The sequence below is a fragment of the Roseateles sp. DAIF2 genome, from assembly GCF_015624425.1.
In the GTDB taxonomy this organism is placed as follows: domain Bacteria; phylum Pseudomonadota; class Gammaproteobacteria; order Burkholderiales; family Burkholderiaceae_C; genus Kinneretia.
Genome location: NZ_CP049919.1, coordinates 5,697,510 through 5,808,757, shown reverse-complemented (window position 1 = coordinate 5,808,757; position 111,248 = coordinate 5,697,510). Strand labels below are relative to the sequence as shown.

General features: G+C 70.6%; 99 protein-coding genes and 1 riboswitch (2 of these 100 cut by a window edge). Of the genes, 51 read left to right on the top strand and 48 right to left on the bottom strand.

Features of this window, described 5'->3' with window-relative positions; genetic code table 11:
• A protein-coding gene (locus G8A07_RS26730; RefSeq protein ID WP_195794933.1) for a Fur family transcriptional regulator crosses the window boundary here: on the bottom strand, positions 1–98 show its start. It extends 304 nt beyond the left edge of the window; only the first 98 of its 402 coding nucleotides appear in the window; the start codon lies at positions 96–98; its stop codon lies off the left edge, out of view.
• A gap of 119 nt (positions 99–217) precedes the next feature.
• On the opposite strand from G8A07_RS26730, the gene G8A07_RS26725 reads away from it, so the two are divergent.
• From G8A07_RS26725 to G8A07_RS26710, 4 genes are read left to right on the top strand one after another with little or no spacing between them, the layout of a single operon-like run.
• Positions 218–2,560, top strand: a complete 2,343-nt coding sequence (locus G8A07_RS26725; protein WP_195794932.1) for a TonB-dependent receptor — start codon at positions 218–220, stop codon at positions 2,558–2,560.
• Entirely contained in the window at positions 2,550–3,269 is a 720-nt protein-coding gene (locus tag G8A07_RS26720) for an ABC transporter ATP-binding protein (protein WP_195794931.1), read from the top strand. The genes G8A07_RS26725 and G8A07_RS26720 overlap by 11 nt, the downstream gene beginning before the upstream one ends.
• Complete coding sequence (locus tag G8A07_RS26715; protein ID WP_195794930.1) at positions 3,266–4,690, top strand: DUF3526 domain-containing protein; 1,425 nt, start codon at positions 3,266–3,268, stop codon at positions 4,688–4,690. The genes G8A07_RS26720 and G8A07_RS26715 overlap by 4 nt, the downstream gene beginning before the upstream one ends.
• Positions 4,687–6,213, top strand: coding sequence for a DUF3526 domain-containing protein (locus G8A07_RS26710; protein ID WP_195794929.1), 1,527 nt, complete (start codon positions 4,687–4,689; stop codon positions 6,211–6,213). Before G8A07_RS26715 ends, G8A07_RS26710 begins: the two co-directional genes overlap by 4 nt.
• Here G8A07_RS26710 and gshA read toward each other — a convergent pair.
• A complete protein-coding gene (gshA, locus tag G8A07_RS26705; protein WP_195794928.1) occupies positions 6,183–7,712 on the bottom strand; it encodes a glutamate--cysteine ligase in 1,530 nt (509 codons plus the stop codon). The genes G8A07_RS26710 and gshA overlap by 31 nt on opposite strands.
• 60 nt (positions 7,713–7,772) lie before the next feature.
• Positions 7,773–8,642, bottom strand: coding sequence for an MBL fold metallo-hydrolase (locus tag G8A07_RS26700; RefSeq protein ID WP_249937156.1), 870 nt, complete (start codon positions 8,640–8,642; stop codon positions 7,773–7,775).
• A gap of 201 nt (positions 8,643–8,843) precedes the next feature.
• Here G8A07_RS26700 and G8A07_RS26695 point away from each other — a divergent pair, with 201 nt between their 5' ends.
• Entirely contained in the window at positions 8,844–11,111 is a 2,268-nt protein-coding gene (locus G8A07_RS26695; RefSeq protein ID WP_195794926.1) for an ATP-binding protein, read from the top strand.
• 426 nt (positions 11,112–11,537) lie between these two features.
• On the opposite strand, the gene G8A07_RS26690 is transcribed toward G8A07_RS26695, so the two are convergent.
• On the bottom strand, positions 11,538–12,182 hold the full coding sequence (locus tag G8A07_RS26690) for an FMN-dependent NADH-azoreductase (protein WP_195794925.1): 645 nt from the start codon (positions 12,180–12,182) through the stop codon (positions 11,538–11,540).
• A gap of 8 nt (positions 12,183–12,190) precedes the next feature.
• On the bottom strand, positions 12,191–12,508 hold the full coding sequence (locus tag G8A07_RS26685; protein ID WP_195794924.1) for a multidrug efflux SMR transporter: 318 nt from the start codon (positions 12,506–12,508) through the stop codon (positions 12,191–12,193).
• A gap of 78 nt (positions 12,509–12,586) precedes the next feature.
• Here G8A07_RS26685 and G8A07_RS26680 point away from each other — a divergent pair, with 78 nt between their 5' ends.
• Positions 12,587–12,952: a helix-turn-helix domain-containing protein gene (locus tag G8A07_RS26680; RefSeq protein ID WP_195794923.1), complete on the top strand. Its 366-nt coding sequence runs from the start codon at positions 12,587–12,589 to the stop codon at positions 12,950–12,952.
• A gap of 130 nt (positions 12,953–13,082) precedes the next feature.
• On the opposite strand, the gene G8A07_RS26675 is transcribed toward G8A07_RS26680, so the two are convergent.
• The 5 genes from G8A07_RS26675 to G8A07_RS26655 all read right to left on the bottom strand — a co-directional run bounded on the left by G8A07_RS26675 (position 13,083) and on the right by G8A07_RS26655 (position 20,893).
• On the bottom strand, positions 13,083–14,726 hold the full coding sequence (locus G8A07_RS26675) for a SulP family inorganic anion transporter (RefSeq protein WP_195794922.1): 1,644 nt from the start codon (positions 14,724–14,726) through the stop codon (positions 13,083–13,085).
• Positions 14,726–15,739 carry a tripartite tricarboxylate transporter substrate binding protein gene (locus G8A07_RS26670; RefSeq protein WP_195794921.1) on the bottom strand — a complete coding sequence of 338 codons (1,014 nt, stop codon included), beginning with the start codon at positions 15,737–15,739 and terminating at the stop codon, positions 14,726–14,728. Before G8A07_RS26670 ends, G8A07_RS26675 begins: the two co-directional genes overlap by 1 nt.
• A gap of 47 nt (positions 15,740–15,786) precedes the next feature.
• Positions 15,787–17,787, bottom strand: a complete 2,001-nt coding sequence (locus G8A07_RS26665; RefSeq protein ID WP_195794920.1) for a GGDEF domain-containing protein — start codon at positions 17,785–17,787, stop codon at positions 15,787–15,789.
• Positions 17,784–19,850, bottom strand: a complete 2,067-nt coding sequence (locus G8A07_RS26660) for a GGDEF domain-containing protein (protein ID WP_195794919.1) — start codon at positions 19,848–19,850, stop codon at positions 17,784–17,786. Before G8A07_RS26660 ends, G8A07_RS26665 begins: the two co-directional genes overlap by 4 nt.
• A 263-nt stretch (positions 19,851–20,113) precedes the next feature.
• Positions 20,114–20,893: an IclR family transcriptional regulator gene (locus G8A07_RS26655; protein WP_195794918.1), complete on the bottom strand. Its 780-nt coding sequence runs from the start codon at positions 20,891–20,893 to the stop codon at positions 20,114–20,116.
• A 104-nt stretch (positions 20,894–20,997) separates the two neighbouring features.
• Between G8A07_RS26655 and G8A07_RS26650 the strand changes: the two genes are divergently transcribed.
• Together G8A07_RS26650 and fahA are read left to right on the top strand one after the other, a co-directional pair.
• On the top strand, positions 20,998–21,996 hold the full coding sequence (locus G8A07_RS26650; protein ID WP_195794917.1) for a tripartite tricarboxylate transporter substrate binding protein: 999 nt from the start codon (positions 20,998–21,000) through the stop codon (positions 21,994–21,996).
• Positions 21,997–22,014: 18 nt separating this feature from the next.
• Entirely contained in the window at positions 22,015–23,301 is a 1,287-nt protein-coding gene (fahA, locus tag G8A07_RS26645) for a fumarylacetoacetase (RefSeq protein WP_195794916.1), read from the top strand.
• Here fahA and G8A07_RS26640 read toward each other — a convergent pair.
• The 3 genes from G8A07_RS26640 to G8A07_RS26635 all read right to left on the bottom strand — a co-directional run bounded on the left by G8A07_RS26640 (position 23,298) and on the right by G8A07_RS26635 (position 25,022).
• A complete protein-coding gene (locus G8A07_RS26640) occupies positions 23,298–24,191 on the bottom strand; it encodes an alpha/beta hydrolase (RefSeq protein WP_195794915.1) in 894 nt (297 codons plus the stop codon). The genes fahA and G8A07_RS26640 overlap by 4 nt on opposite strands.
• Positions 24,188–24,313, bottom strand: a complete 126-nt coding sequence (locus G8A07_RS28135; protein ID WP_256441086.1) for a hypothetical protein — start codon at positions 24,311–24,313, stop codon at positions 24,188–24,190. Before G8A07_RS28135 ends, G8A07_RS26640 begins: the two co-directional genes overlap by 4 nt.
• Positions 24,314–24,413: 100 nt before the next feature.
• Complete coding sequence (locus G8A07_RS26635) at positions 24,414–25,022, bottom strand: TetR/AcrR family transcriptional regulator (RefSeq protein WP_195794914.1); 609 nt, start codon at positions 25,020–25,022, stop codon at positions 24,414–24,416.
• 118 nt (positions 25,023–25,140) lie between these two features.
• Between G8A07_RS26635 and G8A07_RS26630 the strand changes: the two genes are divergently transcribed.
• From G8A07_RS26630 to G8A07_RS26615, 4 genes are read left to right on the top strand one after another with little or no spacing between them, the layout of a single operon-like run.
• The gene (locus tag G8A07_RS26630; protein WP_195794913.1) at positions 25,141–25,881 is read left to right on the top strand and encodes a TetR/AcrR family transcriptional regulator; all 741 of its coding nucleotides are present in this window, start codon (positions 25,141–25,143) and stop codon (positions 25,879–25,881) included.
• A complete protein-coding gene (locus G8A07_RS26625; protein ID WP_195794912.1) occupies positions 25,878–26,429 on the top strand; it encodes a DUF2867 domain-containing protein in 552 nt (183 codons plus the stop codon). The genes G8A07_RS26630 and G8A07_RS26625 overlap by 4 nt, the downstream gene beginning before the upstream one ends.
• Positions 26,426–27,778: an AarF/ABC1/UbiB kinase family protein gene (locus G8A07_RS26620; RefSeq protein WP_195794911.1), complete on the top strand. Its 1,353-nt coding sequence runs from the start codon at positions 26,426–26,428 to the stop codon at positions 27,776–27,778. The genes G8A07_RS26625 and G8A07_RS26620 overlap by 4 nt, the downstream gene beginning before the upstream one ends.
• Positions 27,775–28,164: a DUF6463 family protein gene (locus tag G8A07_RS26615; protein ID WP_249937155.1), complete on the top strand. Its 390-nt coding sequence runs from the start codon at positions 27,775–27,777 to the stop codon at positions 28,162–28,164. The genes G8A07_RS26620 and G8A07_RS26615 overlap by 4 nt, the downstream gene beginning before the upstream one ends.
• On the opposite strand, the gene G8A07_RS26610 is transcribed toward G8A07_RS26615, so the two are convergent.
• The 7 genes from G8A07_RS26610 to G8A07_RS26580 all read right to left on the bottom strand — a co-directional run bounded on the left by G8A07_RS26610 (position 28,146) and on the right by G8A07_RS26580 (position 34,083).
• Positions 28,146–28,364 (bottom strand): toxin-antitoxin system HicB family antitoxin, encoded by a 219-nt coding sequence (locus G8A07_RS26610; protein WP_195794910.1) that lies wholly within the window; start codon positions 28,362–28,364, stop codon positions 28,146–28,148. The genes G8A07_RS26615 and G8A07_RS26610 overlap by 19 nt on opposite strands.
• A gap of 2 nt (positions 28,365–28,366) precedes the next feature.
• A complete protein-coding gene (locus G8A07_RS26605; RefSeq protein ID WP_195794909.1) occupies positions 28,367–28,873 on the bottom strand; it encodes a hypothetical protein in 507 nt (168 codons plus the stop codon).
• Positions 28,874–28,879: 6 nt separating this feature from the next.
• Complete coding sequence (locus tag G8A07_RS26600) at positions 28,880–29,314, bottom strand: hypothetical protein (RefSeq protein WP_195794908.1); 435 nt, start codon at positions 29,312–29,314, stop codon at positions 28,880–28,882.
• Positions 29,315–29,346: 32 nt separating this feature from the next.
• Positions 29,347–30,246, bottom strand: a complete 900-nt coding sequence (locus tag G8A07_RS26595; protein ID WP_195794907.1) for an SPFH domain-containing protein — start codon at positions 30,244–30,246, stop codon at positions 29,347–29,349.
• A gap of 156 nt (positions 30,247–30,402) precedes the next feature.
• On the bottom strand, positions 30,403–32,091 hold the full coding sequence (locus G8A07_RS26590; RefSeq protein ID WP_249937154.1) for an ABC transporter ATP-binding protein: 1,689 nt from the start codon (positions 32,089–32,091) through the stop codon (positions 30,403–30,405).
• Positions 32,092–32,095: 4 nt separating this feature from the next.
• The gene (locus tag G8A07_RS26585; protein ID WP_195794905.1) at positions 32,096–33,148 is read right to left on the bottom strand and encodes an ABC transporter permease; all 1,053 of its coding nucleotides are present in this window, start codon (positions 33,146–33,148) and stop codon (positions 32,096–32,098) included.
• Complete coding sequence (locus G8A07_RS26580) at positions 33,145–34,083, bottom strand: ABC transporter permease (protein ID WP_195794904.1); 939 nt, start codon at positions 34,081–34,083, stop codon at positions 33,145–33,147. Before G8A07_RS26580 ends, G8A07_RS26585 begins: the two co-directional genes overlap by 4 nt.
• A 379-nt stretch (positions 34,084–34,462) precedes the next feature.
• Between G8A07_RS26580 and G8A07_RS26575 the strand changes: the two genes are divergently transcribed.
• The 7 genes from G8A07_RS26575 to G8A07_RS26545 are packed head-to-tail and all read left to right on the top strand — an operon-like array spanning position 34,463 to position 47,191.
• On the top strand, positions 34,463–36,295 hold the full coding sequence (locus G8A07_RS26575; RefSeq protein WP_195794903.1) for an ABC transporter substrate-binding protein: 1,833 nt from the start codon (positions 34,463–34,465) through the stop codon (positions 36,293–36,295).
• Between the two features lie 14 nt (positions 36,296–36,309).
• Positions 36,310–38,121 (top strand): ABC transporter substrate-binding protein, encoded by a 1,812-nt coding sequence (locus G8A07_RS26570; protein WP_195794902.1) that lies wholly within the window; start codon positions 36,310–36,312, stop codon positions 38,119–38,121.
• Positions 38,118–39,923 (top strand): ABC transporter substrate-binding protein, encoded by a 1,806-nt coding sequence (locus G8A07_RS26565; RefSeq protein WP_195794901.1) that lies wholly within the window; start codon positions 38,118–38,120, stop codon positions 39,921–39,923. The genes G8A07_RS26570 and G8A07_RS26565 overlap by 4 nt, the downstream gene beginning before the upstream one ends.
• A 20-nt stretch (positions 39,924–39,943) precedes the next feature.
• Positions 39,944–41,782, top strand: a complete 1,839-nt coding sequence (locus G8A07_RS26560; RefSeq protein WP_249937153.1) for an ABC transporter substrate-binding protein — start codon at positions 39,944–39,946, stop codon at positions 41,780–41,782.
• Positions 41,779–43,596 carry an ABC transporter substrate-binding protein gene (locus G8A07_RS26555; RefSeq protein ID WP_249937152.1) on the top strand — a complete coding sequence of 606 codons (1,818 nt, stop codon included), beginning with the start codon at positions 41,779–41,781 and terminating at the stop codon, positions 43,594–43,596. The genes G8A07_RS26560 and G8A07_RS26555 overlap by 4 nt, the downstream gene beginning before the upstream one ends.
• Complete coding sequence (locus G8A07_RS26550) at positions 43,593–45,413, top strand: ABC transporter substrate-binding protein (RefSeq protein ID WP_195794900.1); 1,821 nt, start codon at positions 43,593–43,595, stop codon at positions 45,411–45,413. Before G8A07_RS26555 ends, G8A07_RS26550 begins: the two co-directional genes overlap by 4 nt.
• Positions 45,410–47,191 (top strand): ABC transporter substrate-binding protein, encoded by a 1,782-nt coding sequence (locus G8A07_RS26545; protein WP_195794899.1) that lies wholly within the window; start codon positions 45,410–45,412, stop codon positions 47,189–47,191. The genes G8A07_RS26550 and G8A07_RS26545 overlap by 4 nt, the downstream gene beginning before the upstream one ends.
• 19 nt (positions 47,192–47,210) lie before the next feature.
• On the opposite strand, the gene G8A07_RS26540 is transcribed toward G8A07_RS26545, so the two are convergent.
• The 5 genes from G8A07_RS26540 to G8A07_RS26520 all read right to left on the bottom strand — a co-directional run bounded on the left by G8A07_RS26540 (position 47,211) and on the right by G8A07_RS26520 (position 50,220).
• Positions 47,211–47,660 (bottom strand): DUF1801 domain-containing protein, encoded by a 450-nt coding sequence (locus tag G8A07_RS26540; RefSeq protein ID WP_213086205.1) that lies wholly within the window; start codon positions 47,658–47,660, stop codon positions 47,211–47,213.
• Positions 47,644–48,249 carry a DJ-1/PfpI family protein gene (locus tag G8A07_RS26535; RefSeq protein WP_195794898.1) on the bottom strand — a complete coding sequence of 202 codons (606 nt, stop codon included), beginning with the start codon at positions 48,247–48,249 and terminating at the stop codon, positions 47,644–47,646. Before G8A07_RS26535 ends, G8A07_RS26540 begins: the two co-directional genes overlap by 17 nt.
• Before the next feature lie 50 nt (positions 48,250–48,299).
• Positions 48,300–49,355 carry a transporter gene (locus tag G8A07_RS26530; protein WP_195794897.1) on the bottom strand — a complete coding sequence of 352 codons (1,056 nt, stop codon included), beginning with the start codon at positions 49,353–49,355 and terminating at the stop codon, positions 48,300–48,302.
• Between the two features lie 46 nt (positions 49,356–49,401).
• Positions 49,402–49,692 (bottom strand): hypothetical protein, encoded by a 291-nt coding sequence (locus G8A07_RS26525; protein WP_195794896.1) that lies wholly within the window; start codon positions 49,690–49,692, stop codon positions 49,402–49,404.
• 72 nt (positions 49,693–49,764) lie between these two features.
• Positions 49,765–50,220 carry a hypothetical protein gene (locus tag G8A07_RS26520; RefSeq protein WP_195794895.1) on the bottom strand — a complete coding sequence of 152 codons (456 nt, stop codon included), beginning with the start codon at positions 50,218–50,220 and terminating at the stop codon, positions 49,765–49,767.
• 279 nt (positions 50,221–50,499) lie between these two features.
• Here G8A07_RS26520 and G8A07_RS26515 point away from each other — a divergent pair, with 279 nt between their 5' ends.
• Positions 50,500–52,773 carry a diguanylate cyclase domain-containing protein gene (locus G8A07_RS26515; protein WP_195794894.1) on the top strand — a complete coding sequence of 758 codons (2,274 nt, stop codon included), beginning with the start codon at positions 50,500–50,502 and terminating at the stop codon, positions 52,771–52,773.
• 18 nt (positions 52,774–52,791) lie between these two features.
• Here the strand turns inward: G8A07_RS26515 and G8A07_RS26510 are convergent, their stop codons facing one another.
• Positions 52,792–53,211, bottom strand: coding sequence for a hypothetical protein (locus G8A07_RS26510; RefSeq protein ID WP_195794893.1), 420 nt, complete (start codon positions 53,209–53,211; stop codon positions 52,792–52,794).
• Positions 53,212–53,365: 154 nt separating this feature from the next.
• Between G8A07_RS26510 and G8A07_RS26505 the strand changes: the two genes are divergently transcribed.
• The gene (locus G8A07_RS26505) at positions 53,366–53,599 is read left to right on the top strand and encodes a hypothetical protein (RefSeq protein ID WP_195794892.1); all 234 of its coding nucleotides are present in this window, start codon (positions 53,366–53,368) and stop codon (positions 53,597–53,599) included.
• 196 nt (positions 53,600–53,795) lie between these two features.
• Here G8A07_RS26505 and G8A07_RS26500 read toward each other — a convergent pair whose 3' ends face one another.
• Together G8A07_RS26500 and G8A07_RS26495 are read right to left on the bottom strand one after the other, a co-directional pair.
• The gene (locus G8A07_RS26500; RefSeq protein WP_371816399.1) at positions 53,796–54,170 is read right to left on the bottom strand and encodes a thioredoxin family protein; all 375 of its coding nucleotides are present in this window, start codon (positions 54,168–54,170) and stop codon (positions 53,796–53,798) included.
• Between the two features lie 174 nt (positions 54,171–54,344).
• On the bottom strand, positions 54,345–54,857 hold the full coding sequence (locus G8A07_RS26495; RefSeq protein ID WP_195794890.1) for a flavin reductase family protein: 513 nt from the start codon (positions 54,855–54,857) through the stop codon (positions 54,345–54,347).
• 46 nt (positions 54,858–54,903) lie between these two features.
• Between G8A07_RS26495 and G8A07_RS26490 the strand changes: the two genes are divergently transcribed.
• On the top strand, positions 54,904–55,866 hold the full coding sequence (locus G8A07_RS26490) for a M48 family metallopeptidase (protein ID WP_195794889.1): 963 nt from the start codon (positions 54,904–54,906) through the stop codon (positions 55,864–55,866).
• A gap of 13 nt (positions 55,867–55,879) precedes the next feature.
• Here G8A07_RS26490 and G8A07_RS26485 read toward each other — a convergent pair whose 3' ends face one another.
• From G8A07_RS26485 to G8A07_RS26475, 3 genes are all read right to left on the bottom strand, one after another.
• Complete coding sequence (locus tag G8A07_RS26485; protein WP_195794888.1) at positions 55,880–56,515, bottom strand: Crp/Fnr family transcriptional regulator; 636 nt, start codon at positions 56,513–56,515, stop codon at positions 55,880–55,882.
• Positions 56,516–56,596: 81 nt separating this feature from the next.
• Positions 56,597–57,241: a LuxR C-terminal-related transcriptional regulator gene (locus tag G8A07_RS26480; protein WP_195794887.1), complete on the bottom strand. Its 645-nt coding sequence runs from the start codon at positions 57,239–57,241 to the stop codon at positions 56,597–56,599.
• 137 nt (positions 57,242–57,378) lie between these two features.
• On the bottom strand, positions 57,379–58,020 hold the full coding sequence (locus G8A07_RS26475) for an MBL fold metallo-hydrolase (RefSeq protein WP_195794886.1): 642 nt from the start codon (positions 58,018–58,020) through the stop codon (positions 57,379–57,381).
• Positions 58,021–58,042: 22 nt separating this feature from the next.
• Positions 58,043–58,123, top strand: a riboswitch (ZMP/ZTP riboswitch).
• A gap of 41 nt (positions 58,124–58,164) precedes the next feature.
• Between G8A07_RS26475 and folB the strand changes: the two genes are divergently transcribed.
• The gene (gene folB / locus G8A07_RS26470; protein WP_195794885.1) at positions 58,165–58,536 is read left to right on the top strand and encodes a dihydroneopterin aldolase; all 372 of its coding nucleotides are present in this window, start codon (positions 58,165–58,167) and stop codon (positions 58,534–58,536) included.
• An 18-nt stretch (positions 58,537–58,554) separates the two neighbouring features.
• Here folB and G8A07_RS26465 read toward each other — a convergent pair whose 3' ends face one another.
• Positions 58,555–59,508, bottom strand: coding sequence for a TIGR03571 family LLM class oxidoreductase (locus G8A07_RS26465; protein ID WP_195794884.1), 954 nt, complete (start codon positions 59,506–59,508; stop codon positions 58,555–58,557).
• 80 nt (positions 59,509–59,588) lie between these two features.
• Here G8A07_RS26465 and G8A07_RS26460 point away from each other — a divergent pair, with 80 nt between their 5' ends.
• The 8 genes from G8A07_RS26460 (at position 59,589) to arsN2 (ending at position 67,493) form a co-directional block, all read left to right on the top strand.
• Positions 59,589–60,413, top strand: coding sequence for an AraC family transcriptional regulator (locus G8A07_RS26460; RefSeq protein ID WP_195794883.1), 825 nt, complete (start codon positions 59,589–59,591; stop codon positions 60,411–60,413).
• A 71-nt stretch (positions 60,414–60,484) separates the two neighbouring features.
• Complete coding sequence (locus tag G8A07_RS26455; protein WP_371816398.1) at positions 60,485–61,423, top strand: DMT family transporter; 939 nt, start codon at positions 60,485–60,487, stop codon at positions 61,421–61,423.
• 112 nt (positions 61,424–61,535) lie between these two features.
• On the top strand, positions 61,536–63,122 hold the full coding sequence (locus tag G8A07_RS26450) for an MFS transporter (protein ID WP_213086204.1): 1,587 nt from the start codon (positions 61,536–61,538) through the stop codon (positions 63,120–63,122).
• A 70-nt stretch (positions 63,123–63,192) separates the two neighbouring features.
• Complete coding sequence (locus G8A07_RS26445) at positions 63,193–63,516, top strand: helix-turn-helix transcriptional regulator (protein WP_195794882.1); 324 nt, start codon at positions 63,193–63,195, stop codon at positions 63,514–63,516.
• 19 nt (positions 63,517–63,535) lie between these two features.
• Positions 63,536–64,036: an arsenate reductase ArsC gene (locus G8A07_RS26440; RefSeq protein ID WP_195794881.1), complete on the top strand. Its 501-nt coding sequence runs from the start codon at positions 63,536–63,538 to the stop codon at positions 64,034–64,036.
• A gap of 19 nt (positions 64,037–64,055) precedes the next feature.
• Positions 64,056–65,126: an ACR3 family arsenite efflux transporter gene (gene arsB / locus G8A07_RS26435; protein WP_195794880.1), complete on the top strand. Its 1,071-nt coding sequence runs from the start codon at positions 64,056–64,058 to the stop codon at positions 65,124–65,126.
• Positions 65,127–65,232: 106 nt separating this feature from the next.
• Positions 65,233–65,733 (top strand): MarR family winged helix-turn-helix transcriptional regulator, encoded by a 501-nt coding sequence (locus G8A07_RS26430; protein ID WP_249937151.1) that lies wholly within the window; start codon positions 65,233–65,235, stop codon positions 65,731–65,733.
• The gene (arsN2, locus tag G8A07_RS26425; protein ID WP_195794879.1) at positions 65,730–67,493 is read left to right on the top strand and encodes an arsenic resistance N-acetyltransferase ArsN2; all 1,764 of its coding nucleotides are present in this window, start codon (positions 65,730–65,732) and stop codon (positions 67,491–67,493) included. Before G8A07_RS26430 ends, arsN2 begins: the two co-directional genes overlap by 4 nt.
• 7 nt (positions 67,494–67,500) lie before the next feature.
• Here arsN2 and G8A07_RS26420 read toward each other — a convergent pair whose 3' ends face one another.
• The 7 genes from G8A07_RS26420 to G8A07_RS26390 all read right to left on the bottom strand — a co-directional run bounded on the left by G8A07_RS26420 (position 67,501) and on the right by G8A07_RS26390 (position 76,775).
• Positions 67,501–67,884, bottom strand: a complete 384-nt coding sequence (locus tag G8A07_RS26420; protein WP_195794878.1) for a hypothetical protein — start codon at positions 67,882–67,884, stop codon at positions 67,501–67,503.
• 40 nt (positions 67,885–67,924) lie between these two features.
• A complete protein-coding gene (locus G8A07_RS26415; RefSeq protein ID WP_195794877.1) occupies positions 67,925–71,047 on the bottom strand; it encodes an efflux RND transporter permease subunit in 3,123 nt (1,040 codons plus the stop codon).
• 17 nt (positions 71,048–71,064) lie between these two features.
• The gene (locus G8A07_RS26410; RefSeq protein WP_195794876.1) at positions 71,065–72,186 is read right to left on the bottom strand and encodes an efflux RND transporter periplasmic adaptor subunit; all 1,122 of its coding nucleotides are present in this window, start codon (positions 72,184–72,186) and stop codon (positions 71,065–71,067) included.
• Positions 72,183–72,704, bottom strand: coding sequence for a hypothetical protein (locus G8A07_RS26405; protein WP_195794875.1), 522 nt, complete (start codon positions 72,702–72,704; stop codon positions 72,183–72,185). The genes G8A07_RS26410 and G8A07_RS26405 overlap by 4 nt, the downstream gene beginning before the upstream one ends.
• 27 nt (positions 72,705–72,731) lie before the next feature.
• A complete protein-coding gene (locus G8A07_RS26400) occupies positions 72,732–73,988 on the bottom strand; it encodes a TolC family protein (protein WP_195794874.1) in 1,257 nt (418 codons plus the stop codon).
• A gap of 91 nt (positions 73,989–74,079) precedes the next feature.
• Complete coding sequence (locus G8A07_RS26395) at positions 74,080–74,457, bottom strand: DUF2946 family protein (RefSeq protein WP_195794873.1); 378 nt, start codon at positions 74,455–74,457, stop codon at positions 74,080–74,082.
• A 50-nt stretch (positions 74,458–74,507) separates the two neighbouring features.
• Positions 74,508–76,775, bottom strand: a complete 2,268-nt coding sequence (locus G8A07_RS26390; protein ID WP_195794872.1) for a cation-translocating P-type ATPase — start codon at positions 76,773–76,775, stop codon at positions 74,508–74,510.
• A gap of 54 nt (positions 76,776–76,829) precedes the next feature.
• On the opposite strand from G8A07_RS26390, the gene G8A07_RS26385 reads away from it, so the two are divergent.
• Complete coding sequence (locus G8A07_RS26385) at positions 76,830–77,282, top strand: Cd(II)/Pb(II)-responsive transcriptional regulator (protein ID WP_371816397.1); 453 nt, start codon at positions 76,830–76,832, stop codon at positions 77,280–77,282.
• A gap of 267 nt (positions 77,283–77,549) precedes the next feature.
• Positions 77,550–81,155 (top strand): AAA family ATPase, encoded by a 3,606-nt coding sequence (locus G8A07_RS26380; RefSeq protein WP_195794871.1) that lies wholly within the window; start codon positions 77,550–77,552, stop codon positions 81,153–81,155.
• 29 nt (positions 81,156–81,184) lie between these two features.
• On the opposite strand, the gene G8A07_RS26375 is transcribed toward G8A07_RS26380, so the two are convergent.
• The 3 genes from G8A07_RS26375 to G8A07_RS26365 all read right to left on the bottom strand — a co-directional run bounded on the left by G8A07_RS26375 (position 81,185) and on the right by G8A07_RS26365 (position 86,489).
• Positions 81,185–83,131, bottom strand: coding sequence for a glycine-rich domain-containing protein (locus G8A07_RS26375; protein WP_195794870.1), 1,947 nt, complete (start codon positions 83,129–83,131; stop codon positions 81,185–81,187).
• A gap of 306 nt (positions 83,132–83,437) precedes the next feature.
• The gene (locus G8A07_RS26370; RefSeq protein WP_195794869.1) at positions 83,438–85,765 is read right to left on the bottom strand and encodes a diguanylate cyclase domain-containing protein; all 2,328 of its coding nucleotides are present in this window, start codon (positions 85,763–85,765) and stop codon (positions 83,438–83,440) included.
• A 49-nt stretch (positions 85,766–85,814) separates the two neighbouring features.
• Positions 85,815–86,489 (bottom strand): metalloregulator ArsR/SmtB family transcription factor, encoded by a 675-nt coding sequence (locus G8A07_RS26365; protein WP_195794868.1) that lies wholly within the window; start codon positions 86,487–86,489, stop codon positions 85,815–85,817.
• Between the two features lie 73 nt (positions 86,490–86,562).
• On the opposite strand from G8A07_RS26365, the gene G8A07_RS26360 reads away from it, so the two are divergent.
• Together G8A07_RS26360 and G8A07_RS26355 are read left to right on the top strand one after the other, a co-directional pair.
• Positions 86,563–87,996, top strand: coding sequence for an MFS transporter (locus G8A07_RS26360; protein WP_195794867.1), 1,434 nt, complete (start codon positions 86,563–86,565; stop codon positions 87,994–87,996).
• On the top strand, positions 87,993–88,478 hold the full coding sequence (locus G8A07_RS26355) for a DUF2165 family protein (RefSeq protein ID WP_195794866.1): 486 nt from the start codon (positions 87,993–87,995) through the stop codon (positions 88,476–88,478). Before G8A07_RS26360 ends, G8A07_RS26355 begins: the two co-directional genes overlap by 4 nt.
• Positions 88,479–88,505: 27 nt before the next feature.
• Here G8A07_RS26355 and G8A07_RS26350 read toward each other — a convergent pair whose 3' ends face one another.
• Complete coding sequence (locus tag G8A07_RS26350; RefSeq protein WP_195794865.1) at positions 88,506–89,294, bottom strand: exodeoxyribonuclease III; 789 nt, start codon at positions 89,292–89,294, stop codon at positions 88,506–88,508.
• 235 nt (positions 89,295–89,529) lie between these two features.
• Here G8A07_RS26350 and G8A07_RS26345 point away from each other — a divergent pair, with 235 nt between their 5' ends.
• The 3 genes from G8A07_RS26345 (at position 89,530) to G8A07_RS26335 (ending at position 93,230) form a co-directional block, all read left to right on the top strand.
• Positions 89,530–91,767 carry a TonB-dependent receptor gene (locus G8A07_RS26345; RefSeq protein ID WP_195794864.1) on the top strand — a complete coding sequence of 746 codons (2,238 nt, stop codon included), beginning with the start codon at positions 89,530–89,532 and terminating at the stop codon, positions 91,765–91,767.
• Positions 91,768–91,893: 126 nt separating this feature from the next.
• Entirely contained in the window at positions 91,894–92,568 is a 675-nt protein-coding gene (pyrE, locus tag G8A07_RS26340) for an orotate phosphoribosyltransferase (RefSeq protein WP_195794863.1), read from the top strand.
• A complete protein-coding gene (locus G8A07_RS26335; protein ID WP_195794862.1) occupies positions 92,568–93,230 on the top strand; it encodes a hypothetical protein in 663 nt (220 codons plus the stop codon). Before pyrE ends, G8A07_RS26335 begins: the two co-directional genes overlap by 1 nt.
• Positions 93,231–93,290: 60 nt before the next feature.
• On the opposite strand, the gene gatB is transcribed toward G8A07_RS26335, so the two are convergent.
• Genes gatB through gatC form a run of 3 tightly spaced genes read right to left on the bottom strand, consistent with a single transcriptional unit; the run spans position 93,291 to position 96,556 of the window.
• Positions 93,291–94,748: an Asp-tRNA(Asn)/Glu-tRNA(Gln) amidotransferase subunit GatB gene (gene gatB, locus G8A07_RS26330; RefSeq protein WP_195794861.1), complete on the bottom strand. Its 1,458-nt coding sequence runs from the start codon at positions 94,746–94,748 to the stop codon at positions 93,291–93,293.
• A gap of 3 nt (positions 94,749–94,751) precedes the next feature.
• Positions 94,752–96,257, bottom strand: a complete 1,506-nt coding sequence (gene gatA, locus G8A07_RS26325; RefSeq protein WP_195794860.1) for an Asp-tRNA(Asn)/Glu-tRNA(Gln) amidotransferase subunit GatA — start codon at positions 96,255–96,257, stop codon at positions 94,752–94,754.
• A complete protein-coding gene (gene gatC, locus G8A07_RS26320; protein WP_195794859.1) occupies positions 96,257–96,556 on the bottom strand; it encodes an Asp-tRNA(Asn)/Glu-tRNA(Gln) amidotransferase subunit GatC in 300 nt (99 codons plus the stop codon). The genes gatA and gatC overlap by 1 nt, the downstream gene beginning before the upstream one ends.
• A 287-nt stretch (positions 96,557–96,843) precedes the next feature.
• Here gatC and G8A07_RS26315 point away from each other — a divergent pair, with 287 nt between their 5' ends.
• The 5 genes from G8A07_RS26315 (at position 96,844) to rodA (ending at position 102,564) form a co-directional block, all read left to right on the top strand.
• Positions 96,844–97,887: a rod shape-determining protein gene (locus tag G8A07_RS26315; protein WP_195794858.1), complete on the top strand. Its 1,044-nt coding sequence runs from the start codon at positions 96,844–96,846 to the stop codon at positions 97,885–97,887.
• A gap of 63 nt (positions 97,888–97,950) precedes the next feature.
• Positions 97,951–98,895: a rod shape-determining protein MreC gene (gene mreC / locus G8A07_RS26310; RefSeq protein ID WP_195794857.1), complete on the top strand. Its 945-nt coding sequence runs from the start codon at positions 97,951–97,953 to the stop codon at positions 98,893–98,895.
• Positions 98,892–99,410, top strand: a complete 519-nt coding sequence (gene mreD, locus G8A07_RS26305) for a rod shape-determining protein MreD (protein WP_195794856.1) — start codon at positions 98,892–98,894, stop codon at positions 99,408–99,410. Before mreC ends, mreD begins: the two co-directional genes overlap by 4 nt.
• Positions 99,407–101,413, top strand: coding sequence for a penicillin-binding protein 2 (gene mrdA, locus G8A07_RS26300; RefSeq protein ID WP_195794855.1), 2,007 nt, complete (start codon positions 99,407–99,409; stop codon positions 101,411–101,413). The genes mreD and mrdA overlap by 4 nt, the downstream gene beginning before the upstream one ends.
• Entirely contained in the window at positions 101,410–102,564 is a 1,155-nt protein-coding gene (rodA, locus tag G8A07_RS26295) for a rod shape-determining protein RodA (RefSeq protein WP_195794854.1), read from the top strand. The genes mrdA and rodA overlap by 4 nt, the downstream gene beginning before the upstream one ends.
• Positions 102,565–102,573: 9 nt before the next feature.
• Here the strand turns inward: rodA and G8A07_RS26290 are convergent, their stop codons facing one another.
• Together G8A07_RS26290 and G8A07_RS26285 are read right to left on the bottom strand one after the other, a co-directional pair.
• On the bottom strand, positions 102,574–104,085 hold the full coding sequence (locus tag G8A07_RS26290) for a sensor histidine kinase (protein WP_195794853.1): 1,512 nt from the start codon (positions 104,083–104,085) through the stop codon (positions 102,574–102,576).
• A gap of 103 nt (positions 104,086–104,188) precedes the next feature.
• Positions 104,189–104,860, bottom strand: coding sequence for a response regulator transcription factor (locus G8A07_RS26285; RefSeq protein WP_195794852.1), 672 nt, complete (start codon positions 104,858–104,860; stop codon positions 104,189–104,191).
• Positions 104,861–104,996: 136 nt separating this feature from the next.
• Here G8A07_RS26285 and recA point away from each other — a divergent pair, with 136 nt between their 5' ends.
• The 8 genes from recA to G8A07_RS26245 form a co-directional block, all read left to right on the top strand.
• Complete coding sequence (gene recA, locus G8A07_RS26280) at positions 104,997–106,034, top strand: recombinase RecA (RefSeq protein WP_195794851.1); 1,038 nt, start codon at positions 104,997–104,999, stop codon at positions 106,032–106,034.
• 5 nt (positions 106,035–106,039) lie between these two features.
• On the top strand, positions 106,040–106,534 hold the full coding sequence (locus G8A07_RS26275) for a nuclear transport factor 2 family protein (RefSeq protein WP_195794850.1): 495 nt from the start codon (positions 106,040–106,042) through the stop codon (positions 106,532–106,534).
• On the top strand, positions 106,531–107,049 hold the full coding sequence (locus tag G8A07_RS26270) for a regulatory protein RecX (protein ID WP_195794849.1): 519 nt from the start codon (positions 106,531–106,533) through the stop codon (positions 107,047–107,049). Before G8A07_RS26275 ends, G8A07_RS26270 begins: the two co-directional genes overlap by 4 nt.
• A gap of 167 nt (positions 107,050–107,216) precedes the next feature.
• Positions 107,217–107,810, top strand: a complete 594-nt coding sequence (locus G8A07_RS26265) for a DUF2889 domain-containing protein (protein ID WP_195794848.1) — start codon at positions 107,217–107,219, stop codon at positions 107,808–107,810.
• Positions 107,811–107,834: 24 nt separating this feature from the next.
• A complete protein-coding gene (sucC, locus tag G8A07_RS26260; RefSeq protein WP_195794847.1) occupies positions 107,835–108,995 on the top strand; it encodes an ADP-forming succinate--CoA ligase subunit beta in 1,161 nt (386 codons plus the stop codon).
• 20 nt (positions 108,996–109,015) lie between these two features.
• Positions 109,016–109,909, top strand: coding sequence for a succinate--CoA ligase subunit alpha (sucD, locus tag G8A07_RS26255; RefSeq protein ID WP_195794846.1), 894 nt, complete (start codon positions 109,016–109,018; stop codon positions 109,907–109,909).
• Positions 109,910–110,118: 209 nt separating this feature from the next.
• Positions 110,119–110,859, top strand: a complete 741-nt coding sequence (locus G8A07_RS26250) for a TerC family protein (protein WP_195794845.1) — start codon at positions 110,119–110,121, stop codon at positions 110,857–110,859.
• A 7-nt stretch (positions 110,860–110,866) separates the two neighbouring features.
• Positions 110,867–111,248: the beginning of a serine/threonine-protein kinase gene (locus G8A07_RS26245; RefSeq protein ID WP_195794844.1), read on the top strand. It continues 671 nt past the right edge of the window; only the first 382 of its 1,053 coding nucleotides appear in the window; its start codon is at positions 110,867–110,869; its stop codon lies off the right edge, out of view.

Sequence of the window (111,248 nt, the reverse complement as noted above, 5' to 3'; positions counted from 1 at the left end):
GCCTGGGCGGCGTCCAGCACCTCCTGCGGCGACAGCGGCCGGCCGGCGGCCTCGATGGTGCTGCGGATGGCCGCGCGCTGGCGGGTGGATCGTTCCATGGCTGGCGAAGGGGATTGGGGAGACGCGGGACTTGAGGCGGCCAAGTGTCGCATGCTAGTATTTGCGAATGCGTTCTCATTAGCAATAAATCAACAGGGCGCCGCCGCCCCTCCCACTCATGAAACCAAGATATCTGGCCCTGCCGCCGCAGGGCAAGAGGCCCCTGCTCGTCCTTTGCCTGGCCGCCGGTGCCGCCGCGGCCGATGAACCGACGGCCGGCGCCCGGCTGGACGCCGTGCAGGTCCACGGCAGCCGCAGCCCCGGCCAGCTCGATCCGGACCTGCCCAGCACCCTGGTCGGCAAGAGCGCCGAGGCGCTGCTGGAGCAGCAGAACGTCTTCAACCCGGAGGACGCGCTGCGCAACCTGCCCAACCTGACCCTGCGCAAGCGCTACAGCGGCGACCGCAACGCGCTGCTGGCCGGCCGCAGCTTCTCCAGCCTGCAGGCGCAGCGCGCGCTGGTGCAGATGGACGGCTATCTGCTGTCCAACTTCCTCTACCGCTTCGACGCGCCGCGCTGGAACATGATCGCGCCGGAGGAGATCGAGCGGGTCGACGTGGCCTACGGCCCCTTCTCGGCGCTGTATGCCGGCAACTCGATGGGCGTGACCGTGCTGATGCAGACCAGCCGGCCGCGCAGCGCCTTCGAGGGCGCACTGCGCCTGGCCGGCCAGTCGCAGAGCTTCGACCTCTACGACGATGCCGGCCGCTACGGCAACAGCCAGGCCTCGGCCCTGCTGGGCGGGCGGCTGGAGTCGGGCAGCTGGTGGCGCCTGCTGCTGAACCGCCAGCAGTCGACCAGCCAGCCGCAGCAGTACTACGTGGTGCTGGCCGATGCGCAGGGCCGCTTCCCGACGCCGTCCGGCCCCGGCATGGCGCTGCCGGTGCAGGGCATCCGCTACGACATCGCGCCGAACGGGCGCCGCCGCGCGGTGTTCGGCGCCAATGCCGGCGCGATCGACCGCACCCTGCAGCACACCGCCAAGCTCAGCGCGGGCCACGACTTCTCGCCCAGCCTGGGCGTCGACGGCTTCCTGGCCTGGTGGCGCAATGACAGCCACACCAGCAACCGCAGCTTCCTGCGCGACGCGGCGGGCCGCACGGTCTGGTCCGGCCGGGTGCGCGATGCCGGCGACGCCACGGCCCAGTTCGACATCCCGGCCCAGGCCTTCGCGCCCTACAGCCGCGACGAGGCCCATCTGCAGGGCGGCCTGAGCCTGCGCACCCGCCATGCGCGCGGCTGGAACCTGCTGCTGCAAAGCAGCGTCTACCGCGTGCGCGAGGACATCCAGCGCGACGCCGCCGCGCCCGACCCGCAGGCCGCGGCCGGCGGGCCCGGCCAGGCCGCCACGCGCGACGGCACGGGCTTCGACAACCTGGAGGCGCAGGCCCGCTACACGCCCAGCGCGGGCGACTGGGGCGGCGGCGCCCATGCGCTGACCCTGGGTCTGCAGGACCAGCGCTTTCGACTGCGCCAGCGCGGCCTGGCGCTGGCCGACTGGCGCGGCGGCGCGCCCGGGGCGCTGCTGTCCGAGGTCGGCGGGCGCAGCCGCCTGCTGGCGCTGTATGCGCAGGATGCCTGGCGCTTCGCGCCGGACTGGCGCCTGGTCTCGGGCCTGCGCTGGGAGGCCTGGCGCGCGCGCGACGGGCTGCAGTCCTTCGCCGGCATCGCGCCGGTGCAGTACGCCGAGCGCCGGCTGGAGGCCTGGTCGCCCAAGCTCTCGCTGAGCTGGGATGCGGCGCCGGACCTGAGCCTGCGCGTCTCGGCCGGGCGCGGCGTGCGCTTCCCGACCGTGTCCGAGCTGTTCGCCGGCACGCGCTCGGGCAGCAAGATCGAGCGCAGCGATCCGCAGCTGCGCCCCGAGCGCTCCGATGCGCTGGAGCTGTCGGCCGAGCGGCGCTTCGCGCAGGGCCAGCTGCGCGCCTCGCTGTTCCAGGACGATGTGCGCGACACGATCTGGAACCAGCTCAACCCGACCCTGTTCCCGATCGTCAGCACCACGCAGAACGTCGGCCGGGTGCGCACCCGCGGCCTGGAGCTGGCGGGCGAATGGCATGACTGGCCGCTGCGCGGCCTGAGCCTGGAGGGGCATGTGGCCTTCAACCGCGCGACCATCCTGGAGAACGCCGCGCTGCCGGCCTCGGTGGGCAAGCATTGGCTGCGCGTGCCGCGCGTGCGCTCGGCGCTGACCCTGAGCTACCAGCCGGAGCGGGCCTGGACCTGGTCCGCCACCTATCGCCACAGCGGGCGCCAGTACAACGAACTGGACAACAGCGACCTGCAGCCCGACCGCTACGGCGGCGTCTCCTCCTACGGCCAGCTGGATCTGCGCCTGCTGTGGCGCGGCCTGCCGGGCCTGGAGCTGGCGCTGGGCGTGGACAACGTCGGCAACCAGCTCGCCTTCCAGGCCCATCCCTACCCGGGCCGCAGCCTGTTCGCGGAGGTGCGCCATGTCTTCTGAGGTCGCGCTGCAGATCGAGGGCCTGGTCAAGCGCTATGGAGAGCAGCGCGCGGTCGACGGGCTGGACCTGCGCGTCGAGTCCGGCGAGATCTATGCGCTGCTGGGCCCGAACGGCGCCGGCAAGAGCACGACGATCGCCTGCACCCTGGGCTTCTTGCGGCCGGACGCCGGCAGCGTGCGCCTGGCCGGCGCGGCGCCGCCCGAGGCGGCGATCCGGCATGCGGCCTATATCTCGGAGAACGTCGCGCTGTATGAGCGCCTGAGCGGCATCGAGAACGTCGAGTTCTTCATGCGCCTGCAGGGGCAGCGGCCGCGCCGCGCCGAGATCGAGGGCTGGCTGGCGCGCGCCGGCCTGCCCGAGCAGGCCTGGGCGCGCCAGGCCGGCACCTATTCGAAGGGCATGCGCCAGAAGGTCGGCATCGTGATGGCGCTGGCCAAGGCCGCGCGGGTGCTGGTGCTGGACGAGCCGACCTCGGGCCTGGACCCGCAGGCCAGCATCGCCTTCGGCGCGCTGATCCGCGAGCTGGCGGCCGAGCGCGGCACCGCGGTGCTGATTGCCACCCATGACCTGTTCCGTGCCCAGGAGCTGGCGCAGCGCTGCGGCATGCTGGTCGGCGGGCGCCTGCTCGGCGAATGGCGGCTGGCCAGCCTGGCGGCCGGCGAGCTGGAGCGGCATTACCTGAGCACCCTGGCGGAGGCGGTGGCATGAGCGGCCTCGCGCGAGGATGGTGCGCCTTCGCCGGCGCCTGGTCGGCCGACTGGCGCGAGCGCCGGCGCGACTGGCGCGTGCTGCTGGTGCTGGCCCTGGCCCTGCTGCTGGCCGCGGCCGCAACCCTGATCGGCGCGCGCGAGCTGCGCGCCAGCCAGGCCGCGCGGACCGAGGCCCAGCAGGCCGAACGCCAGCGCTGGCTGGAGCAGGGGCAGAAGTACCCGCATTCGGCCGCCCATTACGGCATCTATGCCTTCAAGCCGCGCGCCACCCTGGCGGCGCTGGACCCCGGGGTCGAGCCCTATGTCGGCTCCAGCGTCTGGCTGGAGGCGCACAAGCAGAACGAGTTCGCCTACCGGCCCGTCAACGACGAGCCCGGTGCGGTGCGCCAGTTCGGCCTGAGCCCGGCCTTCGTGCTGCAGGTGCTGGTGCCGCTGGCGATCGTGTTCCTCGGCTTCGGCAGCTTCGCCGGGGAGCGCGAGCGCGGCCAGCTGCCGGGGCTGCGCCTGGCCGCGGCGCCGCTGGGCCTGGTGGCCGCGGCGCGCGCGGCGGTGCTGTGGCTGCTGGCCCTGCTGCTGGCGCTGCCGGCCTGCCTGGGCGTGGCGCTGCTGCAGGCCGGGGCCGGCGAGCCCTTCAGCGATGCCGGCGCGCGGCTGGCGCTGTTCGCGCTCGGCTACGGCCTGTACTTCGCGGCCTGGTGCCTGCTGGTGGTGGGTATCTCGGCGCTGGCGCCCAGTCTGATGCGCAGCCTGGCGGTGGCGCTGGCGCTGTGGGTGCTGCTGGCCCTGCTGCTGCCGCGCGCGGCGCTGCAGGCCTCGCAGGATGTCGCGCCGCTGCCCAGCGGCCAGGCCTTCCGCGCCGCGCTGGAGGCGGCGCTGGGCGAGCCGCATGACCCGGACGTCGAGGCGCGCCAGCAGCAGACCCTGCTGGCGCAGTACGGCGTGCGCACGCTGCGGGAGCTGCCGGTCAACTGGGCCGGCATCGGGCTGCAGCGCGGCGAGGAGGCGGGCGATCGCGTCTTCGACGCCCATTACGGCCGCCTGTTCGCCGCGCTGCGCGCGCAGGGCGAGGCGGCGGCGCGCTGGGGCTGGGCCTCGCCGACCGTCGCGGTGGCGGTGCTGTCGGCCGCGGCGGCCGGCAGCGACACCGCGCATCACCTGCAGTTCGTGCAGGGCGCGGAGGCGCACCGGCGCCTGATCCAGCGCCTGATGAACGAGGCGATCGCGGCGACGCCACCGAGCCGCGGCGAGCGGGTCGAGCATGGCGCGGAGCTGTGGTCGCGCGTGCCGCCGCTGCGCTTTGTGTTCGAACCGCTGGCCGGCGCCGCGCTGCTGGCGCCGCTGCTGGCGCTGCTGCTGGCCAGCGCGGTTTTCTGTGCGCTGGCGCTGCGGCGCCTGCGCCGCGGAGGGATGACGCGATGAACAAGCGATCCGGTAGCGGCCGCCAGGCCTGGTGGCTGGTGGTCTACGACCTGCGCGCGCTGTGGCGCGAGCGCAGCCTGCTGTGGCTGCTGGGGGCGACCCTGCTGGTATTCGGCTGGGCGCTGCTGCAGGGCGCACGCTTCGAGGCCGAGGGTCGGCAGGCCGCCGCCGCGGCCCAGGCCCAGCAGGAGCGCGCGCGCGGCGCCGCGCAGGCGCTGGCGCGCGACTATTTCGCCGCGCCCGAGGCGCCGCGCTTCGCGCAGATGAAGTGGTGGCGCAGCCCCTTCGACGTGCGCGGCTATGCCTTCTACGAGCATCTGGACTTCGCGCTGCGCCCGGCCCTGCCGGGGGCCGCGCTGGCGGTGGCGCAGGCCGATGTGCTGCCGCGCTATGTGCGGGTGCGGGCCGAGAGCCTGGACAGCGCGCGCGGTGCCTACGACCTCGAGCATCCGGCGCGGCTGGCGGTTGGGCGCTTCGACCTGATGTTCTGCGTGGTCTACCTCTGGCCGCTGGTGCTGCTGGCGCTGGGGGCCTCGGTGCTGACGCAGGACCGCGAGACCGGGCGGCTGGCGCCGCTGCGGCTGCAGGGCGTGGCGCCGGGCCTGCTGCTGCTGGCGCGCAGCCTGGCGCGCGCGCTGGTGGCCGGCCTGGTGCTGGCGCTGGGCATCGCGGCGCTGGCGCTGCTGAGCGGCGCGGTGCCGGCCGATGCGGCGGGCGCCTGGGCGCTGCTGCAATGGAGCGGGCTGCTGCTGGCCTACTCGCTGTTCTGGGCCGGCGTCTCGGCGCTGATCTGCGCCCATTGCCAGCGCCAGCTGACCGCGGCCTTTGCTGGCTTCGGCGCCTGGGTGCTGCTGGCCATCCTGCTGCCGGCGGGGCTGAGCCTGGCCAGCAGCCTGGCCGCGCCGGTGCCGGGGCGCGAGCTCTATGTGCGCGCGCTGCGCGATGCCGGCGATGCGGTGGCGGCGAACCGCCAGCAGGTGCTGGAGCGCTTCTACGACGCGCATCCGCAATGGCGGCCGCAGCAGACCGCGCTGGCGGCCCTGCCGCATGCCGTCACCCGCATCCCGCGCGCGCTCGAGCAGGAGCGGCTGCTGGCGCCGCTGGAGCAGCAGTACGAGGCGGCGCGCGCGCGCCGCCAGGCCCTGTTCGATCGCTTCCTGTGGCTGAGCCCGGTCTCGCTGGCCAGCGAGCAATGGGCCCGGCTGGCGGGGCATGACGCGCAGCGGCAGCGCCGCTTCATGGCCGAGGTGGCGGCGCATCAGGGGCGGCTGCGCGAGTTCTTCGGCGCGCAGCTGCAGCAGGCGGCGCTGCGCGACGAGCGCGGGCGCTGTGCCCGCACCTGCGTGGAGGGTTACGGCTTCACGGCCTTCGAGGCGGTGCCGCGCTTCACGCCCTCGGCCGCGCTGGCGGCGCCGGCCGGCGCGGCCGCGGCGCCGGGCGCGCTGCTGGCCTGGGCGCTGGCGTTGCTGGGGCTGGCGCTGTCGGGGCCGATCTACGCCAGCAGGCTCTCCGGCGCCAGGTAGCGCAGGCGGTAGCTCTCGAAGTCCAGCGTGTCGGCGGCCTCGATGCGCTGCTGCTCGGCCACCGAGGCGGCGGCCATCGCGGCATAGCGCTGGCGCGCCGCGGCGCCGAAGTTCAGCTCCAGCAGCTCGCGGCGGATCGCTTCGGAGCGCGCGCGGATGAAGTCCACATGGCTGGCGCCGAAGTCCTGCGCCATCGCGGCCAGCACGCGCGCCGAGGGCGTGCGCTGCGGCTCCTCCAGCGCCAGCCGCGCGGCGGCCAGGGCCTCGCGGTGCAGGCCGCCGCCCTGGGCCGCGTCGAGCGCGGCGGCCAGCGGTTCGCATTGGTCCAGGATCTCGCGACCCCAGTCGAGCAGGGGGATCTCGGCCTCGCCGCGGCTGAGCCGCAGGCCCGGCTCGCGGCCGCGCGCGGCGGTCAGATGCTGGTTGCGCGCCAGCGCGGCGATCTCGGCCGGGCTGTCCGGCGGGCTGTCGCTTTGCAGGCAATGCAGCAGGAACACGTCGAGGAAGCGCATGGTCTGGGCGCTGATGCCCAGCGGCTCGAAGGGGTCGAGGTCCATGCAGCGCACCTCGACATATTCGACGCCGCGCTCGCGCAGCGCATGCAGCGGGCGCTCGCCGGCGCGGATCACGCGCTTGGGGCGGATCGTGCCGTAGAACTCGTTCTCGATTTGCAGCAGGGTCGGGCTGAGCTGGTTGTAGTCGCCGCCGACGCCGCGGATGCCCAGCTGCTCGTAGGGGCCGTAGGGCCGGGTCAGCGCCTCCTGCAGCGAGGCGGCATAGCTCTCCAGGCTGTTGTAGCTGACCGAGAGCGAGGCCTGGGCATCGCTCTGGTAGCCCAGCCGACCCATGCGCAGCGAGGTGCCATGCGGCATGTGGAAGCTGTGCTGGCCCAGCGGCAGCAGCTCATGCGCGCGTCCTTCGACGAAGCTCGAACACAGGGCCGGCGAGGCGCCGAACAGATAGAGCAGCAGGAAGGAGTGGCGGCGGAAGTTGCGGATCAGGCCGAAATACTGCTCGGTGCTGACGCCCGGCATCGACCAGTTGTAGTGGATGCCCGAGATGGTCTGCATGCGCCGGCCGTAGCGCTGGCCCAGGCCCATGCGGTAGACGCTCTTGGAGCGGCCGACATTGCTGTTGCCGTAGCGGCCCAGCGGGATGGTCTCGTCGGTCGGCAGGCCGCAGGGCATCGAGCCGACCCACAGGCGTTCCTCGCCCTGCTCGTGCAGCGCCTGGTAGACGGCCTGGTGCACCTCGCGCAGCTCGGCCAGGCAGACCTCGGCATCGCCATGCACGCCGGTGATCAGCTCCAGCTGCGATTCGCTGAAATCGGTGGTGATATGGGGATGCGTCAGGGCCGAGCCCAGCGCGGCCGGATGCGGGGTCAGCGCGAGCTTGCCCTCCGGCAGCGCGCGCAGGCTTTCCTTCTCGACGCCGCGACGAATGCCCTGTAGTTGTGTGGCCGCGGGTGCCTGCGGCGCTTTATTGGATGCTTCGCTCATGTGCGGCGGTCCCCAGTATTTTTCGAGGGCGGAAGGTAACAGAAGCGTGTGACCCGCGCTTTAGTCCGGCTCCTGCTCCATCAGCAGATAGGTGTTATACGCGTTCATCCGGTTCGCCAGCTTGAACAGGGGCAGGTTCTCATAGCGCGACCAGTCGGTGGCGGCGTAGGCCTCGTCGAAGGGCGTCATCTCGCGCGCCGCGCGGCCCATGCTGGCGCGCAGGAAGGCCAGGTAGTCGCGCGTGAGCAGCAGGTCCTGGCGCGCCTCGGTCGAGGCCGGGCCATGGCCGGGCACGACGATCGCGGCCGGGCGCGCCAGCAGCCGGTCCAGCGAGGCCACCCAGCGCCGGCTGTCGGCCTGGCCGACGAAGGGCACGCGGCCGCGGAACACCAGGTCGCCGGCGAACAGCAGCTTGTCGGCCGGCAGCCAGATGCCGAGATCCTCCGGCGTGTGCGCCGGCCCGACCGGGATCAGCTGCAGCGCCAGCCCGCCCAGCGTGAGCGTGGTCTCGCCGTCGATCCAGCGATCCGCCGGCACCAGGCGGGTGCCGGGCTCGACCAGGCCCTCCTCGATGCTGGCCCGCAGGCGCAGCGCGGCGGTGTCGCTGTTCAGGTACTCGCGCGCCCGCTCGTGCGCCAGGATCTGTGCGCCGGCCGCCTTGAAGACCTGCAGGCCGTAGATATGGTCGGCGTGGTAATGGGTCAGGATCACATGGGTCAGCGGCTTGTCGGCCGGGCCGAGGGTCTTCAGCCGCGCCAGCAGCTCGCGCGCCAGCGCCGGCGAACCGAGCGCGTCGACCAGCACCCAGCCGGCGGGCGTCTCGATCAGGCCGGCGTTGGAGATGTTGTTGCGGTTCTCCGCGCTGCCAGCGGCCGACAGGCCCTGGAACAGCCAGACATGGGGCGAGAGGCGCTGCGGCTCCGGCAGCATGGGCTCTGCGGCCGCGGCGGGGGCGGCAAGCAGGGACGTCAGCAACAAGGCGGCAAGCCGCGACAGGAGGGAGGGTCTCATGTCGCCAGCTTAACGGACGGCCCTCACAAGTGACCGTTTGTATCTCCCGGTCCGGCCTGTCAAGATTCGCTTCCTGCATGGCTACACTGGCTCTGGACCTGACGACGGTGTAAGACCTTTATGGAAGAGTTTTGGCGTCTGGCACAGCAGGCGGCGCTGCGCATCTGGAGGCAGGTCGACGGGCTGCGCTGCGAACCCAACGCGGCGGCCCTGCAATGGGCGCGCGCGCAAGGCCTGGACGAGGCCGGGCTGGCCCAGCGCTGGCAAGACCTGGCCCCGCGCGTGCTGGCCGCGCCCGATGCCGCCCGGCGCGGCTGGCGCCTGGGGCCGGACGGCCCGAGCTTCGAGGGTCAGGCGATCCGCGCGGACGACGGCGGCGCGCTGCTGTGGTGGCTGACGCCGGCCGGCGCGGCCGAGGCGGCGCTGGACCTGGGGCGCATCGTCGCCGAGCGCGAACGCATGGCCTCGGCCGCCGAGGCGGCCGGCCTGGGCCTGTGGAGCCGCATCGACGGCGTGGCCGACTGGAACCTGCCGATGTACCGCCTGCATGGCCGCGACCCGGTCGCCGGGCCGCCGAGCCTGGCGCAATGGTGGGCCCAGGTGCATCCGCTGGACCGCGAGCGCCTGCGCGAGGAATCCGCGGCGGCCGAGCGCGAATGGCGGCCGGTGCACCATGCCGAGTTCCGCATCCTGGCGCCCGACGGCGATCCGCGCTGGATCTACAGCTGGACGCGCCGCGAGCTGAAGGACGGGCGGCGCGTCGCCTTCGGCCTGCACCTGGACGTGACCGAGCGGCGCGGCGCCGAGTACGCGCTGCAGCGCGAGCGCGAGCGCGCGCTGTTCGCGCTGGACGCCGGCGGCGTCGGCGTCTGGCGCCGCACCGACGGCCGCAGCACCTACTGGAGCGAGGCGATGTACCGCCTGCGCGGGCTGGATCCGTCCGACCCGCGCTCGCCCGAGGAACTGGCGATCAGCTGCCTGCATCCCGAGGATCGCGGCCAGTGGCAGCAGATCGCGCAGCGCTACGGCGAGGGCCAGCGCGTCAGCGAGGCCTATGAATGGGAGTTCCGCGTCGTCTGGCCGGACGGCTCGGTGCATTGGCTGGTCAGCCGCGGCCGCACGGTCAGCGACGAGCAGGGCCGGCCGCTCTACATGACCGGCGTCAATGTCGACGTGACCGAGCGCCACAAGGCCCAGGCGCTGATGCTGGAAGGGCAGCGCCTGGAGCAGCTCAAGCGCACCCAGTCGGAATTCCTGGCGCGGGTCAGCCATGAGCTGCGCACGCCGATGAATGCGGTGCTGGGCTTCGCCCAGCTGATGGCCTACGACAACGCCGAGCCGCTGACCGCGCGCCAGAGCGAGCGCCTGGCCCGCATCGACACGGCCGGGCGCCATCTGCTGGCGCTGATCGACGATGTGCTGGACCTGGCCCGCATCGACGCCGACCGCCAGCCGCTGGCCGACGAGCCGGTGCCGCTGGACGCGCTGGCGCGCGAGGCGCTGGGCTGGGTGGCCGACCAGGCGCTGGCCGCGGGCGTCAGCCTGCGCCTGGCGCGGCCGCGCCTGCCGGGCCGCGTGCGCGCCGACAAGCGCCGGCTCGGCCAGGTGCTGGTCAACCTGCTGACCAATGCGATCAAGTACAACCGCCGCGGTGGCTGGGTCGAGGTGGAGACGCGCGGCCTGAACGACGGCTGGGCCGAGGAGGCCTCGACCGAATGGGCGCTGGTGGTGCGCGACAGCGGCCGCGGCATGACGCCCGAGGCCAAGCAGCGCATCTTCGAGCCCTTCAACCGCCTGGGCGCGGAGCTGGAGGGCATAGCCGGCACCGGCATCGGCCTGACCATCGTGCGCCAGCTGACCGAGCGCATGGGCGGCCATATCGAGGTGGACAGCGAGCCGGGCGTCGGCAGCGAGTTCCGCGTCTGGCTGCGTGCCGACGAGGAGGACACGCGCCCGGCGCCGCTGGACGAGCTGCCGGTGCTGACCCGCCCCCAGCCGGCGCCGGCGGGCCAGCGCCTGAAGCTGCTGTGCATCGAGGACAACGCCGCCAACCTGCTGCTGGTGCGCGAGCTGCTGGCGCTGCGCCCGCAGTTCGAGTTCAGCAGCGCCGACTGCGGCCGCGCCGGCCTGGCGCTGGCGCTGCAGCTGCGGCCCGACGTGATCCTGCTCGACATGCAGCTGCCCGACCTGCATGGCAGCCAGGTGCTGCGCGCGCTGCGGCGCGCGCCGGAGCTGAGCGCCTGCCGGGTGATCGCGCTGTCGGCCAATGCGATGAACAGCGACATCCAGACCGCGCTGGCCCAGGGTTTCGACGACTACTGGACCAAGCCGCTGGAGATGGCGCGCTTCCTGCGCGGGCTGGATGCGCTGCTGGAGGAGCGGGCCTAGAAAAAGGCTCTTTGTTCATTGACCTGTGATATTCCCGGCGTGGTCTTGATGGCCCCTGCAAAGAGCCGGATGGCGCCGGGACGCGGGTGCGCGCAATTGCTCCGTGTCCCCCGGGCCGCCTTGCGCGGCCCTCCTCCTTAACCTGCGCAATTGCGCACACCCGCATCCCGGCTCCTCCACCGCAAGTTGTTCGCGGAGAAAGTCAGATGCAACGCCAAGCAGGAGGGTGGGCGGGCCTGATGCGGAGGTTAAGGAGGAGGCCGCGCAGCGGCCGGGGGATTGAGCCCGGACACCAGAAGTCCGGTGGACTTCTGGTGCCTGGCGAAAGCCAGGGCTGCGAGGCCCTGGCAGGTAGCAGCAGGTCTGCCCGCCCTCCTGCGCCCAGACCTTTGCTATCGCGGCATCGTCAATCAGCGCGCAAAGAGCCTAGAAAAAGTCCAGGGCCAGGCGCTCCGCCTCGGCCTTGGCCTGTTCCAGCGCCGCGGCCGTGGTCTCGGGCGGCGCCAGGCTGGGTGCGGCGCTGATCTCGGCGATCTCGGTGATGCCCAGGAACTTCAGCCAGCGCCGCATCTGGCCTTTCTGGAAATCGTTCTCGGCATCGCCGGGGGCGATCGGATAGGCGCCGGCGCTGGTGTAGACCAGCAGCGCCTTCTTGTCGCGCAGAAAGCCTTCGTAGCCGCGCTGGGGCGTCCAGATCCAGTTCTCGCCGGCCAGGGTGACCACGTCGATGTAATGCTTGAGCCGGTAGGGCAGGCCGAAGTTCCACATCGGCACGCTGAGCACATAGCGGTCGGCCGCATTGAAGCGCTGCGACAGCCGGCGCGCCTCCTCCCAGCGCCGCTGCTGCTCGGGCGTGGCATTGCGCGCGCGCAGCACCGCGAACTTGGCGGCGATCATCTCGGCGTCGAAGGCCGGCAGCGGTTCCTGCCAGACATTGAGATGTTCATGGGCGGACCCAGGGCGATGCCTGTGGTGCTCGGCCAGGAAATGCCGCGCCACCGAGGCGCTGCGTGAATCCGGCGAGGGCGAGGCCTGGATGTGCAGGATCTTGTGGGCTTGTTGCGTCATCATCGTTCTCCTCAGGCTTCGCCCAGGCGCAGGCCCATGCTGCCGGCCACCACCAGCGCGATGCAGACCAGCTTGAAGGCCGAGGCCGCCTCGCCCAGCCAGAGCATGCCGACCAGCACCACGCCGACCGAGCCGATGCCGGTCCAGATCGCGTAGGCGGCTCCCAGCGGCAGATGCTTGAGCGCCTGGGTCAGCCAGAAGATGCTGGCGGCGGCGGCGAGCACGGCCAGCACCGAGGGCAGGGGCCGGCTCCAGCCCTCGCTGAGCTTCAGGGCATAGGCCATCGCGACCTCGATCACGCCGGCCAGCAGCAGATACAACCATCCCATCGGAAATCCTTGTCGTTGACGAGGTTCGAAGGATGGCGACACACTCGCCGGCCAACAAGTACGCACCTTCTGGTAACCATGGAAATAGAAACCGCCGCAGCGGATGGCGCCGCCGACGTGTACAGCGAGAGCTGCCCCTCGCGCCGGGCGCTGGAGCTGGTCGCCAACAAATGGGCGCTGCTGATCGTGCCGGCGCTGCGGCGCGGCCCGATGCGCAACAACGAGCTGCTGCGCAAGGTGGGCGGCATCTCGCAGAAGATGCTGACCCAGACCCTGCGCGAACTGGAGGACAACGGCCTGGTGCTGCGCACCGACCACCAGAGCGTGCCGCCGCATGTCGACTACCGCCTGAGCGAACTCGGCGCCTCGCTGAGCAAGACCCTGCTGGCGGTGGACCGCTGGGCCGAGGCGCATCACGCGGAGCTCACCGCCATACAGCGCTGAGCAGGCTGTTGAAAGCGTCGCGAGGACGGCCAGCTGCTAGGCGCCCGGGCAGCAGGAACCGGAACGTACTTCCTGTACGTGAGGATTCCGAGCACCGCGCAACGACGCAGATGGCCGCCGCAGTAGCTTTTCAACTGCCTGCTTCCATGCCTTGGTGGTGGCTGAGGAACACCTGGCCGCGGAACCAGCCTTGCCAAGCTCCGGCGCGCAGCCGGTCCAGCACCGGTCCCTTGACCTCGCTGAGGTCGAGGCGGATCTGCTGGCGCGCCAGGTTGTCGTGCAGCTCGCGCAGCGCCTCCAGGCCGCTGAAGTCGATCGCGTTGACCGGCGACATCTGCAGCACCACGCGGCGCGTGTCCGGATGCGCGTTCACATGCAGCTGCACCACGTCGCTGAGGCTGCGCGCATTGGTGAACAGCAGGCTCTCGTCGATGCGCAGGCCCAGCACGCCCGGCAGGCATTCGACCGCGTGGCGGTCGATGTTGCGGTAATGCTCGGTGCCGGGCACGCGGCCGATCAGCGCGACATGGGGCCGCGCGGTGCGCTGCAGCAGCAGCGCGATCGAGCCCAGCACGCCCAGGCCCAGCGCGGCGGTGACGCTCCAGCACAGCACCAGCAGGCTGACCGTCAGCATCAGCAGGGCCTCGGGCCGCGCATAGCGCCAGGCGTCGCGGTAGGGGCCGAGCTTCAGGCCCGACAGCACCGCGACCATGATGGTCGCGGCCAGCACGGCCTTGGGCAGCAGGCCCAGCGGCCCGGCCAGCAGCAGCATCGCCGCGCCCATCGCCAGCGCGATGAACACGCCGGTCATGCGGGTGCGGCTGCCGGCGTCCGACATCAGCACGCTGCGCGAGAAGCTGGCCGCCACCGGCATGCCGCCGGACAGCGCCGCGGCGAGGTTGGCGCCGGCCAGGCCGCGCAGCTCGGCGCGCGCGTCGATGCGCACATTGGCGCGCCGCCCCAGCGACTCGGCCACCACCAGGCTGGAGACGAAGCCGACCAGGGCCACCAGCAACGCGCCCGGCAGCATCGCCAGCCACAGGCCCGCATCCAGGCGCGGCAGCGCCAGGCCCAGGTGCAGCGGCGGCAGCGCGCCGACCAGCGGCACGCCGCGCGACACCGCGTCGCTGCCGGCGGCCAGCGCGATCGCGCCGAGCAGGATCAGCAGCGGCGCCAGCCGCGCCGCCATGCCCTTGAGCCAGCGCCGCGCCGCCAGCAGCAGCAGCAGCGCCGCCAGGCCATAGGCGGCCGCGCCGCCCTGCCAGGCGAAGCCGCTGGCCCAGGCGCTTTCCAGCAGGGCCGGCAGCTCGAAGCCCTTGGCCGGGCTGCCCAGCAGCACCGGCAGCTGGCTGGCCGCGATCGACAGGGTGGCGCCGGTCTCGAAGCCATGCAGCACCGGCACGCTCAAGAGCGCCGCCAGCGCGTCCAGGCGCAGCGCCGCGGCCAGCGCCAGGATCAGGCCGACCTCGGCCGCCAGCACCAGGGCCGCCTCGCTGGGGCTGACGCCGGGCGGCGCCTGGCCCAGGGTCTGCGCGATCATCAGCGCCAGCACCGCCACCGGGCCCAGGCCCAGGTGCGGGCTGGAGCCCAGGGCCGCGTAGAACACGAGCGGCAGCAGGCTGGCGTAGAGGCCCACCTGCGGCGGCAGGCCGGCCAGCATCGCGTAGGCGATGCTCTGCGGGATCAGCAGCACGCTGACGACCAGGGCCGCCAGCAGGTCTTCACGGAAATAACGCCGGCCGTAGGCTTTCCAATCCGGCCACTTCAGCAACATCAATCGACCTTGGCTCCCGACGTCTTGACCACCTGGGCCCATTTCTTGGTTTCGCTGGCGATCAGCGCCGCGAAGTCCTTGCTCGGCATGCCGCTGGCCACCGCGCCCTGGCCGGCCAGGCGCTCCTTCAGCGCGGGCGTGGCCAGGGCCTTGGCGGTCTCGCGCTGCAGCAGCGCGACCTGCTCGGCCGGCATGCTGGCGGGCGCCAGCAGGCCGAACCAGGAGCTGGCCTCGTAGCCCTTCAGCGCCGGGCCGCCGGCCTCCTCGATGGTCGGGATGTCGGGCAGGGCCTCGCTGCGCTTCGCGCTGGTGACCGCGATCGCCTTCAGCTTGCCGGCCTTGATATGCGGCATCGACGAGGGCAGGTTGTCGAACATCAGATCGACATTGCCGCCCATCAGGTCCAGCAGGGCCGGGCCCGAGCCGCGGTAGGGGAAATGCAGCATGAAGCTGCCGGTCATGCTCTTGAACAGCTCGCCGGCCAGATGGATCGAGGTGCCGTTGCCGCTGGAGGCCATGTTCAGCTTGCCGGGGTTGGCCTTGGCGACCCGGATCAGGTCCGGCACCGTGTTGATGCCCAGCTGCTGCGCCTTGGCCGGGTTCAGCACCAGCACATTGGGCACCGCCGCGACCAGGGTGATCGGCGCGAAGTCCTTGATCGGGTCGTAGGGCAGCTTGGGATAGAGCGACTGGTTGATGCCATGCGTGCCGACCGTGCCCATCAGGATCGTGTGGCCGTCGCTCGCGCGCGCCACCTCGGCGCTGCCGGTGTTGCCGCCGGCGCCGGGCTTGTTGTCGACGATGACCGGCTGGCCCAGCGCCTTCTGCAGCTCGGGCGCCAGCGCGCGCGCCAGGATGTCGGTGGTGCCGCCGGCCGCGAAGGGCACGACGATGCGCAGCGGCTTGGCTGGCCAGGCGGCGGCCTGCGCCCGCGCCAGGCCGGGCAGGGCCAGCGCGGCGGCGGCGACGGTGAGGGCCAGCAGCCGATGGCGACGGGTCAGGTCTTGCGGCATCGTGAGTCTCCTGGATATCGTTTTGATGCCGCCGAGTATGCCCCCGATCAGGGGCCCGGAATGTGCAGCAGGCTGACCCGCTCGGAGCCGCAGGCGGCATCGAAGTCGGCCTCGATCTGCAGCAGCGCCTCGGCGTCGCGCGCGTCCACGGTGGCGATGCCGACCGCGCGGTTGCGGCCCTGGGCCTTGGCGGTGTAGAGCACCATGTCGGCCCAGTTGACCGCCTGCTCCCAATGCTGGCGCAGCTGGCCCGGCGGCAGCGGGAAATGCGCAAAACCGATCGACACGGTGATGCGCAATGCGCCCACCTCGGTGCCGACGGGCTCGGTGCCGACGCCGAACAGGATGCGCTCGGCCAGCAGGCGCAGCGCGTCCTGCGCCACATTGGGCGCGAACACCAGGAACTCCTCGCCGCCCCAGCGCACCACCAGGTCCTCGTGGCGCACCGCCTCGCTGATGCGGCGCGCGACCTCGCGGATCACGACGTCGCCGGCGGCATGGCCATGCTGGTCGTTGACATGCTTGAAATGGTCGATGTCCACCATCAGCAGGCCGCCGCTGAACAGCTCGCCGGCGCGCTGCTGCATCACCGCCAGGAAATGGCGCCGGTTCGCCAGATCGGTCAGCGGGTCGCGTTCGCTCTGCGCGCGCAGCAGCAGCTGGTTGGCCTTCAGGCGCTTGTTGGCGGCATGCACGCGCTTGAGCATCACCGCCACCAGCAGCAGCGACAGGGCGAGCAGCGCGCCGACCGCGATGCCGACGCGCTGCGCCAGCTGGTGGTTGGCGAGCTGCTGGTCCTTCAGGGTCTTGTCGCGCGTCAGCAGCTCCAGGTCGCGCTGCTTGCGCTCGCTGTCGTACTTGAGATTGAGCTGCTGCAGCTGGGCCTCGCGGTTGCGCGCCTGGATCTCGGCCGACAGCGCGCGCTCGGCATGGAAGACCATGATCGCCTCGCGCGGCTGGCCGCTGGCGGCCCAGGCCTGGCCGATCTCGCGCAGCTCGTCGGCGGTGCGCACCGGATCGGGCTGGGCCGCGGCCAGCTGCTGGGCGCGCGCCAGCTCGCGCCGCGCCGGCTCGAACTGCTTGAGCAGGATCAGCGAGACCGTCATGTTGTGGCGCAGGGTGCGCTCCAGCCGCAGGTCCTTGAAGGCCAGCACCACCGGCAGCGCCTGGCGCCCCAGCTGCAGCGCGACGGCCGGGCGGCCGTTGTGCATGTGCAGGTCGGTCAGGCTGGCCTTGATCTGCGCCACCGTGCGCGGCGCCTCGGCGCGGGTCGCGAAGTCCAGCGCCTCCTCGTAGGCGGCCAACTGGGTGCGCTTGTCGCCGCGCCGCACCGCGATGCGCGCCTCGATCACCTTGGCGCGCGCCATCGCCAGCGGCTCGCCCTGGGCCAGCTCCAGGGTGGCGGCGAGCCAGCGGCGCGCCTCGTCCGGCTGGTCCTGCTCCTGGTGCATCAGGGCCAGCGAGCCCATGCTGATCGCGCTCATATAGCCGTCCTGGCCGGCCTGCGCCAGGCCCAGGGCCTGCTGCAGGGTGGCGAGGGCCTGCACCGGCGTGCCCTGCGACATCTGCTCGCGCTCCAGGATGCGCAGCGCGGCCCAGGCGGCGCGGAAGTCGCAGGCGCCGCGCGCGATCGCGGCCGCCTCGGCGCCGGCCGGGCAATGCTTCAGCAGGCGGGTGAGGCTGTCGCGCGCGCCCTCGGCGGCCTCGCGGTTGCGGCCCAGGCGCTCGGCGATCTGGGCGCGCAGCAGCAGGGCGCGGTCATGGCCGTCGGCATCGCCCTCCAGCGCGGCGGCGATGCGCTCGGCCTCGGCCACGCGGCCGCCCTGCACCAGGATCTGGGCCTCGGCGATCTGCAGCTGCACCCGCTGCGGGCCACCGCCGCCATGCTGGGCCGCGCGCAGCGCCTGCAGGGCCTGCAGCGAGGCGTCGGGGCGGTCATAGGCCTGGGTCGTCAGTCGGTCCAGCTGGGCGTCCAGCGCCGGGTCGAGCACGGCCTGGGCCGTCGTGCCGACGAGGGCCAGCAGCAGCGCGAACAGTGGCCTTTTCATGCGCCGGCCTCCGCGCTCGGGCCCTGCAGCGCCACCAGACCCAGCTGGCCCTCCTGCCAGGCCGCCTCCATGCGGCGCGACAGGCGCTCCAGCTCGGCCTCGTCGCGTGCGTCGATATGCAGCACGCCATAGGCCTTGTTGCGGCCATGGGCCTTGGCCAGGTACATCACGGTGTCGACCAGGTCGATCGCGCGCTCCCAGCTCAGGCCCAGGCCATGCGGCGCGACCGGGAAGCTGGCGAAGCCGATCGAGGCGGTGACCGAGATGCGCTGCGCGCCATGCGCCACCGGCTGGCCGCCCAGCAGGTCCAGCAGGCGCTGGGCCAGCGCGCGCGCGTCGCCGGCGGCGCGCGAGGGCACGACGATCAGGAACTCCTCGCCGCCCCAGCGCACCACCAGGTCGTCCTCGCGCAGCGCCTCGGCCAGGCGCCGCGCCACCTCGATCAGCACGCTGTCGCCGGCGGCATGGCCCCATTGGTCGTTGATGCGCTTGAAATGGTCGATGTCGATCAGGTAGACGGTGCCGGACAGCTTGCCGGCATCGGCCAGGCGCTTGATCGCGGACTGGAAATGGCGTCGGTTCGCCAGCCCGGTCAGCGGGTCGCGCTCGCTCTGGATCTTCAGATGCTCGTTGCTGTGGGCCAGGGCCGCATTGGTGCGGCGGATGCGCTGGTAGGCCAGGCCCAGCAGCGCGGCCGACAGCAGCACGCAGCCGGCCAGCGCGGCCCAGAGCCGGAACTGCAGGGCCTGGGCGCGGATCTGCTCGGCCTTCAGGCTGTTGTCGCGGTTCAGCAGCTCGATCTCCTTGGCGCGGCGCTCGGCGTCGTAGCGCTCCTGCTCCTCCAGCACGGTCTTGCGGGTCTCGTCGCGCAGCACCTGGTCGATCAGGCGGCGGTATTCATGATGGGCCTCGATCGCGCCGGCCCAGTCGCCGGCCTGCTCCAGGTATTCGCCCAGCTCCTTCCAGCCGTCGGCCGCATAGGGCAGCGCGCCCTGCTGCTCGTCCAGGGTGATGGCCTGGCGCACGTCGCGCGTGCCCTCCGCCAGGCGCTTCAGGCCGATCTTGGCCAGGCCCAGGTTGTGCAGCGCGACGATCTCGGCGTTCAGGTTCAGCGCGCGGCGCGCCAGCGGCAGGGCCTGGCTGGACAGCTCCAGCGCGCGCGGGAAGTCGCCGTGGCGCAGGTAATGGTCGCTGTAGTTGGCCAGGGCCAGCGCCTGCAGGCCCTCGGCCTGGGCCTCGCGCGCATGGCGCAGCGCATCCTCCCAGGCCAGCCGGGTGATGGTCGGGTCGGCGTCCTCGGCATGCACGATGCCGCGCACCGTGCTGACCAGGTTCAGCAGCACCGGCTCGGGGTCCTGCTGGGCCGTGCGCACCGCCTCGGCGCTGATCTGCTGGGCGCGCTCGACCTGCTGGGCGCGCAAGTAGATGCGCGCCAGCTCGTTGAGCGCCAGCGCGCGGCGCCAATGGCCGCCCAGCGCCTCGGCCTGGCGCACCGCCTCCAGCGCGGAGGCCAGGGCCTCCTCCAGCAGGCCCTTGTCGGACTGGATGCCGGCCATCACGCTGCGCGCGCGCAGCAGGATCTGCGGCGAGCGCTGCGCGGCGGCGTTGTCGCGCAGCGGCGCCAGCGCCTTCAGCGCCTCGCGCAGGTCGCCGCGCGCCTGGTGGTACAGGGCCTGCATGGTCGCGGCGGCCAGCTCGGCCGAGGGCCGGCCGGCCTCGACCGGCCAATGGCGCAGCTGGGTCTGCAGCTCCTCGATCAGCTGGCGGTCGCGGTTGTAGGCGGCCATGATGCCGCGCAGGGCGAGGATCTCGAGCCGCTCGGCGCTGCCCGGCGCGCTGCGGGCGAACAGGGGCTGCAGCACCGGCTCCTGCTCGCGCGGGCGGGCGCGGCCGCTGCGCTCGATGCGCTCCAGCTCCTGCCACATCGCGCCGTCGTGCAGGGCCTGGGCCGGCGCGGCGGTGGCCGGGGTCTCGGTCGGAGCATTGGCCGGCCGGCAGCCGGCCAGCAGCAGACCGGCCGCCAGCAGCAGGGCCGATGCCCAGGCGGGGGCGAGGGAAGCCATGCTCTTCACGGGAACTATCGGGGCATCCGGCGGGGCAAGGGAATGACGGGGCCGGGTCAGGCCCCAGGGCGGGATGCGATCGGGCGGCGCGCGTCGGCCCGGATGGGCGGGAACGGGTTCTTCATCGTGGCGCGGCGGCTCTCCCTCACGGCTGTCGCGGCGAGTGTAGGAGGGGCCGGCCTCTAGCCGACCTGGGGCCGCCCCTAGGCCGGGGCCGCGGGGCGCGCACATTTGCACGCTTACAACGACTTACAAGGCCCGACTCAGCGCAGCGCCGCCGCGTCGTCCCAGTGGAAATGCACGCGCGGCCGGATCTCGGCGATCTCGGCGCGCAGCAGCGCGGCCAGGCGCAGGGCCTCGCGCTGGGTCAGGCGCGCCACCGTGGTGGACAGGCTGATCGCCGCGAAGGCGCGCCCGCCGGCATCGGCCACCGCATGGCCGATCGCGGCGGTGTTGGTGTTCAGGCAGCCGCCGTTGCGCGCATAGCCGAGCTTGCGGGTCTGGGCCAGCAGGCCGCGCAGGGTCGGCACGTCCAGCCCGCCGTAGCGGCCCAGCGCCTCGCCGTTGGCGCGCAGCGCGGCCTCGATGCGCGCATCGTCCTGCGCCGCCATCAGGGCCAGGCCGGCGGCACCGACGCCCAGCGGGCGGCGCCCGCCAACGGTGACGCTCAGCGGCGGGTCCAGCCGCTGGCTCTGGGTATGGTCGTAGCAGACCGCCTCGACCCCGCTGAGCACGAACAGATAGGCCGCATAGCCGGTGGCCTCGCTGAGGCGGCGCAGATTGGCGGCGAACAGCGGCGTCACGTCGTGGCGCGCCCGCGCGGCCAGGCCATGCTCGAAGGGCAGGCGGCCCAGCACATAGCCGCGGCCGTCGGGCAGCGGCGTCACCAGGCGCGCGGCCGCCATGTCGCGCAGCAGGCGGTGCACGGTCGGATGCGGGATGCCGGACTGGCGCGCCAAGTCGGAGAGCGAGAGGCCGCGCGCGTCGTAGCGCGACAGCTGTTCGAGGATGCGCAGCGCGCGATCGAGCACCAGGGTTGCCATCCGGCCGCTTGTCCATCCAGTGGAAAAAGTCATTGTAGGAAGGCGGTGGATCGGAACAATGCGCCGGGCACGCCGATGTGCGCCCCTCACCCGCAGGAGACCTCATGACCCGTTCCCGTCCCGTCCTCGCCCCGCGCCGCGCGCTGCTGGGCGCCGCCACCGCCGCGCTGCTGGGCCTGGCCGCCGGCCCGCTGGCCGCCCAGGAGGCCTTCCCGAACAAGCCGATCCGCTTCGTCGTGCCCTATGCCGCCGGCGGCACCACCGACTTGGTGGCGCGCACCGTCGGCGCCCGCATGGCACAGACCCTGGGCCAGCAGATCATCATCGAGAACCGCGCCGGCGCGGGCGGCAATATCGGCATGGACGCGGTCGCCAAGGCCGCGCCGGACGGCTACACCGTCGGCATGGGCGCGATCTCGACCAATGCGCTGAACGCCCATCTCTACCGCAAGATGCCCTTCGACCCGCGCAAGGACTTCACGGCGGTGGGCCTGCTGGGCAATTCCACCATCGTGCTCGAGGTCGGCCCCGGCCTGGCGGTGAAGAACGTGGCCGAGCTGCTGGCCCATGTGCGCAAGAACCCCGGCCTGCCCTATGCGACCGCCGGCGCCGGCACCTCGATGCACCTGGCCGGCGTGCTGTTCGCCGATGTCAGCCATACCGAATGGGTGCATGTGCCCTACAAGGGCAGCGCGCCGCTGATCACCGACCTGATCGCCGGCCAGGTGCCGGTGGCCTTTGACAACCTGCCCGCCTCGCTGCCGCATATCCAGTCCGGCAAGCTGCGCGCGCTGGCGGTGGCCGGCGCGCATCGCTCGCCGGCGCTGCCGGACGTGCCGACCCTGGCCGAGGCCGGCCTCGCCGACTCGGTGGTCGAGCCCTGGTTCGGCGTCTACGGCCCGGCCGGCCTGCCCGCGCCGGTGCTGCAGCGCCTGCAGAAGGCCCTGCAGGAGGCGCTGGCCGAGCCGGCGGTGAAGGACAAGCTGCTGGCCGCCGGCTTCACGCCGCGCAGCTCGACGGCCGCCGAGCTGGAGGCGCTGAGCAAGCGCGAGTACGAGCGCCTGGGCAAGGTCGCGCGCAAGGCGCAGATGAGCCTGGACTGATCGGCCGAAAGCAGTTCCATGTCCACCCCGCTCCAGCTTCCCGACGAGACCCACGACCCCCGGCTGCGCAGCTGGGTGGAGAGCGCCAACCGGCCCGGTGTCGACCATCCGATCCAGAACCTGCCCTTCGGCCGCTTCCGCGCGGCCGGCGCTGGCGATGATCAGGCCTGGCGCCTGGGCGTGGCGATCGGCGACCAGATCCTGGACCTGGGCGCGACCGGCCTGGTCGAGCGGGCGGACATGAATGCGCTGATGGCCCTGCCGGCCGACGCGCGCCGGGCGCTGCGCCGGCGCCTGTCGGCCGGCCTGAGCGCGGGCAGCGCCGAGCAGGCCGCCTGGTCGCGCGCGCTGCTGCCGCAGGCGCAGGCCGAGATGGCCCTGCCCTGCCGCATCGGCGACTACACCGACTTCTACACCAGCGTGCACCACGCGACCAATGTCGGCCGGTTGTTCCGGCCCGATGCGCCGCTGCTGCCCAACTACAAATGGCTGCCGATCGGCTATCACGGCCGCGCCTCCTCGATCGGCCTGGGCGGCGGCCCGCTGCGCCGGCCGTCGGGCCAACTGAAGGCGCCGGACGCGGCCGCGCCGGTGCTGGGCCAGAGCCGGCGGCTCGACTACGAGGCGGAGCTGGGCTGGTTCGTCGGCCCCGGCAATGCGCTGGGCGAGCCGATCGGCATCGAGTCGGCCGAGGCGCATCTGTTCGGCGTGGCGCTGTTCAACGACTGGAGCGCGCGCGACCTGCAGGGCTGGGAGTACCAGCCGCTGGGGCCCTTTCTGTCGAAGAACTTTGCCAGCAGCCTGTCGCCCTGGGTCGTGACCCTGGAGGCGCTGACGCCGTTTCGGCGACCCTTCGAGCGGGCCCCGGAAGATCCGCAGCCGCTGCCCTATCTGGACTCGCCGCAGCAGCGCGCGCAGGGGGCGTTCGCGATCACGCTGGAGGTGCTGCTGCAGACCGAGCGCATGCGCGCCGAGGGCCGACCGGCGCAGCGCCTGTCGCTGACCGACAGCCAGCGCGCCGCCTACTGGACGCCGGCCCAGATGGTCGCGCACCACACGGTCAACGGCTGCAATCTGCAGCCGGGCGACCTGCTGGGCTCGGGCACCCTGTCGGGCCCGGGGCCGGACGAGGCCGGCTCGCTGCTGGAGCTGAGCGTCGGCGGCCAGCGGCCGCTGCAGCTGCCGGGCGGCGAGCGGCGCAGCTTCCTCGAGGACGGCGACCGGCTGACCCTGCGCGGCTGGTGCGAGCGCGAGGGCGCGGTGCGCATCGGCCTGGGCGAGGTCAGCGCGACGGTGGTCGGCTAGCGCAGGTGCAGGCTGACCGCCTCCAGCGTGGCCGGATCGGCCAGCAGGCGGCGGTGGCCCAGGCCCTGGCTGATCTGCAGCCGCGCGGCCGGCAGGGCGACCGCCAGCGCCTGCGCGGCCGCCAGCGGCGCGGCGCGGTCGTCGCGGTCGTGCAGCAGCAGGGTCGGCTGCCGCAGGCGCTCGGCCAGCCAGGCCGGCTCGTAGCTCTCCAGCGCGGCGCCGCTCAGGCCCTCCAGCCGCGCGCGCAGCCGCGCCAGCACCGGGGCGCCGAGGCCGAAGCTGGCGCCGTACCAGGCCAGCACCTGGCGCGGCGGCGCCGAGGCGGCCAGCAGCACCAGACGTTCGGCCGCCAGACCGCGCGCCAGCGCCTGGCTGGCGGCCAGCGCGCCCAGCGAATGCGCGACCAGGCCCTGCAGCGGCCCGAAGCGCTCGCCCGCCGCCAACAAGGTGGCGACGAAGGCCGGCAGATGGCTCTGCCAGCCGGCGCTGCGGCCATGGGCCGGCATGTCCAGTAGCAGCGGGTCGAAGCCGGCTGCCCAGAGCGCCTCGGCCAGCGGCAGCATCTGCCGCGCGTCGCCGGCCCAGCCATGCACCAGCAGCACCCGCGGCCGCGGGCCATGGGATTCCAGGGCGTCGCGATGCTGCCAGGCGCAGAGCCGCAGGTCCTCGGCCCGCCAGGCCAGAGGTTTCCAGTCGGCGGGCATCGGGCGGCGGCGCGCCGCCAGCTTGCTGGGCAGCGGCGTGATGAAGAAACGGAAGGCGAGCGCCGCGGCCAGCGCCGGGCTGAGGCGCTGCAGGCCGTCCAGGCCGCGGCGCAGCAGGCGCTGGCCGCCGCCCTGGCCGTAGAACAGCGCGGCGGGGTTGCCGCCGGGGGGCTGGCCGGCGCTCATCGCCACTCCAGCCCGAAGTCGCGGTTGCTCGACGGGATCGAGCGCCAGAGCCGGTGCCAGGCGGTCCAGAGCCGCCAGGCGGCCGCGGCGGCGAGGATCAGGAACAGCAGGTAGGAAAGCATGACAGCCTCCATGGGCTAGGAATGGCGCGCCGGATCATGTTCGCACGACCGTGCGAAGTGTTGGCGCAGAAAGACGGCGGGAACGGTGTCATGGCCGGTCTCAGCCGCGGTAGGTGTTGATCAGGCGCTGGTAGCAGGCCCAGCCGCGCTCCACGACCTGCGGGTCGCGCATGAAGCGGGCCTCGCGCATCAGCGCGGTGAACAGGCCGTCGAGCTCGAACACCAGCTGCTCGGCGTCCAGCTCGGGCTGCAGATGGCCCATCTCGACCGCCTGCAGCACGCTGCGCTTGAGCGCGCCGCGCCAGCGCTTGATGCCGGCCATCAGCGCCTCGCGCAGCGGGTCCTTCTCGTCGCGGTCGTCGAATTCGAAGCTGCCGGCGGCATACAGGCAGGCGCCGCGCGCGCCGGGCAGGGTGGTGCGCTGCAGCCAGGCGCGCATGATCGCGTCCAGCCGCGGCAGGCCGCGCGGCTCGCGCAGCGCGGGCATCAGGATGTCCTGCTGGAAGCGCTTGTCGAACTCGTCCAGTACCGCGCGTTGCAGCGCCTCGCGCGAACCGATGCGCGAGAACACGCCGCTCTTCGACAGGTTCAGGCGCTTGGCCACTTCGCCGATCGAGAGGCTCTCCAGCCCGTCCAGCGCGGCCATCTCCAGCGCGACGTCGACGATGGCGCTCTGGGTCAGCTCGCTGCGTTCGGTCTTGGCTTCCATGATGGCGGCAAATTTAGCACGATCGTGCGGAGAAATTCAAACGCTTTTTGCTTGATCTTCTTGTTTTGTGTACTTACTATTCATTTAAAGAGTTGATTTTCTTTTTATTGGATAGTCAATGAAGATATCGAAGTCGCAGCAGGACAAGAACCAGCGCCTGTTGCTGAATGCCGCGGTGGAGCTGATCAGCAGCCAGGGCTATGAGCGCACGACGATGAAGCAGATCGCGCGCGCCGCCGGCCTGGGCGACGCGACGATCTACAAGTACTTCCCCAGCAAGGAAAAGCTGGTGCTGGCCTATTACGAGCTGGCGATCGCCGAGGCGCTGGCCCAGACCCTGAAGACCAAGGGCCTGGCCGGCTACCAGCTGCAGGAGCGCCTGCAGCGCCTGGTGGACGCGGTGCTGGAGCGCCTGCTGCCGGACCGCGAGTTCGTCGCGATCACCCGCGGCCTGGCGCGCGAGAACCCGCTGCTGCTGCTGGGCGACGCGCTGCCGGGCAAGCCGGCGCTGCGGGCCCAGGTCGAGGCCTGGCTGGCCGAGGCCGAGGCGGCCGGCCAGATCGCGCCCTGTGGCTACAAGGGCCTGCTGGCCGGGCTGATGGCGGACTATATGTTCGGCATCGTCGTCTACTGGCTGCAGGACGAGAGCGCGGAGTTCTCCGACACCACCCAACTGACCGACCTGAGCCTGGGCCTGCTGGCGCTGATGCTGCAGAGCGGCCTGATCAACAAGCTTGGCGAGCTGGGCGGCTTCCTGCTGCGCAACCAGCTGGCGCGCCTGCTGCAGGGCGGCGGCGTGCTGGAGCTGCTGACCCTGGCGCGGCGCGGCCTGGGCGCGGCGCGGGAGGCCCGGACATGAATGCCAGCCTGCAAAAGATCGCGGTGCCGCCGCAGAGCGTGCTGGCGCCCAGCCTCGCGACGGCCGATTTTGCCGACAGCTATCTGCTGCCCGATCCGGACCCGGCACGCGGGCTGCTGCAGACGTACCTGGCCCTGAGCGCGCGCACGCCGGCCTGGATGGCGGCGCTGATGGCGCTGCGCAACCGCGTCGTGCGCCTGATGGGCCTGAAGGACCTGGGCGGCCTAGCGGCGCGCCAGGCGGCCAAGCCGGCCGAGGCCTACCGCATCGGCGACCGGGTCGGCATCTTCACCCTGGAGCAGCAGCGGCCCGACGAGCTGGTGATCGGCGACCGGGACAAGCATCTGCATGTGCGCCTGTCGCTGCTGCGCCTGGCGCAGCCCGGGGGCGGCAGCCGGCTGGCGCTGAGCACCGTGGTGCATGAGCACAACCGCCTGGGCCGGATCTATATGTGGGTGGTCGGGCCGGTGCACAGCCTGATCGTGCCGTTGATGCTGCGCCAGGTAATGCGCCAGATGCAACGCGAAGAGCAAGCACAGCGGCGATGAACGCGGCCAGCAAGCCTCCCCGCACCAGCCGGCTGGCGCGCGGCGCGATCGCCGGCGGCGCGCTGGCGCGGGCCGGCGTCGCGCGGCTGAGCCAGAAGGCGCAGGACCTGGCGCGCGACGAGGCGCAGCGCGCCGCGGCCCGCGCGGCGCATGAGGCCGAGCTGGGGCGCATCCTGTTCGGTGCGCTGAACCAGCTGAAGGGCGTGGCGCTGAAGGCCGCCCAGCTGCTGAGCTGCGAGGCGCAATTGCTGCCCGAGGCCCTGCGCGAGCAGCTGGCCCGGGCCTGCTACCAGGCCACGCCGATGAACCAGGCCCTGGTGGGCAAGCGCATGCGCCAGGCCCTGGGGCCGGATTGGGCGGAGCGCTTCGCCCACTTCGAACCGCAGGCCTTTGCCGCGGCCAGCCTGGGCCAGGTGCACCGCGCGCGCCTGGCCGATGGCTGCGAGCTGGCGCTGAAGCTGCAGTACCCGGGCATCGCCGCCACCGTCGCCAGCGATATGCGGTTGCTGCGCGGCCTGCTGCTCGGGCCCTTGAGCGGCCTGGCGCTGGGCGAGGGCGCGCTGCCCGACGCGGCGCTGCTGGGCCGCGTGCTGGACGAGATCGAGGCCGGCCTGGCGGCCGAGCTGGACTACGCGCAGGAAGCGCGTGCGATGGACGAGTTCCGCGCCGCGCTGGCGCCGCGCCTGCCGCGGCTGGCCGTGCCCGAGGTCTGCCATGAGCTCAGCACGCCGCAGCTGCTGGCGATGCAGGCGCTGCCGGGCCTGCACCTGGCCGAATGGCTGGCCGGTGGGCCCGGCCAGGCCGAACGCGACCGCTATGGCCAGCTGATCTTCGATGCCTTCATGGTGATGGTGTTCGAGCTGGGCCGGCTGCATGCGGATCCACATCCCGGCAACTACCTCTTCATGCCCGACGGCCGGCTGGGCCTGCTGGACTTCGGCTGCACGCGGGCGCTGCCGCGCGCCTTCGTCACGAACCTGGCGCGGGCCTGGTCGGCCGGCCTGGCGCCGGACGGTGACGCCGCGCTGCGCGAGGCCTATCTGGCGCTGGGCCTCATCGATGCCGGCCTGGACCTGGATCACTTCCGGCGCGAGCTGCGCCCGGCGCTGGCGCCGCTGCTGGACTGGCAGCTGGCGCCGTTTCGCGTGCCGATGTTCGACTTCGGCGCGCGCGCGCCGCTGCCGCATCTGGACGCCGCGCAGCAGCGCCAGGCGATGCGGCATCTGCATGGCATGCCGCCCGAGCTGCCGTATCTCGACCGCGCCTTCCTGGGCCTGAACCAGCTGCTGGCGCGGCTGGGCGCCCGGGTGCGCACCCGCAACCCCTGGATCGGAGGAGATGGACCATGACTGTGAGCTCACGCCCCTGGATGGGTCGCTGGCTGCTGGCCGTGGCCGCGCTGCACACGCTGTTCGGCCTGCTGGTGTTCGCCGGGCCGCTGCGGCAGCTGCTGCGGCTCGGGCTGTTCAACGCGGTGGGCGCGGACCCGCTGCTGGGCGCCGTCACCTGGTTCCTGCTGTTCGGTGCGCCGCTGGCGCTGCTGGGGCAAGCCCTGACCCTGCTCGAGCGCCGGGTGGATGCGCCAGCGCTGCGCCCGCTGGGCTGGGGGCTGCTGGCCCTGGGCCTGCTGGGCATCGTGCTGATGCCGGCCTCGGGCTTCTGGCTGCTGCTGCCGGTGGTCTGGGCGCTGCTGCGTCCGCGCCCGGCGCTGGCGTCTCAGCCTTCCTCGCCCTGATCGGGCGCGCGCGGCGGCCGGCCGCGCCGGGCCGACGGGCCCTGGTCGGGCCTGATGCCGCGCCGCGCCAGCGCCTCGCGCAGCAGGTACTCGATCTGGGCATTGGCCGAGCGCAGCTCATGCGCGGCCAGGCGCTCGATCTCGGCCCACAGGGCCGGATCGATGCGCAGGGCGAAGCTCTTCTTGTCGGGACTGGCCATGACTAGCGGCGGACCTGGCGCGGCCGCCGGCTCTTGGTCTCCACCGGGCGCGGCGGCGCCGGAAAGCGCCGGAACGCGGCCAGCGGCAGCAGGCACAGGGCCAGCACGAGCAGCCCATGCAGGCCCCACAGCCAGGCGCCGGGCTGCGGCCAACTGGGCTGGGCGGTGCTCAGGGCCTCGTAGTGCACGCTGGCAAGCAGCAGCAGCATCGGCAGGCCCAGCGCGAACAGGAAGCCGCGCATCCAGGCCAGGCTGGCGGCGCGTCGCGGCTCGGCCAGCCAGTAGTCCTTGTGGGGCATGTTGAAGTGCCGCGGCCAGCGCCGCGCGATCAGCAGGCCGCCATGGGTGCAGAGCCAGGGCACCAGCACGGCGAGGCCCAGCATCAGCGCCAGATAGCTCTCGCGCGCCACGGTCTTGCCCGGATCGCCGACCTGCGCGGGCAGCAGATCGAAGCTGCCGACGAGGAAGCCGAGCAGGCCCAGCCAGGCGAGATGGAACAGCCAGCTCATCGCGCGTCAGTCTCCGCCGGGTTGGGGCGAGCCCGCGTCGAAGCGCGCGGCCAGCTCGGCATGGTAGTAGGCCAGGGCGAGTGCGCCGCCCCACAGCATCAGCGAGAGCTCGGTGAGCACCAGGGCCAGGCTGGAAAGGGCCACCGGCCCCATCAGCAGCAGCAGGGGCAGGACGGCGATCGACAGGATCAGCGACCAGCGTCGGCCCGATGCGCGAAAACGGAACAGCCCGATCGTGGACCAGAGGCCGGTCGCCAGGAAGGCCAGGCCCGCCAGGCCCATGACCACCATCAGCCAGACTGGCTTGGCGGCATCATGCTGTGTGATCAGGTCCCGGAAGGCCGATGGCAGCAGTTGGGGGAAGAGCAGGTCGACGCAGGCGGAGGCGATGGCGAGCAGGATGGCCAGGCTCAACAGCTGGCGGAAGCGGCGCGGTGTCATGGTGTGGTTCCCTGTGGATGGCGCGGCCGGGCTCAGTTGTAGAGCGTGCCCGCGTTGACGATCGGCTGGGTGTCCTTGTCCGAACACAACACCACCAGCAGATTGGACACCATCGCGGCCTTGCGCTCGTCGTCGAGCTCGACGATCGAGCGTTCGGACAGGCCCTTCAGCGCCTCCTCGACCATGCTGACCGCGCCCTGCACGATCTTCTTGCGGGCGCTGATGATGGCCTCGGCCTGCTGGCGGCGCAGCATCACCTGGGCGATCTCGGGCGCATAGGCCAGGTGGGTGATCTTGGCGTCCTGCACCGCCACGCCGGCATCGGCGAAGCGCGCCTGTAGCTCGGTCTTCAGCGCGCTGATCACCTCCTCGGCGCCGGCGCGCAGGGTGGTCTCGCCGGGCGCCAGGTCCTCGCCCTCGTCATAGGCGAACTGGGCGGCCAGATGGCGGATCGCGGCCTCGGCCTGGATGCTGACATAGAGCTCGTAGTCGTCGACCTCGAACACTGCGCGTGCCGTGTCCTCGACCCGCCAGACCACCGCGGCGCTGATCTCGACCGGGTTGCCGCGCTTGTCGTTGACCTTCAGGGTCGGCGCATTGAAGTTGCGCGCGCGCAGCGAGATGCGCCGGCGCGTCGTCAGCGGGTTCGCCCAGCGCAGGCCGGTCTGGCGGTCGGTGCCGCGGTACTGGCCGAACAGGGTCAGGATGCGGCCCTCGCCGGGCTGCTGCATGTACAGGCCGGCCAGCATCGCGCCGCCGGCGCCCAGCAGGAGGCCGCTCAGGATCAGGGCCGTGGCCGGTCGTCCGTGGGTCAGCCAGGCCAGCAGCACGCCGGCCGCCAGCGCGCCCAGGCCCAGCAGGATGGCCAGATAGCCGTTGGCGGTGCTGGCCGGCGTTTCCTGGCGGCCCGCGCCGATGCCGTTGTTGCTCATGTGATGTCACTCCCTTAAAAGTGATATCACTTTAATTGCATGTTCGGCGGAATGCAATGGCCCGGCCTAAGCGCTTCATGAAGACAGGAGGGGTCCCGCCCGCGCCATGAAAAAGGGCGGCCCGAAAGCCGCCCTTCTCATTGAGGCCGAGAACTGTCAGGCAGCGGCCGCGGCGGCCGTCTCCTGATAGCCGCGCGGCACCGCGCCCAGCAGGCGGCGGGTGTATTCCTGCTGCGGGGCGGCCAGCAGGGCTTGCGTCTCGCTCTGCTCGACCACATCGCCGTTCTGCATCACCAGCACCTCGTCGGAGATGAACTTGACGACGGCCAGGTCATGGCTGATGAAGATGTAGGAGAGGCCGAACTCGTCCTGCAGATCCTTCAGCAGGTTCAGCACCTGGGCCTGCACCGACACGTCCAGTGCCGAGACGGCCTCGTCCAGCACCAGCACCTCGGGGTTCAGGGTCAGGCAGCGCGCGATCGCGATGCGCTGGCGCTGGCCGCCGGAGAACTCGTGCGGGTACTTGTTGAGCGCGCTGTCGTCCAGGCCGACCTTTTTCAGCAGCTCGCTGGCCCGGGCCTGGCGTTCGGCCAGGCTCTTGCCGATGCCATGGATCTCCATCGGCTCCAAGAGGGTCTGGCCGATCGTGAAGCGCGGGTTCAGCGAGGCGTACGGGTTCTGGAACACGACCTGGATGCGGCGGCGCATCTTCTGCCAGTCGTTGCCGCTCATCTTCAGCAGGTCCTTGCCCTCGAACAGCACCTGGCCGCCGCTGGGCTCGTGCAGGCGCAGCAGGGTCAGGCCCATCGTGGTCTTGCCGGAGCCGGACTCGCCGACGACGCCGAGGGTGTAGCCCTTGCGCAGCTTGAAGTTCACGCCCTTGACGGCCTTGAACTCCTTCTTGCCGAACAGGCCGCTCTTGAAGAAGAAGCTCTTCTTCAGGCCCTGCACCTCAAGGATCACCGGTGCGTTCGGGTCCTTGGCCTTGCCGGTGCCTTGAGCGGCGCGGCCGGCGATGTGATCGTCGATCACCATCAGGCGCGCCGGGTTCTCGGTCAGCGAGGGGCGGCAGGCCAAGAGGGCCTTGGTGTAGCTGTCCTGCGGGTTCTTGAAGATCTCCGCCACCGGCGCCTTCTCGCGGATCTGGCCATGGCGCATCACGACGACATGGTCCGAGATCTCGCCGACCACGCCCAGGTCGTGCGAGATGAACAGCATGCTCATCTTGTGCGACTCCTTCAGCTTGGCCATCAGCTCCATCACCTGGCGCTGGATCGTCACGTCGAGCGCCGTGGTGGGCTCGTCGGCGATCAGCAGCTTGGGAGAACAGGCCAGCGCCACGGCGATCATCACGCGCTGCTGCTGGCCACCGGACATCTCGTGCGGATAGGCCTTCAGGCGGCGCTTGGGCTCGGGGATGCCGACCTCGTTGAGCAGCTCCTCGGCGCGCACCAGGGCCTGCCTGCGCGACATGCCCATGTGCTTGATCAGCGGCTCCATGATCTGGTCGGCCACGGTGAACACGGGGTTCAGCGAGGTCATCGGATCCTGGAACACGCAGGCGATCTCACGCCCACGCACCGCCTGCAGCTCGGGCAGCGAGGTCTGCAGCAGGTCGCGACCCTGGAACAGGATCTTGCCCTCGCGCTCCGCATTGCTCGGCAGCAGGTTCAGGATGGACATCGCGGTGACGCTCTTGCCCGAACCCGACTCGCCGACCAGCGCCACGGTGCTGTTCTCAGGGATGTCGAAGCTGACGCCCTTGACGGCCAGCTGGCGCTGCATCTGGCCGTCGACCTTGCCCATGCGGAAGGCGACCTTCAGGTCTTGAATACTCAGCAGCATGTTCTTACTCCAGGCCACGCAGTTTCGGGTCCAGCGCATCGCGCAAGGCATCGGTGAACAGCGCGAAGGCGGTCACGAACACCGCCATGAAGGCGGTCACGGCGGCCAGCTGCCACCAGTAGCCCAGGATCAGCTCGCTCTGGCTCTCGGCCAGCATCGTGCCCCAGGAGACCTGGTCCACGCCGACGCCCAGGCCCAGGTAGGACAGGATCACCTCGCTCTTGATGAAGCTCACCACATGCAGCGACAGCTGCACCAGGGCCACATGCGAGACGTTGGGCAGGATGTGCTTGAACATGCGGCTGGCCTTGGAGGCGCCGATGGCCTCGGCCGAGCGCACGTACTCGCGCACCGAATGCTTCATGAACTCGGCCCGGATCAGGCGGTAGATGCCGGGCCAGCCCGCCAGGCCCAGGATCATCACGACCGACAGCACGCCGCGGCCGAAGATCACCGCGAAGGCGAAGATCAGCAGGATCGAGGGGATGGCGGTGAAGACGTTGTAGAGCCACTCGAGGAAGTCGCCGGCCTTGCCGCCGAAGAAGCCCGAGATCGCGCCCAGCACGGTGCCGATGATGGTGGCCACGACGGCCGCCAGCACGCCCACCATGATCGAGACCTCGGCGCCCTTGATGGCCTTGGCCAGCACGTCGCGGCCCAGGCGGTCGCCGCCGAAGGTGAGGGTCTCGGACTTGACCGTCTCCTCGGTCTTGAACTGCTTGGCGCGCTCGTCCCACTCCTGATAGCGCGGGGCCAGCGGGTCGATGTCGCTCAGGTCGACGTTCGGGCCCTTGGGTACGGCGATGGTGCCGATGGCCTCGGCCGGGGCCGGGCCCATGAAGGTCGGCGGCGCGTTGGGTACGCCGACTTCCTTCTGCCAGTTCTTCGCGACCAGGCCGACGCCGGAGGCCAGCACCAGCAGCAGGAACAGCGCGACGATGGTCATGCAGACCATGCCCACCTTGTCGGCGCGCATGCGGCGCCAGGACGCGGCCCAGACGCCTTCGGAACGCTGCGCCTTCGGGGCAGTCGCGGTTTGGGAAAGCACTGCGCTCATTTCAGCACCACGCGAGGATCGACCAGCTTGTACAGCAGGTCAGTCAGGAGATTGACCACCATGGTCAGGAAGGCGATGTAGATCGCGAAGGCCTGGATCACCGGATAGTCGCTGCGGTTCACCGCCAGCAGGATCTCGCGGCCCAGACCCGGAATCGAGAAGAACACTTCCAGCAGGAAGCTGCCGACGAACACGCCCGGCAGCGCCACGGCGACGTTGGTCAGGATCGGGATCATCGCGTTGCGCAGCACATGCTTGAGCAGGATGGTGCGCTCGGTCATGCCCTTGGCGCGCGCGGTGCGCACATAGTCATGGCCGATCTCGTCCAGGAAGAAGGTGCGGTACAGGCGCGTCTGCGGGGCCAGTGCCACCGCCACCGCCACCAGCACCGGCAGCGGCGCATAGGTGGTCAGGTTGGTCCAGACGCTGTCGGTCCAGCCCTGCACCGGGAACCAGCCCAGGCGGAAGGCGAACACGTACTGCGCGACGATCACATAGACCAGCAGCGAGATCGAGACCGCCACCGTGGTGATGATCATCACCGCGCGGTCGGTCAGGCTGCCGCGCACATAGGCCACGGCCAGCGCGAAGGGGATGGCCAGCAGCACTTCCAGCAGCAGGATCGGCAGCATCACCGTCAGGGTGGCCGGCAGACGGCTGGAGAACAGGCTCGCGACCGATTCATTGGTGGCCCAGCTCTTGCCCCAATCGAAGGTGACGATCTGCTTGATGAAGATCCACAGCTGTTCCCAGACGGGCTTGTTCAGGCCCAGCTGCTCACGGATGGCGTTGATCTGTTCGGGGCTGGCATTCAGGCCGCCGAGAATTTCGGCGGGGTCGCCACCGAAGTATTTGAAGAGAAAGAACACCAGCAGCACGACACCCAACAGCGTGGGAATCATTTGCCACAGGCGCCTTATCAGGTATGCCGCCATCGCTGTCGGTCTCCATGCAAGGTCTAAAACGAAACCCCGGGCACTTGTGGCGCACGGGGTCCCAGGCGAAAACAGGCGCGAGTCTAATGGAGGCCAGCCCCGGGACAACCCGCATTTGCCCTGGGTTTGCAGGGAAAACGCGCCCAAACATCCGATGGCATCGGGTCGGCCGGCGGTTTTATGGGCCAAAATGCGCGCCCAGCGCACCCCAAGCCGGCCGGCCTGGGGTTGCCGTGCATGGCTTTTGGCCGCTTGGCGCCGTAGACTGCGCGGCTTCTCCGAGCCCGCGCCCATCACGCGCCGGCTCCCTGGATATGAGGCAACGCCGCCGCCCACAAGGACGACGGTGCCCTGGCTTTCGATAAGGATTTCTGACGTGATGCGACGTGGTTTTGCACGGGCCGCCTGCCTGGCCGCCCTGCTCGGCACCCTTTCCCTGACCGCCGCCGCCCAGGCGAGCGAGTCTCCCAAGGTGCTGAGGTATTCCTTCCGCGTTGCGGAAACCGGCTTTGATCCCGCGCAAATCACCGATCGTTATTCGAAAGCCGTTTCGGCCGGCATCTTCGAGGCGCCGCTGGAGTTCGCCTATCTGGCGCGGCCCTTCCAGATGCGCCCATCCACCGCGGTGGCGATGCCCGAGGTGTCGGAGGACTTCAAGACCCTGACCTTCAAGATCCGCTCCGGCATCTACTTCAACGACGACCCGGCCTTCAAGGGGCAGAAGCGCGAGCTGACCGCGGCCGACTACATCTACTCGATCAAGCGCCACTACGACCCCAAGCTGAACAGCCGCAATCTCTACCTGCTGGAGAACGTCGGCATCCTGGGCCTGTCGGAACTGCGCAAGGAAGTGCTGGCCAGCAAGAAGCCCTTCGACTACGACCGCCCGGTCGAGGGCCTGCAGCTGCTGGACCGCTACACCTTCCGCATTCGCTTGAGTGTTGGCGATCCGCGCTTCATCAACCAGTTCGCCGATTCGGCCTTCCTCGGCGCGCTGGCGCGCGAGGTGGTCGAGTTCTACGGCGAGAAGAAGATCATGGAGCACCCGGTCGGCACCGGGCCCTACCGCCTGGCCGAATGGCGCCGCAGCTCGCGCATCGTGCTGGAGCGCAATCCGAACTACCGCGAGGAGTTCTACAACGAACAGCCGCCCGCCGATGCCGACCCGGTGCTGAAGGCCCAGGCCGCCAAGCTGAAGGGCCGGCGCCTGCCGCTGACCGACCGTGTCGAGATCGCGATCATCGAGGAGAACCAACCGCGCTGGCTGTCCTTCCTGCGCGGCGAGGCCGATGTGCTGGAGGAGGTGCCGTCGGAATATGTCAGCCTTGCGACGCCCAACGGCAAGCTGGCGCCCAATCTGGCCAAGCAGGGCATGCGTTCGGTGCGCTTCCCCTATCCCGAGGTCGCGTTCTCCTACTTCAATATGGAGGACCCGGTGGTCGGCGGCTACACGCCGGACAAGGTCGCGCTGCGTCGCGCGATCTCCCTGGCGGTGGACATCGACAAGGAGATCATGCTGCCGCGCCGCGGCCAGGCGATGGCCGCCCAGGGCCCGTTCAGTCCCGGCACCTACGGCTACCGCCCGGACTACAAGTCCGAGATGAGCGAGTTCAACCTGCCCAAGGCCAAGGCCCTGCTCGACATGTATGGCTATGTCGACAAGGACGGCGACGGCTGGCGCGACCTGCCGGATGGCAAACCGCTGCTGCTGGAGTATTCGACCCAGCCGGACAGCCAGAGCCGCCAGCTGATCGAGCAATGGCAGAAGAATATGGACGCGCTGGGCGTGCGCATCGAGTTCAAGACCGCCAAATGGCCCGAGAACCTGAAGAGCGCCAACGCCGGCAAGCTGATGATGTGGGGCGTCTCCTGGGTCGCCACCGCGCCGGACGGCGACACCTTCCTGGCGCTGGGCGACGGCCGCGCCAAGGGCCAGTCCAACAAGTCGCGCTTCGACCTGCCGGCCTACAACGCGCTGTACGAGAAGCAGAAGATGCTGCCCGATGGCCCCGAGCGCCAGGCGGTGATGGAGCAGGCGGCCAAGCTGATGATCGCCTACATGCCCTACAAGATCTCGGTGCACCGCCTGTTCACCGACCTGGCCCAGCCCTGGGTGATCGGCTTCGACCGCAACGTGTTCCTGCGCGACTTCTGGCAGTACGTGGACATCGACAACGAGGTGCTGGCGAAGCAGCAAGGCAAGACTCCCTGAGCTGGATGGGCCCGATGAAGAAGATCCTGACCCGGGCCCTGCTGGCCTGCGCAGCGCTGGCGGCGGCTCCACTGGCGCAAGGGAGCGGCGATGCACCCAAGGTGTTGCGCTATGCCTTCCTGATCGCCGAGACCGGCTTTGATCCGGCCCAGATCACCGATCTCTATTCACGCGCCGTCACGGCCCATGTCTTCGAGACGCTGTACCACTACGACCCGCTGGCCCAGCCCGCCAAGCTCCGGCCCCTGACCGCCGCGGCGATGCCCGAGGTCAGCGACGATTTCCGGACCTGGACCATCCGGATCCGGCCGGGCATCTTCTTCACCGACGATCCGGCCTTCGGCGGCAAGAAGCGCGAGCTGGTCGCCGAGGACTATGTCTACAGCTTCAAGCGCTTTGCCGATCCGGCGGTCAAAAGCCCGTTCTGGTCCACCTTCGACGATGCCGGCCTGCTGGGCCTGAAGGCGCTGCGCGAGCGGGCGCTGAAGCACAAGACGCCCTTCGACTATGCCGCGCCGGTCGAAGGCCTGCGCGCGCTGGACCGCTACACCCTGCAGCTGCGCACCGAGCAGGCCCGCCCGCGGCTGATCGAGGCGATGATGGCCGGCTCCGACCTCTATGGCGCGGTGGCGCGCGAGGTGGTCGAGGCCTATGGCGACCGCATCATGGCCCATCCGGTCGGCACCGGCCCCTTCCAGCTGAAGAGCTGGCGGCGCAGCTCGCAGATCGTGCTGGAGAAGAACCCCGGCTATCGCGAGCGCTTCTATGAGGCGGAACCGGCCGCGGACGATGCCGAGGGTCGGGCGGTGCTGGCGCAACTCAAGGGCCGCCGCCTGCCGATGATCGACCGGGTCGAGATCGCGATCATCGAGGAGGCCCAGCCGCGCTGGCTGTCCTTCATCAATGGCGAGAAGGATTTCCTGGAGCGCGTGCCGGCCGACTTCATCAGCCAGGCCATGCCCAACGGGAAGGTCGCGCCCAATCTGGCCAAGCGCGGCATCCAGGGCTTTCGCATCGTCGGCCCCGAATCGACGATGACCGTGTTCAATATGGAGGACCCGGTGGTCGGCGGCATGGCGCCGGAGCGGGTCGCGCTGCGCCGCGCGATCAGCCTGGCGATCGACATTCCGCGCGAGATCCAGCTGGCCCGGCATGGCCAGGCGATCCCGGCGCAGTCGCCGGTGGTGCCGCACACCACCGGCTACACGGCCGATTTCAAGAGCAGCCTGAGCGACCATGATCCGGCCCGCGCCAAGGCCCTGCTGGAGCTGTACGGCTACCGCGATCGTGACGGCGATGGCTGGCGCGAGCAGCCCGATGGCCAGCCGCTGCTGCTGGTGCGCCATACCCAGCCCGACAACGCCTCGCGCCGCCTCGACGAGCTGATGCAGAAGAACCTGCAGGCGGTCGGGCTGCGCCTGACATTCAAGACCGCCAAATGGCCGGAGAACCTGAAGAGCGTGCGCGGCGGCAAGTTCCAGATGTGGGGCGTGGCCTCGGCGGCCGACCGTCCCGATGCCCAGCCGGCGCTGCAGCGCCTCTATGGGCCGGCCATCGGCGGGCAGAACCTGTCGCGCTTCGACATGGCCGAGTTCAACGCGCTGTACGAGCGCATGCAGGCCCTGCCGGATGGCCCGGAGCGCCTGGCCCTGATCCATGACGGCAAGCGCCTCGCCGCCACCTACCTGCCCTACAAGCAGCATGTGCACCGCATCCTGACCGACATGGCCCAGCCCTGGCTGAGCGGCTACCGCCGCCCGCTGTTCGCGCTGGACTGGTGGCAGTACGTGGACATCGATAACAGCAAGCGTCCCTCACACCCATGATCAAGAAGACTCTTTGGCGCGCCGGCCTGGTCGGCCTGCTGGCCCTGCAGCTCGGTGCCGGCTCGGTGCAGGCGGCCGAACCCAAGTTGATCCGCTACGCCTTCCCGGTGGCCGAGACGGGTTTCGACCCGACCAAGATCCTTGACATCTACTCGCGCATCGTCACCGCCCATATCTTCGAAGGCCTGTACAGCTACGACCATCTGGCGCAACCGGCGCGGCTGATCCCGCTGACGGCCGAGGGCATGCCGGTCTCCAGCGAAGACTTCCGCACCTGGACCTTCAAAGTCAAGCCCGGTATCTACTTTGCCGATGATCCGGCCTTCAAGGGCAAGAAGCGTGAGCTGGTGGCCGCGGACTACCTCTATGCGCTCCGGCGTGTGGCCGACCCCGAGGTGGTTTCGCTCCATTGGAGCGAAATCGAGGGGCTGGCTATCCAGGGGCTGGCCGAGTACCGCGACCAACTGCGACAGTCCGGTAAGCCCTTCGACTATGACAAGCCGATCGCGGGTCTGCGCGCGCTCGACCGCTACACCCTGCAGCTGCGCCTGGACAAACCGCGCCCGCGACTGCCCCAGATCATGGCCCAGACCGACCTTTATGGGGCTGTCGCGCGCGAGGTGATCGAGGCCTATCCGGGCAAGACCATGGAGCATCCGGTCGGCACCGGCCCCTTCGTGCTGAAGGAATGGCGCCGCAGCTCGAAGATCGTGCTGGAGCGCAACCCCGGCTACCGGGAGCGTTACTACGAGGCGGAGCCGGCCGCCGATGATGTCGAGGGTCAGGCCTTGCTGGCTCGTTTCAAAGGGCGTCGCATCCCGATGATCGACCGGGTGGAGGTGTCCATCATCGAGGAGAGCCAGCCGCGCTGGCTGTCCTTCCTCGGCGGTGAGTTCGACCTGCTGGAGCGCGTGCCCAATGAGTTCATCAGCCAGGCGATGCCGAATGGCAAGCTGGCGCCCAATCTGCTCAAGAAGGGCATGCATGGCTATCGGGTGCTGACCCCGGACGTGGGCTTCTGGGTCTTCAACCTGGAAGATCCGGTGATCGGCGGCTACACGCCCGAGCGCGTCGCGCTGCGCCGTGCCATCTCGCTGGCCTCGGACATGGACCAGGAGATCCGCGTGGCCCGCCGCGGCCAGGCCATCGTCGCGCAATCGATCTATCCGCCGGGCACCAGTGCCTACGATCCCGCGTTCAAGAGCGAGATGAGCGACTACGACCCGGCGCGCGCCAAGGCCCTGCTGGACATGTATGGCTATGTGGACAAGGACGGTGACGGCTGGCGCGACCGCCCCGACGGCAGCCCGCTGGTGCTGGAAAGCCTGACCACACCGGACGGCGCGCAGCGGCAGGTCGACGAGATCTGGCAGAAGTCCCTGAGCAAGGTGGGGCTGCGCGTAAGCTTCAAGGTGGGCAAGTGGCCAGAGAACTACAAGGCGCTGCGCGCCGGCAAGTTCCAGATCTGGAGCCTGGCCACCTCGGCCTCGATGCCCGATCCGCAGGATTTCCTGAGCAGCCTGGCTTCCAGCTATATCGGCAGCCAGAACTTCGCGCGCATCCGCCTGCCGGCGGCCGACCGCCTGTTCGAGCAGGTCGGTCCGATGCCTGACGGTCCCGAGCGTGCCGCCCTGTTCCGCGAAAGCGATCGCATCATGGCCGCTTACATGCCCTACAAGCACAAGGCGCATCGATTCATCACTGACCTGGCCCAGCCGCAGCTGATCGGCTATCGCCGCCATCCGTTCAAGCAGGATTGGTGGAGCTACGTGGACATCGAAGCCGACAAGAAGCCGCACTGACCAACGCAAGAGCCCCCGCCATGACGCTGCTGCCGAAGATGTTCAAGTCCCTGATGATGATCTGCGCCGCGACCGGCGGCATGCTGGCGTTTTCCAGCGCGGGGGCTGCGCCGGCACAGCCGGCCGAGCCGAAGGTGTTCCGCTATGCCTTCCTGATCGCCGAGACGGGCTTCGATCCGGCGCAGATCAGCGACCTGTACTCGCGCATCGTCACCGACCATATCTTCGAGGGGCTCTACAAGTACGACTATCTGGCCCGGCCCTACAAGGTCCGGCCCAATGTCGCGGCGGGCATGCCGGAGATCAGCGAGGACTACAAGGTCTGGACCGTGAAGATCCAGCCGGGCATCTATTTCGCTCCCGACGACGCCTTCGGTGGCAAGAAGCGCGAGCTGGTGGCGGAGGACTTTGTCTATGCGCTGAAGCGCTTCTTCGACCCCGCGTCCAAGAGCCCGGCCTATTCCTACTTCAATGATGCCGGCATCCTGGGCCTGGACGAACTCCGCCAGGAAGCGCTGAAGCACAAGAAGCCCTTCGACTATGACAAGCCGGTCGAGGGCCTGCGTGCGCTGGACCGCTACACGATCCAGTACCGGCTGAAGGCACCGCGCCCGCGATTTATCTTCAGCCTGGCCGGCGGCGACCAGTACGGCGCGGTGGCTCGTGAGGTGATCGAGCATTACGCCGGGCGCACGATGGAGCACCCGGTCGGTACCGGCCCCTTCATGCTCAGCAAATGGCGCCGCAGTTCCCAGATGGTGCTGGAGAAAAATCCGAACTATCGCGAAACCTATTACGACGCCGAGCCGAATGCCGATGATGTCGAGGGTCAGGCCTTGCTGGCCAAGTTCAAGGGCCGGCGCCTGCCGATGCTGGACCGGGTCGAGGTCTCGATCATCGAGGAGAGCCAGCCGCGCTGGCTCTCCTTCCTGAACCGCGAGCTCGACTACATCAGCGTGCCGCTGGAGTTCTCGAACATCGCCGCGCCCAACGGCAAGGTCGCACCGAACCTGGCCAAGCAGGGTGTCCAGATGCAGCGCCTTGTCAATGTCGACCGCACGCTCTATTACTTCAACATGGAAGATCCCGTGGTCGGGGGCTATACGCCGGAACGGGTGGCACTGCGGCGCGCGATCGCGCTGGGCACCGATACGCAGCGCGAGATCAACACGGTGCGGCGCGGCCAGGCCGTGATCGCGCAATCGGTGGTCGCGCCCGGCACCTGGGGCTATGACCCCGACTACAAGAACGAGAACGGCGACTACGATCTGCCGCGCGCTCGTGCCCTGCTCGAGATGTACGGCTATGTCGATCGCGACGGCGACGGCTGGCGCGAGCAGCCGGACGGCAAGCCGCTGCTGATCGAATATGCCAGCCAGCCCGACGCGCTGTCGCGCAGCTTCGACGAGCTGTGGAAGCGCAATATGGACAACCTGGGCCTGAAGCTGAACATCAAGGCCGGCAAATGGCCCGAGCAGCTGAAGGCCGCGCGCGCCGGCCAGCTGATGATCTGGCAGCTCGGCTATACCGCGAGTACCCCCGACACCCAGCCCGGCCTCGAGATCCTCTACGGTCCGACCTCGGGCGGGCAGAACCTGGGGCGCTTCAAGCACAAGCGTTTCGACGAGGTCTACGAGCAGATGCAGCGCCTGCCCGACGGGCCGGAGCGCTTGGCCCTGCTGCGCGAGGCGCAGAAGATCACGACGGCCTTCATGCCGCAGAAGTTCCTGGTGCACCGCGTGCTGACCGAGCTGAGCCAGCCCTGGGTGACCGGCTACCGCCGGCCCCTGTTCGGCAACCAGTTCTGGCAGTACATCGACGTGGACATGGATCGGAAGAAGGCGAGGACCGGCTCGTGAGGGCGCGTCGCTGCTGGGCGGCGGCCTGCTGCGCGCTGCTGATGGCCGTGGCTGCTGCGCCGGTCGCCGAGGCGCAGGTTCAGCCCCCGCCCAAGGTGCTGCGCTACGCCTTCAACGCCGCCGAAACCGGCTTCGATCCGGCGCAGCTGCAGGATCTCTATTCGCGCATCATCGTCAGCCATATCTTCGACGGGCTGTACGAGTACGACTACCTGGCCCGGCCCTACAAGATCCGGCCCAATGTCGCGCAGGACCTGCCGGAGAGCTCGCCCGACTTCAAGGTCTGGACCATCCGGATCAAGCCCGGGATCTACTTCGCCGACGACCCGGCCTTCGGCGGCAAGAAGCGCGAGCTGGTGGCGCAGGATTTCGTCTATGCGCTGAAGCGCTTCTTCGACCCGGCCAACAAGAGCCCGGCCTATACCAACTTCAGGGATGTCGGCATCCTGGGGCTGGAAGAGTTGCGCCAGGCCGCGCTGAACGACAAGAAGCCCTTCGACTACGACAAGCCGATCGAGGGCCTGCGCGCGCCGGACCGCTACACCCTGCAGTTCCGGCTGAAGGCGCCGCGGCCGCGCCTGCTCTTCAACCTGGCTTCCAGCGACCTGCTCAACGGCGTGGCGCGCGAGGTGGTGGAGTATTACGGCGACAAGATCATGGCGCATCCGGTCGGCACCGGGCCCTTCATGCTGAAGAGCTGGCGGCGCAGCTCGCTGGTCGTGCTGGAGAAGAACCCCGGCTACCGCGAGCGCTACTACGATGCCGAGCCGAATGCCGATGACGCCCAGGGCCAGGCCTGGCTGGCGCGCTTCAAGGGCCGGCGCCTGCCACTGGTGGACCGGGTCGAGGTGGCGATCATCGAGGAGGACCAGCCGCGCTGGCTGTCCTTCCTGAACGGCGAGTTCGATCTGTCCTGGGTCGTGCCCGCCCCCTTCGCCACGGTGGCCACGCCCAAGGGCAAGCTGGCGCCCAACCTGGCCAGGCAGGGCATCCAGATGGAGCGCATCCTGGCTGCGGACCGCTATCTTTACTACTGGAACATGGAAGATCCGGTGGTGGGCGGCATCACGCCCGAGCGCGTGGCCCTGCGCCGCGCCATCGCCCTGGGCACCGACATCGGGCGCGAGATCAGCATGGTCTGGCGCGATCAGGCGGTGCGGGCCGAGTCGGTCGTGGCGCCCTATACCTGGGGCTATGAGGATCGCTACAAGAATCCGCAGAGCGACTACGACCCGGCGCGCGCCAAGGCCCTGCTGGACATGTATGGCTATGTGGACAAGGACGGCGACGGCTGGCGTGACCAGCCCGACGGCCAGCCCCTGGTGATCCGCTATGCGAGCCAGCCCGACGCCCGCTCGCGCTCCTTCGACGAGATGTGGCAGCGCGACCTGTCCGCGCTGCAGATCCGCCTGGAGGTCAAGGTGGCCAAGTGGCCCGAGAACCTCAAGTCGGCGCGTGCCGGCCAGCTGATGGTGTGGCAACTGGGCTTCAGCTCCAACACGCCCGATGTGCAGCCCGGGCTGGAGCTGCTGTACGGCCCGTCGAGCGGCAACCAGAACTTCAGCCGCTTCCGCGACGCCCGTTTCGATGCGATCTACGAGCAGATGCAGGCCCTGCCCGACGGCCCCGAGCGCCTGGCCCTGCTGCGCGAGGCGCAGCGGATCACCGCGGCCTATGCGCCGAACCGCTATCTGGTGCATCGCATCATCACCGACCTCAGCCAGCCCTGGCTGATCGGCTACAAGCGCCCACCGTTCGCCCTGCAGTTCTGGCAGTACGTGGACATCGACACCGACAAGCAGAAGCCGCAATGAGCCCGTCGCGCTGCTTGATCGCCGCGTTGGCGGTTCTTGTGGCGGCGACGGCCGCCGTTCCGGTCTGGGCCCAGGGGCTGGCACCCAAGATCCTGCGCTATGCCTTCGAGATCGCCGAGACCGGCTTCGATCCGGCGCAGATCTCGGACACCTATTCGCGCACCATCACGCCGCATATCTTCGAGGCGCTCTACGCCTACGACTACTTGGCGCGGCCGGTGAAGATCCGCCCGCTGACGGCCGCGGCGCTGCCCGAGGTGTCCGCCGACCATCGCGTCTGGACCATCCGCCTGCGGCCGGGCATCTTCTTCGCTGTGGACCCGGCCTTCAAGGGCCGCAAGCGCGAGCTGGTGGCCGAGGACTATGTCTACAGCCTCAAGCGCGTGGCCGACCCCGCCAACAAGAGCGCGGCGGGCTGGGCCCTGCTGGAGGAGCAGGGCATGCTGGGCCTGGCCGAGCTGCGCCGGCAGGCGCTGCGCGACAAGCAGCCCTTCGACTATGCCCAGCCGATCGAGGGCCTGAGGGCGCTGGACCGCTACACCCTGCAGATCCGCGTGCGCGAGCCGCGCCCGCGCCTGCTGTACCTGCTGGCGCAAAGCGATCTGTTCGGCGCGGTGGCGCGCGAGGTGATCGAGGCCTATCCCGGTGCCGCGATGGAGCATCCGGTCGGCACCGGCCCCTTCGTGCTGAAGGACTGGCGGCGCAGCTCGCTGATCGTGCTGGAGCGCAACCCCGACTACCGCGAGCGCTATTTCGACGCCGAACCGGCCGCCGACGATGCCGAGGGCCAGGCCATCCTGGCGCGGTTGAAGGGCCGGCGCCTGCCGATGATCGACCGGGTGCAGATCTCCATCATCGAGGAGAGCCAGCCGCGCTACCTGTCCTTCGTCAACGGCGAGCATGAGCTGCTCAATCGCGTGCCGCCGGAGTTTGTCAATGTCGCGCTGCCGGGCGGCCGTGTCGCACCGAATCTGCTCCGGCAGGGCATCCGCCTGCACCGGGTGCTGGGGGCCGAGAGCGCCTATACCTTCTTCAATCTCGAGGATCCGACGGTCGGCGGCTACGCGCCGGGCCAGGTGGCGCTGCGCCGCGCGATCTCGCTGGCGCTGGACATGGAGCGCGAGATCAACGGCGTGCGGCGCGGCCAGGCGGTGGTGGCGCAGTCGCCGCTGGTGCCGCATACCAGCGGCTACGACCCGAACTACAAGAGCGTCAACGGCGACTTCGACCCGGCGCGCGCCAAGGCCCTGCTGGACCTCTATGGCTATGTCGACCAGGACGGCGACGGCTGGCGCGACATGCCCGACGGCAAGCCCCTGGTGATCGAGGTCGCGACCCAGCCGGATGCGCTTTCGCGCCAGTACGACGAGCTGTGGAAGCGCAACTTCGACGCGGTCAACATCCGGACGCGCTTCTTCTCCGGCAAATGGCCGGAGCAGCTGAAGCAGGCCCGCGCCGGCAAGCTGCAGCTGTGGATGCTGGCGAACAGCGCCACCTCGCCCGACGGCCTGAGCCAGCTGCAGCGCCTCTACGGCCCCGCGACCGGCGCGCAGAACTATGCGCGCTTCCAGCTGCCGGCCTTTGATCGGCTCTACGAGCGCATGCAGCTGCTGCCCGATGGGCCGGAGCGCGAGGCCCTGTTCCTGCAGGCCAAGCGCCTGCAGGCCGTCTACGTGCCCGAGAAGACCCATGTGCACCGCATCATCAACGACCTGTCGCAGCCCTGGCTGATCGGCTACCGGCGCCCGCTGTTCCGCAACGAGTTCTGGCATTTCGTCGACATCGACCCGCAGCAGCAGCGGGGCGCCGCGCGATGAAGCGCCGCACCCTGCTGGCCGGTGCCGCGCTGCTGCCCACCGCCCCGGGTGCGCAGCCTCTTTCATCGTCGGCCCGCCCCAAGACCCTGCGCCTGGCCTACAACAGCGCCGAGGTCGGCTTCGACCCGCCGCAGGTCTCGGACCAGACCTCGGTGGCGGTCAATGCGCATATCTTCGAGGCGCCGCTGACCTACGACTATCTGGCGCGCCCGGCGCGGCTGATCCCGCAGACCTGCGCGGCCCTGCCCGAGGTCGGCGACGAGCATCGGCGCTTCGTCTTCACGCTCCGGCCCGGCATCTTCTTTGCCGACGATCCGGCCTTCGGCGGCAAGCCGCGCGAGCTGGTGGCGGCGGACTATGTCTACACCCTGAAGCGCTTCTTCGACCCGCGCATCAAGACCGAGCATCTGCACCATTTCGAGAACGCGCAGATCCTCGGCATGCAGGCCTTGCGCGAGCGCGCGATTCGCGCCAAGCGCGGGCTGGACTATGACGCGGCGGTCGAGGGCCTGCGCGCGCTGGACCGCTACCGCTTCGAGATCCGCGTCGCGCAGAGCGCGCCGCGCCTGACCCAGCTGTTCGCCGATGCCGGCCTGACCGGTGCGATCGCGCGCGAGGTGGTCGAGGCCTATGGCGGCGACATCATGGCCCATCCGGTCGGCACCGGCCCGTTCCGGCTCGCGCGCTGGCGGCGCGGCTCGCAGATCCTGCTGGAGCGCAACCCGCGCTTTCGCGAGCAGTTCTTCGCCGCCGAACCGCCGGCCGACGACGCCGAGGGCCAGGCCCTCGTGCAGCGCCTGGCCGGGCGCCGCCTGCCGCTGGTGGACCGGGTCGAGGTCAACGTGATCATCGAGGAGCAGCCGCGCTGGCTGGCCTTCGCGACCGGCGAGCTGGACGTGGTGGAGATGCCCACCGGCGTTGCGCCGCTGGTGCTGCCCGGCGGCCGCCTGGCGCCGCACCTGGCCAAGCGCGGCATCCAGGCGCGCAGCAGTCTGGGACCGGACACGCGCCTGACCTTCTTCAACTTCGACGATGCCCAGGTCGGCGGCTACACGCCCGAGAAGGTGGCGCTGCGCCGCGCGATCGCGCTGGGCCTGGACAACGAGGCCGAGCTGCGCCTGGTGTTCAAGGGCCAGGGCTTGCCCGCGCAGTCGCTGCTGCCGGCCGCGGTCTACGGCCATGACCCGGTGCTGAAAAGCGAGATGGGCAGCGCCGACCTGCCGCGCGCCCGCGCGCTGCTGGACCTCTACGGCTATCGCGATGTCGACGGCGATGGCTATCTGGAGAACCCCGACGGCTCACGCCTGACCCTGCGCCTGGCGGGCGTCGAGGACCAGCGCCAGCGCGCGCTCAACGAGCTGTGGAGGAAGCGCATGGACCTGCTGGGCCTGCGCCTGGAATTCGACATCGGCACCTTCGGCGAGCTGATCAAGAAGACCCTGGCCGGCCAACTGATGATGTGGAGCTACAGCTGGAACATCAGCTTCCCGGACGGCGACTTCTTCCTCGGCATGGCCTACGGCCCCAACGCCGGCCAGTCCAACGACGCGCGCTTCAAGCTGCCCGCCTACGACCGCCTCTACGAAACCCAGCGCGCGCTGCCCGACGGCCCGGAGCGCCTCGCGCTGATGCGCCGCGCCAATCGCATGATGCTGGCCTACATGCCCTATCTGGCGCATTGGCATGCGCTGCGCACCGACCTGTGCCAGCCCGGCGTGAGCGGCTATCGGCGGCATCCGTTCACGCGGGATTGGTGGCGCTTCGTCGACCTGGCCTGAGCGCGCAGGGAGTTTCGAATCAGACCGGGGGCTCGCGCCGCCGCCGTGCGTCCATGTCGCGGCAGGCGCGTTCGATCAGGGCCTCCAAGGCCGCGGCATCGACGGCCTCGCCGGGGCGCAGCTTCACATGGCGCATGAACCGGCCGCTGCCCTGCAGCAGTCCCGCCGGATCGGCCAGGCCGGTGCCGAGGAAGAAGCCGACATTGACATGCGCGCGGAAGGCATTGACATAGGCATAAGCCGCATCGCCGACACAGGCGGTCGGGTGGCCGTCGTGCAGCAGCTCGCGCAGCTCGGCGCCGGCGCAGCGGCGGATCACCGCGAACCAATGCCGTGCGATCTCGCCCAGCTCGTCCGCCTGTCCCGCCATCCAGGCCTCGATGGCCGGGTCATGCGCCATGGCGTCGGGAAAGCGCATCAGGCGGACCGCCGCGCGCGGTACCTCGATGCGTTCAGGCCTGCTGGCCATAGGCCCGCCGCGCCGGATAGCTGACCAGCTCGGCCGCTTCCTGTGGCGCGATCACGCCCAGTGCCAGGGCCACCGCCGCGGCGTACTGCCGATAGGCCCAGGGTTGCGCGGTGATGAGCCGCCCGTCCCGCACGAGGTCGGCGCGGACGAACTCCAGGCCCTCCCAGTAGTTGGCCGTCGCCGCGACCGCTTCCGGCGCTGCATGTTCCGGCGTGTAGTTGTGGGTGCCGCGGCGGCCGCGCAGCCGGCCCGAGGCCGCCAGCACCAGATTGCCGGCACAGATGCCGGCCAGCAGGCAGCCGCGCTCGTCCAGCGCGGTGAGCGCGGCCGCGGCCCGGTTGCTCGGCAGCAGGATGCTGCGCGGATCGCCGCCGGGAATCAGCAGGGCGGCCGGCTCCTCCCGTGCCAGTTCCGCACAGCTGCCGGATGCGGCCACCTCCGCGCCGTTCGAGGCGGCATGGGGCGCGCCGTCGGGCGTGTAGTAGCGGATGGCGTGGCGCGACCGCAGGGTCTCGGCCGCCAGCGCGATCTCGAAGAAGATGCAGCCCGGGTAGAGCAGCACGGCAACAAAGGGCGGCGTCGAGGGCATGTTCAACCTGGTTTGCGCGTTCCACCCATTTCACCATGCTGCCGTTCGCGCTAGCGCCGCATGCGCCGCAGGGCCAGAAACGCGATCAGCCCGGTCAGCCCGGCAATCAGGCTCACCATGATCCAGAAGCCATGGCCGTGCTCGGCCAGGGGAATGCCGCCGACGTTCATGCCGAACAGGCCCGAGACCAGGTTGATCGGCAGCGCCAGCACCGTGACCATGGTCAGGGTGAACAGGCTGCGGTTGTTGTCCTCGGCGACGCGGGCGGCGCTCTCGTCCTGCATCAGCTTGATGCGCTCCTGCAGCGCCGCGATGTCGCCCAGCACCAGCGCGAACTCCTCGCTGGCGCGGCGCAGCTGCTCGCGGTCCTCGCTGGCCAGCCAGGCCGGCGGGCGGCTCAGGGTGCGCATCAGCGCGCTGGGCTCGGGCGCCAGCAGGCGCTGCAGCCGCACCATCAGGCGGCGCAGCCGCGCGATCTCGCCGCCATGCCCCTCGTGCTTGCCGGCCAGCAGCGCATCCTCGATGTCGTCGACCCGCATCGTCGCCTGGCGCACGATGCGCTGCAGCTCGTCGGCCTGGTCGCTCAGCAGATGGTCCAGCAGCGCGACGCTGGAGGCCAGCGGCTCGCCGCGCTTGACCGCCATGCGCAGCCGGTCCACCGAGCGCAGCGGCTGGCGCCGCGCGCTCAGTACCAGGCCCGGCCCGACCGCCAGCCACAGGGTCGCGACGTCGCTGGCGTCGAAGCTGAAGTCGAAAGTGATGTCGTTGATCACCGCGAACAAGGTGTCGCCGTCGCGCTCGATGCGGGTGGAGCGCGACGAGCCCTCGTGCAGCGCCTCGTAGAAGCTGTCCGGCAGCTCGGCATGGGTGCGCATCCAGGCCTCGGCGCCGGCATGGCTGAGGTTCAGGTGCAGCCAGACGAAGCTGCCCGGCTCGTCGGGCGCCGCGCCCGCCAGCGGCAGCGCCGCCTCGGCGGAGGCGATCGCCTCCGCCGCCCGGCCGGGGCGGAAGCGGTAGCCGCAGATCAGGCCATGGGCATCGGCGCCATAGCTGGGCAGCGTGGGTGGCAGCAGGGTGGCGGCCGGCGGTTGGGGCGTGTTCAGCATCGGGCCATGCGAACGACGCCGGCGGCGAGAATCGGTCGAGCGATGGTCAATGCCGCGGCGGGCTGCCGAAGCGGCCGGCGGTCAGGTCGGCGAAGGCACTGAACAGCCAGGGGCTGCCCGGCGCAATCGCGTAGAGCTGGCGGTGCCCGGTCGAGCGCCGGCGCAGGGTCAGCAGCCGGTCGGGCAGGCCGATCGCCCGCAGGCCGTCCGGTGGCCCGGCGGTCAGCTCGAAGTCGCTGGGCTCGAAGCCGGCCAGCGCCAGGGTGCCGGAAAGGGTGCGCCAGAGCTGGTCCGGTGCCGTCGGGGGAGCGGGCTGATGCGGTGGCTGCGCGGCCATGATGACTGCCTGTCGTCGGATCGATGGCAGCCAGTATGGTCGGCACGCGTGACGGGCCGATGAAGACGTCGCTCAGGCGGCCGCGGCCAGCACGCGCTCGCGGAACAGCGCCGCGCGCTCGGCGTCGGCCGAGCGGGTGATCTCGGCCGCGCATTCGTCCAGCCAGGCGGCGAAGCTCGATTCCGAGTCGACCGCGCGGGCGCCCTCGCGCAGGCCCTGGTCGCGCCCGGCCAGCATGCGCGCGGCCAGGTCCAGCGCGAAGAACTTGGCCCGCACCAGGCGCTGCGCGCGCTCGCGCCCGGCCTGGCCCTGCTCGCCCGCCCAGGCGATCAGGCCCTGGCCGCGTAGCTGCTCGAAGGCCGATTGCGGCTGCAGGCCCAGTCCACGCGCCAGCGTGGCCAGCTCGCCCAGCGGCTTGCGGCCGTCGACCATGATCAGCAGCATGCGCAAGCCGGCCGGGATGGCCTGACGCGGGCCCGCCAGCAGGCGGTGCGCGAGCTCGGTCTTGTGCGGGATGGCGTGGTCCATGACGTTGACAGCGTGAGCCCGCGATGCTGCGATACCGATATGGCAGGCCGATGACGCCGGCATGACAGCGGCGCGGCCGGTGCGCGACGCGATGGCCAATGCCGAGGCGGTGGACTGGTTCGCGCGCTTCGCCGCGGGGCGCGCCAGCCCCTGAATCGGGGGCATCGCCCGGCTTTCCCAAGCTCGTGGCGGCGGCGTATGCTGGACCGCAGGACCGCCCGGCGAGGCGGGATCAGGCTGTGCAGGGACGGACCATGCGATGTGGAAGGTCTCGGCATCATGCCCTTGCAGTTCCTGGGTCGCCGGCGCAACAGGCTGGACCTGCTGGTCTGGGCTCTGCCGCTGCTGGGCGTGGCCACGATTGCAGGGCTTTGCCTCTTGATCTGGGGCCAGTTGACGACCGAGCGGCAGCAGGTCGAGCGCGAGGCCGAGGCCCGCGTCACCGGCCTGACCCAGGCCTTCGAGGAATATGCGCGGCGCAGCCTGCAGCAGGTCGACCTGATCAGCAATTTCGCGGCGCTGCAGGTCGAGCAGCGCGCCCGCGGCGAGGATTGGGCCGGCGGCGCGCAGACCAGCCTGCTGAAGCTGGGTCTGGCGGAGCTGCCCGGCGTGATCGGCTTCTACCTGGCCGATGCGCGCGGCCGCGTGCTGGATGCGACCCGGCCGATGGCGGTGGAGGAGGTCGGCGGGCGCGACTATTTCCTAGTGCATCGCGACCCCGGCTCGGCGGGCCTGTTCATCGCCCGGCCCGAGCCGGGGCGCGCCGGCCAGCCCTGGCAGCTGCCGCTGACGCGCCGGTTGCAGCATGGCGACGGCGACTTCGCCGGCGTGCTCGTCGTGCTGCTGGATCCGCGCCATTTCACCGACTTCTACCGCGCCAGCCAGTTCGGCCGCCAGGGCGTGGTCGCGCTGGTGGGCCTGGACTGGGTGCTGCGCGCGCGCCGCTCCGGCGAGCGCCTGTGGTTCGGCGACACCGCCGGCAACAACTACCTGATCGAGCAGCTGAAGCGCTGGCCCGAGGGCAGCTATGTCGCCGGCAGCAAGCTCGACGGGGTGCAGCGTCGCCTGGCCTACAAGACCATGCAGGGCTATCCGCTGGTGGCCCTCGGCGGCCTGAGCCTGGAGGAGGTGCTGGCGCCCTACGAGGCGCGGCGCGCGCTGCTGCTGCGCCTGACCGCGCTGGCCTGCCTGGCCCTGCTGCTGGCCTTCGGCGGGCTGAGCCTGGCCGCGGCCAGCCTGCGGCGCAGCCAGGCGGCGCGCGAACGCGCGCGCGCGCAGTTCGAGGCCGCCTGGGACGCCAGCACCGATGCCTTCTGGATGCTGCGCGCCGAGCGCGATGCGCGCGGCAATCTGCTGGACTTCCGCTTCAGCCATTGCAATGCGCGCGGCGCCCAGCTGCTGGGCAAGAGCAAGGAGGAGCTGATCGGCCGGCTGCGCAGCGAGGTGTTCCCGGACGGCGGCGACAGCCGCTTCCTGATGCTGTACTGCGCGGCGCTGCGCAGCCGTCGCACCCTGCAGGACGAGTTCGGCCTGGACATGCCGGCGGCGCGCGGCCTGAGCCTGCAGCACCAGGTGGTGCCGGTCGGCGACGGCGTGGCGCTGACCCTGCGCGACGTCACCGCCGAGCGCCAGCGCGAGGCCGCGATGCTGCGCACCCAGGCCGCGCTGCAGGCCACCGAAAAGCGCCTGCGCGACATCACCGACAACCTGCCGGTGCTGATCTCCTACGTCGACACGCAGGAGCGCCTGAGCTTCCTGAACGCCACCTTCCGCGCCTGGACTCGCATGGAGCCGGAGCAGGCGCTGGGGCGGCCGATCAAGGAAGTGCTGGACGAGCGGCGCTATGCGCAGCGCGCGCCCTGGTTGCGTCGCGCGCTGGCCGGCGAGCGGGTCAGCTTCGAGCTGGAATCCGAGCGAGATGGCCAGCCCCTGTGGCTGCGCAACGACTATGTGCCGGACTTCGGCCCCGATGGCGTGGTGCAGGGCATCTACGGCCTGAGCCAGGACATCACGGTGCTGAAGGAGGTGCAGCGCGAGCTGCTGGCGCTGGCGCGCCACGACAGCCTGACCGGGCTGGCGAACCGGCACCAGTTCGACGAGGTGCTGCCGCTGGCGCTGGCGCGCGCCGCGCGCAGCGGCCGGGCGCTGGCCCTGCTGTTCCTCGATGTCGACAAGTTCAAGTCCATCAACGACAGCCTGGGCCATGCGATGGGCGACGCGGTGCTGAAGGAGTTCGCGCGCCGGCTGCGCGAGAGCGTGCGCAGCGTCGACCTGGTGGCGCGGCTGGCGGGCGACGAGTTCGTCGTGATCCTGGAGGAACTCAGCGGCGAGGAGGAGCCGGCGCTGGTGGCGCACAAGATCGCTGCGGCGATCGCCCGTCCCTTCGAGCTGGAGGGCCAGCGCCTGCAGGTCACGACCAGCATCGGCATCGCGTATCAGAGCGGCGGTGGCGCGGCGACGGTGACGCCGGCGGCCCTGCTGCAGCGCGCCGACGAGGCGCTCTACGAGGCCAAGGGCGCGGGCCGCAACACCTTCAGGCAGACCGCCTTCTAGGCCGGCCTGCCTGCTGCATCAGAAGGCCACGGCCGTGCGGGCCGCACCGCCCGCCGGGGCGGAGCGGCGCAGGCCGATCTGCTCCAGCGTGGCGAAACTCAGCACGCCGGCGATATGCACGACCAGAAAGGCCAGGCCCAGGGCGGTCGCACCGCCGCCCAGCATCAGCCCGGCGCAGCCCAGCGCCCAGCCGACATTGCCGATCACGACGAACTGCACCAGCGCCGCCCACAGGCGGGCCCGGCTGGCCATCACCAGCAGCAGCGCGACATAGGCGACCAGGAACAGGCCGGTGCCGGTCAGCAGCTCGGCCGGCAGGCCCAGCGGTGCCGCCAGCTCCTTGGCGAACAGCAGCTGCAGGGCCGCCATCGCGGCGCCGACGACGGCATCGGCGATCAGCGCGAACTTCAGGAACGGCGAGGGCAGGATCGATCTCATGGTGAGGCTCCGGTGGTTGAGTGGGTGAGGAAGAAACCTGTTTGCGTTGAGCGCTACTGTGCGCAAACCCGCGCTGCGCGTCGATGACCTGTCAGGTCATGACGATCGGCATGCTTGACGCCTGCTACCTAGGTGTACTGCTGTACTGGTACACATGACAGATGCCCTGCATTTCAGCGTCAACACCGGCGCCAGCGAACCGATCTACCGCCAGCTGGTGGCGGGTCAGGAAATCCCCTCGGTGCGCGAGCAGGCCCAGCTGCGGGCGGTGCACCCGATGACGATCTCCAAGGCCTACAGCCTGCTGGAGGTGGGGGGCTGCTGGCGGGCCTGCCGCTGCTGCTATGGCTCTCCGCCCTGGCGCGGCCGGGGCTGGCGCTGGCGGTGAGCGGCGGCATCGTGCTGCTGGGCGGCTGGATGGCGCTGTGTTCCAGCGTGCTGCAGCAGAACCATCCGCAGCTGGCCCGACTGATGCCCGGCCATGTGCAGCGCCTGCGTCAGGTGCTGCTGGCGAGCCTGGCGCTGGCGCCTGGCGATAGTCGCGCCGCAGGCCTTCCCGGCCGGGCGCGCCTGAGGGCGCAGCCCTACTGGATCCACTCCAGGATCTGCGGCGCCTGCAGCGCACCGCTGATGCGCTGCACCTCCTGGCCGGCGCGCAGCTGGGCCAGGGTTGGGATCGCGCGGATCGCGAAGCGCTGGGCCAGGCGGGGGTTGGCGTCGCTGTTGACCTTGACCATCAGCGCGAGGCCCTTCAGCTGCCTGGCGGCCTGGTTCAGCTGCGGCTCCATCATGCGGGCCGGGCCGCTCCAGGGGGCCCAGAAGTCGACCAGCACCGGCAGCTCGCTGCCGGCGACGACCGCGTCGAAGTTCGCCTCGGTCAGCTCCAGCACCTCGCCGCTGAGCAGCGGTCGGGCACAGCGTTCACAGCTGGGGTCGAGCCGCGCAGCGGCCTCGGGCACATGGTTTCGGGCTTGGCAATGGGAACAGGTGAGCAACATCTTGGGACCTTTCGCGGGCTGCCGATCGTTGCCGGCTGGCGCCCGTACGAAATTGTCCCGAGCCCGGTCGTTTCCAGGCGTTTCCGGATCGGCTCTTGCGTAACGGTCTGCGTCGAAATCGGGCCGCAAGGCCCATCAAATCGGCAATTCCGTGTAATACCGCCCACCGTGGAAGAGCAGCGGCTGGGCCTGCGGCTGGGCCTCGCAGCTCTCGACCTCGCCGACGAAGATGACATGGTCGCCCTCTTCGTAGCGGCTGCGGTTGGCGCATTCGAACACCGCGGCCACGCCCTCCAGCACCGGCGCGCCGCCGGCGCCCTCGCGCCAAGCCACGCCGGCGAAACGGTCGATGTCGCGGGTCGCGAAGCGCTGGGCCAGCGCCTTCTGGTCGGCGGCCAGGATATTGATCGCGTAATGCGAGCCGCGGCTGAACACCGCCATCGAGGCGGCGCTGCGCGCCAGGCTCCACAGCACCAGCGGCGGCGACAGCGAGACCGAGTTGAAGGAATTGGCGGTCAGCCCGACCAGGGTGCCGTCCGGGCCGCGCGCGGTGACGATGGTGACGCCGGTGGCGAACATGCCCAGGGCGGCGCGGAACTGCTGCGTGTCGAAATGGGCGCCCGCAACGGGCGTGGGAGGCGTGACCATGGGCGCTATTGTCGGTCAGGTCATTGATCTGGCTCAGAATACGGGCATGCATCACGACGACTTCCGCTGCCACGACGATCTGCGCCTGCCCTATGAACCCGCCTATGGTTTCGGCCGTTGCGCCTGCCGCGCCTGCGAGGGCGTTGCCGCGCCGCGCCGCCGCCTGTTCACCGGTCTGCTGGGCGCCGGAGCGCTGGGCGCGGCGCTGCCGGCCTGGGCCCGCGAGGGCGTCGAGGTCGGGTCGCAGAGCAGCATTTCCAAGCTGGTGCCGGCCGAGCAGGTCGAGCAGGCCGGCGCGCAGCAGTACCAGCAGATGATGGCCCAGGCGCGCCAGCAGAACGGGCTGGCGCCGGACGGCAACCCGCAGCTGCAGCGCCTGCGTGCGATCGCCGAACGCATCATTCCGCATTCCTACGGCTGGAACCCGCGCGCGCGCCAGTGGCGCTGGGAGGTCAACCTGCTGGGCAGCGCCCAGCTGAACGCCTTCTGCATGCCGGGCGGCAAGATCGCCTTCTATTACGGCATCCTCGAGAAGCTGAAGCTGAGCGACGACGAGGTCGCGACCATCATGGGCCATGAGGTGGCCCATGCGCTGCGCGAACATGCGCGCGAGCGCATGGCCAAGACCACCGCGACCCGCGTCGGCGCCAACCTGCTGTCCGGCCTGCTGGGCCTGGGCAATGTCGGCGACGCGGTGCTGAGCATGGGCAGCCAGCTGCTGACCCTGAAGTTCGGCCGCGAGGACGAGAGCGAGGCGGATCTGGTCGGCATGGAGCTGGCCGCGCGCGCCGGCTACAACCCGGCGGCCGGCGTCAGCCTGTGGCAGAAAATGGGCGAGGCCAGCAAGGGCGCGCCGCCGCAATGGCTGTCCACCCACCCGGCCGGCCCGAGCCGGATCCGCGACATCCAGGCCAACCTGCCCAAGGTCGAGGGCCTGTACGCGCGCGCCGAGAAGCCGGCGCGCCGCTACGAGGTCGCGCCGCCGCTGCCGGCGGCCAAGCGCGGCTGACGGCGCCGCCGGCTCACCAGCGCCCGGGCAGCGGCCGCAGCAGCTGGTAGCGCCCGGTGCCGGCGCGTGCCAGGTATTCGCCCAGCTCCAGGTCCTTGATCAGCTTGGAGACCATCTCGCGCGAGCAGCCCAGGCGCTGCGCCATCGCCTGGTGCGTCAGGCGCTCGTCCGGCGCGCTTTCCAGCAGGGCCTTCAGCCGGCCGTAGACATCGTTGAGCGCCAGCTGCTTGGTCGACAAGGTGGCCGCGCGGGCGCGCCGGATTACGCGGGTCAGCAGGTCCAGCGCGAATTCGGGGTGCTGGGCGATATGGGCCAGGATCGATTCGCGCGTCAGCATCACGCAGCGGCTCGGCTCCTCGGTGATCACGCTGGCCGAGCGCGGGCCGCCGTCCAGGCTCATCTCGCCGACGTAGTCGCCGGCGCCGTAGCTGCCATAGGTGACCTCGCGGCCGCGGGCGTCGCAGCCGAAGGCGCGCAGCCGGCCCGACAGCACCAGGTAGATGCAGTCGCCCTGCGTGCCCTCCTCGATCAGCAGGGTGCCCTTGCGATAGCTGCGCGCCAGGCCGCGCGCGGCCAGTTCGGCCAGCGGGGCGGGCAGGCCCGCCAGGGCGGGCTCGAGGATCGGCGCAAGAACGGCGGACGTGTCCATGGGCGCTCTCCAGGCCGACGGCCCGGGGAGGGGGCCGTTCGAAGCGCCACATGTTAGAGGATGTAAGTCGGCGCGTCAGTGTCAGTTGTACAGGGCGGACATCAGCGGCGGCAGCACCGCCAGCTGGCGCAGCAGCTCGCGGATGCTGGGGGCGCCGGACTTGGCGCGGATGCTCTGGATCTGGGTGCGCACCGTCGAGATCGCCACCCCCTGGCTCTGCGCGACGCTGCTGGGCTCATGGCCATCGCTGAGCGCCTTCAGCACCTCGGTCTCGGCCGGGGTCAGGCCGTAGCGCAGCGCGAACCATTGCGCGGCCAGCGCGCCGCAGAGCTGGCGCCGCTCCAGCACCAGCAGCACCGCGGCCTGCTCGACATCGCGATTCAGCGGCACCACCACCACATTGGCCTGCTCGCTGCCCTCGCCCAGGCGCAGCAGGCAGCGCCGGCCCTCGCCCTCGGCCTGGGCCAGGGCCTCGTACAGCGGCTTGATGTCCTTGGCGCTGCGGGCGCGCAGCTGGCCGCCCAGCAGCTGCAGCGGGTACTGCGCGTCCATGGTCTGGCGGGCGGCGCGGTTGCTGTGCAGCACCGCGCCGCGCTGGTTCAGCAGCAGCACGCCGTAGTCCAGTTCCTCCAGCACCAGCCCCAGCCAATGGCTGCTCAGTGAGGCCGCGGCGCGGCGTTCGCGGCGGAATTCGGGGCTCGGCGAGGCGGTGGCGATGTCCATCATGATGGGCTCCCTGTGCGGTGGTGAGGACGGAAGTAACAAACCGTACTGTCACCAAGCATAGGGAGACGCCCCGCGCGGCGGCGGTGAATCTTGCGGGCGGCTTTTGTGAAGAATTCACCTTGCCGCCCGGGCGCGGCTCAGGTATTGCGCAGGTAGGGGTTGCTGCGCCGCTCGCGGCCGAAGCTGCTCTCCGGGCCATGGCCGGGGATGAAGACCGTCTCGTCGCCCATCGGCCAGAGCCGCTCGGTGATCGAGGCGATCAGGGTCGCATGGTCGCCGCCGGGGAAATCGGTGCGGCCGATGCTGCCGGCGAACAGTACGTCGCCGACGAAGCAGCGCTGCGCCGCGGCCGAGTGGAACACCACATGGCCCGGCGTGTGGCCGGGGCAATGGCGCACGGCCAGGGTCTCGTGGCCGATCTGCAGCGTGTCGCCGTCCTGCAGCCAGCGCGTCGGCGTGAAGCCCTCGGCCGGCGGGAAGCGGAACATCGCGCTCTGCTGCGGCAGGCCGTCGATCCAGAACTGGTCGCCCGGGTGCGGGCCGATGATCGGCAGGCCCTGCTCGCGCGCCAGCTGGCCGGCGCCGCCGGCATGGTCGATATGGGCATGGGTCAGCCAGATCGCCTTCAGTGCCAGCCCCTGCTCGGCGACGGCGGCCAGCAGGCGCGGCAGCTCGCCGCCGGGATCGACCACCGCGGCGTCCAGGGTCTGGTCGCACCACAGCAGGGAGCAGTTCTGGGCGAAGGGCGTGACGGGGAGGGTGAGGTAGCGCAGGCTCATGGCCGGCGACTGTACGATGCCGGCCGGATCGCATGACTGGCGACGCGAGGTGGAGCCCCACCGTGGAGTGCGATCCCGGCCGCCGCTCGCCTGGGCATCACGATCACCCCACTCACATCTTTGCCAAGCAGGGAGCGGCACGGCATGCGCACATCGATCTCGATCCAGGGTCTGCAACTATTCGGTCATCACGGCCTGTACGAGGAGGAGCGCCGGCTGGGGCAGCGTTTCCTGTTCGACGTCCGCTGCCATCTCGCCGAGGTCCGGTCGCACCGCGACGACCGGCTCGAGCGCTCGATCGGCTACGACCGGCTGGCCGACGATGTCGCCCGGATCTCCGGCGCCCGCAAGTTCCAGACGGTCGAGGCGCTGGCGGAGGACATCGCGCGCGGCCTGCTCGGCGCCTATCCGCCGATCGCCAGCGTCGAGGTCGGCGTCAGCAAGGCCTGCCCGCCGATGGCCCATGTGCTGCAGGCGGCCCGGGTGGAGATCGCGATGTCGCGCGACGAACTCTGATGGCGAGCCTCCGCTGCCTCAGCCTTGCGTGTGGAACTCCGGCAGCAGTTCGCGGGCGAGCTCCTCCAGCTGCTCGGCCAGCGGGCGGCCGTCGTCCTGCAGGCCCAGCGCGACATGGTGGGTGCCGCCGGCGCGCATCTCGCGCAGGATCGCGGCCAGGCCCAGCCGGCCGGTGGCATAGCCCAGCGGGATCGGGCGGGCCGGGGCCCGCGGGTCGGCGTCCAGCTCCAGCCGCATCGCGGTGCCGAAGGCGCGGAACTCGCCCGGCGCGGCGCGCTCCACCGCGCTGCGCCACAGCCGATGGCGGGCCTGCTGGTCCTGCGGCTCGCGGTGGTAGGTGATCCAGCCGCCGGCGTTGCGCGCGATCCAGTCCACGCTCTGCCCGCCCGAGCCGACGGCCAGCAGCGGCAGCGGCCCCGGCAGGGCCGGCAGCAGCGAGAAGCTGCCGGTGTCGCCGTCCGGCGCCGGCAGGTCCGGCACGACGCGCGCGGGTTGCTCGGCGACCGCCGCGGCCACGGTCGCCCAATGTCGGCGGAACAGCTCGCGCCGCTCCTCGCCGTTCCGGCCGAAGGCCGCGTATTCCTGCGGCCGGTCGCCGGAGCCCAGGCCCAGGATGAAGCGCTCGCGCGACAGCAGCTGGGTCGAGATGGCGCCCTTGGCGATGTGCAGCGGGTGGCGCAGGGGCAGCACGATGGCGCCGCTGATCAGCGCGATGCGCTCGGTCTGGCCGGCCAGCGCGCCCAGCAGCACCCAGGGATCCAGATGCCCGACCGGATCGGCATAGCCGGCGCTGTTCAGCGGCACATCGCGCACCCACAGCGCGGCATAGCCGAGCCGGTCGGCCAGCCGGGCCAGCGCCAACTGCTCATGGAAATCCGCCACCGTCCGGCCGCGGCCGAGCAGCGGCAGGGACAGGCCGATCGAGAGCTGCCCCTCCCTGAAAACCCGCGCGAAGGTGTTGTGGCTGGTCATGATGGTGTGCTGCTCGCCCATAGCTGCCCAGCTGGGGGCGTTGCGCCGCGCTTCAACGGCCCGGCGATACTGCGCGCACCATGCCCGCTACCGCCGCCCTCCATCGCGCCCAGGTGTTCGCCACACCCTGGTCCGGCGTGTTCGGCACCTGGATCGAGAGCGGGCGCAGCTTCGGCCGCCATTGGCATGAGGTGTTCGGCCTGGGCCTGGTGCTGCAGGGCGCGCAGGCCTCGGCCAGCGGGCGCGGGCCGGTCGAGGCCTTCGCGGGCGACCTGATCACCAGCAATCCGGGCGAGCTGCATGACGGCCGGCCGCTGGGCGGCGATGCGCGGCGTTGGGCCATGCTCTATCTGGAGCCGGCGCTCTTGCCCGACCAGGCGCTGACCCAGCCGGTGATCCGCGACGCACGCCTGGCGCAGACCCTGCGCCTGCTGTTCGCGCAGCTGCGGGCCTGGCAGGCGGGCGGTGAAAACGATGCCGCGCGCCTGGCCTGCGACGAGACCTTCGCGGCGGCGCTGGGCCTGCTGGGCGATGCCTATTCGACCGCGCCGCTGGCGCCGCCGACGCAGGGGCCGGTGCCGGCCGCGTTGCGGCTGGTGCATGAGCGCCTGGCCGATGCGGCGGAGCTGGCGGCGCCGGGGCTGGACGAGCTGGCCGCGCTGGCCGGGCTCAGCAAGTACCAGCTGCTGCGCCGCTTCGAGCAGCGCTACGGCCTGCCGCCCCATGCCTGGCTGCTGCAGCGCCGCGCCGAGCGGGCGCGCGGACTGATCGGCGCCGGCAGCGCGCTGGCCGAGGCCGCGGCGGCGGCCGGCTTTGCCGACCAGAGCCACATGACGCGGGTGTTCACGCGCCAGTTCGGCTTCACGCCCGGTGCCTGGCGGCGCGCGGTGGCCGGGCCGCAATAACGTTCAAGACCCGCCGGGGCGGCGTGCCCAGACTGCGGCTTTTCTTTCCTTCCCGGATGGATCGAGCCGTGATGACGAAGCGCATGTCGGAATCGTTGAAGGGCCAGCTGCTGTGCAGCCTGGCGATGGTGCTGGTCGGCAGCACGGTGGTGGTCAGCAAGATCATCGGCCAGGGCGTCGAGCCCTTCCTGGCCACGGCGCTGCGCCATGCGGCCGCGCTGCCCCTGCTGGGTCTGCTGTGGTGGTGGCAGCGCACGCCGCTGCCGCGCCTGGACCGGCATGACCTGCTGCTGCTGGTATTGCAGGCGGCGGCGGGCAGCGTCGGCTACACGGTGCTGCTGATCCTGAGCGTGGGCTGGGCCAGCGCGGCCGATGCCGGCGTCGTGGCCGGCACCCTGCCGGCGATGGCGGCGCTGTTCGCGCTGCTGTTCCTGGGCGAACGCCCGGGCGCGCGGCTGCTGGGCTCGCTGGCGCTGGCGACCCTGGGCGTGATGGCGCTGGCCTTTGCGCCGGACAGCGCCGCGGCCAAACCCACCCGGCTGCTGGGCATCGCCGCGGTGCTGGCGGCGATCGCCTGCGAGGCGCTGTTCATCCTCGGCAACAAGCGCCTGCGCCGGCCGCTGCCGCCGCTGCCGATGTCGACCCTGATGTGCGCCGGCGGGCTGCTGCTGTCGGCGCTGCCGGCCTGGTGGCGCAGCGAGGGCGCGCTGCCGCGGCTGGAGCCGGCGGCGCTGCTGGGCATCCTGTACTACGCCTGGGTGCCGACGGTCGGCGGCTTCCTGCTCTGGTATGCCGGCAGCGCCCGCACCAGTGGCAGCCGCGCCGCGCTGGCCACGGTCTGGCTGCCGGTGGCGGCGCTGGGGCTGTCGATGCTGGTGCTGGGCGAGCCGGTCGGGCCGGCGCAGGGCATCGGCCTGTTGTGCGTGCTGGGGGGCTTGGTGCTGGCGGCGCTGCCGGGGCGGCAGGAGCCGGCGGCGGCCCCGCGGCGCGAGGTGCTGCCAAGCTCCTGACAGGATTGGGCCGGAGGCGCGCGATACTGTTTTTCCAGACAGTTGATGCAGGCGTTGTCGATCCGCGGACCCGGTGTTCGTCGTGCTTGGGTAACGCCAGGGAGCTTCACCAATGACGACCGCTATCACCCCCGACAACAATCTCGCCGAGGCCGTGCCGGCCAAGGCCACCCGCCGCGAATGGATCGGCCTGGCCGTGATCGCCTTGCCCTGCCTGGTCTATGCGATGGACCTGACGGTGCTGAACCTGGCGGTGCCGGCGCTCAGCACCGCACTGAAGCCCAGCGCCTCCGAGCTGCTGTGGATCATCGACATCTACGGCTTTCTCGTCGCCGGCTTCCTGATCACGATGGGCACCCTGGGCGACCGCATCGGCCGGCGCCGCCTGCTGCTGATCGGCGCGGCCTTCTTTGCCGTCGCGTCGGTCTTCGCGGCCTTTGCCCAGAGCGCGGCGCAGCTGATCGCGCTGCGCGCGCTGCTCGGCATCGCCGGCGCGACCCTGGCGCCGTCCACCCTGTCGCTGATCCGGAACATGTTCCATGACGAGCGCGAGCGCCAGTTCGCGATCGGCATCTGGATCACCGCCTTCTCGGTCGGCAGCGCGGTCGGCCCGCTGGTCGGCGGCCTGCTGCTGCAGTATTTCTGGTGGGGCTCGGTGTTCCTGCCGGCGGTGCCGGTGATGGCGCTGCTGCTGCTGGTCGGCCGGCGCCTGCTGCCCGAGTACCGCGACGAGAACGCCGGCCGCATCGACCCGGCCAGCGTGGCGCTGTCGCTGGCGGCGGTGCTGACCCTGATCTATGCGCTGAAGGCGATGGCCGAATATGGCCCCAGCCCGCTGCGCTTCGGCCTGCTGCTGCTGGGGCTGGCGATCGGCGCGCTGTTCCTGCGCCGCCAGGGCCGGCTCGACTACCCGCTGCTGGACCTGAAGCTGTTCCGCCTGCCGACCTTCCGCGCGGCGATCGCGGCCTATGGCCTGTCCTGCCTGGCGATGTTCGGCGTCTACATCTTCATCGCCCAGTTCCTGCAGCTGGTGCTGGCCCTGACGCCGCTGCAGGCGGGCTGGGCCACCGTGCCCTGGGCGCTGGGCTTCGTGGTCGGCTCGATGGTGGTCGCCCCCAAGCTGGCGCAGCGCTACAACCCCGGCGCGGTGCTGGTCTGGGGCCTGGCCGCCGCGGCCGTCGGCATGGCGCTGATGCTGCTGGTGGGCGACAACGGCACCTCGGCGCTGGCCCTGCTGATCGCCGGCATGGTGATCATCAGCCTGGGCATGGCGCCGGTATTCGCGATCGGCACCGAACTGATCATCACCTCGGCGCCGCCGGAACGCGCCGGCGCGGCCTCGGCGATCGCCGAGACCAGCTCCGAGTTCTGCGGCGCGCTGGGCATCGCGCTGTTCGGCAGCCTGGGCACGCTGATCTACCGCCACCAGCTGAGCGCGGCCTGGGGTGCCGAGCTGCCGGCCGAGGCCCTGGCGACCCTGGGCGGCGCGCTGTCCAGCGCCCGCGCGCTGCCGCCGGACCAGGGCCAGATCCTGCTGGCCCAGGCCCGCATCGCCTTTACCGACGCGCTGCAGTTCACCGCGCTGTGCGGCGCGGCCCTGGTGATGATGGCCAGCGTGCTGGCGGCGAAGCTGCTGCGCAGCGGCGGCGGCAAGGGCGAGCCGTCGCAGTCCGGCGACGAGGCGGCGCGATCGGCCTGAGTCCGGAGGAGCCCGCCGGCAGGTTCCGGCGGGCTTGTATTAAATTCCATATTTCAACTATGATGGAAATATGGAAGAAAACGATGTCGTCAAATCCCTGGCCGCGCTGGCCCAGCCCGCGCGGCTGCGGATATTCCGCACCCTGGTGGTGGCCGGCCCGCTGGGCCTGACACCCGGCGCGCTGGCCGAGGCGCTGGAGCTGGCCGGCTCGACCCTGTCCTTCCACCTGAAGGAACTGCTGAACGCCGGCCTGGTGAGCCAGCAGCGCGAGGGGCGCCAGCTGATCTACCGCGCCGAGTTCGCGCGCATGAACGCGCTGCTGGGCTTCCTGACCCAGAACTGCTGCCAGGGCGCGGATTGCGCCGTGCCGGCCCGTTCCTCCTCCTGCTGCTGAGCCGACCCGGAGCCCCGCGATGTTCCACGTCCTGATCCTGTGCACCCACAACTCGGCCCGCAGCGTGCTGGCCGAGGGCATGCTGAACCATTGGGCCGCGCGGCTCGGCCGGCCGGTGCGCGCGCACAGCGCCGGCAGTGCGCCGAGCGGCCGCATCAACCCCTTCGCGCTGGAGGCGCTGCGCAACGTCGGCGTCGATACCGCGGACTTTCGCAGCAAGAGCTGGGACGAGTTCACGGCGCCCGAGGCACCGCCGCTGTCCCTGGTCATCACCGTCTGCGACAGCGCGGCGGCCGAGCAATGCCCGGTGTTCTTTGGTGGCCAGGGCCAGCCGCTGAAGCTGCACTGGGGCTATCCCGACCCCTCCGACGCCGAGGGCGGCGACGCGGGCAAGCGCCGTGCCTTCGAGCTGACGCGCCAGGCCATCGGCTATCGCATGCTGCAGCTGCTTGCCCTGCCGCTGGAACAGATGGACAAGGCGGCGCTGCAGGCCGCGCTGCTTGAGATCGGCCGCCGTTGATATGAGCTCCACCCTCCCCATGAATCCGTCGCCGCAGTCCGATGCGCCCGCGCCGATGAGCGTCTTCGAGCGCTACCTGAGCCTCTGGGTGTTCCTGTGCATCGTCGCGGGCATCCTGCTCGGGCAGTGGATGCCGGAGCTCTTCCATGCCATCGGTCGCATGGAGTACGCCCGGGTCAATCTCCCGGTGGGCCTGCTGATCTGGGTGATGATCATCCCGATGCTGCTGAAGGTGGACTTCGGCGCGCTGCACCAGGTCGGGCGGCATTGGCGCGGCATCGGTATCACGCTGTTCATCAACTGGGCCGTCAAGCCCTTCTCGATGGCCCTGCTGGGCTGGCTGTTCCTGCGCCAGCTGTTCGCGCCCTGGCTGCCGGCCGGACAGATCGACGGCTATGTCGCCGGCCTGATCCTGCTGGCCGCCGCGCCCTGCACGGCGATGGTCTTCGTCTGGAGCCGGCTGACCAGGGGCGACGCGCTGTTCACGCTGTCCCAGGTGGCGCTGAACGACGCCATCATGGTGTTCGCCTTCGCGCCCATCGTGGCGCTGCTGCTGGGCATGTCATCGATCATCGTGCCCTGGAGCACCCTGATCACCTCGGTGCTGCTCTACATCGTGATCCCGGTGATCCTGGCCCAGCTGTGGCGCAGGGCGCTGCTCAAGCGCGGGCAGGCTGCCTTCGATACGGCGCTGGCCAGGATCGGGCCCTGGTCCATCGCCGCGCTGCTGGCCACGCTGGTGCTGCTGTTTGCCTTCCAGGGCGAGGCGATCCTGCAGCAGCCGCTGGTGATCGCGCTGCTCGCCGTGCCGATCCTGATCCAGGTCTTCTTCAATGCGGGCCTGGCCTATTGGCTGAACCGTCGCGCCGGCGAGTCGCACAGCGTGGCCTGCCCCTCGGCCCTGATCGGCGCGTCGAACTTCTTCGAGCTGGCCGTCGCCGCCGCGATCAGCCTGTTCGGTTTCCATTCCGGCGCCGCCCTGGCCACCGTGGTGGGTGTGCTGATCGAGGTGCCGGTGATGCTGTTGGTGGTGCGCTGGGTCAATGCCAGCAAGGGCTGGTACGAGGCGGGCGCCGCGCGTCGCGCCTGACGCCGAGGCCGGCCGCGTGCCGGCTTTGTTTGGTCTAGATAGATGCTATTAACAACTAATAAGTTGAGACCTAAGATGCGTCGAATTGGTTGCTATCCACAACTTCATGAGCCAAGCGAACAAGCCCTCCCTGCCGGCCGGCGAACTGCTGCGCGAGGTGGCGCGGCTGTACAGCCGCGCGCAACGCGTCGTGGCCGACTGCTGCGAGAACACCACGCCGACCCAGTGCCACATCCTCACCGAGCTGGCCCGCGCCGAGGCGCCGCTGCCGCTGTCGGAGCTGGGCGCGCGGCTGCTGCTGGAGAAGAGCTGGGTCAGCCGGGCCGTGGAGGGGCTGGCGGGCAAGGGCCTGGTCCTGAAGACCGACAACCCTGCCGACGCGCGCAGCTGGCTGGTGGGGCTGAGCCCGGCTGGCGCGGCACGGGTTAGCCGGCTCAACAACCTGCTGGACGGCCATGCGGCGCAGCTGCTGGCCACCCTCCATCCCGCGCAGCGCGAGCAGATCGAAGCCTCGCTGCTGCTGCTGCTCAAGACCCTGCGCGCCGACCCCAGTGCCACCTGCTGCCTGCCGGCCGGCGAACGATCCAAGGACGCAAACACATCATGACGACGATCCCCGCGCTGTCCCTGCGCCAAGCCGGCCCGGCCGACTGGAGCGCCATCGAGACCCTGCTGCTGGCCCATGGGCTGCCGACCCAGGGCGCCCGCGAGCACCTCGCCCATTTCCTGCTGGCCCATCAGGGCGGCGAGCTGGTCGCCTGCGCCGGCATCGAGCGCTATGGCGACCTGGGCCTGCTGCGCTCGGTCGCGGTGGCACCGGGCCTGCTGCGCCAGGGCATCGGCGGCAGCCTGCTCGCCACTCTGCTGACGCAGGCGCGCCGGCGCGGCCTGCACCGGCTCTACCTGCTGACCACGACGGCTGCCGCCTATTTCGAGCGCCTGGGCTTTCAGCGCCTGCCGCGCGCCGACCTGCCCGCCGCGCTGCAGGCCTCGGCCGAGCTGCGCGGCGCCTGCCCGGCCTCGGCCACCGCGATGGCGCTGAGCCTGATCGAGGCCGGTTCGATGGACGATAAACTGCCGGTGGCGGTGCTGGGTGCCGGCCCGGTCGGCCTGGCCGCCGCGGCCCATCTGCTGGAGCGCGGCCTGCGGCCCCTGATCCTGGAGGCCGGCAGCTCGGTCGGTGCGCATCTGCTGGACTACGGCCATGTGCGCCTGTTCTCGCCCTGGCGCTTCAATCTGGACGCCGCGATGGCGCGCCAGCTGCGCGCCGCGGGCGGCTGGCAGGCGCCGCCCGAGGAGGCGCTGCCGCTGGCGCGCGAGGTGGTGGAGCAGGTGCTGCGGCCCTATGCCGCGCTGCCGGCGGTGGCCGCGGCGCTGCGGCTCTCGACCCGGGTCACCGCGATCAGCCGCGAGGGCTTCGACAAGGTCAAGACCGCCGGCCGCGAGCAGGCGCCCTTCCTGATCCGCGCCCGGCAGGCGGACGGCGGCGAGATCGAGCTGCGCGCCCGCGCGGTGATCGACGCCACCGGCACCTGGGGCCAGCCGAATCCGGCCGGCGCCAACGGGCTGCCGGCACCCGGCGAGTCCGCACTGGCCGCGCGGCGCATCGCCTACGGCATTCCCGATGTGCTGGGCGCGGCGCGCGAGCGCTATGCGGGGCGCCGCACCCTGGTGGTGGGGGCGGGCCATTCGGCCGCCAATGTGCTGCTGGACCTGGCCACCCTGGCCGAGCAGGTGCCGGGCACCCGGCTGGCCTGGGCCACACGCAGCCCCGCGCCCGAGCGCGCTTTCGGCGGCGGCGCGCGCGACGCGCTGCCGGCGCGGGGCCGCCTGGGCTCGGCGCTGCGCGCCCTGCGCCGCGACGGCCGACTGGAGTTCTTCGGCGGCCTGCGCATCACCGCGCTGCGCGAGGCGGCGGACGGAAGCATGACGGTGCAGGGGCAAGATCTGACCCTGGACGGATTCGACCAGTTGATCGTCGCCACCGGCCAGCGACCCGACCTGGGCCTGACGCGCGAGCTGCGCCTGAAGCTCGATCCCTGGCTGGAGTCGACCGAGGCGCTGGGGCCGCTGATCGATCCCAATCTGCACAGCTGCGGCACGGTGCGCCCGCATGGCCACCGCGAGCTGGCGCATCCGGAGCCGGGCTTCTACACCCTGGGGGTCAAGAGCTATGGCCGCGCGCCGACCTTTCTGATGGCGACCGGCTTCGAGCAGGCACGCTCGGTGGCCGCGGCGCTGGCCGGCGATCTGGCGGCGGCCGACCGGGTCGAACTGGAGCTGCCGCAGACCGGGGTCTGCGGCATCGGCATCCCGGTGCAGCCGGCGGCGGGCGCCGCGGCGACGCGCAGCGCCTGCTGCGGCTGAGCCGGGCTTACTTCAGCGCGAAGCGCACATTGACCGGCTTCTTGCCGGCCAGCTGCACCAGCGCGACCACCTTGGTGCCGGCGCCGACCTTGAAGGCGCCCTTGGCTTCCAGCCGCTCGGTACCGGCCGGGCTCAGGCTGGCCTCGCTCTTCTCGGTGCCGTTGAGCAGGGTCAGCTTGGCGCTGGCACCAGCCAGCGCGGCGGGCTTGCCATGGTCGCGCACATAGAGCGCGAGCTGGTCGGCCTTAGCGACCAGCTCGAAGTCCAGATCGCTGGCCTCGGCGACCACGCCGCCATGCAGGGGCTTATGCTCATGATGGTGTTCGCCGGCGGCGAAGGCGGTGCCCGCGGCGAAGGCCAGCAGGGCGCTGGACAGCAGTTGCTTGATCATCGTTCTCTCTCCTTGGTTTGTTGGCAAAAGTAGGCAGGGATCAGAAGGCCTCGGCCTGGCCGTTGTTGGCCAACTGCTCGGCGGCGCGGCGGCCGAACAGCTTGAACATCACCGGGGTCAGGAAGGTATCGAGCAGGGTGGCGCTGACCAGGCCCGAGAAGATCACCACCGCCACCGGATGCAGGATCTCGGTGCCGGGGCGCTCGGCCTCGAACAGCAGCGGCGCCAGCGCGAAGGCGGTCACCAGCGCGGTCATCAGCACCGGCGAGAGCCGCTCCAGCGAGCCGCGCAGGATCAGCGGCACGCCGAAGCTCTCGCCCTCGAAGCGCATCAGGTTGATGTAGTGGCTGACCTTCAGGATGCCGTTGCGCACCGAGATGCCGGCCAGGGTGATGAAGCCCACCAGCGCGGCCACCGACAGCGGCTGGCCCGACAGCGCCAGGCCCAGCACCGCGCCGACCAGGGCCAGCGGGATGTTGGCCATGATCAGGAGGGCCAGCGCGCTGCTGCGGTAGCGGCTGTACAGCACGACGAACATCAGGCCCAGCGAGACGATCGACAGCAGGCCGACCAGGCGCGAGGCCTCCTCCTGCGCCTGGAACTGGCCGCCCAGGGTGATGAAGTAGCCCTCGGGCAGGGTGGTCTGGTCGACCACCGCGCGGATGTCGGCCACCACGTCGGACAGCGGCCGGCCCTGCGCATTGGCCGACAACACGATGCGGCGGCGGCCGTCGTCGCGGCTGATCTGGTTCGGGCCGTCGCTCTCCTCGATGCTGGCCAGCTTGGAAAGCGGCACGCGGCCCAGCGGCGTGTCGATCAGCACATTGGCCAGCCCCTGCGCCGAGCGGGCCTGCTCGGGCAGGCGCATCACCAGCGCGAAGCGCCGGCCGTTGCCCTCGTTGATCTGCGCCAGCTTCTCGCCCTCGACCAGGCTCTGCAGTTCGGCCAGCAGCTGCGGCGCCGGCAGGCCGTAGCGCGCCAGCGCCTCGGCGTCGACCCGCACCTTGACCTGCGGCGCCAGCACCTGCTTCTCGATCTCCAGGTCGGCAAGACCCGGCACCGCGGCCAGGCGCGCGCGCAGCGCATCGGCCTGGCCGCGCAACTGGTCGAGGTCCTCGCCGAAGATGCGGATCGCGATCTGCGAGCGCACGCCGGACAGCATGTGGTCGATGCGATGCGAGATCGGCTGGCCGATCGCGATCGCGGCCGGCAGATTGACCAGGCGCGTGCGGATGTCGGCCTGGATCTCGTCCATCGAGCGCGTCAGCTCGCCCGCCGGCTTCAGGCCCACGTCCAGCTCGCTGACATGCACGCCCTCGGCATGCTCGTCCAGCTCGGCGCGGCCGCTGCGCCGGCCCACATGGGTGACCTCGGGCACCTGGGCCACCAGGATCTCGGCCTGGCGCGCCAGCGCCGAGCTCTCGGCCAGGGTGACGCCGGGGTTCAGGCGCATGCCGATCAGCAGCGTCCCTTCGTTGAAGGGCGGCAGGAAGGTGGTCGGGAAGAAGGGCACGGCCGTGGCCGCCACCAGCACCGCCACGCCGCCGGCCGCCAGCGCCGCCTTCGGGCGCTCCAGCACCTTCTGTAAGGCTTTGCGGTAATGCGTCTTCAGCCAGGCCAGCAGCTTCGTGTCGCCATGGTCGAGCGACTTCATGCGCGGCAGCAGGTACAGGCTCAGCACCGGCGTCACCGTCACCGAGACCAGCAGGCTGGCCAGGGTCGAGACGATGAAGGCGATGCCCAGCGGCACGAACAGCCGCCCCTCCATGCCCGGCAGCGCGAACAGCGGCACGAACACCAGCACGATGATCACGGTGGCGTAGAGGATGGCCGAGCGCACCTCCATCGTCGCCTGCGCCACCACCTCCAGCGGATGTAGGCGGTGCTCCGGATGCTTGGCGCGGTCCTCCTTCAGGCGCCGCATCACGTTCTCGATGCCGACCACTGCGTCGTCGACCAGGCCGCCGATCGCGATCGCCAGGCCGCCCAGGGTCATGGTGTTGATCGACATGCCGAACCAGCGGAACACCAGCGCGGTGACGAAGATCGACACTGGAATGGCGACCAGCGCGATCAGGGTGCTGCGCAGATTGCCAAGGAACAGCAGCAGGATCAGCGCGACGAAGCCGGCCGCGGCGATCAGCTTGCCCTGCAGGGTGCCGATCGAGGACTCGATGAAGCTGGCCTGGCGGAAGGTCACGCGCGGCGCCTCCATGCCGGCCGGCAGCGAGCGCTGCAGGCCCGCCAGCGCGGCCTCGATGTTCTTGGTCAGCGCGATGGTGTCGGCGGTCGGCTGCTTCTGGATGCCCAGAATCACCGCCGGCTTGCCCTCGAAGCCGGCATCGCCGCGCTTCGGTGCAGGCGCGAAGCGCACCTCGGCCAGCTGGCGCAGCAGCAGCGGCTGGCCGTTGCGCGCGCCCAGCGCCAGGTTCTGCAGGTCCTGCAGCGCCGAGCTCTGGCCCAGGTGGCGGATCAGGTATTCACGCCCGTTCAGCTCCAGGAAGCCGCCGGAGCTGTTCGAGGCATAGCCCTTCAGCGCCGCCTCCATCTGCTCCATCGTGATGCCCAGCTCGGCCATGCGCGCGGTATCGGGCAAGACCTGGAACTGACGCACCTCGCCGCCGATCGGGATCACCTGCGCGACGCCGGGCACGGCCATCAGCCGCGGGCGCAGCACCCAGTCCGCGTATTCGCGCACCGCCATCGCCGAGGTCTTCTGCGTGTCGACCGGGATCGCGATCTGCATGATCTCGCCCATGATGGAGCTGATCGGCCCCATGCGCGGGATCACGCCGGCCGGCAGGCCCTCCTCCATCGCCGCGAGCCGCTCCGACACCATCTGGCGGGCGCGGAAGATCTCGGTGCTCCAGTCGAAGGTGACGTAGACGAAGCTCAGGCCCGCGCTGGAGGTGGAGCGCACCGTCTCCACGCCCGGCAGGCCGTTCATCGTCGTTTCCAGCGGGAAGGTGATCAGCTGCTCCACCTCCTCGGCGGCCATGCCGCCGGCCTCGGTCATCAGGGTGACCGTGGGCTTGTTGAGGTCGGGGAACACATCGACCGGCGTGCGCGTCAAGGTGAACAGGCCATAGGCCATCAGCACCGCACCGCCGATCAGCACCAGCAGCCGATTCGCCAGGCTGCTGTCGAGTAGCCACTTGAACATGATTGGCTACCTTTCCATCAACGGATCTGGTTGACCAGGACCGCGCCCTGGACCACCACGCGCTCGCCGGCCTGCAGACCCTGCGTCACCGCGACCCGCGCGCCGTCCAGCGGCTGCACCGTCACGACCCGCGGCTCGAAGCGCTCGGCCGCGGTCTTGACCCAGACGATGGGCTGGTTGGCCGGGTTCTTCTGCAGCGCCGCGCTGGCCAGCGCCACGCCCTGCACCTGGCTCCTGGTCTGCACCACGACCTGCAGTGGCTGCCCCACGGCGAGGCCGGCAAGACCCGGCCCCTCGCCCTTGAACAGCAGCGGCAGGGCCTGGTCGCGCAGCGAGCGCGCCGCGCCGACCAGGCGCAGCGGCACCGCGGCCGAGCCGACCGCCACATGGGCCTGGGCCACATCGGCCGCCAGCGCCGCGTCGAAGGCCAGGGCCTCGACCTGCAGGCGCGCCGGATCGACGATCTCGAACACCAGCTCGCGCGCATCGACCACCTGGCCGGCGACCGCATGGGCCGCCGCGATCACGCCGCTGGCCGGGGCCAGCAGGGCCTCGCGGCCCGACAGGCCGCCGCCGACCGCGGCGACGCGCTCGGTGAGGCTGGACAGCTCGCTCTCCAGCGCCTCGATCTCCTTGCGCGGCACGCTGTCGGCCAGCTCCTTCAGGCGCGCCAGGCGCTTCTCGGCCAGCGCGCGCGCGGCGCGCAGCTCGGCCAGTTGCGCAGCCTGGGCGGAACGCTCCAGGCTGCCGGCGGCCGGCACCACATAGGCCAGCAGCTCGCCCTTGCGCACCGCCTGGCCCAGGCTCGGCAGGCCGCGCGGGCCCGCCTCCAATCGGCCGGCCTGCATCGGCTGCACCTTGCCGCCGGCGTTCGGGTCCATCAGCACTTTGCCGTTCAGGGTCAGCGCGCGCGGCAGGGCCTGCGGCTCGGCCGGCAGGGTGCGCAGGCTCATCTGGCGCTGCGCCGGCTTCGGCACGAAGACGCTGCCATCGCTCTGGCGCTGCGGCCCGTTGGAGCTGGCGGCCGGCGGCGCGTCGCCATGGTCATGGCCGGGGCCGGCCCAGGCGGGCGCGAGGGCCAGGGGCAAGGCGAACAAGGCCAGCATCAGGATCCGGGGCTTGTAGTTCGTCTTCTTCATGCCGCAGCCCTCCGGTTCAGACCGAAGCGCACGGCGGCGCCCAGGCCCAGCAGGGCCAGCGCGGCGCCGCCGATCAGTTTCCAGCGCGAGCCGCCCGAGGCCTCGGCCTCGGCATGCTCGTCGCCATGCAGGTCCAGCTCGCCGGCCAGCAGGTCGGTCTCGCTGCCGGCGACCACGGTGGCGGTCACCGGGATCACGCCGGGCTTGGGTTCGCTGTCCAGCTGCACCGCGAACTCGCCCTCGGCCTTGGGCGCGGCCTTCAGCTTCGTGCCGCCAAGTTCCAGCTCCAGGGTGGCGCCGGTCACCGGCGCATTGCTGGCGGCATGGTCGAGATACAGGGTCAGCTGCTTGCCGTCCAGCACGCCGACCAGTTCGAACAGGTCGGAGGCGGCGGCGAAGCGCGGCAGGGCGGGGGCGGCGGCCGTGGCCGGCGCATCGTGGCTATGGCCCTCGCCGGCGCGGGCCGGCAGGGCGCTCGCGGCCAGCAAGGCGGCCAGCAGCAGGAGGGTGGATTTCATGGGTGACATCGGTGTTCGGTGGAGGGCTTACTGGGGCAGCAGGCCGAGGGCCTGGCGCAGCGAGGAGACGGCCTGGTGGCGGGCGAGCTGGGCCAGCGCCTGCTGGCGCTGCGCCTCGAAGGCCTCCAGCTCGACGCGCAGCCGCGTCGGCAGGTCGCTCTCGCCCAGGCGGAAGGACTTCTCGATGAAGCCGCGCGTTTCCTCGGCCAGCGCGGCGCGGTGCCGGGCCGCGCCCAGGGCCAGCTCGGCCGCGTTCAGGCGGGCGCGGGCGCCGGCCAGTTCAGCGGCCAGGCGCTGGCGCTCCAGCATCAGCTGGGCCTCGGCCTCGATCGCGGCGGCGCTCGCGCCGGCGACCTTGGCGCGCTGGCCGGCGTCGTTGCCGAAGGGGAACTTCAGGCCCAGGCTCAGGCTGCGGCCGTAGTCCTCGCCGAAGGCGCCGCGTTCGCGGTTGGTGCTCAGGGTCAGCTCGGGATTGGCGCGGCCCTGGGTCGAGGCCAGGGCCTTGCCGCGCTCGGCCAGCAGGCGGCGGTCCTCCAGCTCGCGCAGCGCGGGATGGGCGGCATCGGGCTCGGTGTCGCCGGCGCGCTCGTCGGGGGCCGGCTCGGGCAGCATGTCCGGCTGGGCCGTCACGCCCAGCGCGCGCAGCGCCAGCGCGGCCTGGGCCGCATCGGCGCGGGCCAGCGCGGTCTCGGCGCGTGCGGCCGCCAGCAGGCCCTCGGCCTGGTGGCCGTCGCTGCGCGCCAGCTCGCCGGCCGCGACGCGGCGCTGCACATCGCGCGCCAGCGCCGCGGCGCCCTGTTCGCGCGCCTGGGCCAGGGCCTCGTTCTGGCGCGCGCGCTGCAGGCCCCACCAGGCCTCGCGCAGGCTGCCGGCCAGACGCCAGGCGGCGGCGGCGGCGCGGCTGTCGACCGCGGCGAGCTCGGCCGTGGCCAGCTCCTGGCTGCGCTGGCGCTCGCCGGGCAGCCACAGCGGCACCGCGATGCCGAGCTCCTGCTCGCGCTGGCCCTTTTCATAGCGGCCCAGCTTGCGGTCGGTGCGCAGGGTCAGTTCGAGCGAGGGCGGCTCGACGGTCCAGCGCTCGGCGGCGCGGCGCTGCTGCTGCGCGGCTTCGCGCTGGCTGGCGCCGGCCAGGGCCTCGGGCTGGCGGGCCCAGGCGGCCGCGAAGGCCTGGGCCAGGGTGGCGGGGTGCGGGGACTCGGTCTGGGGGCTGGCGCCGGCCGCGCTCGCGGCGAGCAGCGCGAGCCAGGCCAGGCGGCACAGGCCCGTCCGGGATCTCGTGGACATGGTGAACAACACAGCTTTCTCGGCGCGCCGGGCCGGGGTGGCCCGACGGCGGGATCGGAGGACGCGGGCCGGGCGGCCCGCGGCGTATCAATCAATCGCTTGCGAGAACGGCGCTGTGTGGCGGCCGGATCAACTGCTCGGGCAGGCCGGCGGTGACCGTGCGCCGGTAGGGGGTGACCGTGAACTCGGCCGGCGGGGGCGGCAGGGCCTCCAGCCGCGGCATCAGCAGCGCGGGGGCGGCGACATGGCAGCTGGGGCAGTCGACATCGATGCCGCCGTTGCCGTCGCTGCCGCCATGGTCATGGTCGGCCTCATGCTTGTGCTCATGGTGGCCGAAATGCGGCGGCGCGCTGCTGCCGTCCGCGTTGACGACCATCTCCTCATGCTGGCAAACGCTGGCCGCGGCCGCCCAGGTCCATTGGACCGGCAGCAGGGCAAGCATCAGGATCAGCACGAGGCGACGCAGCATGATGGGGCCGGAGTGTAACCAGGGTGAATGACGGTTCGCGCTCGGCCGGATTACCGCGCCGTCGGTTTTGTCGTGGCCAGGCCGCGCCAGCGCAGCAGGCGCAGGCCGTTCAGCACCACCAGCGCGCTGGCGCCGGCGTCGGCGAACACCGCCAGCCACAGCGAACCCAGGCCGAACAGGGTCATCAGCAGCACCACGGCCTTCAGGCCCAGCGCCAGCACGATGTTCTGCCACAGCACCGCGGCGCTGCGGCGCGACAGCGCGATGAACTCCGGCAGGCGCCGCAGATCGTCCTGCATCAGCGCGACATCGGCCGCCTCGATGGCAATGGCCGTGCCGCCGGCGCCCATCGCGATGCCGATGTCGGCACGCGCCAGGGCCGGCGCGTCGTTGATGCCGTCGCCGACCATCGCCACCGGGCCCGGCAGCGCGGCGATCGCGGCCAGCTTGTCGTCCGGCAGCAGGCCGCCATGCACCTCGTCCAGCCCGACCGCGCGGCCCACCGCGGCGGCCGCGCCGGGGTTGTCGCCCGACAGCATCACGCAGCGCAGGCCCAGCTCATGCAGCTGGCGGATCACCGCGGCGCTGTCGGCGCGCGGCGGGTCGGCCACCGCCAGCAGCGCCACCGGCTGGCCCTCGCGCGCCAGCACATTGACGGTCTTGCCCTCGGCCTCCAGGCGCTCGCGCTCGGCCCCGCCGTCCGGCAGGCCGCGCTCGCGCATCAGCCGCGCGCTGCCCAGCAGCCAGGTCTGGTCATCGATGCTGCCGGCAAGGCCGCGGCCGGCCAGCGACTCAAAACTGTCGACCGTCAGCAGCGGCAGGTCCTTCGCGTCATGCGCCGCGACGATCGCCGCCGAGGCCGGATGGGTGGAGAGCGCGGCCAGCGAGGCCGCGATATGCAAGACCTGACCCCGCTCCAGCGCAGTGTCCAGCGCCAGCGCGTCGGTCAGCACCGGCCGGCCCTCGGTCAGGGTGCCGGTCTTGTCCAGCGCGATGGTCTTCAGGTGCCGACCCTGCTCCAGGTAGAGCCCGCCCTTGATCAGGAGGCCGCGGCGCGCGGCGGCGGTCAGGCCGCTGACGATGGTCACCGGGGTCGAGATCACCAGCGCGCAGGGGCAGGCGATCACCAGCAGCACCAGGGCGCGGTAGAACCAGTCGCTCCAGTCCTGGCCGGCCATCAGGAGCGGCGGCAGCACCGCCAGCGCCACCGCGCCGAGCACGACGATCGGCGTGTAGATGCGCGCGAAGCGGTCCACGAAGCGCTGGGTCGGCGCGCGCTGGCCCTGGGCCTGCTGCACGGCCTCGGCCATGCGGTCCAGCAGGGTCTGGCCCTTCGGTGCGGTGACCTCCATCTCCAGGAGGCCGGCCTGGTTGACGCTGCCGGCCAGCAGCAGGTCGCCCGCGCCCTTGGCCACCGGCAGGCTCTCGCCGCTGATCGCGGCCTCGTCGACGCTGGATTCGCCGCTCAGCACGCGGCCGTCCAGCGCGACCCGCTCACCGGGCCGCACGCGCAGCCGCGCGCCCAGCGGGATCAGGGCGGCCTCGCGCGGCTGCCATTGGCCGTCGCCCTGCAGCATCAGCGCGCTCTCCGGCGCCAGCGCGGCCAGGGCCTGGATCGCCTTGCGCGCCCGCTCCAGGCTCAGCGCCTCCAGCATCTCGGCCAGGCCGAACAGCCAGACCACCATCGCGGCCTCCGGCCATTGGCCGAGGATGATCGCGCCGATCACCGCCAGGCTCATCAGCAGGTGGATGTTCAGCTGCAGATGACGCAGCGCGATCACGCCCTTGCGCAGGGTCGGCAGGCCGCCCAGGCCCAGGGTGGCCAGCACCAGCAGGACCACCGCGGGATGGGTATCGCCCCAGCCGGCGAAGGCCAGCGCCTCGGCCGCGACCGCGGCCACGCCGGCCAGGCCCATCAGCCAGCGCTGGCGGCGCGAGACGGCCGGGCCGGGCGTCGGGGCCGGCTTGGCCTCGTCCAGCGCCCGGGCCTGCATGCCGGTGGCGGCGACCGCGCGCAGCAGCGGCGCCTCGTCGTCCAGGTGGTGGTCGACGCTCAGCACCCGCCCCAGCAGGTCGAAATGCAGGGCCGCGACGCCGGGCAGCGGCGTCAGCGCCTGGCGCAGCAGCGCCTCCTCGGTCGGGCAGTCCATGCCGGCGATATAGAGCCGGCTGCGGCGCGCGCCGGCCGCGGCCTCGGGCGGGGCGGAGGCCCCAGCGGCGGCAGGGGCATCATGCCCATGGTCATGGTGGGAATGGCCGCCGCAGCAGGTGGAATCGGCGGGGGCCGGGGCCGGATGGTCGTGGTGTCGATGAGCCATGGCGTGATTGCACAGTCTGTAGCGGCTCCAGAGTCAAGCTATGCTTGGGGCACCATGATGCGAATCGGCGCCTTGTCCCAGGCCACCGGGGTGGACATCGAAACCATCCGCTTTTACGAGAAGAGCGGCCTGCTGCCCGCCCCCGCGCGCAGCGACAACGGCTATCGCGCCTACACCCAGCAGCATCTGGAGCGCCTGGCCTTCATACGCCATTGCCGCGCGCTGGACATGTCGCTGGCCGATGTGGCGCTGCTGCTGGAAAGCCTGCAGACCACCGACGCGGCCCGGCTGGCCGAGGTCGACGCGCTGGTCGCCGCGCAGCTGGCCAAGGTGCGCGCCCGCCTGGCCAGCATGCAGGCGCTGGAGAAGCAGCTGGTGGCGTTGCGCGAACGCTGCGACGCCGACCATGCCCACCATGGCTGCGGCATCCTGCAGGAGCTGGTCGCCGCCGCGCATGGCGAGGCCTGCGCCTGCCATGGGGTGTCGAATGGCGCTCCGGCGCCCTAGCCATGAGGGCTGGACACCCGGTGCAGGCACTGGCGCGGCAATCGGATTGGACCATCGCGGCCCCTCCCGCGATGGCGGATGTGCCGGCTTGCTGGGACCGTATCTGTGGTGCGTGCGGGCAGCCGAACCGCACGGGTGAGGAACGCTCGACGCCGGCGGGCCGGCGGCATCCCGAGTCGCTCTGCTGCCCGGGTTCCTGAACCGATGTCTCCTTCCCTTCACATCCGTCTGCTGGGTGTCCCGCGGCTACGCCGTCACGGCCGCGACGTGACCGAGCAGGTCAAGTACCGCAAGGGCTTCGCCGTACTGGCCTACCTGTCGATGCTCCCGGGCCAGTGGATCGCCCGCGGGCAGCTGGCCGGCCTGCTCTGGCCGGCGCTGGCGCCGCCCGCGGCCTTGACCAACCTGAGGCAGGTGCTGAACAACCTGTCGCGCGTGCTCAACGAGGGCCACGACGGTGCGGTGCTGCGCAGCGACCGCGAACGTGTCGCGCTGTTTGCGGATGGGCGCTCCGTTGCGGTCGATCTGGACTGGCTCGATCCGCGGCGGATCATGGAACTGGGCCTCGGGCCGTTCGAGGCCGACGACTGGCTGCTCACCGACTTCGAGCCCCGCCAGAGCGAACTGGGCGGCTTGCTGCTCGAAGGCCTGACCCTGGATGTCGGCACCGAGTTCAAGGCCTGGCTGGCGCGAACTCGCCAGGCGCTGGAGACCGTGAGGCTGCAACTGCTGCAACGCTTGTGCCACGCGCAGGAACGGGCTGGACGCCATGCGGCCGCAACGATCAGCGCGCGCGCCGTGGCGGCGGCCGATCCCCTGAACGAGGCCGCCGCGGGCCGGTTGATGCGTCTGCTGATGTGCTGCGGCGACCGCCGCGGTGCGCAGGAGGCCTTCGACAGGCTGGAGCATGCGCTGATGGCCCAGCTCGGCGCCAGGCCGTCGCGTGCGACGCGGCAGCTGCTTGATGCCCCGTTGGCCGGTGTCGACAGCGTTATCGCAGCGCCATCGCCATCGATACCAGTCATCGGCCCGCAGGCCGAAATGCGCTGGGTCACGGTGGTGGATCTGCGCTTCGCCGAACTGCAGGGCGACCTGCTGCCGGCCATTGGCCTGGCGCAGGAGCTGATGCGCGGCTGGGGGGCCCTGGTGTTCCCGGTGATCGGCCGCAGCCTGTGCGCCTGCTTCGGCGCGGAGGCTGCCCATGAGCGCAGTGCCGTGCGCGCCATGCTGGCCGCACAGGCGGTGCTGGCCGCCTTGGGCGGCCGGGTCCCGGTGAGCATCGGCGCCAGCGCGGGTCGCGTGGTTTGCAGTCGCCGGCAAGACGTACCCTGGGACATCGTGGGCGACGCCCCCGAGGCGGCACGCCTCATCAGCCCGCTGGCCGCGCCGGGCAACTTGCTGGCGAGCGAGGCCGTCGCGCAGGAGGTGCGCGATCACTTCAAGGTGGAGGCGCTGGACGGCCGCTGGCGGGAGGGCGAGCAGGTCCTCTACCGCGTCGACGTGGCCGCGCGGCCCGACGCTGGCCACGGCCGCTCGCAGATGGATACCGGCCCGATGGTCGGGCGCTCGCGCGAGCTTGCGGTGCTGCATCAGCGCTGGCTGCAGGCGCAGTGCGGCCAGCCGCAGTGGGTTGCGCTGCGCGGTGAGCCCGGCATCGGCAAGACCCGGCTGGCCCGGGGCTTTGCGGTGCAGGCACGGTCCAGTGCCGAGGGCGACGCCGCACCCGCCCTGGTCATCGTCTGGCCCTGCGCCTTGCAGCACCAGCATGTGTCGCTGGCACCGCTGCGCTCTGCGCTGGCCAGGTATTGCCGCATCGGTGGCCATGAATCGGCCAGCGAGCGCGAGGCCCTGCTGCGCCGCGGCATGGCGCGCTGGCTGCCGGCCGGCGAACTGCGCCGCCTGGCGCCGCAGTTCGCCACGCTGGCCCGGCTGCTGGAGCCGGTGCGGCACGGGCATGACAATGTGCCGGTGGCCGGCCAGCACAAGCAGGAGCTGTTCGAGGCGGTGTTCGATCTGCTCGATGCGCTGGCCCTGCGGCAGCCGGTGCTGCTGGTGGTCGACGATCTCCACTGGTCCGACGAGGGCACGCGCGAGCTGCTGTCACGCTACGCCGGGCTCTTCGCCGCGCAGCACATCATGGTGCTGATGACCACGCGACCGGAGGTCGGCCTGCCCCATGCCGGTACCGAGCCGGTGTGGCTCGACGTGCCACCGCTTGATCACGAGGCCGCGGAACAGCTCGCCGCGGCCCAGGACGCGTACCACCTGCTGACGCCCGCGCAGCTGCGCGAGATCACCGCCGGTTGCAGCGGCATCCCGCTGTTCATCGAGCATCAGACGCGGCGTGTGCTCGAAGGCAGCAGCCAGCATGTGATGCCGATCGGCGAGCTGCTGCAGGCGCAGCTCGACCGGCTGGGCGCGTTCAAGCCGGTGGCTCAGGTGGCCGCCGTGCTCGGCCAACGCGTGGACACCCGGTTGCTCGCCCGGCTGCTGCCTCAGGCGGATGTGAACGCCGTGCTGCAGGTGGCTGAGAGCCTGCACCTGATGGTGGGCGCCGGCGACGCGGCCTGCATGTTCCGCCATGCGCTGATCCGCGACGCCGCCTATGCGAGCCTGCCGCAGACCGCGCAACGCGACTGGCACGGCCGGATCGCCTCCTTGCTGCAGGCCGAACCGGGCGTTCTGCCCGGCGAGCTCGCGCAGCACTTCGATGCCGCCGCGCAATGGCCCGAGGCGGTGGTGTGGTGGCAGCGCGCGGGCCGCGCCGCACTGGCGCAGGAGTTCGCGGCCGACGCGATGCGGCATTTTCAGCGTGCCCTCGAACTCGCCACCACGCATGGCGTGCTGGACGCCGGGGCCTTGTGGTCGCTGCGACTGGCGTTCGGCCGCGCGGCGCTGGTGTGCCAGGGCTATGGGTCGCCGCACGCCTACCGCGAGTTCGAGGCGGTGTTCAACGAGGTGGATGCCATCGGCGCGCCCACCGAGGCCGACCGGCAGTTGCGCTTTGTCGCCTTGTCGGGTGTGTACTGGGGCGCGGCCTCGCAAGGCCGCAATGACGGCATCAAGGTGGCTCGCCAGCTCGAAGGACTGGCCGCCGGACCTTCGCAGCGCCTGATGGCCTGCTTTGCGCTGGGCAACTCGCTGTTCTGGGCCGGACGCTTCGAGGAAGCCCTGCGCTATCAGTCGGAAGGGGCCGCTTTGTCGCTGCAGTTGCCGGCCGCCGAGCGCCTGCGCTACAGCGGCGACGACCTGGCGGTGCTGATTCGCGGCTTCCAGGCATGGAACCTCTGGTTCCTCGGCGACGATGAAGGCGCCTGCCGGGTGGCCGATGAAGGCATCGCGCTGGCGCGCGAGGGGCAGAAAGCTCATGCGCTGTGCTTCGTGCTGAGCTTCGCGGCGGCCATGCGCATGAGCATGCGCGACGTGTCGGGCGTGCGACGCCATGCGCTCGAAGGTCTGCAGCTCGGCACGCGCTTCGGCTTCCCGCTCTGGCAGGGGACCAATGGACTCTTTGACCTGTGGGCGCAGGCCGAGCTGGGGCTGGTGTCGGACCCGGGCCCGGTGTTGCGGGCGGCCGAGCAGATGCGGCAGGCCTACCAGGCCGGCACGGCCACCGCGCGCTGGATCGTTGCCTCGGCGCTGGTGCGGCTGGGTCTGCACGTCGATGCCTTGGCCTTCATCGAGCAGGCGCTCGCGGATGCGGAGGCCTTCGAGGACCATTACTGCCGCGCGGACCTGCTGCTGCTGTCCGGCCGCTGCCTGGCCGCGCAGGGCCAGGCGGTGCTGGCGCGACAGCGGCGCGATGCGGCCGAGCAGCTGGCGCAGGCCCAGGGCGCACGCGGCCTTCTGGCGCAGCTGGCAGCACTGGACTGAGGCCCCGCGCATGCCTGGGCCTGCGGGGCTCACTTCAAGGGCAGGATGATCAGCATGCCGCTGCCGCCGTTCGTCGCCAGAGCCTCGCCCGCCTTTCGATAGCCATGGCCGCCAGCGCCGGGCGTGCCGGCGATGCCGGCGCCCTGCGTGCCGCTGGCCGCGAGGCCCGGCGTCCACGACAGGCCGAGGGCCGGTGCCGCGAACGACGCGCTCCCGCCGATGCCGGGCTGGCCGAGCGTTGTCGAGCCGTCGTCACTGCTGAAGATGGTGTGCGTGCCGGCGGTGCCGCCCGTGGCCGAGAGAACGGTGATCCCTTGATAGATCACCTTGGAGTCGCCGCCGCGGCCCGATGAGGGCGGGGGCGAGGTGGTCGAAATCAGGATGCCGGTGTTCGCCGCGACGCCGCCCGTTCCGGCCGTGACATCGAGCGTGTCGCCCGGCGTCACCGCGAGATAAGCGCGCTGGTACGCCCCGGAACCGCCGCCGGCCGCGTCGTCGGCGCCCCATACCGGGCTGCTGACTTGCGCGCATGCGATGGTGCGGCAGTTGAATGCGTTGCCGCCGGCGCCGCCACCGCCCCAGGCTTCGATCAGCAGGGCATGCACTCCCGCGGGGACGACGTAGGTGCCGGCGCCCGTGAAGACGGCCGCGCCGGGGCCTGCGGGGCCCGTGGGTCCGGTGGGTCCCGTGGGTCCCGTGGGGCCCGTCGCGCCATGGCAGGCATAGCCGACGGAGCTCACCTCGGGCGCGTCCAGGGTGCCGTTGCGGTTGTTGTCCAGGCCGCTGCTGATCTTGCTGCCGCCCTGCGGGCAGGTCGCGCCGGCCCCGACAGGCTCCACCATGCTCAGGCTGTTCAGGCCGTTGTCGCCGGGAGTTCCGTTGCAGACGTAGCTTGTCGACTGCACCTCGCCGGCTGACAGCGTGCCGTCGCGATCCGTATCGAGGCCCGCGCTGATGCGCTGGCCACCGGCGGCGCAATGCGCGCCTGCGGGCTCGTTGCTCATGAGCACCCGGGTGGTCAGCCCGCTGCTGCCGCTGGTGCCATGGCACAGGTACTGCACCGAGCTGATTTCGCCGACCGAAAGCGTGCCGTCCCGATTGCCATCCAGGCCGGACGAAATCCGGTTGCCGCCGGCGGGGCAGTTCGCACCCGCGGGCTCGGCTTCAACGCGGAACAGGCTGTTGCTGCCGTCCTGGCCGTTCGCGCCGTCCCGACCATCGTTGCCGCGCGCGCCGTGGCACAGGTAGCGCGTGGAGGTGACTTCCTCCGCGTCCAGCAGGCGGTTGCGGTTGGCGTCCGCGCCGGCGGTGATACGCACGGCACCGGCTGAGCAGCCGGCCGCCCCGACCACGTTCTCCATCGCCATGAGGCTGCCGAGGCCCTCCTGGCCGCTGGCGCCTGAGCTCCCGGTTGCGCCCGTGCACAGGTAGGCCGTGGACTGCACCTCGTTGCCGTCGAGGACGCCGTTCGCGTTGAGATCCAGGCCGGCGTCCAGGCGCACACCGCCCGTCGGGCAATGGGCACCCGGCAGTTCGGGCGTCTGCGCAATTCGGGTGGACAGGCTCTTGCCGCCCTCGCTGCCGTTGCACAGGGTGTGGAGCTTGCTCACTTCCTGCGCATCGAGCACGCCGTTGCGATTGGCGTCCAAGCCCGCCATCACCTTGCTGCCGCCCGCCGGGCATTGCGCCCCCGGCGGCTCGACGGCGAGGTCGATGAGGCTGCTCGCGCTGCCGGTGGGCGTGGCCGTGTCGCAGACATAGCGGGTGACGGTCACTTCATCGGCATCGAGTTGGCCATTGCCGTTGCGGTCCTCGCCGGAAGCCAGCCTGGTGCCGCCTGCCGCGCAATGCGCGCCGGGCGGCTCGGCACCCATGCTGAGCAGCGGCTTGGCCTTGCTGTCGGTCGGCGTATCGACCGGCCTGCTGTCGCCACCGCCACCGCCGCAGCCCGCCAGCGTCAACACCATGCAGGTCATGGCGAGAAGCGCCTTGCCGACTCTCCGAGCCCCAGCGGGCGATTGTTTTCCTGACAGTTGTTGCTGTGAACCCACCATGACTCCTCGTCGCGCCCGCATTTTTCCGGCTGCGGTCCCTCTGCCCGGATGGACAGCGGGCGCGAAGTCTAGGCGTCTGCCGTAAGAGCAACGTAAGAGCCTCCCGGTGCGGTCGGTGGCGGGAGCTGGGCATGCCGGCGGGCGAGGCTGCGATGTTTGTGCGACGCCGAGCGCCTGGCCGGATGGTCGAAGCCGGCTCGTCGCGTTCGGTGCCGAGGAGCCTGCCGTTCAAGAGCGGGGCGGCGGATCCGGCATCGCCGGCCGCCGCAGCTCCACCAGCCCCGCGCCGTGCAGGGTCTGCAGGCTCAGCGGGCCGGCGGGCAGGGCGGCATCGGGCCGCGGCAGCACGCCCAGCCAGCCGTCGCGGCCGTTCTGCTTGACCCAGTACAGGGCCTGGTCGGCCAGCTCCAGCACCTCGTTCCAGGCCAGATGCTCGCGGTCGGCGCGGCGCATCGGGAGCAGCGCATAGCCGACCGAGCAGGTGACGGTCAGCGCGCGGTCCTGGCCGAGCAGGAAGGGCTGGCGGTGGAAGGCCTCGCAGAAGCGCTGGGCCTGCAGCGAGGCATGCTCCATCGAGGCGCGGCGCGCGACCACCAGGAACTCCTCGCCGCCCCAGCGCACCACATGGCTGGACCTGCGGCTGCAGGCGCGGATGCGCTGCGCCACCTGCGCCAGCACCTGGTCGCCGGCCTCATGGCCATGGTTGTCGTTGATCGACTTGAAATGGTCGATGTCGACCAGGTAGAAGATCAGGCAGTCCTCGCGCGAGGCCTCGTTGCGCAGCGCCAGCGCGGCGTCGGATTCGATGTGCTGCAGCAGGTAGCGGCGGTTGCGCAGGCCGGTCAGCGGGTCGGTCAGGCTGGTCTCGCGCAGCGCCTCGTTGGCCTGGCTGAGCGCCTGGTTGCTGCGCTCCAGCTCGGCGGTGCGCTGCGCGACGCGCAGCTCCAGCGTCTCGTTGGCCTCCAGCAGCGCGCGATGGATCTGGCGCGTGCGCCGATGCGCCTCCAGCTGGCTGGCCTGGGCGCCCAGATGGGCGGCGAACAGCACCTCGTCACGCGACCAGGGCTGGCCGTCGCGCTGCCGCGTCGCGACCAGCATGCCGACCAGGCGCTCCTGCTGGTACAGCGGCACCTCCAGCGCGGCGCGGATCTGCAGCCGCTCGGCCAGCGCACCCAGACGCGCGAAGTCGGGATGGGTGCGGATGTCGTGCAGCACGCGCAGCTCGGAGCGCTCGGCGAACTGCGGGCGCAGGGTGTCCACATAGCGGCGCATGTCGTCCTCGAGCGGCTGCAGCGCGGCCGCGGGGCTGGCGGCCTGGGCGCCGAGCGCGACGCCGCCGTCCGCATCGTCGTCGTTCCATTCCCAGACCGAGACCCGGTCGGCCCGCAGCACGCCCAGCCCGGCCTGGCAGAGCAGCTGCAGGCCGGCGGCCTTGTTGTCGCCGCCCAGCTGCGGCAGCGCCTGGCTGACGGCCAGCAGCTGCTCCAGCGGCGGGCGCTCGCTGAGGTCGTACTGCCGCAGCGCCTCCAGATTGCCGGCCACATGCAGCTGGTGCACCAGCTCGGTCTGCAGGCGCTTGGCGGCGCGGGTGTGGTGCAGCGCGCCGGCCAGGTCGCCGGCCCGCTCGGTCAGCCGGGCCAGCGCCTCGTGGCAGTCGGCCAGCTGGCGGCGCGCGCCGGCCGCCTCGGCCTGGCGCAGCGCCTGGTGGTAGGCCGCGGCGGCCTGGTCGGTCTTGCCCTGGCGCGCCAGGATCTCGGCCCAGGTGCGGTAGATGCCGCTGAGCAGCCAGCCGTTGCCGGCCGTCTCGGCCAGGTGGCGGGCCTCGGCCAGCGGCGCCAGCGCCGCGTCCGGGTGGCCCAACTGCAGGCCCAGGTCGGCCAGCTGCCACAGGCTCTCGCCGACGTAATGGCGGATGCGGCCGCGCCGCGCCGCGGCCAGCGCGCGCTCGAACTGCTCGCGCGCCGCCTCCGGCGCACCGATCACGCGCAGGTTGAAGCCCTGGTTGATCGCGACCTTGCTGATCAGGTAGTCGTCGCCCAGGGTCTCGGCCAGCACGCTGGCGTCGCCATGCAGGCGCGCCGCGGTCTTGCCGTCGCCCAGCGCGTCGTAAACCTGGCCCAGGCCGATGCGTGCCTCCACCTCGGCGTCGACGCAGGCGCCGAGCCGGGCGATGTCGATCGCCGAGGCCCAATGCTGCGCCGCCTCGCGGTACTCGCCCTGGCCGTAGCGGATGCGGCCGACCGCGCACAGCATGCGCGCGCTCTCGGCGTTCCAGCCCCGCTCGCGCGCCTGGCCATGGCAATCCAGCAGCCGCGGCAGCAGCGGCCCGGCGGCGCCCATCACCTCGACGCAGCGAAAGCGCGCGTGTTCCAGCTCGATGCGCCGGCGTGTCAGCGCCGGCGGGGTCGGGTCTTGCTCCAGCAGCCGGCCCAGCAGGGCGCCGATCAGGCGCGGGTGGCGGAACTCGCTGCGGCGCAGCCAGCGCGACGCGGCCGGCAGCGCGTCGGCGTCCGGGCAGCTCGGGTGAGGGTCGCGCAGGGGATGGGGCCGCGGCATGCGGCGCATTCTCGGGCCGTTTGTCGACCCCACCAATGAAGGAAAGCGCCTAGGCGGACCGTGCGGGCTGCGCCCCGGTGATGCGATAGACGCAGCGCGTCGCACCGGCCAGCAGATGCTGCTCGCGCCGGACCTGGGCCTCGGCGCCGGCCACCTCCTGGAACAGCTGCAGCTCGGAGCGGCAGAAGCCCTGGCAGCTGCGCGCGGCGATGCAGATCGGGCAATGGTCCTCGATCAGCAGCCAGTCGTCCGCGTCGCGCTCGACGCGCGCCATGTAGCCCTCTTCGCTGCGGACGGCGGCGAGCTGTTCGAGCCGCTGCTGCAGGCTCGACCCATCGCAGCGCTGCAGATAGGTGGCCCGGGCACCGGCCTCGCGCTGCGCGATCAGTCGGTTGAGCCCTTCCTCGCCGAACACCTGGCGCACCGAGTCGATCATCTGCACGGTCAGCTGCGCATGCATGTCCGGGAAGCGGCCGTTGCCGGCCGCGGTCAGCACCCAGTTCTGGCGCGGGCGGCCGACGCCGGACACCGCCTCCTGCCGGCCCTCCAGCAGGCCCGACGCCACCAGCTTCTGCACCTGCTGGCGCGCCGCCTCCGGCGTCATGCCCAGCGCCGCGGCCAGCGCGGCGGTCGAGGCCGCGCCCCGGCTCTTGACGAAGAACAGGATGCGATCGGCCGTCGGCAGGTCTGTTTGATTTTCAAAGTGCTTGCTTGTGTAAATCATGGTGGCACTTTAATATCCAAGTAATTGCTTTGATTTTAGGCCGATCCGGCCTTCCCGTCTGCTGCCGTTGTCCATGAGTTCCGAATCTCCTCCATCCCCCGCTGCCGCCCCGTGGAGCGCGCTGTTCACCGGCACCAACGGCTGGCTGGCCCTGGCCCTGACGGGTGGCGTGGCGCTGCATGCGATCAATGTGCATATCGTCACCACCGTCCTGCCCTCGGTGGTCCAGGACATCGGCGGCCTGGACTGGTACGCCTGGAACACCACGCTCTTCGTGGTGGCCTCGATCGTCGGCGCCGTGCTGTCGGTCCGGCTGCTCGCGGCGGCGGGGCCCCGTAGCGCCTGTCTGGCCGCCCTGGCGGTCTTTGCGCTCGGCTCGGCTCTGTGTGCGGGCGCGCCGTCGATGCCCTGGATGCTGATCGGACGCAGCGTGCAGGGGCTGGGCGGCGGCACCCTGGCCGCCCTGAGCTATGCGCTGATACGGATCGTCTTCCCGCCCGTGCTGTGGCCGCGCGCCGTGGCCCTGGTGTCCGGCATGTGGGGCGTGGCGACCCTGTGCGGGCCCGCGGTGGGCGGCCTGTATGCGCAGGCCGGGCATTGGCGCTGGGCCTTCTGGACGCTGTTGCCGGTCTCGCTGCTGCAGACGCTGCTGGTCGCGCTGAAGCTGCGCGGGGGCGCGGCCGGCCAGCCGCGGGCGGGGCTGCCGCTGCCGCAGGTCGCCTTGCTGGCGGCCTCGGTTCTCGCGGTGGCGGCGGGTGGCTTGGCGCCGGGGTTGGCGTTGCAGGGCCTGGGCGTCGCTGCGGGGCTGGCGCTGGGCGCGGCGGCCATCGCCTGGGACCGCCGGGCGAGCGTGCGCCTGCTGCCCACCGGCGCCACGCGGCTGCGATCGCCGCTGGGCGCGGTCTACGCCAGCGTCGCCCTGCTGCTGGTCGGCACCACCACCGAGATCTTCGTGCCCTATTTCCTGCAGACCCTGCATGGCCACACGCCGCTGGCGGCGGGCTACCTGACCGCCGCGATGGCGGCCGGCTGGAGCGCGGGCTCGCTGCTGTCCTCCGGTTGCGGGGGTGACCGGGCTGCGCGCCTGCTGCGGGCCGGGCCGGTGTTGTGCACGGCCGGCCTGCTGGCCCTGGCGCTGCTGGTGCCGGCCGGCGCGGGCCTGCCGGCGCGCGCCTTCAGCGCGCTCTGCGGCGTCGCGCTGGCCTGCGTCGGGGCCGGCGTGGGCCTCGGCTGGCCGCACTTGGTCACGCGCGTCATGACCCTGGCGCCGAGCGGCGAAACAGGCACCGCGTCGGCCGCCATCACCACGGTGCAGCTCTATGGCATGGCCATCGGCGCGGCTGTCGCGGGGTTGCTGGCGAATGCGGCGGGGCTCACCCGCCCGGGCGGCTTGGCCGGTGCGCAGTCCGCCGCCGTCTGGCTGTTCGCCAGCTTCGCGCTGGCGCCCGCCGGAGCCGCGCTGCTGGCGCAGCGGATCACCCGCCGAGCCGGACGGGAGGCTCGATGAAGCTGCAGCTCTCGCTGGCGCTGTTCCTGTCGGTCCACGCCCTCGGCCTGGCGGTCTGGCTGAGCATCAGCGCGATCAACAACATCCGCGCCTTCGCCGGCTCGGCGGCCGCGGTCGGCGCGACGATGTCGATGGCGCCGCTGCGCCAGCCGCCCGCGATCGACACGCCGCTGCTCTCGCGGGCGATCGCCTCGCCGGCCCTGCATCGCCTGGCGCTGCTGGGGGTGCTGGCGCTGCAGCTCGCGGCCGCGGGCGCGGGCTGGGCGGGCTGCTGGCAGCTGCTGGTCGTCGGCGACCTGGGCGCGGCGCGGCCCTGGCTGAACCTGGCCCTGAGCGGCTTCACCGCCTTCCTGTTCGCGATGCACCTGGGCGGCCTGTGGTTCGGCTACTGGATCCGCCAGGAGGGCCTGCAGCTGACCCATGTCGCGCTGCTGATCTGGGCCGTCGTCGCCTTCTTCCTCTTCAATACGCCGTGGGCTTGAGCGGGCCGGGTCCGGCCCGGCGGCGCCTCAGAGCTTGAAGTCGTAGTCGATCGTCAGCGGCGCATGGTCGCTGAACTTGGTACCGGTGAAGATGGCCTCGCGCTGCGCCAGCGCGGCCAGCTTGGGCGTGGCGAAGTGGTAGTCCAGGCGCCAGCCCACGTTCTTCGCATAGGCCTGGCCGCGGTTGCTCCACCAGGTGTATTGCTCGGGCTTGTCGTTCAGGGTGCGGAACACGTCGACCAGGCCGCCCTGCTCGGGATCGATCAGCTGGGTGACCCAGGCGCGCTCCTCGGGCAGGAAGCCGCTGTTCTTCAGATTGCCCTTCCAGTTCTTCAGGTCGATCTCCTTGTGGGCGATGTTGACGTCGCCGACCAGGATGAACTCGCGCTCGGACTTCAGCTGCATCAGGTGCGGATACATCGCGGCCAGGAAGCGGAACTTCGCCTGCTGGCGCTCCTCACCGCTGGAGCCGCTGGGGAAATAGCAGCTGATCAGGCTGAGCTTGCGGCCGGGCTTGTCGAAGCGCTTCTCGATCCAGCGGCCCTCGAGGTCGAACTCCTCGACGCCGATGCCATAGATCACGTCGCTCGGCTCCTCCGCGGTGTAGAGGCCGACGCCGGAGTAGCCCTTCTTCTGCGCGTAGTGGAAATGGCCCTTCAGTTTGTCGTGGGTGCAGAACACACCCTCGACCACATCGTTCTGGGCCTTGACCTCCTGCACGCCGACCGCATCGGCTTGCTGCTGCGGCATCCAGTCGAAAAAGCCCTTGGTGGCGGCGGAGCGGATGCCGTTCAGATTGGCGGTGATGAAGCGCATGGCGGAGAGGGAAAAAGCTCGGTGGAGGCGCCGCAGTATCGCAGCCGGGTCGCTTAGGGTTTTTCGCGACACAAAAACCCCGCGTTTGTGACAGTGAGGTGACTTCTCGGCATGCGAATTGCTAGATTCGGGCGCTTGTCGGAGATCGCCCAGGCGGTGCCCGACAGACACAAAAAAGCAAAACACCCCTTTCCCTTCTAGACCTCCTCTCAAAGCTTCCCCGGAGTACGACTGCATGAGCAACAAGCCACAAGCCACGCGCCCCCTGCAGCTGGCCCTGTCGGTGAGCCTGGCGCTGGCCGCCTGGCCCGCCCTGGCCCAGACCACCAGCGACAAGACCCAGCTGGAAACCGTCACGATCACGGCCGAGCGCCGCGTCGAGAACATCAAGGACGTGCCGACCGCCGTCTCCAGCATCAGCGGCGAAAAGCTCGAGGTGCTGAACTCCTCGGGCCAGGACGTGCGCTTCCTGTCGGGCCGCGTGCCCAGCCTGAACATCGAATCCTCGTTCGGCCGTGCCTTCCCGCGCTTTTACATCCGCGGCCTGGGCAACACCGACTTCCGCCTGAATGCCTCGCAGCCGGTCTCGCTGATCTATGACGATGTGGTGCAGGAGAACCCGATCCTGAAGGGCTTCCCGGCCTTCGACATGAAGAGCATCGAGGTGATCGCCGGCCCGCAGGGCACGCTGTTCGGCCGCAACACGCCGGCCGGCGTGGTGAAGTTCGAGTCGGTCAAGCCCTCGAAGAAGCAGGAGGGCTACTTCAACGTGTCCTACGGCACCTACGGCACGGCCAATGCCGAGGGCGCCTTCAACCTGCCCCTGGGCGGTGCCTGGTCGGCCCGCCTGTCGGCCCAGGTCCAGCGCCGCGACAACTGGGTCAAGAACCAGCTGCCCACCGCCGTGACCAAGGAAACCGAGGGCTACAACGACCGCGCGGTGCGCCTGCAGGCCCTGTACGAGCCGGGCCAGGACTTCAGCGCCCTGTTCAATGTGCACAACCGCGAGCTCAAGGGTTCGCCGCGCATGTTCCGCGGCAACGTCATCAAGCCGGGCAGCAACAATGAGCTGGTGGACGGCTTCGATCCCGAGAAGGCCTATTTCGATGGCCAGAACACCCAGCGCCTGCACGCCACCGGCGGCAGCGCTCGCCTGAAATGGGGCTTCGACGGCTTCAACCTGCATTCGATCACCGCGATCGAGGCGGTCCAGCCCTTCAGCCGCGCCGACATCGACGGCGGCTACATCTATCACAACCCCTTCTCCGCCGATCCGCGCCCCACGCCCTATGCCGGCGGCGAAGGCCATGCCACCTGGCAGATGGAGACCTCGGACGCCCTCAAGAACCATCGCCAGCTGAGCCAGGAGCTGCGCGTCGAGTCCACGACCGCCGGCCCGCTGCGCTGGCAGGGCGGTCTCTACCTGTTCGATGAGCGCTACGACATGGTGCAGGGCGACTATGCGACCCCGACCCCCTCGTTCGTCGTGACCCGCCAGACCAACAAGGCCTGGGCCCTGTTCGGCTCGGTCAACTATCAGCTGAGCCCGGCGCTGAACGTGCGCGGCGGCCTGCGCTACACCCAGGACAAGAAGGACCTGGCCCTGCAGTCCGGCACGGTCAACACCAGCAACGGCACCAGCGCCAGCACCGACAACAAGAAGGTCAGCTGGGATCTGTCCGGCACCTACGCGCTGAGCAAGGAGATCAATCTCTACGCCCGCGTTGCCACCGGCTTCCGCGCCGCGTCGATCTACCCGGCTAGCGGTTTCGGCCCGCTCAGCCAGGCCCGCCCGGAAACCGTCACCTCCTATGAGGCCGGTGTGAAGTCGGAGTTCTGGGACCGCCGTGCGCGCCTGTCGGCCAATGTGTTCACCTACACGGTGAAGGACCAGCAGATCACCGCGGTCGGCGGCACCAGCAACTTCAACACCCTGCTCAATGCCAGCAAGGGGCAAGGTCGCGGCTTCGAACTGAACCTGGATCTGATCCCGATCGACAACCTGCTGCTGACCCTCGGCACCAGCTACAACGACACCGAGATCAAGGACCGGACCCTGGCCCTGCCACGCTCGGGCAGCAACCCCGTCGTGCTGGATCCCCTGGTGGCCGGCGGCAACTACAGCATCTCCGGCAATGTGCTGCCGAATGCGCCGAAGTGGATCGCCAACGTCACGGCCCGCTACGCGATCCCGATGCCCTCCGGCGACGAGTTCTTCATCTACACGGACTGGGCCTACCGCTCCAAGGTCAACTACTTCCTGTACGACTCGAAGGAGTACACCGGCCGGGCGCTGCTGGAAGGCGGCCTGCGCCTGGGCTACATCTGGGGCAATGGCAAGTACGAGGCGGCCGTCTTCGGCCGCAACATCACCAACCAGATCCGCGTCACCGGGGCCATCGACTTCGACAACATGACCGGCTTCATCAACGACCCGCGCACCTACGGCGTCCAGTTCAAGGCGCTGTTCTAAAAAACAGCCACCACGAACGGCCCCGCGCCGAGGCCCGGCCCCTTGTTTAGGGGCCGGGCCTTTTTCCTTGGGGTGGCGCCCTATCTACAATGCGTGCCGATTCCAACCCGCACCTATCGCCATCCCATGAGCAGCCGTACCCCCGATCCCCTGGCCCAGGAATTCGTCGCCTTCGCGGTGGAGGCGGGCGTGCTGCGTTTCGGCGAGTTCAAGACCAAGGCCGGGCGCCTGTCCCCCTATTTCTTCAATGCCGGGCTGTTCGACGACGGCGCCAAGCTGGGCCGCCTGGCCGGCTTCTACGCGCAGCGCCTGATCGCCTCCGGCCTGCCCTTCGACATGATCTTCGGCCCGGCCTACAAGGGCATCACGCTGGCAGCGGCGGTCTCGATGGAGCTGGCGCGCCTGGGCCACAACAAGCCCTTCGCCTACAACCGCAAGGAAGCCAAGGACCATGGCGAGGGCGGCACCCTGGTCGGCGCGCCGGTCAAGGGCCGGGTGCTGATCATCGACGACGTGATCTCGGCCGGTACCTCGGTGCGCGAGTCGATCGCGATGATCCAGGCCGCCGGCGCCACGCCCTGCGGCGTGGCGATCGCGCTGGACCGCCAGGAAAAGGCGGCCGAGAATGGCGTCGACATGGCCTGGTCGGCGGTCCAGTATGTGACGCAGCAGCTGCAACTGCCCGTCACTGCGATTGCCGGCCTGGCGGACCTGTTGCAGTATCTCCAAACCACCAGCCATCCCGCCGCTGCCGGCCACCAGGCCGCGGTGCAGGCCTACCGAGACCGCTACGGAGTCTGATGCACAAGACCGCTGCCGCCGCCGCTGCTGTTTCCCTCTCCCTGATCGGTCCGCTGCTGGCCGCCGGTGCCTGGGCCCAGCCCAAGGGCGGTGGCATCGGCGCGATCTACAGCTGCGTGACGGCCGACGGCCGCCGGCTGACCTCGGACCGGCTGATCTCCGAGTGCAACAGCCGCGAGCAGCGCATCCTGAATGCCGATGGCTCGCTGCGCGCGATCGTGCCGCCGGCGATGTCGCCGGAGGAACGCGCGGCCTACGAGGCCAGGGAGCGCAAGGCGGCGCTGGAGCGCGCGGCGCTGCAGGATGCGGTGCGGCGCGATCGCAACCTGATGCAGCGCTACCGCAACGAGGCGGCGCACCAGGCGGCGCGCGAGGCGGCGCTGGACGATGTCAACAAGGCCATGCAGGTGTCCGAGAAGCGCGTGCAGGAACTGGCTACCGAGCGCAAGCCGCTGCTCGACGAGGCCGAGTTCTACAAGGGCAAGGCGATGCCGGCCAAGCTGCGCCAGCAGCTTGACGCCAACGAGGTGGCGGCCGAGGCGCAGCGCGTGCTGATCGACAACCAGAAGGCCGAGCTGGTGCGGGTCAGCAAGCTCTATGACATCGAGCTGGCGCGCTTGAAGCGGCTCTGGGCGGGGGCGCCGCCCGGCAGTCTGGACTGACGACGCGTCAAGAAGAAAACCGGGTCGAGGCCCGGTTTTTTCTGGTCAAGTCGACGAGGCTTAGCCGAGTTTTTTCTTCAGCAGCTCGTTCACTGCGGCCGGATTGGCCTTGCCCTTGGTGGCCTTCATGGCCTGACCCACGAGGGCGTTGAAGGCCTTTTCCTTGCCGGCGCGGAACTCCTCGACCGATTTCGCATTGGCGGCCAGCACCTCGTCGAGGATGCGCTCCAGCTCGCCGGTGTCGCTCATCTGCTTCAGGCCCTTGGCCTCGATGATGGCGTCCACCTCGCCGCCGACGGTCCAGAGTTCCTCGAACACCTGCTTGGCGGCGTTGTTCGAGATCGTGCCGTCCTGGATGCGCTGGATCAGCGCCGCCAGGGTGGCGGGCGTCACCGGCGCGGCCTCGATGCCGCGCTCCTCGGCATTCAGCCGGCGCGAGATCTCGCCCATGATCCAGTTGGCCACCAGCTTGGGCGCCTTGCAGGCCTCGCGGGCGGCCTCGTAATAGCGCGCAGTGCCCAGGCTCTGGGTCATCATCGTCGCGTCATAGGCCGGCAGGCCGTCGACGCTCTCGAAGCGCGCCGCCATCACCGCCGGCAGCTCCGGCATCTCGCCCTTGACCCGCTCCACCCATTCCGGCGCGATCACCAGCGGCGGCAGGTCGGGGTCGGGGAAGTAGCGGTAGTCGGCCGAGTCCTCCTTGCTGCGCATCGCGCGGGTCTCGCCGGTGTCGGGGTTGAACAGCACGGTGGCCTGCTGGATGCTCAGTCCATCCTCGATCTGGTCGATCTGCCAGTTCACCTCGTAGTCCACCGCCTGCAGCAGGTAGCGGAAGCTGTTCAGGTTCTTGATCTCGCGGCGCGTGCCATAGGGTGCGCCGGGCTTGCGCACCGAGACGTTGACGTCGCAGCGGAACGAGCCTTCCTGCATATTGCCGTCGCAGATGCCCAGCCACATCACGAGGGCGTGCAGGGTCTTGGCGTACTCGGCCGCCTCGGCGCCGGAGCGCATGTCGGGCTCGGAGACGATTTCCAGCAGCGGCGTGCCGGCGCGGTTCAGGTCGATGCCGCTCTGACCGTGGTAGTCCTCGTGCAGGCTTTTTCCCGCGTCCTCTTCCAGGTGCGCGCGGGTCAGGTTGACCGAGTGCTTGACGTCGCCGACGAAGAACTCGATCTTGCCGCCCTGCACCACCGGGATCTCGAACTGGCTGATCTGGTAGCCCTTGGGCAGGTCGGGGTAGAAGTAGTTCTTGCGCGCGAAGATTGACAGCGGTGCCACCTTGGCGCCGACCGCCAGGCCGAAGCGGATCGCGCGCTCGACCGCGGCGCGGTTCAGCACCGGCAGGGTGCCGGGCAGGGCCAGGTCGACCGGGCTGGCCTGGGTGTTGGGCTCGGCGCCGAAGGCGGTGGAGCTGCCGCTGAAGATCTTCGATTGGGTGGACAGCTGGACATGGTTCTCCAGCCCGATCACCACCTCATAGCCCCGGATCAACGGTGAAGTCAGTTTGCTCGTCGTCATAACTCAATATCCGGCCGGAGCCTGTTGGTGCCAGTCGGTCGCCTGCTGCAGCGCATGGGCGGCATGCAAGAGCTGACCCTCCTTGAAATAGTTGCCCAGCAGCTGCAGGCCCACCGGCATGCCGCCCTCGCCGAAGCCCACCGGCACGCTCATGCCGGGCAGGCCGGCCAGCGAGCCGGGCAGGGTGAAGATGTCGGCCAGGTAGGCCTTGACCGGGTCGGCATCCTTCTGGCCGGCCTGCCAGGCCACCGTCGGCGCCACCGGGCCGGCGATCAGGTCGCATTGGGTGAAGGCCTGCTGAAAGTCGTCGGCGATCATGCGGCGCAGCTTCTGCGCCTGCAGGTAGTAGGCGTCGTAGTAGCCATGGCTCAGCACATAGGTGCCGATCATGATGCGGCGCTTGACCTCGGCGCCGAAGCCCTCGGCACGGGTCTTCTTGTACATGTCCAGCAGGTCGCCGTACTCGGCGGCGCGGTGGCCGAACTTGACGCCGTCGAAGCGGGAGAGGTTCGAGCTGGCCTCGGCCGGCGCGATGATGTAGTAGACGGGAATCGCCAGCTCGGTGCGCGGCAGGCTGACGTCTACCAGGGTGGCGCCCAGCTTCTGCAGCTGGGCCAGGCCCTCGCGCACCGCCTTGTCCACATCGGCCGACAGGCCGGCCGGGAAGAATTCCTTGGGCAGGCCGATGCGCAGACCGCGCAAGGGCTGGGCCGCCGTGGCGCCCTCGCGCGCGGCCAGCATCTGGGCATGGAAGTCCTGCGGCGGCTGCTGGATGCTGGTGGCGTCGCGCTCGTCGAAGCCGCTCATCGCGGACAGCAGCAGCGCGCAGTCCTCGGCCGAGCGGGCCATCGGGCCGGCCTGGTCCAGGCTGGAGGCGAAGGCGATCATGCCGTAGCGGCTGCAGACGCCATAGGTCGGCTTGATGCCGGTGATGCCGGTGAAGCTGGCCGGCTGGCGGATCGAGCCGCCGGTGTCGGTGCCGGTGACGGCCGGCACCAGGCGGGCCGCCACCGCGGCGGCCGAGCCGCCCGAGGAGCCGCCCGGCACGCGGCTGGCGTCCCAGGGGTTGGCGACCGGCTTGTAGGCCGAGTTCTCGTTGGCCGAGCCCATCGCGAACTCATCGCAGTTCAGCTTGCCCAGGGAGACGGTGCCGGCCGCGGCCAGGCGCGCCACCACGGTGGCGTCGAAGGGGCTGCGGTAGCCGGCCAGCATCTTCGAGCCGGCGGTGGTGGGCATGTCCCGGGTGACGAAGATGTCCTTGTGCGCCATCGGCACGCCCAGCAGGGCGCCCGCCTCGCCGGCGGCGCGGCGGGCATCGGCCGCGTCGGCCGCGGCCAGCGCGGCCTCGGCATCGACATGCAGGAAGGCGCCCAGCGCCGCGTCGTGAGTGGTAACTCTTGCAAGCAGCTGCGTCGTCGCCTCGCGGCTGGAAACGGCCTTTTCGGCCAGCGCGCGGCCCAGTTCGGCCACGCCCATCTGATGCAGGGATTGGGTTCTTGTCGTCGTCATTATTCGATCACCTTCGGCACCAGGAACAGGCCGTCCTCGACGGCCGGAGCGCTGCGCTGGTTCAGCTCGCGCTGGTCGGTCTCGGTGACCGCGTCCTCGCGCAGGCGCAGCTGGACGTCCTGCACCGCGGAGAGCGGGGTGTACAGCGGCTCGACGCCGCTGGTGTCCACCGCGCTCATCTGCTCGACGATGGAGAAGAAGCCGTTGAGCTGACCGAGCAATGCGGCCTGCTCGGAATCGGCCAGTTCCAGCCGCGCCAGATTGGCGATGCGGCTGACATCTTGAGGGGTCAGGGCCATGGGTCGGGCGTATCGAAAAGTGGCAAAAACAAAGGCCCGATGCGGGCTTGCGCTACCAAGAAAGCAGGGGTGATCGGGTATTATCGCCGCCTAACTCCATGACAACGGGGCTGCGTGGCTTTCCCTGGTCCGCGCGGCCTCGTCGCACATGGTGCGAACAAGTCCGATGGCAGCCCTCAGGTGATTCTGGGGCTGCCTCTTTTTGAACCGCCCAGCCCCCCAAGCCAGCCCTCAGCGCGATCTCATCCACCGGCTCAGATGCTCTGAAGGCGCTTCTCCCACACACCATGTTCGCTTCCCTGCGTCGCTATTTCTCGACCGACCTCGCCATCGACCTCGGCACCGCCAACACCCTGATCTACGTTCGCGGCAAGGGCATCGTGCTCGACGAGCCCTCGGTCGTCGCCATCCGCCACGAGGGCGGTCCCAACGGCAAGAAGACCATCCAGGCCGTCGGCGCCGAGGCCAAGGCCATGCTCGGCAAGGTGCCCGGCAATATCGAGGCGATCCGCCCGATGAAGGACGGCGTGATCGCCGACTTCACCGTCACCGAGCAGATGCTCAAGCAGTTCATCAAGATGGTGCACGACTCGAAGATGCTCAAGCCGAGCCCGAGGATCATCATCTGCGTGCCCTGTGGCTCGACCCAGGTCGAGCGCCGCGCTATCCGTGAGTCCGCGCTGGGCGCCGGCGCCTCCGAGGTCTACCTGATCGAGGAACCGATGGCCGCCGCGATCGGTGCCGGCCTGCCGGTCTCGGAAGCCTCCGGTTCGATGGTGGTCGACATCGGCGGCGGCACCACCGAGGTCGGCGTGATCTCGCTGGGCGGCATGGTCTACAAGGGCTCGGTCCGCGTCGGCGGCGACAAGTTCGACGAGGCCATCATCAACTACATCCGCCGCAACTACGGCATGCTGATCGGCGAGCCCACCGCCGAGGCCATCAAGAAGAACATCGGCTCCGCCTTCCCCGGCTCCGAGGTCAAGGAGATGGAGGTCAAGGGCCGCAACCTCAGCGAGGGCGTGCCGCGCAGCTTCACGATCTCCAGCAACGAGATCCTGGAAGCCCTGACCGACCCGCTGAACCAGATCGTCTCGGCGGTGAAGAACGCGCTGGAGCAGACCCCGCCCGAGCTGGGCGCCGACATCGCCGAGCGCGGCATGATGCTGACCGGCGGCGGCGCGCTGCTGCGCGACCTGGACCGCCTGCTGGCCGAGGAAACCGGCCTGCCGGTGCTGGTGGCCGAGGACCCGCTGACCTGCGTGGTGCGCGGTTGCGGCATGGCGCTGGAGCGCATGGAGCGCCTCGGCTCCATCTTCACCTCGGAGTAAACGCCAGCGACGGGGCCTGCGGGCCCCTTCTTCGTTCCAACGCGGTCTGAACCTTCTCACGCCATGCCACTGGGCACCCTGGATCGCACCCCGCCGCCTTTCTTCCGCCAGGGCACCTCGGCCCTGACCAAGCTGCTGTTCTGCGCCGCGCTGGCCGTCTTCCTGATGGTGGCCGACGCGCGCTTCAAGCTGACCACGCCGGCCCGCGCGGCGCTGGCCCTGGTGCTGCATCCGCTGCAGCGGGCGCTGCTGGCGCCGGTCGATGCCTGGGAGCGCGGTGGCGATTACCTGCGCGGCACCGAGCGTGCGATGGCCGCCGAGGACCAGGCGCGCCGCCAACTGGTGCAGCAGGCCGAGCGCCTGTCGCGCGCCGAGCAGCTGCAGCTGGAGAACCAGCGCCTGCGCGCGCTGCTGGAGCTGCGCCCGGCGCTGCAGGTGCCCTCGATCGCGGCCGAGGTGCTGTACGAGGCCGCCGACCCTTATTCGCGCCGCGTCGTGATCGACCGCGGCAGCCACCAGGGCGTCCGCGCCGGTGCCCCGGTGATCAATGACGCCGGCGTGCTGGGCCAGGTGACGCGGGTCTATATGTTCTCCTCGGAGGTGACCCTGCTGTCCGACAAGGACGCGGCGATTCCGGTGCTGAACACCCGCAGCCAGCAGCGCGGCGCGGCCTTCGGCGGCGCCGAGGGCGGCACGATGGAGCTGCGCTTCATGGCCGCCAACGCGGACGTCAAGCAGGGCGACCTGCTGACCACCTCGGGCCTGGACGGGGTCTACCCGCCCGGTCTGCCGGTGGCCAAGATCAGCGTGGTGGAGCGGCGCGGCGACAGCAGCTTCGCGCGCGTGACCCTGCAGCCGGTGGCGCAGCTGGACAACGTGCGCCATGTGCTGGTGCTGGGGCCGCTGCTGGAGCTGGAGAAGGCGCGCGGCGAGGCGCAGGCGGCCTCGGCCGCGGCGGCCGCATCGGCGCCGGCACGCGCTGCCAAGACGGGAGCCCACAAACCATGATCATGCCGCGTGGCGCCCAGCTGCTGCTGCCCGCCAATCCGCTGTTCATCGGCCTGAGCCTGCTGCTGGCCCTGGTCATCGACATGGTGCCCGTGGGCCGCCAGCCCTGGATGCCGGATGTGCTGGCCCTGGTGCTGGTGTTCTGGAACGTGCACCAGCCGCGCCGCGTCGGCGTCGGCTGGGCCTTCGTGTTCGGCCTGGCGGTGGACGTGCAGCATGGTGCGCTGCTGGGCCAGCATGCGCTGGCCTACAGCGTGCTGAGCTTCGGCGCGATCGCGCTGCACCGGCGCCTGCTGTGGTTCGGCCTGGCCGGCCAGGCCGCGCATATCCTGCCGCTGTTCCTGCTGGCCCATGCGATCTCGATCGTGGTGCGCCTGATGGTGGGCGGCATGTGGCCCGGCTGGTCGCTGCTGCTGGCGCCGCTGTTCGAGGCGTTGCTGTGGCCGCTGGCCAGCTGGCTGCTGCTGGCGCCGCAGCGCCGTCCGCCCGATCCCGATGCCCATCGACCGTTGTGACCGTTCTCAAGAACATTGAACAGGAGCTGTCGCGTTTCCGCCTGCGCGTGCTGGCGGCGGCGGCCTTCGTGCTGTTCTGCTTCGGCCTGCTGGTGGCGCGCCTGGTCTATCTGCAGGTGCTGCAGCACGACAGCCTGGCCGAGCGCGCCGAGAGCAACCGTGTCACGGTCGTGCCGATCGTGCCGAACCGCGGCCTGATCAAGGACCGCAACGGCATCGTGCTGGCCAGCAACTACTCGGCCTATACGCTGGAGATCACGCCCAGCCGCGCCGGCGACCTGGAGGCCACGATCGACGAGCTGGCCAAGGTGGTCGAGATCCAGCAGCGCGACCGGCGCCGCTTCAAGCGGCTGATGGAGGAGAGCAAGAACTTCGAGTCGCTGCCGATCCGCACCAAGCTCAGCGACGAGGAGGTGGCGCGCTTCACCGCCCAGCGCTTCCGCTTCCCCGGCGTCGAGATCAAGGCGCGGCTGTTCCGCAGCTATCCGCTGGGCGAGGTGGGCAGCCACCTGATCGGCTATATCGGCCGCATCAACCAGGCCGAGAAGAAGGCCATGGACGACTGGGACGAGGACGAGCTGGCCAACTACCGCGGCACCGAGTACATCGGCAAGCTGGGCCTGGAGCAGGCCTACGAGAAGGAGCTGCACGGGCTGACCGGCTTCGAGCAGGTCGAGACCAGCGCCGGCGGCCGCGCGGTGCGGCGCCTGGCCTACAAGCCGCCGACGCCGGGCAACACGCTGATGCTGTCGATCGACATCCGGCTGCAGGCCCTGGTCGAGGAGCTCTACAAGGACCGGCGCGGCGCGCTGGTGGCGATCGACCCGCGCAACGGCGAGGTGCTGGCCTTCGTCTCCAAGCCGACCTTCGACCCGAACCTGTTCGTCGACGGCATCGACGCCGACAGCTGGCGCGAGCTGAACGAGAACCTCGACAAGCCGCTGCTGAACCGCGCGCTGCGCGGCACCTACCCGCCGGGCTCGACCTACAAGCCGCTGATGGCGATGGCCGCGCTGACCAGCGGCAAGCGCGCGCCCGGCACGGTGGTGATGGACAATCTGACCTACAGCTTCGGCGGCCGCACCTTCGGCAGCCCGGAGTCGGACCGGCCCGGCCCGAAGGACATGCGCCTGGCCATCGTCAGTTCCAGCAATGTGTACTTCTACAGCCTGGCCAACGAGATGGGCGTGGACCTGATCCATGACGAGCTGGAGCCCTTCGGACTGGGGCGCCGCACCGAGATCGACCTGCAGGGCGAGGTCACCGGCGTGCTGCCGTCGCAGGACTGGAAGCGCCGCTACTTCTCCAAGAGCCCGGCGAATCAGAAATGGTTCGCCGGCGAGACCATCTCGCTGGGCATCGGCCAGGGCTACAACAGCTTCACGATGCTGCAGCTGGCCACCGCCTACTCGACCATCGCCAGCGGCGGCCAGCGCTTCAGGCCGCGCTTGGTGCGCGAGGTGGAGGACGTGGTCAAGCATGAGCAGCGCCGCGTCGCCAGCGACGCCCTGCCGCCGCTGCCGCTCAAGCCCGAGGACGTCAACGTGATCCGCAACGCGATGCATGGCGTGACCCTGGAAGGCACCTCGCAGCGGGTGTTCGCCGGCGCGCCCTACCAGAGCGGTGGCAAGACCGGCACCGCGCAGGCGGTGGGCCTGCGCGCCGGCGAGAAGTACCGCGACGTCAAGGCCGACGAGCGCAAGCGCGACCATTCGCTCTATGTCGCCTTCGCGCCGGTCGAGAACCCGACGATCGCGCTGGCGCTGATCGTCGAGAACGCCGGCTGGGGCTCGACCGCCGCGGCGCCGATCGCGCGGCGCGTGTTCGACTTCATGCTGGCGGGCCTGTACCCCAGCGAGGAGGACATCGCCTTGACCCAGGCCAGCAAGACCATGGCGCCGGTCGGCCAGCAGCGCCCGATCGCCGCGGTGCCGCTGCCGGGCCAGGCGGCCTCGGCCGCGGCGAGCGGCGCCGCGGCGCCGGCCGCGGGAGCCTCGCGATGAGCGCGGTGCTGAGCAAGCCACCGCTGTGGCGGCGCCTGAAGCCGCTGCTGGACGGCTTCGACATCCCGCTGCTGCTGGCGATGCTGTGGCTGGCCGGGCTGGGCCTGATGAGCATGTACTCGGCCGGCTTCGACCATGGCACGCGCTTCGTCGACCATGCCCGCAATATGGCGCTGGCCGCCACCATCATGTTCATCGTCTCCCAGGTGCCGCCGCAGCGCCTGATGGCGCTGGCGGTGCCGCTGTACACGGTGGGGGTGGCGCTGCTGATCGCGACCGCGCTGTTCGGCATCACCAAGAAGGGCGCGACGCGCTGGCTCAATGTCGGCATGGTGATCCAGCCCTCGGAGCTGCTGAAGATCGCGACGCCGCTGATGCTGGCCTGGTGGTTCCAGAAGCGCGAGGGCCAGCTGCGCCCGCTGGACTTCGGCATCGCGCTGGCGATCCTGGCGGTGCCGGTGGGGCTGGTGGCCAAACAGCCCGACCTGGGCACTTCGATCCTGGTGTTCGCGGCCGGCTTCTACGTGATCTTCTTCGCCGGCTTCACCTGGCGCATCATCCTGCCGGCGATGCTGATCGGCGCGGTGGCGATCACCGCGCTGGTGATGAGCGAGGAAAAGATCTGCCAGCCCGATGTCGAATGGCCGGTGCTGCGCGAGTACCAGAAGCACCGCGTTTGCACCCTGCTGGACCCGAACAAGGATCCGCTGGGCAAGGGCTTCCACATCATCCAGGGCGAGATCGCGATCGGCTCCGGCGGCCTGACCGGCAAGGGCTTCATGAAGGGCACGCAGACCCATCTGGAGTTCATCCCCGAGCGCACCACCGACTTCATCTTCGCGGCCTACGGCGAGGAGTTCGGCCTGGTGGGCGCGCTGGCGCTGCTGGCGGGTTTCGCGGCCCTGATTCTGCGCGGGCTGATGATCGCCTCCGAGGCGCCCAGCCTGTTCGCGCGGTTGATGGCCGGCGCGATCACGCTCTCGTTCTTCACCTACGTGTTCGTCAACATGGGCATGGTCAGCGGCATCCTGCCGGTGGTGGGCGTGCCCTTGCCCTTCGTCAGCTACGGTGGCACCGCGATGGTGACCCTGGGCCTGAGCCTGGGCATCCTGCTGGCGATCGCGAAGAGCCGCCGCTTCATGCAAGGCTGAGGCCGCGCCTCAGTCCTCGGCCGCCGGTTGTTCGTCCTGCTCCGGCTTGGGTCGGGCGGTGAAACGCACCGTGAACCGCGCGCCGGGGCCCTGGCCCTCCTCATGCGGCTGGCCCGGGCGCAGGCTGCGGGTCTCGTCCAGGCCGACCTCGGCCGCATGCGCGGTGGCGATCTCGCGCACGATGGCAAGGCCCAGGCCCGAGCCGTCGACATTGGTGCCCAGGGCGCGGTAGAAGGGCTGGAACACCTGCTCGCGCTCGTTCTCCGCGATGCCCGGGCCGGAGTCCTCCACCTGCAGCACGGTCACCTGGCCGAACGGGTCCTCGACCACGCGCACCGTCACCGTGCCCGCGGCCGGCGTGTAGAGCAGGGCGTTGTCGACCAGGTTGCGGATCAGCTCGCGGATCAGCAGCGGATGGCCGTGGATGCGCAAGGTGCTCTGGCTCGCGTCGGGGCCCTCGAAGCCGAGGTCGATGCGCTTGTCCATCGCGCGCGGCACGAAGTCGCGCACCGTCTCCATCGCCAGCTCGGACAGGTTGACCTCGCTGCGCCGCGCAGCATGCTCCTTGTCCTCGGCGCGCGCCATCGCCAGCAGCTGGTTCACCATATGGGCGGCGCGCTGGCTGGACAGCGCGATCTGCTGCAGCGAGCGCTTCAGCTCGGCCGGCGAACTCTTGCCCTCGTCGATCTCGCGCTGCGCGAACTCGGCCTGGGTGCGCAGCCCGGCCAGCGGCGTCTTCAGCTGATGCGCGGCGTCGGCCAGGAAATGCTTCTGCGCGCCGATCGACTGGTCGAGCCGGCCCAGCAGGTCGTTGATCGCGCGCACCAGCGGCGCCACCTCGTCGGGGATGCGGCGCTCGTCGATCGGGCTGAGGTCCGAGCTCTCGCGCGAGCGGATGCGGCGCTGCAGGTCGTTCAGCGGCGCGATGCCGCGCGCCAGCGCCATCCACACCAGCAGCACCGCCAGCGGCAGGATCACGAACTGCGGCAGGATCACGCCCTTGATGATCTCGTTGGTCAGGCGCGCGCGCTTGCCCAGGGTCTCGGCCACCTGCACCAGCATGGTCTGGGTGGCGCCGGCCATGCCCTCGGGCGCGACCCACAGGTAGGCGACGCGCACGCTGTCGCTGCCGACCTCGTCGTCGCGGAAATGCAGCTCCCAGGGCACGATCGGCGTTTCCACCTCGGGCACCGGCAGGCTGCGGTCGCCGCTGAGGAACTCGCCGCGCAGGCCCAGCACCTGGTAGTAGACGGTGTCGGTCTCGTCGGCGCGCAGCAGGGCCGCGGCCTCGGGGGAGAGCGCGTAGCGCGAGCGCCGCCCCTCCGGCGCTTCAGCCGCGGCGACCTGCAGGCCGAGGTTGCGCGCCATCTCGCCGAGCTCGCGGTCATAGGGGCGGCCGGCGATGCCCTGGGCCACCAGCCAGGTCAGCGCGACGCTGATCGGCCAGATCACCAGCAGCGGGGCGAGCATCCAGTCGAGGATCTCGCCGAACAGGGAGCGTTGCTCGCGGTCGGCGGCCATTCAGCGCATCCGGCTCAGGCGGGCCGCAGCGCCGGGCCGCCCCAAGCAAGGCCCGACCCTCCCGGAGGGGCGATGGCTGTACCCAGCCAGCGGGGTGCCCCGTTCATCCTGGGATCTTCTCCAGGCAATAGCCCAGGCCGCGCACCGTGGCGATGCGGATCGGCCCCTGCTCGATCTTCTTGCGCAGGCGGTGGATGTAGACCTCGATCGCGTTGTTGCTGACCTCTTCGCCCCATTCGCACAGGCGCTCCACCAGCTGGTCCTTGCTGACCAGGCGGCCGGCGCGCTGCAGCAGCACCTCCAGCAGCGAGAGCTCGCGCGCCGACAGCTCGACCATCTGGTCGTTGATGTAGGCGACGCGCCCGGTGGCGTCGAAGGACAGCGGGCCATGCTTGATGATCGAGGAGGCGGTGCCCAGGCCGCGGCGGGTCAGCGCGCGCACGCGGGCCTCCAGCTCCTGCAGCGAGAAGGGCTTGGCCATGTAGTCGTCGGCGCCCAGGTCCAGGCCCTTGACGCGCTGCTCGACGCTGTCGGCCGCGGTCAGGATCAGCACCGGCATCGAGGCGCCGCGCGCGCGCAGCTTGCGCAGCACCTCCAGGCCATGCAGCTTGGGCAGGCCCAGGTCCAGGATCACCAGATCGAACTCATGCGAGGCCAGCGCCGCATCGGCTTCGGTGCCCGAGCCGACCTGGTCCACCGCATAGCCGGAGGCGCGCAACGCGCGCAACAGGCCATCAGCCAGCACTTGGTCGTCTTCCGCAATCAGGATGCGCATCGCTTGTCCCCAGTCTTTATGAGCATTCTAGGGAGGCTGGCACTACTGACATTGAATGGCAGCAGCCCCTGTCTAAACTACTGTACGAATATACAGATTGCGCCATAATGCGCCCAGCCGAAACAGGAGATCGAACATGGATGCCCCCGTCAAAAACGCCAATACCGAAAAAGCCAAGGCCCTGCAGGCCGCTCTTGCCCAGATCGAAAAGCAGTTCGGCAAGGGCTCCATCATGCGCCTGGGCGAGGGCGAGGTGATCGAGGACATCCAGGTCGTCTCCACCGGCTCGCTGGGCCTGGACATCGCGCTGGGCGTCGGTGGCCTGCCGCGCGGCCGCGTGGTCGAGATCTACGGTCCGGAATCCTCCGGCAAGACCACCCTGACCCTGCAGGTGATCGCCCAGATGCAGAAGCTGCAGGGTGTCTGCGCCTTCATCGATGCCGAGCATGCGCTGGACGTGCAGTACGCGCAGAAGCTGGGCGTCAACCTGCAGGACCTGCTGATCAGCCAGCCCGACACCGGCGAGCAGGCGCTGGAGATCGTCGATGCGCTGGTGCGCTCCGGTTCGGTGGACCTGATCATCATCGACTCGGTGGCCGCGCTGACGCCCAAGGCCGAACTCGAAGGCGAGATGGGCGACTCCCTGCCCGGCCTGCAGGCCCGCCTGATGAGCCAGGCCCTGCGCAAGCTGACCGCCACGATCAAGAAGACCAACTGCACGGTCGTCTTCATCAACCAGATCCGCATGAAGATCGGCGTGATGTTCGGCTCGCCCGAAACCACCACCGGCGGCAATGCGCTGAAGTTCTACGCCTCGGTGCGCCTGGACATCCGCCGCATCGGCTCGATCAAGAAGGGCGAGGAGGTGATCGGCTCCGAGACCAAGGTCAAGGTCGTCAAGAACAAGGTCTCGCCCCCGTTCAAGACCGCCGAGTTCGACATCCTCTACGGCGAGGGCATCAGCCGCGAGGGCGAGATCATCGACATGGGCGTGGTCGCCAAGGTGGTCGACAAGGCCGGCGCCTGGTATGCCTATGGTGGCGAGAAGATCGGCCAGGGCAAGGACAACGCCCGCGAGTTCCTGCGCGAGAACCCCGACATCGCGGTCGAGATCGAGAACAAGATCCGCGAATCGCTGGGCGTGCCGCTGCTGGGCGTGAGCGCCGCGGAGTAAGGCGCTTGGTCCCGCCGTGGCCGGCCGGTGAGGGCCATGGCAGCGCGTCGGCCGAAATGGCCGATCTGGCCGAATCGGCCCTGGTGCGGCGCTTCTGGGCGCTGTACCAGGCGCGCCGCTGGGCCGAGGCCCAGGCCCTGCTCGCGCCCGAGGCCTGCTGCACCTGGTGGGCCACGCGCGAGCGCTTCATCGGCGCGGCCGCGGTCGTGCATGTGAACGCGGTCTACCCCGAGGGCTGGACGATCCGCCTGCTGGAACTGCGGGCGCTGAGCGCCGGACGGGTGCACAGCCTGGTGCGGGTCGATCATGGCGAGGCGTCCTTCTACGCCAACAGCTTCTTCACGCTGGAGGGCGGGCGCATCGCCGGCCTCGACGAATACTGGTCCGATGTGCAGGCGCCACCGAGCTGGCGCCAGGGCCTGCCGGGGCGGGGCGACCTGCCCGCCGACATGCGGCCGGGCCTGGACCTGAGCCTGGCACCGGATGCCGCGGCGCCATGAGCCTCCACAAGCCCCTGTCCCTGAAGATGCGCGCGATCGCGCTGCTGGCGCAGCGCGAGCACAGCCTGTCCGAGCTGCGCAGCAAGCTGCTGCGCCTGGCCCGGGCGGCCCAGGCCGTCAGGCAGGCCGAGGCGCCCGCCGACGAGCCGCTCGATGAGTTGGCCGAACCGGCCGATGTGGCGGACGAGGTCGAGCAGCTGCTGGTCTGGCTGCAGGCCCGGGGTTATCTGGACGAGACGCGCTTCGTTGAGTCGCGCGTACATGCGCGCGCCGGGCGCTATGGCAATCTGCGTATCAAGCAGGAGCTGGCCCAGCATGGCCTGAGCCTGGGCGAGGAGGCCCAGGCCCGGTTGAAGGACAGCGAGTTGGAGCGTGCGCAGGCGGTCTGGCAGCGCAAATTCGGCGCCACGCCCCCGGAAGACGCGGCGGCGCGGGCCAAGCAGACCCGTTTCCTGGCCGGCCGCGGCTTCTCCGCCGAGGTGATCCGCCGGGTGCTGCGCGGTCTGCCGGACTGAAACCGGCCGTTCCTCGGTGCGAACAATCAGGCCGGAAGTCGCGGGCTGACAGCCCCGCGACAGGCTTGCGGCAGCGCAGCATGCTACATTGGCGGTCTTTGGCAGTCTTGCCCGCCCTCCGTTTTCGGGGTTTGGCGGGCCTGCTTGCGCCTCAGTCTGTACCCTTCATGTCCCTGCTCACCCCCGCTTCCGAGCGCCAGCTGCTGCACCGTCGAGCCATCGATGTGCAGGTGTTCGCGCGCGGCGACGGGCTGTTCGACGTCGAGGCCACGCTGCAGGACCTGAAGACCCGCGACATCCCGCTGGCCTCCGGACTGCGCCGTGCCGGCGAACCGCTGCACGACATGTTGCTGTGCCTGGTGGTCGACCGCCAGCTGAATGTGCTGGCCGCCGGTTCCGAGACGCGCGGCATGCCCTATCCCGGCAGCTGCTCCGAACATGGCGACGCCTATGCGCGCCTGACCGGGCTGAACCTGCTGAAGGGCTTCCGCGCCGGCGTCAAGGAACGCCTGGCCGGCATCAAGGGTTGCACGCACCTGACCGAGCTGAGCCAGGTGCTGCCGACCGCGGTGATCCAGGCCTTCGCCGGCATCGTGATCGACACCCGCGAGGGCGACGCCGGCAGCGGCCAGCCGCCGTTCCAGATCGACAAATGTCATGCGCTGCGCAGCGACGGTGCCGTCGTGCAGGCGCATTACCCCCGTTGGTTCCGTCCGGCCATGGCCGGCGCGGTGACCGCGACCTCCACCACCTCTTCCTGACTTTTCCCTCTAAGCGAGACCCCTATGAAGATTCACGAGTACCAGGGCAAGGAAATCCTGCGCCAGTTCGGCGTGCCGGTGCCGCGCGGCATTCCCGCGTTCACGGTGCAAGAAGCGGTCGAAGCCGCACAGAAGCTGGGCGGCCCGGTCTGGGTGGTCAAGGCGCAGATCCACGCCGGTGGCCGTGGCAAGGGCGGCGGCGTCAAGCTGGCCAAGTCGATGGATGACGTGAAGGCGCTGTCCGAGCAGATCCTGGGCATGCAGCTGGTCACGCACCAGACCGGCCCGGAAGGCCAGAAGGTCCGTCGCCTCTACATCGAGGACGGCGCCGACATCAAGAATGAGCTGTATGTCTCGCTGGTCACCGACCGCGGCACGCAGAAGGTCGCCTTCATCGCGTCCAGCGAAGGCGGTATGGACATCGAAGAGGTCGCGCATTCGACCCCCGAGAAGATCATCACCGAGATGATCGACCCGCTGGTGGGCCTGACCACCGAGCAGAGCAAGAAGATCGCCGCGGCCATCGGCCTGAGCGGCGCCTCGATCGACCAGGCGGTCGACATCTTCGCCAAGCTCTACAAGTGCTACATGGACACCGACGCGTCGCTGGTTGAGATCAACCCGCTGAACTGCGACTCCAAGGGCAACCTGATCGCGCTGGACGCCAAGTTCAACTTCGACGCCAACGCCCTGTTCCGTCACCCCGAGATCGTCGCCTACCGCGATCTGGACGAAGAGGATCCGGCCGAAGTCGAGGCCTCCAAGTTCGACCTGGCCTACATCTCGCTGGACGGCAACATCGGCTGCCTGGTGAACGGCGCCGGCCTGGCGATGGCCACGATGGACACCATCAAGCTGTTCGGCGGCGAGCCGGCCAACTTCCTGGACGTCGGCGGTGGCGCCACGGCCGAGAAGGTGACCGAGGCCTTCAAGATCATGCTGAAGAACAAGTCGGTCAAGGGCATCCTGGTCAACATCTTCGGCGGCATCATGAAGTGCGACACCATCGCCGAAGGCGTGATCACCGCCTGCAAGGCCGTGAACCTGTCCGTGCCGCTGGTCGTGCGCATGAAGGGCACCAACGAAGAGCTGGGCAAGAAGATGCTGGCCGAGTCGGGCCTGCCGATCATCGCCGCCGACTCCATGGCCGAAGCCGCGACCAAGATCGTCGCCGCCGTCAAGTAAGCCCTGCAAGGAAAGAAATCATGTCGATCTACATCAACAAAGACACCAAGGTCATCACCCAGGGCATCACGGGCAAGACCGGTCAGTTCCACACCCTGGGCTGCCAGGCCTACGCGAACGGCAAGAACGCCTTCGTCGCCGGCGTGAACCCCAAGAAGGCGGGCGAGAAGTTCTCCGAGATCCCCATCTACGCGACCGTCAAGGAAGCCGCCTCGCAGACCGGCGCCACCGTGTCGGTGATCTACGTGCCGCCCGCCGGCGCCGCCGCCGCGATCTGGGAAGCCGTCGAGGCCGACCTGGACCTGGCGATCTGCATCACCGAAGGCATCCCCGTGCGCGACATGCTGGAAGTGCGCAACAAGATGAAGGCCAAGGAAGCCGCCGGTGGCAAGCGCACCCTGCTGCTGGGCCCCAACTGCCCCGGCCTGATCACGCCCGACGAGATCAAGATCGGCATCATGCCCGGCCACATCCATCGCAAGGGCCGCGTCGGCGTCGTGTCGCGCTCCGGCACCCTGACCTATGAAGCCGTGGCGCAGCTGTCCGAGCTGGGCATCGGCCAGTCGTCGGCCGTGGGCATCGGCGGCGACCCGATCAACGGTCTGAAGCACATCGACGTGATGAAGGCCTTCAACGACGATCCGGACACCGACGCCGTGATCATGATCGGCGAGATCGGCGGCCCGGACGAGGCGGAAGCCGCCCGCTGGTGCAAGGCCAACATGAAGAAGCCGATCGTCGGCTTCATCGCCGGTGTCACCGCCCCTCCCGGCAAGCGCATGGGCCACGCCGGCGCGCTGATCTCGGGCGGCGCCGACACGGCCGATGCCAAGCTGGCCATCATGGAAGAGTGCGGCTTCACCGTGACCCGCAACCCGTCCGAGATGGGCCGTCTGCTGAAGGGCCTGCTGTAAGCAGCGGCCCGCGGCGGTGCCGGCCCGCCGATGCGTAAATCCACGCATCGGGACCGGCCCTGCCGCAGCGCACAATTTCGCCGCAGCCTGTGCGGCCTGACGAGAGGGGCTTCTGCCCCTCTTTGTTTTTGCGTCGTCAGAGGCTGGGGGGCCCGGCTATAGTCCAACCGTCGCGGGCCACGGTATTCAAATAACTCAAAGCTCCTCACATGGACATGCTTTCCAGTCCCGAGTTCTGGCTTGCCGTCGGCCAGATCATCATGATCGACATCCTGCTGGGCGGCGACAACGCGGTCGTGATCGCGCTGGCCTGCCGCAAGCTGCCCGATGCCCAGCGCACCAAGGGCATCCTCTGGGGTACCGCCGGCGCCATCATCCTGCGCGTCGTGCTGATCTTCTTCGCACTCACCCTGCTGAAGCTGCCCTTCCTGAAGCTGGTCGGCGGCATCCTGCTGCTGTGGATCGGCATGAAGCTGCTGATGCCCGAGCATGACGACGAGCATGCCAACATCCAGGCCAGCGACAAGCTCTGGGCCGCGGTGAAGACCGTGATCGTCGCGGACTTCGTGATGAGCCTGGACAACGTGATCGCGATCGCCGGCGCCGCTGAGGGCGCGGGTGGCGACCATCAGATGCCGCTGGTGATCTTCGGCCTGCTGGTCTCGATCCCCATCATCGTCTGGGGCAGCCAGCTGGTGATCAAGCTGATGGACCGTTTCCCGATGGTCATCACTCTGGGCGCGATGCTGCTGGGCTGGATCGCCGGCACGATGATGGTGGGCGACCCGGCGCTGTCGTCCTGGGTGCCGACCGTGCCGGGTGACAAGCCCGGTTCGACCGAGGTGCTGCCGTCGCTGTACTACGGCGCCGGTGTCGTCGGTGCGCTGCTGGTGCTGGCCGCCGGCAAGCTGCTGGCCGCACGCAACAAGGGCGGCAGCGCGGCCGCCTGATCCTGCGATGGCCGCGTCCGGCTTCTGGAAACGCGCGCTGGGCCGCCTCGGCGGTGCCGGCGCGGCGGCGGATTCCGAGTCGGGCGAGGCCAGCACCCAGCCCCAGCATTTCCTGCATGAGGGCGGTGGCGGCACCACGCTCGCCGCCTACGAGCTGGGCGAGGAACTGGGGCGCGGCGCGATGGCCGTGGTGCACCTGGCCATCGAGAAATCCAGCGGCCGCAAGGTCGCGATCAAGCGCCTGGCGCTGCAGCGCGAGTTCGCGGCTGAGGATCTGATCGACGTGCGCCAGCGCTTCATGCGCGAGGCGCGTGCCGCCGGGCATCTGCAGCACCCGGAGATACTGCAGGTGCTGGATGCCGGCCAGGCCGGGCAGGATGCCTGGATCG

Bases quoted from the DNA above. Each gene is read 5' to 3' on its own strand.
- G8A07_RS26725 (WP_195794932.1), top strand. From the start codon at position 218: ATGAAACCAAGATATCTGGCCCTGCCGCCGCAGGGCAAGAGGCCCCTG.
- G8A07_RS26720 (WP_195794931.1), top strand. From the start codon at position 2,550: ATGTCTTCTGAGGTCGCGCTGCAGATCGAGGGCCTGGTCAAGCGCTAT.
- G8A07_RS26715 (WP_195794930.1), top strand. From the start codon at position 3,266: ATGAGCGGCCTCGCGCGAGGATGGTGCGCCTTCGCCGGCGCCTGGTCG.
- G8A07_RS26710 (WP_195794929.1), top strand. From the start codon at position 4,687: ATGAACAAGCGATCCGGTAGCGGCCGCCAGGCCTGGTGGCTGGTGGTC.
- gshA (WP_195794928.1), bottom strand. From the start codon at position 7,712: ATGAGCGAAGCATCCAATAAAGCGCCGCAGGCACCCGCGGCCACACAA.
- G8A07_RS26700 (WP_249937156.1), bottom strand. From the start codon at position 8,642: ATGCTGCCGGAGCCGCAGCGCCTCTCGCCCCATGTCTGGCTGTTCCAG.
- G8A07_RS26695 (WP_195794926.1), top strand. From the start codon at position 8,844: ATGGAAGAGTTTTGGCGTCTGGCACAGCAGGCGGCGCTGCGCATCTGG.
- G8A07_RS26690 (WP_195794925.1), bottom strand. From the start codon at position 12,182: ATGATGACGCAACAAGCCCACAAGATCCTGCACATCCAGGCCTCGCCC.
- G8A07_RS26685 (WP_195794924.1), bottom strand. From the start codon at position 12,508: ATGGGATGGTTGTATCTGCTGCTGGCCGGCGTGATCGAGGTCGCGATG.
- G8A07_RS26680 (WP_195794923.1), top strand. From the start codon at position 12,587: ATGGAAATAGAAACCGCCGCAGCGGATGGCGCCGCCGACGTGTACAGC.
- G8A07_RS26675 (WP_195794922.1), bottom strand. From the start codon at position 14,726: ATGTTGCTGAAGTGGCCGGATTGGAAAGCCTACGGCCGGCGTTATTTC.
- G8A07_RS26670 (WP_195794921.1), bottom strand. From the start codon at position 15,739: ATGCCGCAAGACCTGACCCGTCGCCATCGGCTGCTGGCCCTCACCGTC.
- G8A07_RS26665 (WP_195794920.1), bottom strand. From the start codon at position 17,787: ATGAAAAGGCCACTGTTCGCGCTGCTGCTGGCCCTCGTCGGCACGACG.
- G8A07_RS26660 (WP_195794919.1), bottom strand. From the start codon at position 19,850: ATGGCTTCCCTCGCCCCCGCCTGGGCATCGGCCCTGCTGCTGGCGGCC.
- G8A07_RS26655 (WP_195794918.1), bottom strand. From the start codon at position 20,893: ATGGCAACCCTGGTGCTCGATCGCGCGCTGCGCATCCTCGAACAGCTG.
- G8A07_RS26650 (WP_195794917.1), top strand. From the start codon at position 20,998: ATGACCCGTTCCCGTCCCGTCCTCGCCCCGCGCCGCGCGCTGCTGGGC.
- fahA (WP_195794916.1), top strand. From the start codon at position 22,015: ATGTCCACCCCGCTCCAGCTTCCCGACGAGACCCACGACCCCCGGCTG.
- G8A07_RS26640 (WP_195794915.1), bottom strand. From the start codon at position 24,191: ATGAGCGCCGGCCAGCCCCCCGGCGGCAACCCCGCCGCGCTGTTCTAC.
- G8A07_RS28135 (WP_256441086.1), bottom strand. From the start codon at position 24,313: ATGCTTTCCTACCTGCTGTTCCTGATCCTCGCCGCCGCGGCCGCCTGG.
- G8A07_RS26635 (WP_195794914.1), bottom strand. From the start codon at position 25,022: ATGGAAGCCAAGACCGAACGCAGCGAGCTGACCCAGAGCGCCATCGTC.
- G8A07_RS26630 (WP_195794913.1), top strand. From the start codon at position 25,141: ATGAAGATATCGAAGTCGCAGCAGGACAAGAACCAGCGCCTGTTGCTG.
- G8A07_RS26625 (WP_195794912.1), top strand. From the start codon at position 25,878: ATGAATGCCAGCCTGCAAAAGATCGCGGTGCCGCCGCAGAGCGTGCTG.
- G8A07_RS26620 (WP_195794911.1), top strand. From the start codon at position 26,426: ATGAACGCGGCCAGCAAGCCTCCCCGCACCAGCCGGCTGGCGCGCGGC.
- G8A07_RS26615 (WP_249937155.1), top strand. From the start codon at position 27,775: ATGACTGTGAGCTCACGCCCCTGGATGGGTCGCTGGCTGCTGGCCGTG.
- G8A07_RS26610 (WP_195794910.1), bottom strand. From the start codon at position 28,364: ATGGCCAGTCCCGACAAGAAGAGCTTCGCCCTGCGCATCGATCCGGCC.
- G8A07_RS26605 (WP_195794909.1), bottom strand. From the start codon at position 28,873: ATGAGCTGGCTGTTCCATCTCGCCTGGCTGGGCCTGCTCGGCTTCCTC.
- G8A07_RS26600 (WP_195794908.1), bottom strand. From the start codon at position 29,314: ATGACACCGCGCCGCTTCCGCCAGCTGTTGAGCCTGGCCATCCTGCTC.
- G8A07_RS26595 (WP_195794907.1), bottom strand. From the start codon at position 30,246: ATGAGCAACAACGGCATCGGCGCGGGCCGCCAGGAAACGCCGGCCAGC.
- G8A07_RS26590 (WP_249937154.1), bottom strand. From the start codon at position 32,091: ATGCTGCTGAGTATTCAAGACCTGAAGGTCGCCTTCCGCATGGGCAAG.
- G8A07_RS26585 (WP_195794905.1), bottom strand. From the start codon at position 33,148: ATGAGCGCAGTGCTTTCCCAAACCGCGACTGCCCCGAAGGCGCAGCGT.
- G8A07_RS26580 (WP_195794904.1), bottom strand. From the start codon at position 34,083: ATGGCGGCATACCTGATAAGGCGCCTGTGGCAAATGATTCCCACGCTG.
- G8A07_RS26575 (WP_195794903.1), top strand. From the start codon at position 34,463: ATGCGACGTGGTTTTGCACGGGCCGCCTGCCTGGCCGCCCTGCTCGGC.
- G8A07_RS26570 (WP_195794902.1), top strand. From the start codon at position 36,310: ATGAAGAAGATCCTGACCCGGGCCCTGCTGGCCTGCGCAGCGCTGGCG.
- G8A07_RS26565 (WP_195794901.1), top strand. From the start codon at position 38,118: ATGATCAAGAAGACTCTTTGGCGCGCCGGCCTGGTCGGCCTGCTGGCC.
- G8A07_RS26560 (WP_249937153.1), top strand. From the start codon at position 39,944: ATGACGCTGCTGCCGAAGATGTTCAAGTCCCTGATGATGATCTGCGCC.
- G8A07_RS26550 (WP_195794900.1), top strand. From the start codon at position 43,593: ATGAGCCCGTCGCGCTGCTTGATCGCCGCGTTGGCGGTTCTTGTGGCG.
- G8A07_RS26545 (WP_195794899.1), top strand. From the start codon at position 45,410: ATGAAGCGCCGCACCCTGCTGGCCGGTGCCGCGCTGCTGCCCACCGCC.
- G8A07_RS26540 (WP_213086205.1), bottom strand. From the start codon at position 47,660: ATGGCCAGCAGGCCTGAACGCATCGAGGTACCGCGCGCGGCGGTCCGC.
- G8A07_RS26535 (WP_195794898.1), bottom strand. From the start codon at position 48,249: ATGCCCTCGACGCCGCCCTTTGTTGCCGTGCTGCTCTACCCGGGCTGC.
- G8A07_RS26530 (WP_195794897.1), bottom strand. From the start codon at position 49,355: ATGCTGAACACGCCCCAACCGCCGGCCGCCACCCTGCTGCCACCCACG.
- G8A07_RS26525 (WP_195794896.1), bottom strand. From the start codon at position 49,692: ATGGCCGCGCAGCCACCGCATCAGCCCGCTCCCCCGACGGCACCGGAC.
- G8A07_RS26520 (WP_195794895.1), bottom strand. From the start codon at position 50,220: ATGGACCACGCCATCCCGCACAAGACCGAGCTCGCGCACCGCCTGCTG.
- G8A07_RS26515 (WP_195794894.1), top strand. From the start codon at position 50,500: ATGCCCTTGCAGTTCCTGGGTCGCCGGCGCAACAGGCTGGACCTGCTG.
- G8A07_RS26510 (WP_195794893.1), bottom strand. From the start codon at position 53,211: ATGAGATCGATCCTGCCCTCGCCGTTCCTGAAGTTCGCGCTGATCGCC.
- G8A07_RS26505 (WP_195794892.1), top strand. From the start codon at position 53,366: ATGACAGATGCCCTGCATTTCAGCGTCAACACCGGCGCCAGCGAACCG.
- G8A07_RS26495 (WP_195794890.1), bottom strand. From the start codon at position 54,857: ATGGTCACGCCTCCCACGCCCGTTGCGGGCGCCCATTTCGACACGCAG.
- G8A07_RS26490 (WP_195794889.1), top strand. From the start codon at position 54,904: ATGCATCACGACGACTTCCGCTGCCACGACGATCTGCGCCTGCCCTAT.
- G8A07_RS26485 (WP_195794888.1), bottom strand. From the start codon at position 56,515: ATGGACACGTCCGCCGTTCTTGCGCCGATCCTCGAGCCCGCCCTGGCG.
- G8A07_RS26480 (WP_195794887.1), bottom strand. From the start codon at position 57,241: ATGATGGACATCGCCACCGCCTCGCCGAGCCCCGAATTCCGCCGCGAA.
- G8A07_RS26475 (WP_195794886.1), bottom strand. From the start codon at position 58,020: ATGAGCCTGCGCTACCTCACCCTCCCCGTCACGCCCTTCGCCCAGAAC.
- folB (WP_195794885.1), top strand. From the start codon at position 58,165: ATGCGCACATCGATCTCGATCCAGGGTCTGCAACTATTCGGTCATCAC.
- G8A07_RS26465 (WP_195794884.1), bottom strand. From the start codon at position 59,508: ATGACCAGCCACAACACCTTCGCGCGGGTTTTCAGGGAGGGGCAGCTC.
- G8A07_RS26460 (WP_195794883.1), top strand. From the start codon at position 59,589: ATGCCCGCTACCGCCGCCCTCCATCGCGCCCAGGTGTTCGCCACACCC.
- G8A07_RS26455 (WP_371816398.1), top strand. From the start codon at position 60,485: ATGACGAAGCGCATGTCGGAATCGTTGAAGGGCCAGCTGCTGTGCAGC.
- G8A07_RS26450 (WP_213086204.1), top strand. From the start codon at position 61,536: ATGACGACCGCTATCACCCCCGACAACAATCTCGCCGAGGCCGTGCCG.
- G8A07_RS26445 (WP_195794882.1), top strand. From the start codon at position 63,193: ATGGAAGAAAACGATGTCGTCAAATCCCTGGCCGCGCTGGCCCAGCCC.
- G8A07_RS26440 (WP_195794881.1), top strand. From the start codon at position 63,536: ATGTTCCACGTCCTGATCCTGTGCACCCACAACTCGGCCCGCAGCGTG.
- arsB (WP_195794880.1), top strand. From the start codon at position 64,056: ATGAATCCGTCGCCGCAGTCCGATGCGCCCGCGCCGATGAGCGTCTTC.
- G8A07_RS26430 (WP_249937151.1), top strand. From the start codon at position 65,233: ATGAGCCAAGCGAACAAGCCCTCCCTGCCGGCCGGCGAACTGCTGCGC.
- arsN2 (WP_195794879.1), top strand. From the start codon at position 65,730: ATGACGACGATCCCCGCGCTGTCCCTGCGCCAAGCCGGCCCGGCCGAC.
- G8A07_RS26420 (WP_195794878.1), bottom strand. From the start codon at position 67,884: ATGATCAAGCAACTGCTGTCCAGCGCCCTGCTGGCCTTCGCCGCGGGC.
- G8A07_RS26415 (WP_195794877.1), bottom strand. From the start codon at position 71,047: ATGTTCAAGTGGCTACTCGACAGCAGCCTGGCGAATCGGCTGCTGGTG.
- G8A07_RS26410 (WP_195794876.1), bottom strand. From the start codon at position 72,186: ATGAAGAAGACGAACTACAAGCCCCGGATCCTGATGCTGGCCTTGTTC.
- G8A07_RS26405 (WP_195794875.1), bottom strand. From the start codon at position 72,704: ATGAAATCCACCCTCCTGCTGCTGGCCGCCTTGCTGGCCGCGAGCGCC.
- G8A07_RS26400 (WP_195794874.1), bottom strand. From the start codon at position 73,988: ATGTCCACGAGATCCCGGACGGGCCTGTGCCGCCTGGCCTGGCTCGCG.
- G8A07_RS26395 (WP_195794873.1), bottom strand. From the start codon at position 74,457: ATGCTGCGTCGCCTCGTGCTGATCCTGATGCTTGCCCTGCTGCCGGTC.
- G8A07_RS26390 (WP_195794872.1), bottom strand. From the start codon at position 76,775: ATGGCTCATCGACACCACGACCATCCGGCCCCGGCCCCCGCCGATTCC.
- G8A07_RS26385 (WP_371816397.1), top strand. From the start codon at position 76,830: ATGATGCGAATCGGCGCCTTGTCCCAGGCCACCGGGGTGGACATCGAA.
- G8A07_RS26375 (WP_195794870.1), bottom strand. From the start codon at position 83,131: ATGACCTGCATGGTGTTGACGCTGGCGGGCTGCGGCGGTGGCGGTGGC.
- G8A07_RS26370 (WP_195794869.1), bottom strand. From the start codon at position 85,765: ATGCCGCGGCCCCATCCCCTGCGCGACCCTCACCCGAGCTGCCCGGAC.
- G8A07_RS26365 (WP_195794868.1), bottom strand. From the start codon at position 86,489: ATGATTTACACAAGCAAGCACTTTGAAAATCAAACAGACCTGCCGACG.
- G8A07_RS26360 (WP_195794867.1), top strand. From the start codon at position 86,563: ATGAGTTCCGAATCTCCTCCATCCCCCGCTGCCGCCCCGTGGAGCGCG.
- G8A07_RS26355 (WP_195794866.1), top strand. From the start codon at position 87,993: ATGAAGCTGCAGCTCTCGCTGGCGCTGTTCCTGTCGGTCCACGCCCTC.
- G8A07_RS26350 (WP_195794865.1), bottom strand. From the start codon at position 89,294: ATGCGCTTCATCACCGCCAATCTGAACGGCATCCGCTCCGCCGCCACC.
- G8A07_RS26345 (WP_195794864.1), top strand. From the start codon at position 89,530: ATGAGCAACAAGCCACAAGCCACGCGCCCCCTGCAGCTGGCCCTGTCG.
- pyrE (WP_195794863.1), top strand. From the start codon at position 91,894: ATGAGCAGCCGTACCCCCGATCCCCTGGCCCAGGAATTCGTCGCCTTC.
- G8A07_RS26335 (WP_195794862.1), top strand. From the start codon at position 92,568: ATGCACAAGACCGCTGCCGCCGCCGCTGCTGTTTCCCTCTCCCTGATC.
- gatB (WP_195794861.1), bottom strand. From the start codon at position 94,748: ATGACGACGAGCAAACTGACTTCACCGTTGATCCGGGGCTATGAGGTG.
- gatA (WP_195794860.1), bottom strand. From the start codon at position 96,257: ATGACGACGACAAGAACCCAATCCCTGCATCAGATGGGCGTGGCCGAA.
- gatC (WP_195794859.1), bottom strand. From the start codon at position 96,556: ATGGCCCTGACCCCTCAAGATGTCAGCCGCATCGCCAATCTGGCGCGG.
- G8A07_RS26315 (WP_195794858.1), top strand. From the start codon at position 96,844: ATGTTCGCTTCCCTGCGTCGCTATTTCTCGACCGACCTCGCCATCGAC.
- mreC (WP_195794857.1), top strand. From the start codon at position 97,951: ATGCCACTGGGCACCCTGGATCGCACCCCGCCGCCTTTCTTCCGCCAG.
- mreD (WP_195794856.1), top strand. From the start codon at position 98,892: ATGATCATGCCGCGTGGCGCCCAGCTGCTGCTGCCCGCCAATCCGCTG.
- rodA (WP_195794854.1), top strand. From the start codon at position 101,410: ATGAGCGCGGTGCTGAGCAAGCCACCGCTGTGGCGGCGCCTGAAGCCG.
- G8A07_RS26290 (WP_195794853.1), bottom strand. From the start codon at position 104,085: ATGGCCGCCGACCGCGAGCAACGCTCCCTGTTCGGCGAGATCCTCGAC.
- G8A07_RS26285 (WP_195794852.1), bottom strand. From the start codon at position 104,860: ATGCGCATCCTGATTGCGGAAGACGACCAAGTGCTGGCTGATGGCCTG.
- recA (WP_195794851.1), top strand. From the start codon at position 104,997: ATGGATGCCCCCGTCAAAAACGCCAATACCGAAAAAGCCAAGGCCCTG.
- G8A07_RS26270 (WP_195794849.1), top strand. From the start codon at position 106,531: ATGAGCCTCCACAAGCCCCTGTCCCTGAAGATGCGCGCGATCGCGCTG.
- G8A07_RS26265 (WP_195794848.1), top strand. From the start codon at position 107,217: ATGTCCCTGCTCACCCCCGCTTCCGAGCGCCAGCTGCTGCACCGTCGA.
- sucC (WP_195794847.1), top strand. From the start codon at position 107,835: ATGAAGATTCACGAGTACCAGGGCAAGGAAATCCTGCGCCAGTTCGGC.
- sucD (WP_195794846.1), top strand. From the start codon at position 109,016: ATGTCGATCTACATCAACAAAGACACCAAGGTCATCACCCAGGGCATC.
- G8A07_RS26250 (WP_195794845.1), top strand. From the start codon at position 110,119: ATGGACATGCTTTCCAGTCCCGAGTTCTGGCTTGCCGTCGGCCAGATC.